This window comes from Paenarthrobacter sp. AMU7 (genome assembly GCF_041200195.1).
GTDB lineage: Bacteria > Actinomycetota > Actinomycetes > Actinomycetales > Micrococcaceae > Arthrobacter.
In genome coordinates this window covers 282,385-397,727 of sequence record NZ_CP165735.1, presented here as the reverse complement: position 1 = coordinate 397,727, position 115,343 = coordinate 282,385, and the positions used below count along the sequence as shown (strand labels likewise).

General features: G+C 62.1%; 105 protein-coding genes, 1 tRNA gene, 6 rRNA genes and 2 pseudogenes (2 of these 114 only partly in view). 40 read left to right on the top strand and 74 right to left on the bottom strand.

Annotated elements, in window-relative coordinates; genetic code table 11:
- Positions 1-1,973, top strand: partial view of an alpha-amylase family glycosyl hydrolase gene (locus ABQM86_RS01930; protein ID WP_369745801.1) — the 3' portion only. It extends 772 nt beyond the left edge of the window; the window shows 1,973 of its 2,745 coding nt (coding positions 773-2,745); the start codon falls outside the window, past its left edge; the stop codon is at positions 1,971-1,973.
- Positions 1,974-2,039: 66 nt separating this feature from the next.
- Here ABQM86_RS01930 and ABQM86_RS01925 read toward each other — a convergent pair whose 3' ends face one another.
- A complete protein-coding gene (locus tag ABQM86_RS01925; RefSeq protein ID WP_369745800.1) occupies positions 2,040-3,074 on the bottom strand; it encodes a hypothetical protein in 1,035 nt (344 codons plus the stop codon).
- Positions 3,075-3,079: 5 nt separating this feature from the next.
- Positions 3,080-3,589, bottom strand: coding sequence for a sigma-70 family RNA polymerase sigma factor (locus ABQM86_RS01920; protein ID WP_280625890.1), 510 nt, complete (start codon positions 3,587-3,589; stop codon positions 3,080-3,082).
- Between the two features lie 148 nt (positions 3,590-3,737).
- Here ABQM86_RS01920 and ABQM86_RS01915 point away from each other — a divergent pair, with 148 nt between their 5' ends.
- Complete coding sequence (locus tag ABQM86_RS01915) at positions 3,738-4,715, top strand: serine hydrolase domain-containing protein (protein ID WP_369745799.1); 978 nt, start codon at positions 3,738-3,740, stop codon at positions 4,713-4,715.
- Here the strand turns inward: ABQM86_RS01915 and ABQM86_RS01910 are convergent.
- The 8 genes from ABQM86_RS01910 to ABQM86_RS01875 form a co-directional block, all read right to left on the bottom strand.
- Complete coding sequence (locus ABQM86_RS01910; protein WP_207595843.1) at positions 4,693-5,748, bottom strand: HoxN/HupN/NixA family nickel/cobalt transporter; 1,056 nt, start codon at positions 5,746-5,748, stop codon at positions 4,693-4,695. The genes ABQM86_RS01915 and ABQM86_RS01910 overlap by 23 nt on opposite strands.
- Entirely contained in the window at positions 5,748-6,650 is a 903-nt protein-coding gene (locus ABQM86_RS01905) for an urease accessory protein UreD (RefSeq protein ID WP_369746613.1), read from the bottom strand. The genes ABQM86_RS01910 and ABQM86_RS01905 overlap by 1 nt, the downstream gene beginning before the upstream one ends.
- A 188-nt stretch (positions 6,651-6,838) precedes the next feature.
- Positions 6,839-7,456: an urease accessory protein UreG gene (ureG, locus tag ABQM86_RS01900; protein ID WP_337340687.1), complete on the bottom strand. Its 618-nt coding sequence runs from the start codon at positions 7,454-7,456 to the stop codon at positions 6,839-6,841.
- A gap of 21 nt (positions 7,457-7,477) precedes the next feature.
- Positions 7,478-8,149 (bottom strand): urease accessory protein UreF, encoded by a 672-nt coding sequence (locus ABQM86_RS01895; protein WP_337340686.1) that lies wholly within the window; start codon positions 8,147-8,149, stop codon positions 7,478-7,480.
- A gap of 141 nt (positions 8,150-8,290) precedes the next feature.
- Positions 8,291-8,764 (bottom strand): urease accessory protein UreE, encoded by a 474-nt coding sequence (gene ureE, locus ABQM86_RS01890; protein WP_207595840.1) that lies wholly within the window; start codon positions 8,762-8,764, stop codon positions 8,291-8,293.
- 17 nt (positions 8,765-8,781) lie between these two features.
- Positions 8,782-10,512, bottom strand: coding sequence for an urease subunit alpha (ureC, locus tag ABQM86_RS01885; RefSeq protein ID WP_369745798.1), 1,731 nt, complete (start codon positions 10,510-10,512; stop codon positions 8,782-8,784).
- Positions 10,509-10,862, bottom strand: a complete 354-nt coding sequence (locus ABQM86_RS01880; RefSeq protein ID WP_207595838.1) for an urease subunit beta — start codon at positions 10,860-10,862, stop codon at positions 10,509-10,511. Before ABQM86_RS01880 ends, ureC begins: the two co-directional genes overlap by 4 nt.
- 9 nt (positions 10,863-10,871) lie before the next feature.
- Complete coding sequence (locus ABQM86_RS01875) at positions 10,872-11,174, bottom strand: urease subunit gamma (RefSeq protein ID WP_089593256.1); 303 nt, start codon at positions 11,172-11,174, stop codon at positions 10,872-10,874.
- A 201-nt stretch (positions 11,175-11,375) separates the two neighbouring features.
- Between ABQM86_RS01875 and ABQM86_RS01870 the strand changes: the two genes are divergently transcribed.
- Positions 11,376-11,897 (top strand): flavin reductase family protein, encoded by a 522-nt coding sequence (locus ABQM86_RS01870; RefSeq protein ID WP_369745797.1) that lies wholly within the window; start codon positions 11,376-11,378, stop codon positions 11,895-11,897.
- Between the two features lie 148 nt (positions 11,898-12,045).
- Here ABQM86_RS01870 and ABQM86_RS01865 read toward each other — a convergent pair whose 3' ends face one another.
- The 5 genes from ABQM86_RS01865 to ABQM86_RS01845 form a co-directional block, all read right to left on the bottom strand.
- The gene (locus tag ABQM86_RS01865; protein ID WP_223941739.1) at positions 12,046-12,252 is read right to left on the bottom strand and encodes a ribbon-helix-helix protein, CopG family; all 207 of its coding nucleotides are present in this window, start codon (positions 12,250-12,252) and stop codon (positions 12,046-12,048) included.
- 24 nt (positions 12,253-12,276) lie between these two features.
- On the bottom strand, positions 12,277-13,377 hold the full coding sequence (locus ABQM86_RS01860) for a D-TA family PLP-dependent enzyme (protein WP_207595834.1): 1,101 nt from the start codon (positions 13,375-13,377) through the stop codon (positions 12,277-12,279).
- A gap of 18 nt (positions 13,378-13,395) precedes the next feature.
- Complete coding sequence (locus tag ABQM86_RS01855) at positions 13,396-14,400, bottom strand: LacI family DNA-binding transcriptional regulator (RefSeq protein WP_369745796.1); 1,005 nt, start codon at positions 14,398-14,400, stop codon at positions 13,396-13,398.
- 57 nt (positions 14,401-14,457) lie between these two features.
- On the bottom strand, positions 14,458-14,865 hold the full coding sequence (locus ABQM86_RS01850) for a RidA family protein (RefSeq protein ID WP_207595832.1): 408 nt from the start codon (positions 14,863-14,865) through the stop codon (positions 14,458-14,460).
- A 237-nt stretch (positions 14,866-15,102) separates the two neighbouring features.
- Complete coding sequence (locus tag ABQM86_RS01845; protein WP_242703657.1) at positions 15,103-15,408, bottom strand: hypothetical protein; 306 nt, start codon at positions 15,406-15,408, stop codon at positions 15,103-15,105.
- Between ABQM86_RS01845 and ABQM86_RS01840 the strand changes: the two genes are divergently transcribed.
- Positions 15,292-15,849 (top strand): GAF and ANTAR domain-containing protein, encoded by a 558-nt coding sequence (locus tag ABQM86_RS01840; RefSeq protein WP_242703604.1) that lies wholly within the window; start codon positions 15,292-15,294, stop codon positions 15,847-15,849. The two genes, ABQM86_RS01845 and ABQM86_RS01840, sit on opposite strands and share 117 nt — an antisense overlap.
- Before the next feature lie 115 nt (positions 15,850-15,964).
- Entirely contained in the window at positions 15,965-16,339 is a 375-nt protein-coding gene (locus ABQM86_RS01835; protein WP_207595830.1) for a hypothetical protein, read from the top strand.
- Between the two features lie 3 nt (positions 16,340-16,342).
- Here ABQM86_RS01835 and ABQM86_RS01830 read toward each other — a convergent pair whose 3' ends face one another.
- Positions 16,343-17,878, bottom strand: a complete 1,536-nt coding sequence (locus ABQM86_RS01830) for an alpha-N-arabinofuranosidase (protein ID WP_369745795.1) — start codon at positions 17,876-17,878, stop codon at positions 16,343-16,345.
- A 135-nt stretch (positions 17,879-18,013) separates the two neighbouring features.
- Here ABQM86_RS01830 and ABQM86_RS01825 point away from each other — a divergent pair, with 135 nt between their 5' ends.
- On the top strand, positions 18,014-18,544 hold the full coding sequence (locus ABQM86_RS01825) for a class I SAM-dependent methyltransferase (protein ID WP_369745794.1): 531 nt from the start codon (positions 18,014-18,016) through the stop codon (positions 18,542-18,544).
- Between the two features lie 156 nt (positions 18,545-18,700).
- Here the strand turns inward: ABQM86_RS01825 and ABQM86_RS01820 are convergent, their stop codons facing one another.
- A complete protein-coding gene (locus tag ABQM86_RS01820) occupies positions 18,701-19,186 on the bottom strand; it encodes a hypothetical protein (protein WP_369745793.1) in 486 nt (161 codons plus the stop codon).
- A gap of 185 nt (positions 19,187-19,371) precedes the next feature.
- Positions 19,372-19,869: a hypothetical protein gene (locus tag ABQM86_RS01815; protein WP_369745792.1), complete on the bottom strand. Its 498-nt coding sequence runs from the start codon at positions 19,867-19,869 to the stop codon at positions 19,372-19,374.
- Positions 19,870-20,137: 268 nt separating this feature from the next.
- On the opposite strand from ABQM86_RS01815, the gene ABQM86_RS01810 reads away from it, so the two are divergent.
- Positions 20,138-20,413, top strand: coding sequence for a hypothetical protein (locus ABQM86_RS01810; protein WP_369745791.1), 276 nt, complete (start codon positions 20,138-20,140; stop codon positions 20,411-20,413).
- A 679-nt stretch (positions 20,414-21,092) separates the two neighbouring features.
- Here the strand turns inward: ABQM86_RS01810 and ABQM86_RS01805 are convergent.
- The 3 genes from ABQM86_RS01805 to ABQM86_RS01795 all read right to left on the bottom strand — a co-directional run bounded on the left by ABQM86_RS01805 (position 21,093) and on the right by ABQM86_RS01795 (position 23,302).
- On the bottom strand, positions 21,093-21,914 hold the full coding sequence (locus ABQM86_RS01805; protein ID WP_280625852.1) for a hypothetical protein: 822 nt from the start codon (positions 21,912-21,914) through the stop codon (positions 21,093-21,095).
- A 201-nt stretch (positions 21,915-22,115) separates the two neighbouring features.
- Positions 22,116-22,712: a hypothetical protein gene (locus tag ABQM86_RS01800; RefSeq protein ID WP_280625850.1), complete on the bottom strand. Its 597-nt coding sequence runs from the start codon at positions 22,710-22,712 to the stop codon at positions 22,116-22,118.
- 23 nt (positions 22,713-22,735) lie between these two features.
- On the bottom strand, positions 22,736-23,302 hold the full coding sequence (locus ABQM86_RS01795) for an alpha/beta hydrolase (protein ID WP_369745790.1): 567 nt from the start codon (positions 23,300-23,302) through the stop codon (positions 22,736-22,738).
- 377 nt (positions 23,303-23,679) lie between these two features.
- Between ABQM86_RS01795 and ABQM86_RS01790 the strand changes: the two genes are divergently transcribed.
- Entirely contained in the window at positions 23,680-24,003 is a 324-nt protein-coding gene (locus ABQM86_RS01790) for a hypothetical protein (protein ID WP_280625846.1), read from the top strand.
- Between the two features lie 450 nt (positions 24,004-24,453).
- Here ABQM86_RS01790 and ABQM86_RS01785 read toward each other — a convergent pair whose 3' ends face one another.
- The 3 genes from ABQM86_RS01785 to ABQM86_RS01775 form a co-directional block, all read right to left on the bottom strand.
- Positions 24,454-25,386, bottom strand: coding sequence for a hypothetical protein (locus tag ABQM86_RS01785; RefSeq protein WP_369745789.1), 933 nt, complete (start codon positions 25,384-25,386; stop codon positions 24,454-24,456).
- Between the two features lie 49 nt (positions 25,387-25,435).
- Positions 25,436-25,579 (bottom strand): hypothetical protein, encoded by a 144-nt coding sequence (locus ABQM86_RS01780; protein WP_280625843.1) that lies wholly within the window; start codon positions 25,577-25,579, stop codon positions 25,436-25,438.
- 185 nt (positions 25,580-25,764) lie between these two features.
- Positions 25,765-27,027, bottom strand: a complete 1,263-nt coding sequence (locus tag ABQM86_RS01775; RefSeq protein ID WP_280625841.1) for a choice-of-anchor P family protein — start codon at positions 27,025-27,027, stop codon at positions 25,765-25,767.
- 624 nt (positions 27,028-27,651) lie between these two features.
- Here ABQM86_RS01775 and ABQM86_RS01770 point away from each other — a divergent pair.
- On the top strand, positions 27,652-27,909 hold the full coding sequence (locus tag ABQM86_RS01770; protein ID WP_280625839.1) for a hypothetical protein: 258 nt from the start codon (positions 27,652-27,654) through the stop codon (positions 27,907-27,909).
- Positions 27,910-28,959: 1,050 nt separating this feature from the next.
- Here the strand turns inward: ABQM86_RS01770 and ABQM86_RS01765 are convergent.
- Complete coding sequence (locus tag ABQM86_RS01765) at positions 28,960-29,553, bottom strand: hypothetical protein (RefSeq protein WP_280625836.1); 594 nt, start codon at positions 29,551-29,553, stop codon at positions 28,960-28,962.
- A 303-nt stretch (positions 29,554-29,856) separates the two neighbouring features.
- On the opposite strand from ABQM86_RS01765, the pseudogene ABQM86_RS01760 reads away from it, so the two are divergent.
- The 4 genes and pseudogenes from ABQM86_RS01760 to ABQM86_RS01745 all read left to right on the top strand — a co-directional run.
- A pseudogene (locus ABQM86_RS01760) lies at positions 29,857-30,033 on the top strand (helix-turn-helix domain-containing protein); the annotation flags it as partial.
- A 27-nt stretch (positions 30,034-30,060) separates the two neighbouring features.
- Positions 30,061-30,486 carry a hypothetical protein gene (locus tag ABQM86_RS01755; RefSeq protein WP_369745788.1) on the top strand — a complete coding sequence of 142 codons (426 nt, stop codon included), beginning with the start codon at positions 30,061-30,063 and terminating at the stop codon, positions 30,484-30,486.
- A pseudogene (xerC, locus tag ABQM86_RS01750) lies at positions 30,479-31,662 on the top strand (tyrosine recombinase XerC). Before ABQM86_RS01755 ends, xerC begins: the two are co-directional and overlap by 8 nt.
- A complete protein-coding gene (locus tag ABQM86_RS01745; protein ID WP_369745787.1) occupies positions 31,659-32,429 on the top strand; it encodes a hypothetical protein in 771 nt (256 codons plus the stop codon). The pseudogene xerC and the gene ABQM86_RS01745 overlap by 4 nt, the downstream one beginning before the upstream one ends.
- A 74-nt stretch (positions 32,430-32,503) precedes the next feature.
- Here ABQM86_RS01745 and ABQM86_RS01740 read toward each other — a convergent pair.
- A tRNA-Lys gene (locus tag ABQM86_RS01740) sits at positions 32,504-32,576 on the bottom strand.
- A 239-nt stretch (positions 32,577-32,815) separates the two neighbouring features.
- Here ABQM86_RS01740 and ABQM86_RS01735 point away from each other — a divergent pair.
- On the top strand, positions 32,816-33,475 hold the full coding sequence (locus tag ABQM86_RS01735) for a hypothetical protein (protein ID WP_207595776.1): 660 nt from the start codon (positions 32,816-32,818) through the stop codon (positions 33,473-33,475).
- A 234-nt stretch (positions 33,476-33,709) separates the two neighbouring features.
- Here ABQM86_RS01735 and ABQM86_RS01730 read toward each other — a convergent pair whose 3' ends face one another.
- On the bottom strand, positions 33,710-34,444 hold the full coding sequence (locus tag ABQM86_RS01730; RefSeq protein ID WP_369745786.1) for a hypothetical protein: 735 nt from the start codon (positions 34,442-34,444) through the stop codon (positions 33,710-33,712).
- Positions 34,445-34,639: 195 nt separating this feature from the next.
- Between ABQM86_RS01730 and ABQM86_RS01725 the strand changes: the two genes are divergently transcribed.
- The gene (locus ABQM86_RS01725) at positions 34,640-35,257 is read left to right on the top strand and encodes a DUF47 domain-containing protein (RefSeq protein WP_089593243.1); all 618 of its coding nucleotides are present in this window, start codon (positions 34,640-34,642) and stop codon (positions 35,255-35,257) included.
- Between the two features lies 1 nt (position 35,258).
- A complete protein-coding gene (locus ABQM86_RS01720) occupies positions 35,259-36,275 on the top strand; it encodes an anion permease (RefSeq protein WP_369745785.1) in 1,017 nt (338 codons plus the stop codon).
- A gap of 159 nt (positions 36,276-36,434) precedes the next feature.
- Here the strand turns inward: ABQM86_RS01720 and pstB are convergent, their stop codons facing one another.
- The 4 genes from pstB to pstS form a co-directional block, all read right to left on the bottom strand.
- Positions 36,435-37,214: a phosphate ABC transporter ATP-binding protein PstB gene (pstB, locus tag ABQM86_RS01715; RefSeq protein ID WP_011772968.1), complete on the bottom strand. Its 780-nt coding sequence runs from the start codon at positions 37,212-37,214 to the stop codon at positions 36,435-36,437.
- A 58-nt stretch (positions 37,215-37,272) separates the two neighbouring features.
- Positions 37,273-38,376 carry a phosphate ABC transporter permease PstA gene (pstA, locus tag ABQM86_RS01710; protein WP_280625826.1) on the bottom strand — a complete coding sequence of 368 codons (1,104 nt, stop codon included), beginning with the start codon at positions 38,374-38,376 and terminating at the stop codon, positions 37,273-37,275.
- Positions 38,377-39,309: a phosphate ABC transporter permease subunit PstC gene (gene pstC / locus ABQM86_RS01705; RefSeq protein WP_089593240.1), complete on the bottom strand. Its 933-nt coding sequence runs from the start codon at positions 39,307-39,309 to the stop codon at positions 38,377-38,379.
- Between the two features lie 136 nt (positions 39,310-39,445).
- A complete protein-coding gene (gene pstS / locus ABQM86_RS01700) occupies positions 39,446-40,567 on the bottom strand; it encodes a phosphate ABC transporter substrate-binding protein PstS (protein WP_207595772.1) in 1,122 nt (373 codons plus the stop codon).
- 247 nt (positions 40,568-40,814) lie between these two features.
- On the opposite strand from pstS, the gene ABQM86_RS01695 reads away from it, so the two are divergent.
- From ABQM86_RS01695 to ABQM86_RS01680, 4 genes are read left to right on the top strand one after another with little or no spacing between them, the layout of a single operon-like run.
- The gene (locus tag ABQM86_RS01695) at positions 40,815-41,942 is read left to right on the top strand and encodes an aromatic acid exporter family protein (RefSeq protein ID WP_369745784.1); all 1,128 of its coding nucleotides are present in this window, start codon (positions 40,815-40,817) and stop codon (positions 41,940-41,942) included.
- A gap of 24 nt (positions 41,943-41,966) precedes the next feature.
- The gene (locus ABQM86_RS01690; RefSeq protein ID WP_369745783.1) at positions 41,967-42,665 is read left to right on the top strand and encodes a phosphatase PAP2 family protein; all 699 of its coding nucleotides are present in this window, start codon (positions 41,967-41,969) and stop codon (positions 42,663-42,665) included.
- Between the two features lie 32 nt (positions 42,666-42,697).
- The gene (gene radA, locus ABQM86_RS01685; RefSeq protein ID WP_207595770.1) at positions 42,698-44,071 is read left to right on the top strand and encodes a DNA repair protein RadA; all 1,374 of its coding nucleotides are present in this window, start codon (positions 42,698-42,700) and stop codon (positions 44,069-44,071) included.
- A 54-nt stretch (positions 44,072-44,125) separates the two neighbouring features.
- Positions 44,126-44,749, top strand: a complete 624-nt coding sequence (locus ABQM86_RS01680) for a Pr6Pr family membrane protein (RefSeq protein ID WP_207595769.1) — start codon at positions 44,126-44,128, stop codon at positions 44,747-44,749.
- On the opposite strand, the gene ABQM86_RS01675 is transcribed toward ABQM86_RS01680, so the two are convergent.
- Complete coding sequence (locus ABQM86_RS01675) at positions 44,746-45,471, bottom strand: TetR/AcrR family transcriptional regulator (protein ID WP_369745782.1); 726 nt, start codon at positions 45,469-45,471, stop codon at positions 44,746-44,748. The two genes, ABQM86_RS01680 and ABQM86_RS01675, sit on opposite strands and share 4 nt — an antisense overlap.
- A 227-nt stretch (positions 45,472-45,698) precedes the next feature.
- Between ABQM86_RS01675 and ABQM86_RS01670 the strand changes: the two genes are divergently transcribed.
- The 6 genes from ABQM86_RS01670 (at position 45,699) to disA (ending at position 55,750) form a co-directional block, all read left to right on the top strand.
- Entirely contained in the window at positions 45,699-47,240 is a 1,542-nt protein-coding gene (locus ABQM86_RS01670) for an amino acid permease (RefSeq protein ID WP_369745781.1), read from the top strand.
- 52 nt (positions 47,241-47,292) lie between these two features.
- Positions 47,293-48,180, top strand: coding sequence for an urea amidolyase associated protein UAAP1 (locus tag ABQM86_RS01665; protein ID WP_369745780.1), 888 nt, complete (start codon positions 47,293-47,295; stop codon positions 48,178-48,180).
- Positions 48,177-48,833, top strand: coding sequence for an urea amidolyase associated protein UAAP2 (locus ABQM86_RS01660; protein WP_280625812.1), 657 nt, complete (start codon positions 48,177-48,179; stop codon positions 48,831-48,833). The genes ABQM86_RS01665 and ABQM86_RS01660 overlap by 4 nt, the downstream gene beginning before the upstream one ends.
- Positions 48,830-52,534 carry an urea carboxylase gene (gene uca / locus ABQM86_RS01655; protein ID WP_369745779.1) on the top strand — a complete coding sequence of 1,235 codons (3,705 nt, stop codon included), beginning with the start codon at positions 48,830-48,832 and terminating at the stop codon, positions 52,532-52,534. The genes ABQM86_RS01660 and uca overlap by 4 nt, the downstream gene beginning before the upstream one ends.
- A complete protein-coding gene (gene atzF / locus ABQM86_RS01650) occupies positions 52,531-54,438 on the top strand; it encodes an allophanate hydrolase (RefSeq protein WP_369745778.1) in 1,908 nt (635 codons plus the stop codon). The genes uca and atzF overlap by 4 nt, the downstream gene beginning before the upstream one ends.
- 235 nt (positions 54,439-54,673) lie before the next feature.
- A complete protein-coding gene (disA, locus tag ABQM86_RS01645; RefSeq protein ID WP_024819020.1) occupies positions 54,674-55,750 on the top strand; it encodes a DNA integrity scanning diadenylate cyclase DisA in 1,077 nt (358 codons plus the stop codon).
- 37 nt (positions 55,751-55,787) lie between these two features.
- Here the strand turns inward: disA and ABQM86_RS01640 are convergent, their stop codons facing one another.
- Positions 55,788-56,510, bottom strand: coding sequence for a hypothetical protein (locus ABQM86_RS01640; RefSeq protein WP_369745777.1), 723 nt, complete (start codon positions 56,508-56,510; stop codon positions 55,788-55,790).
- A 114-nt stretch (positions 56,511-56,624) separates the two neighbouring features.
- Between ABQM86_RS01640 and ABQM86_RS01635 the strand changes: the two genes are divergently transcribed.
- From ABQM86_RS01635 to ABQM86_RS01625, 3 genes are all read left to right on the top strand, one after another.
- Positions 56,625-57,575: an A/G-specific adenine glycosylase gene (locus tag ABQM86_RS01635; protein ID WP_280625802.1), complete on the top strand. Its 951-nt coding sequence runs from the start codon at positions 56,625-56,627 to the stop codon at positions 57,573-57,575.
- Between the two features lie 113 nt (positions 57,576-57,688).
- Entirely contained in the window at positions 57,689-58,171 is a 483-nt protein-coding gene (locus ABQM86_RS01630; protein ID WP_369745776.1) for a hypothetical protein, read from the top strand.
- Positions 58,172-58,313: 142 nt separating this feature from the next.
- Positions 58,314-59,699, top strand: a complete 1,386-nt coding sequence (locus ABQM86_RS01625; RefSeq protein ID WP_369745775.1) for a cation:dicarboxylate symporter family transporter — start codon at positions 58,314-58,316, stop codon at positions 59,697-59,699.
- Here the strand turns inward: ABQM86_RS01625 and ABQM86_RS01620 are convergent.
- Positions 59,659-60,483: a helix-turn-helix domain-containing protein gene (locus tag ABQM86_RS01620; protein ID WP_369745774.1), complete on the bottom strand. Its 825-nt coding sequence runs from the start codon at positions 60,481-60,483 to the stop codon at positions 59,659-59,661. The two genes, ABQM86_RS01625 and ABQM86_RS01620, sit on opposite strands and share 41 nt — an antisense overlap.
- A 77-nt stretch (positions 60,484-60,560) precedes the next feature.
- Here ABQM86_RS01620 and ABQM86_RS01615 point away from each other — a divergent pair, with 77 nt between their 5' ends.
- On the top strand, positions 60,561-61,073 hold the full coding sequence (locus ABQM86_RS01615; RefSeq protein ID WP_369745773.1) for a VOC family protein: 513 nt from the start codon (positions 60,561-60,563) through the stop codon (positions 61,071-61,073).
- Positions 61,074-61,118: 45 nt separating this feature from the next.
- On the opposite strand, the gene ABQM86_RS01610 is transcribed toward ABQM86_RS01615, so the two are convergent.
- The 15 genes from ABQM86_RS01610 to lysS form a co-directional block, all read right to left on the bottom strand.
- Entirely contained in the window at positions 61,119-61,478 is a 360-nt protein-coding gene (locus ABQM86_RS01610; protein ID WP_089593224.1) for a VOC family protein, read from the bottom strand.
- 4 nt (positions 61,479-61,482) lie between these two features.
- Positions 61,483-61,743, bottom strand: coding sequence for a DUF4235 domain-containing protein (locus tag ABQM86_RS01605; RefSeq protein WP_207595756.1), 261 nt, complete (start codon positions 61,741-61,743; stop codon positions 61,483-61,485).
- Positions 61,744-61,844: 101 nt separating this feature from the next.
- Positions 61,845-62,021: a CsbD family protein gene (locus ABQM86_RS01600; protein WP_035760998.1), complete on the bottom strand. Its 177-nt coding sequence runs from the start codon at positions 62,019-62,021 to the stop codon at positions 61,845-61,847.
- A 90-nt stretch (positions 62,022-62,111) separates the two neighbouring features.
- The gene (dhaM, locus tag ABQM86_RS01595; protein WP_207595755.1) at positions 62,112-62,798 is read right to left on the bottom strand and encodes a dihydroxyacetone kinase phosphoryl donor subunit DhaM; all 687 of its coding nucleotides are present in this window, start codon (positions 62,796-62,798) and stop codon (positions 62,112-62,114) included.
- Positions 62,795-63,457, bottom strand: coding sequence for a dihydroxyacetone kinase subunit DhaL (dhaL, locus tag ABQM86_RS01590; protein ID WP_369745772.1), 663 nt, complete (start codon positions 63,455-63,457; stop codon positions 62,795-62,797). The genes dhaM and dhaL overlap by 4 nt, the downstream gene beginning before the upstream one ends.
- Positions 63,458-63,459: 2 nt before the next feature.
- Positions 63,460-64,461: a dihydroxyacetone kinase subunit DhaK gene (dhaK, locus tag ABQM86_RS01585; RefSeq protein WP_207595753.1), complete on the bottom strand. Its 1,002-nt coding sequence runs from the start codon at positions 64,459-64,461 to the stop codon at positions 63,460-63,462.
- Between the two features lie 183 nt (positions 64,462-64,644).
- Positions 64,645-64,833 carry a hypothetical protein gene (locus ABQM86_RS01580; protein ID WP_207595752.1) on the bottom strand — a complete coding sequence of 63 codons (189 nt, stop codon included), beginning with the start codon at positions 64,831-64,833 and terminating at the stop codon, positions 64,645-64,647.
- Between the two features lie 12 nt (positions 64,834-64,845).
- Entirely contained in the window at positions 64,846-66,294 is a 1,449-nt protein-coding gene (locus ABQM86_RS01575; protein WP_207595751.1) for an FAD-binding oxidoreductase, read from the bottom strand.
- Between the two features lie 166 nt (positions 66,295-66,460).
- Positions 66,461-66,970: an amino-acid N-acetyltransferase gene (locus tag ABQM86_RS01570; protein ID WP_337340662.1), complete on the bottom strand. Its 510-nt coding sequence runs from the start codon at positions 66,968-66,970 to the stop codon at positions 66,461-66,463.
- Between the two features lie 84 nt (positions 66,971-67,054).
- Entirely contained in the window at positions 67,055-69,172 is a 2,118-nt protein-coding gene (locus ABQM86_RS01565; protein ID WP_280625785.1) for a prolyl oligopeptidase family serine peptidase, read from the bottom strand.
- A 117-nt stretch (positions 69,173-69,289) separates the two neighbouring features.
- Positions 69,290-70,507, bottom strand: a complete 1,218-nt coding sequence (locus tag ABQM86_RS01560) for a glycosyltransferase (protein WP_369745771.1) — start codon at positions 70,505-70,507, stop codon at positions 69,290-69,292.
- A gap of 156 nt (positions 70,508-70,663) precedes the next feature.
- Positions 70,664-73,156, bottom strand: a complete 2,493-nt coding sequence (locus ABQM86_RS01555) for an ATP-dependent Clp protease ATP-binding subunit (protein ID WP_089593213.1) — start codon at positions 73,154-73,156, stop codon at positions 70,664-70,666.
- Positions 73,157-73,526: 370 nt separating this feature from the next.
- Entirely contained in the window at positions 73,527-73,853 is a 327-nt protein-coding gene (locus ABQM86_RS01550) for an Lsr2 family protein (RefSeq protein ID WP_172326157.1), read from the bottom strand.
- Between the two features lie 129 nt (positions 73,854-73,982).
- Positions 73,983-74,156, bottom strand: coding sequence for a hypothetical protein (locus tag ABQM86_RS01545; protein WP_280625780.1), 174 nt, complete (start codon positions 74,154-74,156; stop codon positions 73,983-73,985).
- 2 nt (positions 74,157-74,158) lie between these two features.
- A complete protein-coding gene (gene lysS, locus ABQM86_RS01540) occupies positions 74,159-75,688 on the bottom strand; it encodes a lysine--tRNA ligase (protein ID WP_089593211.1) in 1,530 nt (509 codons plus the stop codon).
- 76 nt (positions 75,689-75,764) lie between these two features.
- Between lysS and ABQM86_RS01535 the strand changes: the two genes are divergently transcribed.
- From ABQM86_RS01535 to ABQM86_RS01525, 3 genes are all read left to right on the top strand, one after another.
- Complete coding sequence (locus ABQM86_RS01535; RefSeq protein WP_207595746.1) at positions 75,765-76,661, top strand: alpha/beta fold hydrolase; 897 nt, start codon at positions 75,765-75,767, stop codon at positions 76,659-76,661.
- A gap of 9 nt (positions 76,662-76,670) precedes the next feature.
- Complete coding sequence (locus tag ABQM86_RS01530) at positions 76,671-77,525, top strand: alpha/beta fold hydrolase (RefSeq protein ID WP_369745770.1); 855 nt, start codon at positions 76,671-76,673, stop codon at positions 77,523-77,525.
- A gap of 80 nt (positions 77,526-77,605) precedes the next feature.
- On the top strand, positions 77,606-78,439 hold the full coding sequence (locus tag ABQM86_RS01525) for an alpha/beta fold hydrolase (RefSeq protein ID WP_207595744.1): 834 nt from the start codon (positions 77,606-77,608) through the stop codon (positions 78,437-78,439).
- On the opposite strand, the gene ABQM86_RS01520 is transcribed toward ABQM86_RS01525, so the two are convergent.
- A complete protein-coding gene (locus ABQM86_RS01520) occupies positions 78,436-79,107 on the bottom strand; it encodes an EamA family transporter (protein ID WP_369745769.1) in 672 nt (223 codons plus the stop codon). The genes ABQM86_RS01525 and ABQM86_RS01520 overlap by 4 nt on opposite strands.
- Positions 79,108-79,288: 181 nt before the next feature.
- Entirely contained in the window at positions 79,289-80,167 is an 879-nt protein-coding gene (locus ABQM86_RS01515; protein WP_369745768.1) for an alkaline phosphatase family protein, read from the bottom strand.
- A gap of 71 nt (positions 80,168-80,238) precedes the next feature.
- On the opposite strand from ABQM86_RS01515, the gene ABQM86_RS01510 reads away from it, so the two are divergent.
- Entirely contained in the window at positions 80,239-81,102 is an 864-nt protein-coding gene (locus ABQM86_RS01510) for a LysR substrate-binding domain-containing protein (RefSeq protein ID WP_242703474.1), read from the top strand.
- 59 nt (positions 81,103-81,161) lie between these two features.
- Here ABQM86_RS01510 and rrf (ABQM86_RS01505) read toward each other — a convergent pair.
- From rrf (ABQM86_RS01505) to ABQM86_RS01495, 3 genes are all read right to left on the bottom strand, one after another.
- A 5S ribosomal RNA gene (gene rrf, locus ABQM86_RS01505) occupies positions 81,162-81,278 on the bottom strand.
- A 153-nt stretch (positions 81,279-81,431) separates the two neighbouring features.
- Positions 81,432-84,589, bottom strand: a 23S ribosomal RNA gene (locus tag ABQM86_RS01500).
- A gap of 540 nt (positions 84,590-85,129) precedes the next feature.
- A 16S ribosomal RNA gene (locus ABQM86_RS01495) occupies positions 85,130-86,649 on the bottom strand.
- Together the 16S, 23S and 5S rRNA genes form the textbook arrangement of a ribosomal RNA operon.
- Positions 86,650-87,194: 545 nt before the next feature.
- On the opposite strand from ABQM86_RS01495, the gene ABQM86_RS01490 reads away from it, so the two are divergent.
- The gene (locus ABQM86_RS01490; RefSeq protein ID WP_369745767.1) at positions 87,195-87,788 is read left to right on the top strand and encodes an HhH-GPD-type base excision DNA repair protein; all 594 of its coding nucleotides are present in this window, start codon (positions 87,195-87,197) and stop codon (positions 87,786-87,788) included.
- A 544-nt stretch (positions 87,789-88,332) separates the two neighbouring features.
- On the opposite strand, the gene ABQM86_RS01485 is transcribed toward ABQM86_RS01490, so the two are convergent.
- The 20 genes from ABQM86_RS01485 to dacB form a co-directional block, all read right to left on the bottom strand.
- Positions 88,333-88,758, bottom strand: a complete 426-nt coding sequence (locus ABQM86_RS01485; RefSeq protein WP_369745766.1) for a GNAT family N-acetyltransferase — start codon at positions 88,756-88,758, stop codon at positions 88,333-88,335.
- A 463-nt stretch (positions 88,759-89,221) separates the two neighbouring features.
- Positions 89,222-89,338 (bottom strand): 5S ribosomal RNA (rrf, locus tag ABQM86_RS01480).
- A 153-nt stretch (positions 89,339-89,491) separates the two neighbouring features.
- Positions 89,492-92,649 (bottom strand): 23S ribosomal RNA (locus tag ABQM86_RS01475).
- Between the two features lie 540 nt (positions 92,650-93,189).
- Positions 93,190-94,709, bottom strand: a 16S ribosomal RNA gene (locus ABQM86_RS01470).
- Positions 94,710-95,557: 848 nt separating this feature from the next.
- Complete coding sequence (locus ABQM86_RS01465; RefSeq protein WP_369745765.1) at positions 95,558-97,069, bottom strand: DHA2 family efflux MFS transporter permease subunit; 1,512 nt, start codon at positions 97,067-97,069, stop codon at positions 95,558-95,560.
- Between the two features lie 105 nt (positions 97,070-97,174).
- Positions 97,175-98,077 (bottom strand): pantoate--beta-alanine ligase, encoded by a 903-nt coding sequence (panC, locus tag ABQM86_RS01460; protein WP_280625766.1) that lies wholly within the window; start codon positions 98,075-98,077, stop codon positions 97,175-97,177.
- A gap of 5 nt (positions 98,078-98,082) precedes the next feature.
- On the bottom strand, positions 98,083-98,991 hold the full coding sequence (locus tag ABQM86_RS01455; protein ID WP_369745764.1) for a Rossmann-like and DUF2520 domain-containing protein: 909 nt from the start codon (positions 98,989-98,991) through the stop codon (positions 98,083-98,085).
- Positions 98,984-100,606: a PH domain-containing protein gene (locus ABQM86_RS01450; RefSeq protein WP_280625762.1), complete on the bottom strand. Its 1,623-nt coding sequence runs from the start codon at positions 100,604-100,606 to the stop codon at positions 98,984-98,986. The genes ABQM86_RS01455 and ABQM86_RS01450 overlap by 8 nt, the downstream gene beginning before the upstream one ends.
- Positions 100,603-101,115, bottom strand: coding sequence for a PH domain-containing protein (locus ABQM86_RS01445; RefSeq protein ID WP_207595736.1), 513 nt, complete (start codon positions 101,113-101,115; stop codon positions 100,603-100,605). The genes ABQM86_RS01450 and ABQM86_RS01445 overlap by 4 nt, the downstream gene beginning before the upstream one ends.
- Positions 101,096-101,617: a DUF3180 domain-containing protein gene (locus ABQM86_RS01440; RefSeq protein WP_207595735.1), complete on the bottom strand. Its 522-nt coding sequence runs from the start codon at positions 101,615-101,617 to the stop codon at positions 101,096-101,098. Before ABQM86_RS01440 ends, ABQM86_RS01445 begins: the two co-directional genes overlap by 20 nt.
- A complete protein-coding gene (folK, locus tag ABQM86_RS01435) occupies positions 101,614-102,159 on the bottom strand; it encodes a 2-amino-4-hydroxy-6-hydroxymethyldihydropteridine diphosphokinase (protein WP_369745763.1) in 546 nt (181 codons plus the stop codon). Before folK ends, ABQM86_RS01440 begins: the two co-directional genes overlap by 4 nt.
- Positions 102,156-102,515 (bottom strand): dihydroneopterin aldolase, encoded by a 360-nt coding sequence (gene folB, locus ABQM86_RS01430; protein ID WP_369745762.1) that lies wholly within the window; start codon positions 102,513-102,515, stop codon positions 102,156-102,158. Before folB ends, folK begins: the two co-directional genes overlap by 4 nt.
- 11 nt (positions 102,516-102,526) lie before the next feature.
- A complete protein-coding gene (folP, locus tag ABQM86_RS01425) occupies positions 102,527-103,432 on the bottom strand; it encodes a dihydropteroate synthase (RefSeq protein ID WP_207595732.1) in 906 nt (301 codons plus the stop codon).
- Between the two features lie 5 nt (positions 103,433-103,437).
- Positions 103,438-104,073 (bottom strand): GTP cyclohydrolase I FolE, encoded by a 636-nt coding sequence (folE, locus tag ABQM86_RS01420; protein WP_089593195.1) that lies wholly within the window; start codon positions 104,071-104,073, stop codon positions 103,438-103,440.
- 10 nt (positions 104,074-104,083) lie between these two features.
- Entirely contained in the window at positions 104,084-106,153 is a 2,070-nt protein-coding gene (gene ftsH / locus ABQM86_RS01415; RefSeq protein WP_089593194.1) for an ATP-dependent zinc metalloprotease FtsH, read from the bottom strand.
- 239 nt (positions 106,154-106,392) lie between these two features.
- On the bottom strand, positions 106,393-107,229 hold the full coding sequence (locus ABQM86_RS01410) for a hypothetical protein (protein WP_369745761.1): 837 nt from the start codon (positions 107,227-107,229) through the stop codon (positions 106,393-106,395).
- Between the two features lie 159 nt (positions 107,230-107,388).
- On the bottom strand, positions 107,389-107,940 hold the full coding sequence (gene hpt, locus ABQM86_RS01405) for a hypoxanthine phosphoribosyltransferase (protein WP_011772910.1): 552 nt from the start codon (positions 107,938-107,940) through the stop codon (positions 107,389-107,391).
- Between the two features lie 31 nt (positions 107,941-107,971).
- Entirely contained in the window at positions 107,972-109,042 is a 1,071-nt protein-coding gene (gene tilS, locus ABQM86_RS01400; RefSeq protein WP_369746708.1) for a tRNA lysidine(34) synthetase TilS, read from the bottom strand.
- Between the two features lie 119 nt (positions 109,043-109,161).
- Positions 109,162-110,283, bottom strand: coding sequence for a zinc-dependent metalloprotease (locus ABQM86_RS01395; protein ID WP_207595730.1), 1,122 nt, complete (start codon positions 110,281-110,283; stop codon positions 109,162-109,164).
- A gap of 61 nt (positions 110,284-110,344) precedes the next feature.
- Entirely contained in the window at positions 110,345-111,787 is a 1,443-nt protein-coding gene (gene dacB, locus ABQM86_RS01390; protein WP_369746706.1) for a D-alanyl-D-alanine carboxypeptidase/D-alanyl-D-alanine-endopeptidase, read from the bottom strand.
- A gap of 212 nt (positions 111,788-111,999) precedes the next feature.
- Here dacB and ABQM86_RS01385 point away from each other — a divergent pair, with 212 nt between their 5' ends.
- From ABQM86_RS01385 to ABQM86_RS01365, 5 genes are all read left to right on the top strand, one after another.
- On the top strand, positions 112,000-112,488 hold the full coding sequence (locus ABQM86_RS01385; protein WP_024818962.1) for an inorganic diphosphatase: 489 nt from the start codon (positions 112,000-112,002) through the stop codon (positions 112,486-112,488).
- Positions 112,489-112,701: 213 nt separating this feature from the next.
- Positions 112,702-113,682, top strand: a complete 981-nt coding sequence (locus tag ABQM86_RS01380) for a hypothetical protein (protein WP_280625733.1) — start codon at positions 112,702-112,704, stop codon at positions 113,680-113,682.
- Positions 113,679-114,482, top strand: coding sequence for a hypothetical protein (locus ABQM86_RS01375; RefSeq protein WP_369745760.1), 804 nt, complete (start codon positions 113,679-113,681; stop codon positions 114,480-114,482). The genes ABQM86_RS01380 and ABQM86_RS01375 overlap by 4 nt, the downstream gene beginning before the upstream one ends.
- Before the next feature lie 46 nt (positions 114,483-114,528).
- Positions 114,529-115,164, top strand: a complete 636-nt coding sequence (locus ABQM86_RS01370; RefSeq protein ID WP_369745759.1) for a hypothetical protein — start codon at positions 114,529-114,531, stop codon at positions 115,162-115,164.
- Positions 115,151-115,343, top strand: partial view of a hypothetical protein gene (locus tag ABQM86_RS01365; RefSeq protein ID WP_207595726.1) — the start only. Its footprint extends 443 nt past the window's final position; the window shows 193 of its 636 coding nt (coding positions 1-193); its start codon is at positions 115,151-115,153; its stop codon lies off the right edge, out of view. The genes ABQM86_RS01370 and ABQM86_RS01365 overlap by 14 nt, the downstream gene beginning before the upstream one ends.

Below are 115,343 nucleotides of genomic sequence, written 5' to 3'. Positions count from 1 at the left end.
ACTTTGCCGGTGAGGACTCCCTGTACGGCGACTTCTTCGGACTGGATGACCTCTTCACGGAAAACCCCACGGTGGTCAACGGGATGATGGACGTTTACAAAACCTGGATCCGCGACTTCGGCATCGACGGATTCCGCATCGACACCATGAAACACGTCAACGACGATTTCTGGCAGCAGTTCGGACCCCAAGTTCTGAGCTATGCCAAGGAACAGGGCAAGGACGAGTTCTTCATGTTCGGGGAGGTCTTCGACACCTCAAAGAGCATCACCTCCACGTTCACCACCAGGAACAAGATGCAGGCTGTGCTGGACTTCGGCTTCCAGGGCGCGGCCCGCAGCTTCGCATCCCAGGGCAGCAAGGCCACCGGCTTGGCGGACTTCTTCAACGGGGATGACTGGTACACGGATGCCGACTCCAACGTCTACCAACTGCCCACCTTCCTGGGAAATCACGACATGGGCCGCATCGGCACCTTCATCGCCCAGGACAACGCAGGAGCGTCCGACGCCGAACTGCTGGAACGCGACGAGCTCGCCCATGAGCTGATGTACTTCTCGCGCGGCAACCCCGTGATCTACTACGGCGACGAGCAAGGCTTCACCGGGGCCGGCGGAGACCAGGACTCGCGGCAGACACTGTTCGCGAGCAAGGTCCAGGAGTACCTGGATGACGACCTCTTGGGCACCAACTCCACCCACGCCACGGACAACTTTGACACCGGCCACCCGCTGTACCGGAAGATCAGCGAACTCGCCGGGCTCACCGCTGAGCACCCCACGCTCCGCACCGGGGCCCAGCAAAACCGTTACGCCGCCGATGGTGCCGGGATCTACGCCTTCTCTCGCATCGACGCCAAGGAGCAGCGCGAATACGTCGTGGCAGTGAACAACAGTGAGACTGCCCAAACAGCCGCAATTCCCACGTATGAAGCCAAGCAACCGTTCAAGCTGGTCTACGGTGACGCCGAAGCGGACGTGAAAACCGATCCGCAGGCAAAGCTGAACGTCACCGTGCCGCCGCTTTCCGCCGTGGTGTACGAAGCAGCGGGGCGACTCGCGAAGTCCAAGGCGGCTCCCGGCGTCGTGCTTAAGAAGCCAGTCACCGCGGCCGGTGATGCGTCCCGTGTGAAGGTGACGGCCGACGTCGACGGCAGCTCATTCTATGAGGTCACCTTCCAGTCGCGTACGGCTGGCGGCGAGTGGCAAGCGATCGGCACCGACGACAACGCGCCGTACCAGGTGTTCCATGACGTGTCCTCGCTGGAGGCGGGAACGTCGGTGGAGTACCGCGCCGTGGTGCTGGACAACCGGGGGCAGACGTCGGCCAGTGAGCCGCGCAGCGGTGTGGTGGGTGAACCGACCCAGCCCGAGTCCGTTACCGTGGCCGGCAGCCTCAACACCGAACTGGGCTGCGCCGAGGACTGGCAGCCGTCCTGTGAGCAGGCATTGATGACCTATCAGCCGACGCATCGGCTGTGGAACCTCAACGTCCCCAACCTCCCGGCCGGAAGCTATGAATTCAAGGCCGCGCTCAATGGCACCTGGGACGAAAACTACGGTGCCGGCGGAGAGTTGGACGGTGCCAACGTGGTCTTCCAGCATTCAGGCGGAGCCGTCACTTTTCTGTACGACCACGCAACCAACGTGATCAGCGCAGCGGTTGCCGGCCAGCAACCCGCCGCCGTGTCGGTGCCGGGAAGCCTGAATTCCGAGCTCGGTTGCGCCGGCGATTGGATGCCGGATTGCGCCCAGGCCCAGCTGTCCCTGGACACCGTTGATGGGCTCTGGAAGCTCTCCGTGCCCAACCTCGCCGCCGGGAGCTACGAGTTCAAGGCCGCCATCAACAACTCCTGGGCTGAGAATTATGGCCTCGGCGGAGCCCCAAACGGCAGCAACATCGCCGTGAAGCACGACGGCGGACCGGTCACCTTCCGGTACGACCCCGCCAGCCACCTGGTCACCACCCGCTAGCCCAACTAGGTAACAGCAAACGTCGCTCTGGACTGTCAGAGCGACGTTTGCTGTTACTCAGATGGGTTACTTGTAGCTCAGGCTGAGGAGCATGGACTTCAGCTGGGCGTACTGCGTGGTGGCCATATAGGCCTTGGCAGCTTCAGGGGTTGCGAAGGTTGGCTGCTTGTCGAAGTCGAACAGCACGTAGGCGTTCATGAATCCGTTGGGCATCCTGATCAGGTTGGTTCCCGAGTCCGTCTCCCCGGCCTGGAGCTCCGAGGCCAGGCGAACGTCCATGAAATAGTTCATATCCCCCAGGACTTTGGCGCTGCCCTCCGGCGCTCCGTACGGAACGTACCTGGACTGGTTGGCCGCGAAACCAAACTCCACAGGATTGCCGGCAATATCCCTAAGCCCTGGGACGGCAGCCCGGTCATAGACAGTCCGGGTTACCTCGCCCGCAGTGCCGTCTCCGTAGAACCCGCTGGCCACCATTGCTACCTTGGTGCCTGCACTGTCCAGGATGGTGGCCCCTTGGGATGCAGCCTTCGTTTCCTCGGAAAGATACGGCCCCTGCTCTGTATATGCGCTCCAACCAACCGGAAGCGTGAAGGAGAGGTGCCCGTCGGGGAAGGTAAAGGTCTGCGAAAGGGAAGCGTGCGGCAATGTCGTGGTGGAAACGGGGGTAGGTGCCACCACGGGAACGGTTGGAGCCGGCGGAGAAGCGGGCGGGGTGGTTACCGGTGCAGCCGCTGTGGGCGTCGCCGAGGGCGTGGCCGTGGGCGTCGGTGTTGCTGACGCCGATGCGCTCGGTGACGGGCTCGCTTCTGTCGTCGTGACCGTGACGGCAGGCACCGGCGCGGTGTTCACGGAGCCTAGGTTCGCGGCTACCAGCACTCCCGCCGTGACGGCCGCAGCTGCGAGCAACAGCCCGCCCGCAATTTGTGCCTTACGTCGCCTGCGCTGTTCCAGGGACGCCACAGCCGCCACCGGGTGGCCATCGCTGAACACCGTAGAGCCCGAGAGTATCCTGTGCAGCGCTTCTTCTCCGCTGGGCTCGGCAACTGGATCAACAGTGAGCGGGTCAATCGCTGAAATCTGGTTCTTGATCGGATCCATTGTCTTCAGACCCCCATCTTGTGTGTGGTGGTTTCGGCCCCTGCAGGCATCTGTTTCCGGAACGCCGTTCGGGCCCGGTGGAGACGGACTTTGGCCGCAGATTCACTGCACTGCAGCACCCCTGCTATTTCTGCGGCGCTCAAGCCGTCCCAGTAGGCCAGCTGCAGGATGTCCCGGTCCTGTTCACGCAGCCGCATCATGGCATCCTGTACCGCGACGTTTTCGGACTCATCGCCATACCGCTCCACCGCCGTCGTCCGCAGCTTTTCCTGGAGTGCCAGCCGCCGGTCGCGGCTCCTGTACGCGTTCCCCACCAGGTTCCGCGCAACCGTCAATAAATACGGGAGCTCGGGGCGTGAGTCGTCGGTCCACTTTTGCCAGACGACGCGGAACACGTCTGCTGCGATCTCTTCCGCGGCCTCGGCGGATTCAACACGTCGGCAGACGAATTTGAAGACGGATGGGTAGCTGTCTTTGTGAATGGCGATGAACGCCAATTCGCGCTCGGAAAGCACGATTGTTTCCCCCTGATATAGAGCCCTGAACTGCAGGATACTTGTATAGTTTCCGGCCGGGCCGCCACGGTTACAGGCGCTGGCAAATTTCTTCAGCCACCCGCGATAGATTCGACTCACAGACCCCCAACGAGAGCGTGGAACAACCATGGTGGACACAGGACCCTCCGCAGACTGGGCCCGCAAGCAGGTAGACCTTGGCCGAGTGCCGGTTGCCGTGCTGGGGATCGCATCCAGCCACGGCATCGAGGACGTTGTGGCGTTCGGTACCGATGGCGGCAGGCAGGCCGCGGCCGACGACCACTTTGCACTGTTCTCTGTTTCCAAACCCATCAGCGCCTTGACCGTGATGCGCCAGGTGGAGCAGGGCAAGTTGTCGCTGGGCTCCACCCTTGACGCGGCCGTGCCCGGATTCGGTGCCCAGCGCACGGACACGGTGACCTTGGAGCAGCTGCTGAGTCACCGTTCCGGTATTGCGGACCCGGCGCTCGACGGCGGCACTCCCCTTCGTGAGGACCTCACCTCCGCGGAGCAGGCCTTCTATGCGGGTTCACTGGTCCAGTACTGCAACATCGCTTTCGAAGGGGCCGCCGCGATGGCAGAGTGGGCTGACGGGCGCCCGTTCGAGGAACAGCTCCTGACCCTGGCAGCGGACACAGGAGCTCAAGGCCTCACCTTCGACACCACCTGCAATCCGCACACGGTCCACGGCACCGAGGGACCAGGTCTTGACGTGGAGGGAATGTATCGGAAAAAGCATCCCGGCGCCGGACTGTTCGGCACAGCCACGGACCTGCTCAACCTGGGCTCGGAATTGCTGAGGGATTCCGGCACGGCTGTGCAACCGGCAACCCTTGCTGCCATGCGTCGACCCCGCACCACCGAGGTTTCCCACATCACCACCCGGCCAAAGCCCCTGCGCCATACCGGACTTGGGTTCCAGCTGCCCGCCAACCAGTCTGAGCTGCTGGCGCAGGGAATCTATGGCCACCCCGGCTGGGCGGGAACAGAATGGTGGATGCTCCCCGAACAGGACCGCTGCGTGGTGTTCCTGACCAACGTCCTGGACACTCCGGACCTCGGCGTGGACACTACCGAGCTGTTCAACGCGGTGGCAGCTTCCTGACCCAAGTAGGTCGCGCAGTTGAGGACACGGCCCACACCAGCACGAACAGGCCCACCAGGATCAGGCCTGCGTCGCCAAGGTCTACCTCACCAAGCCAGGTTGTCAACGGGTCCTCCAACCCGAAGGCGGCGTTGATGAATCCGCCGAGCGTGATCACGGCGATGAACAATGCCGAGACGGCCGAGATGCCAGTGATCACGGCGTTGAAGCCGAGCTTGCGCTGCGGGTTGTGGATGGCCGACTTGTACATCTTCATCATGGCCACGCCATTGACTGAATCGCACAGGGTCATAGCGGCGGTGAACGCGAGCGGGAGCGCCATTAAGGCGAGCGGCGAAACCCCGGCGAGCGACGCCGTCGTGGTGATCACCAGCAGCCCGATGGTGGTGGCGGTGTCGAACCCGAGCCCGAACAGGAAACCGATGACATAGATGTTCCGTGGCCGCTCCACCTTGGACAGGGGCTTGGCGAGGAGGCGGGCCACAAAACCCTTGGCCTCAAGGTCGTCGGGACGTACCTCGCCGCCGGCCTGAACGTTCCGGTAAACCTGCGTTGCGCGGACGAATGCGGAACCGTTGAACAGACCCATCGCCAACAGGAACAGCCCGGAAACGCCGCTGCCGATCAGGCCCAGCACTTTGTTACCCGTAGTGCCGTCCTGCATGAACTGCCCGATCAGTGTCGCACCGGCCACCACCAGCAAGCCCGCCAGGATCACCACGGAGCTGTGGCCCAGGCTGAACGCAAACCCCACGCTCACTGGATCCTTGTGCTGCGCCACGAATTTGCGCGTGGAGTTGTCGATCGCGGCGATGTGGTCCCAGTCGTAGCTGTGCTTGATGCCGGCCACATACGCGGTGACTACCAGTCCCAGCGCCAGCGGCTGCGCACCTCCTGCCGTACCCGCTAGCAACAGCACGACGGCGGCAACGTGCAACGCGGCGACGGCACCAAACGTGAACAGCAGCCTGGTCCGCAGGGACAACGTCTCCCGCTCCCGGTACATGGTGGCGAACTCGGTCAGCGCAGTCATTAATACTTCCTCAGGTTCAAGGGTCCCTGCCCGTACCAACGTTCCCGCAGGACGCCGGAGCAAACACCCAGCAATGTGTTGAGTTCCTCAGTGCTGTTGGACAACGATCGCAGCACAAGCCCAGTAGTCCCGGCAATAGTCGCCGTCAAGGAAACGCCCGTGTACGCCGCAAAATCACGGGATAGGCGGTCCAGGTCATCAGCAAGCCCCTGATCAACCCGCGGGTCCACCACCACCAAGGACCCCAGATGGCTGAAGCCCTCCATGAACCCCATCCCCGTCACGTCCCCCAACGGTGGCCTGATCAGCAGGTTATCGAGGGCCAACAGCTTCGACCCCTTTCCGTCTTCGATCCAGATCTCATTCCGCAGTCGGACCTCTTCGAATCTGAAGGATGCGCCGTCGGGCGACCACCCCGGCGTGATGACCTCTGCCATGACAAGGCTCGACGTCGGGTGGAGACTGAGGTGCGAATTCTGCCGATAGCTTGCCTCCCGGTACGCAATCAACTGATCGGGCATCAGCTCCAACCGCGAGCTTTCCCCCAGCCGGACAGTCATCCGTTGCTCAGCAAACGATCCCGGAGTGCGATAAATCTTCGTGGCAGACTGCGTGGTCAGCAATAGCTCCGCCCCCGCATCAACCTCCACTTCAACAACAAACAGATCGGCCCCCAGGTACGCCCCGCCAGGATTGACCATGACATAACAAACCTGCCCGGACCCATCGAGATAATGCGGCCTAAGCACCCTCAAAGCGCCCTCATGAAACTGCCGCGAAGCAACAGACCGCCCACCCCGCACACTGATGCCCAACTCCAACCGCCCCCGCACGGGGCGCTCCGGGAAAGCCAACCCAGCGTGCGGCCCCAGCTTTCCCGCAGGGCTCGGTGCGGCCTGCAACGTCCGCTGCTCGCTGCCGCGACGTGAGCCGACCGCTGCGGCGGCGGAGCCGGATTTTTGGGCCGCGGCGTCGCGGGCATCGTGGGGGGCCCACTGCCGCGAGGGACCCGACTCGAGCTTGCGAGAGTTGGGAGCGGCTGGGGACGGGCACGGCCCAAAATCCGGCGTAGCCGCCGCAGCCCCGCCGATCACGATGCCAGATCAAGCATCAGGACGTCGCGGCGAATCCAGTTGAGGACCTCCTCCAGCCCTTCATCGGTCTTGAGATTGGTGAAGCAGAACGGCTTGTTGCCCCGGAATTCCTTGGAATCCCTCTCCATGATGGCCAGGTCGGCTCCGACATGGGGTGCCAGGTCCGTTTTGTTGATGATGAAGAGGTCGGACTTGATCATGCCTTGGCCGGCTTTGCGGGGGATTTTTTCGCCTTGGGCGACGTCGATGATGTAGATGGAGAAGTCGACGAGTTCGGGGCTGAAGGTGGCAGAGAGGTTGTCGCCGCCGGATTCGACAAAGATGACCTGCAGGTCGGGGTGCCGGGCCTTAAGTTCTTCGATGGCTGCGGTGTTCATTGAGGTGTCTTCACGGATGGCAGTGTGGGGGCAGCCGCCGGTTTCGACGCCGATGATGCGGTCCTCGGGAAGGATGCCGTTGGCGGCGAGGATTTTGGCGTCTTCGATGGTGTAGATGTCGTTGGTGATGGCAGCCATGGAGATGTCGCCGCTCATGTGCCGGGTGATGCGTTCCACGAGCTGGGTTTTGCCTGCTCCGACGGGTCCGCCGACACCGATTTTGATGGGTTCTTTCATGTTTTCTGTCCTTTGCACTAGCTAGCTCATGAACATGCGGGCGCGTTGCCGTTCGTGCCGCATTTGTGAAATTTCAAGTCCGGGGCTGACGGCCCCAAAGTCGTCCCAGCACAGCTGTGCTACATCCTTGACGGCGGCAGCAACGGCGTCGTGCGCGTGGCGGAGCACCCGCTGCCCCGCGTTCTGTCCGAGCGGTATGGCGCGCACGGCATTCTGCGTCAGGGAAGTCACCGTGGCAAACAGATAGGCAGAGAGCGCCGCCTCAAAAGGAACACCCAATGACCGCGCGATGACACCAAAAGCCAAGGGCTGATGCCCCCCGGCCCCACCCCCACGAACCAACTCCCGATACGCTTCCAACTCCTCCGACGGGAACACCTCCCCACCGATCTCCAACAGCCGTCCCCCCATCTTCAAAGACGCCTCCCTCACCTCCCGAGCCAACAACTGCCCGGAAAGAACAGAGTCCAACAAACCAACATCCACCCCCTCATAAAGGAACCGTAGAGCCAACCCATCTGAATAGACCAACTGCTGCCCCACAAAAGCGCTCAACCAACCCCCAAAAGACCCCTCATCGCCCACGAGCCCACGGTGGATGTAGCTCTCAAACCCCAAAGAATGAGCAAACGCCCCCGTAGGCAAAGCGGAGTCGGTCAACTGTTGAAGAGCAAGCTGATATGTCGCACTCACAGCCAACCGCCGGAGGTGAGGACGGCGCGCTTGAGCGGAGCTGGGAAGGGGGCCGCGGCGTGGCGGGCATCGCGAAGCGGGCACGGCCCCCTTCCCAGCGGAGCGCAAGCGTGCGCACCCAACCTGACGCGGCGCACAGCTTTAGTGCGAATGCTCAGCATGGCGGAACGGCACCGGCATGACCCGCTCTTGCCTGTCGTAGGGGACGCCGACGCTCTTCAGAAAGTCTTCGACCGTGTGGTCATACTGACAAACCATGACCTCGGCCCCGTACTCAGACGCAGAGTCGAAGAATTGTGCCTGTAGATGCCGGTTGCCGAGCGAGTGCGCCACCACCCCCATTTCGTGGATGCTTCGGGGCCCGATCACCAGGACGTCGGTGGGCAGTACGGAGATGACGATGAGGTTGGCGTCGCTGATGGCGAGGATGTCGCCGTCGCGGAGGTCGCCGGTTCCGGTGGGGAGGCGGATGCCGAGTTCTTTGCCGTGGTCGGTGGTGACGCGTTGGATGCGTTTAACCAGCAGTGCGCTGGGGAGGACTACCTTTTCTTTGTGATGCCCGGCGTAGGCGTTGGGCTGTTCGTGGAGGTTGCCCAGGATTTTTTCGATGATCATGTGGTTTCCTAAACGGCTTAGAAGAGGAAGTAGCGCTGCGCCATGGGCAGCACGTCGGAGGGCTGGGAGGTGACTTCGACGCCGTCGACGCTCACTTTGTAGGTTTCGGGGTCGACGGCGATGTCCGGGGTTTCGCCGTTGTATTTGAGATCCGCTTTGGTGAGGTTGCGGATGCCGGTGACGGGTTTGATGATGCGTTCAAGGCCGAGTTCGGCGGGGACCCCGGCGTCGATCGCTGCTTTGGACAGGAAGGTGATGGACGTCTGCTGCAATGCCTTGCCGTACGTGGCGAACATGGGCCGCATGGTGCGGGGTTGGGGCGTGGGGATGGAGGCGTTGGCGTCGCCCATGAGTGCGTAGGCGATCTGGCCCCCTTTGATGACGAGCTCGGGTTTCACGCCAAAGAAGGCGGGGTCCCAGAGGACGAGGTCTGCGAATTTGCCTTCTTCCACGGAGCCGATCACATCCGCCATTCCCTGGGCGATGGCCGCGTTGATGGTGTATTTGGCGACGTAGCGCTTGAGTCGGAAGTTGTCCGAGTCGGCAGAACCGTGGGCATTCCCGGACGGGTCCTTCAGCACGCCGCGCTGCCGTTTCATGGCGTCCGCTACCTGCCACGTCCGAGTGACCACTTCGCCAACGCGTCCCATCGCCTGGGAGTCCGACGACGTGATCGCGAAGATGCCGAGGTCGTGCAGGACATCCTCAGCGGCGATGGTTTCGGCCCGGATTCGGGAGTCTGCAAAGGCCACGTCTTCCGGGATGTCCGGGTTGAGGTGGTGGCAGACCATGAGCATGTCCAGGTGCTCTTCGATGGTGTTTCGCGTGTACGGCAGCGTGGGGTTGGTGGAGGCCGGGAGCACGTTGGGCAGTCCGGCGATCTTGATGATGTCCGGGGCGTGCCCACCGCCGGCTCCTTCGGTGTGGAAGGTGTGGATCACGCGGCCGTCGATTGCCCGGATGGTGTCTTCCACGAAGCCGCACTCGTTGAGGGTGTCGGTGTGGATGGCCACTTGGACGTCGTATTCGTCGGCAACGCACAGGGACATGTCGATGGACGAGGTGGTTGAGCCCCAGTCCTCGTGCACTTTAAGCCCGACCGCACCGGCGCGGATCTGCTCGGCGAGTGGCTCGACGGCGGATGCGTGGCCCTTCCCGAACAGGCCGATATTAACGGGGAGTCCCTCGGCGGCCTGCAGCATTCGCGAGATGTGCCAGGCGCCGGGCGTGATGGTGGTGGCTTTGGTGCCTTCAGCCGGTCCTGTGCCGCCGCCCACCATGGTGGTGATGCCGTTGCACAGGGCTGCCGGAACCTGTTCGGGGGAGATGAAGTGAATGTGGGTGTCGATGCCGCCGGCGGTGAGGATCTTCCGCTCGCCGGCGATGATCTCCGTGCTGGCCCCGATCACGATGTCCACGCCGTCGGCAATCTGCGGGTTGCCGGCTTTGCCGATTTTGAAGATGTGCCCGTCCTTGAGGGCAACGTCCGCCTTGTAGATACCGGTGTAGTCCAGCACGATCACATTGGTGATCACGGTGTCAGGGATGTCCTCCGAGCGGGTCAACTGGCCGTTCTGGCCCATGCCGTCGCGGATCACTTTTCCGCCGCCGAACACTACTTCCTCGCCGTAAACCGTGTAGTCCTTCTCGATCTCCAGGAACAGTTCGGTGTCGGCCAGGCGGATGGCGTCGCCCGTCGTCGGGCCGTACAGCTCGGAGTATTGCTTGCGGGAAATCTCGAAGCTCACTTGGCGACTCCTTCTGGATCCGACGCACTCAAGCGGGGGCCGCCGTCGAGCGTTCCGTTCACAGCGTTACTGAGCCCATAAACCTCACGCGCCCCGGCAATCTCGATCAACTGGATGGTTTTCCGATCACCGGGTTCGAAGCGGGCAGCCGTTCCGGCCGGGATATCCAGGCGGCGGCCGTAGGCAACGTCGCGGTCGAACTCCAGGGCGCCGTTCGCCTCGGCAAAGTGGTAGTGCGAACCGATCTGGACGGGGCGGTCGCCGCGGTTCACCACCTCGACAGCGATTGCCTCACGGCCACTGTTGCACGCGATGGAACCGGGCTGGAGTCTGTATTCACCGGGAATCATGGGGGGCTCCTAGCGGATGGGGTGGTGGACTGTGACGAGCTTGGTGCCGTCAGGGAAGGTGGCTTCGATTTGGACGTCGTGGATCATCTCCGGCACGCCTTCCATCACGTCTTCGCGGCGGAGCAGGGTGGTTCCATAGCTCATGAGATCAGCAACGGTCCTGCCGTCACGGGCACCTTCGATGAGTTCGTAGCTGATGATTGCCACAGCCTCGGGGTAGTTCAATTTCAGCCCCCGCGCTTGGCGGCGGCGCGCCAGGTCGGCAGCCACCACGATCATGAGTTTCTCCTGCTCGCGGGGCAAAAGATGCATCGAATCTCCTTGTACGTGGGCACGACCGTGACAGTTGTGACCAGCGTAGGGACCGGAAGTTTCAGCTACGTTTCCAAATCGTCTCAACGGGGGGGCGAATTTTTCCCGAATTGACCTCAACTTAAGTTGAGGTCATAGCATCGTTCAGGTGCGCTTCCGCAAAGCGGCGCCAACCCCTCCCAGTCCCACGAAGGTTCATGAATGTCCCATCACACCCCCTTGCCGGCAGAGCCGGTCGGCGAGCTCTTCAAGTCCGCCTTCCGCTCTCATCCAGCAGGAGTTGCCATCATCACCGCGTCAGGACCGGAAGGAGCCGTAGGGCTCACGGCGTCCTCGGTGGCATCGGTGGCGGTGGATCCGCCGACGCTGGCATTCTCCGTCACAGGCGGCCGATCAGCTTCGCATATCGCTGCCGCGCAAACGATCGTCGTGCACCTTTTGGGCGCGGACCAAGTGGACCTCGTTCGCACTTTCGCGGACCCACTAGCCCCGCGCTTTACCAGCGACATGGACTGGGAACTGCTGCCCACAGGCGAGCCCCTGCTCAGGGAAGCTCCATGGGCGCTGCGGTGCGAAATCGTTCATCGGGCACCACTGGGTGGCTCCGTGCTGTTGGCCGCAACCGTTGTGGATATCCGATTCAGCCCCGCCGATTCGGCCCCGCTGGTCTACCACAACCGGGAGTTCCACACCCTTTCCCGCAGCGAGCAGGCGGTTGGCTGACCGCGCCCTTGGGCTGGCGGGTCACAAGTTGCCGGGAAATCTTGGCGGCGGAATCCCGCAATTCGATGGCACCCGCGGCAACTCCGACCACAAGCTCAAAGCCCTCGTCGGAGGTGTTGAAGGGCATCTTCGATGTCCAGGTACGCCGTCACGCGTCCTCAAGGCGCGTCAGCAGCTCCGCATCATGACTCATCACGAAATCCAGTCCCTCGCTGATTTCACGTCGTCGCGCATGACGCTGCAGAACCAACTCTGCGCCCTGCAACAGGAGCGCGGACTTTGAGGTGTGCTCCTCTGCAGCCAATTTCTCCAGTCGTCGATCAAGGTCCTCAGGGACGCGCAGATTCATAGCCATGTTTCGGTGGTACTAAAACGGTACCTAGTTGTTCCGGCCCCTGGCGGCCACGGCCCACTGCTCCACCACAGCCCCATCCCGCACCACAGTAACTTCGTCCACCAGATTCATGGTCAGGCACACGTGGTTGGGGATCACCCGGAGCCGGGTGCCAAGCGCCGGAAGTTCGGACGAGTCCGGCCAGACAACCGTGGCGTGGTGCTCAGACAGCGCAGTGACCCTTGCTTCGGGGTATTCGGGAAGCCGTGCGTATCCGGTGGCCCAATCCGGGCGGTCGCTGCCCAGGATCTTACTGCCAGCGTCCACCACCACCCGGCGCACGTTTCCGCCTGCGGCTTCGTGCCTGCTGACAACGGTGGCAGCGACAGTCAGTGCAATGTCGTCCCACGTGCACCGTTCAAGCTCCAGTTGCTGGGCATCGCCGAACACGTAGACTCCCGGACGGAGCTCCGTGGCCACCGTTTCGCCGTCAAGCAAGGCGGTAGGCGTGGACCCTCCGCTGATGGTGGTCACCTCGAAGCCGGCCTCGGACAGTGACGTCGCCGCCAAGCCAAGTGCCTCATTCTCGTTGCTTGCCGCACCAGTCGGCATGCCGGGCTTGTAGCTGTGACCGGGGAACGTGAAGACGCCCTGCACGCTCAGTCCTGCAGCAGCCGCCGCGTCGGCAACGGCCACCACTTCATCCGGCAGCACGCCGCTGCGATGGTGTCCGCTGTCCACTTCGATCAGCACCTCAACGCTGGCTGCCTCGGCTCCGAGTTGGCGACCCATCGCCGTCGCGCTGTCCGCCGAATCGACGCCAACAGCCAGGCGGCACGTTGCTGTCAAAGCCCGCAGGCGATCAGCGTGCGTGGCTTCAACCCAGAGTGGGTACGCGATGAAGATGTCCTTCACGCCGTCCGCTGCGAAGACTTCGGCCTCGCCGATCGTGGCAACGGTGATCCCTACGGCCCCGGCTGACAGCTGCTTTCGCGCGATCTCCAGGGTCTTGTGCGTCTTGACGTGCGGCCGGAGCTTGAGTCCCCTGCTGAGCATGCTTGCCGCCATGCGTTCGATGTTTCGGTCAAGGACATCGAGGTCGATCATGACAGCAGGGGTAACAACTTCAGCGGGGATCACGTTCATTCCACAAACACTAACGTCCTACGGCGCGGACTGCCTGACCCGCAATTCGAACTTCGCTTCCGGCTGCTGGACAGTGGGCGCCGCGTTCTTGGCTTCAATCCGCTCGATGAGAAGTTCGACGGCGCGCTCCGCAATTTCCGTACGCCCCGGCGCCACTGTGGTCAAAGACGGCGACGCGAACCGCGCCTCGTCAATATCATCAAAACCAGCAACGGCGATCTCCTCCGGGACTCTCCTGCCACGGACCAGAAGCTCATGCAGCGCCCCCAAAGCGAGGGCATCGTTGAGTCCGAAGACAGCGTCGAACTCCACTCCGCTGTCCAGGAGCCTGGCCGTGGCGGCAGCGCCGCCATCCCGCCGCCAATCGCACGGCACCACCAAGGCAGGATCGTAAGGCACCCCAGCGTCAGCGAGCGCAGTCTTGTACCCCTCAAGGCGCAGGCCGTTACTGCCGGTGGTGTCGCCGTCGCGCGCGCCCAGAACAGCTATACGACGGCGGCCTCCCGCCAGCAGGTGGGCGGTGACCGCAGCAGCGGCTCGGTGGTTTTGAATGAGGACCATGTCCAGCCGCGGATCCTGCACGAATTCACCCAGCAGGACCAACGGCTTCTTGCCCGCGGCAGCGATGATCTGCTCAGCGTCCAGGGCGAGTGGAATGAAGAGGAGGCCATCAGTGAGGGTGCGGAACTGGCCCTGGAGCGCCGCCTTTTCGTGCTCAGGCTCATTTCCGGACTGCTCCACGAGGACACGGTAGCCCCGTGCCCAGGCCGCCTTCATGATGTCCGAGGCCAACTCGGCGTAGTACGGGATGGAGAGGTCGGCGAGGACCAATCCGAGCATGCTGGTCTTGCCCGAGCGGAGGCTGCGTGCCGTCAGGTTGGTCTCGTAACCCAGCTCATCGATCGCGTCGAGGACGCGCTGTTTGGTGGCGGGGCGGATGAACTCGTAGTTGTTGATCACGTTGGAAACCGTCTTCAACGAGACCCCGGCAACGCGCGCAACGTCGTTCATGGTGACGGCCATCAAAGTGCTCCTTTTGTACTGTTGGCATACATCGTTGCAGATCAGGCCTTGATGGAGTCAGTCCATGACTGCAGCGACGGCCTCGATCTCCACCAACTGATGGTCGTAGCCAAGGACGGTGACGCCCATGAGGGTGCTCGGGACGTCATGGTCGGCGAAGGCGGCACGGACCACGTTCCAAGCGGTGACGAGATCGGCCTGCTGGGTCGAGGCAACCAGGACCCGGGTGGAAATGACGTCCCCGATTCCCGCTCCGGCGGCGTCCAAAGCCAGCAGCATGTTTTCGACCGACTTTTCCGCTTGGGCTTTGTAGTCCCCAATACCTGCCGTGGTCCCGTCCTCGTTCAGCGGGCAGGATCCCGCCAGGAAGACAAGCCGGGCTTCAGCCGGGGCGGTCGCCGCATACGCGTACTGAGCTGCTGACGTGAGCCGGTCGGAGCGAATGAGGGTGACTGCATTAGGCATGGGATTCCTTCGTTTGTCGGGTTGGTTCCATGTGAGTCCATCCCATCACGGTCCTTTGCCCTGTCATGTTGATGGGCAACGGCGTAGTGTCACAAGTAAGAGATTTCGGGTGCTGACGGGACCGGGGTTGATATTCGGGCTTTGCGCGATTACGAGCGCTCTGCCGCCCAGTTGGAGTTGCTTTGACTCCGGCATTGCATGAAGCGAGGCCCCGTGGCCCAGCACAACACAGCCCCATCAGCACAAAAACAGGCCGATGGGGACCTGACAGATTTTCTGGTGCGACTTCAGGATCTTTTGGTGGATAACGCGGATATGCGCGCGTTTCTTGAAGACTTCGCTTGCATGACCGCAACCAAGCTGACCAAAAACGGGAATACCATAGCTTGCGGCGTAACGGTCATTCGGCAGAAAAAGCCGGTGGCCGTGGCGGAAAGCGATACCCTCGCCCGGAGACTTGACCAAATTCAGAATAGTTTTGACGATGGACCGTGCCTCACGGCCCTCCGGACCCGGACCATTGCCCATGTCCCGGACGTTCATAGTGAGCAGCGTTGGCCGGATTACATGACAGCGGCCGCCGCAACCAACGTCGGCTCGATTTTGGCCCTGCCCATGGAACTGAACAGGACTGCGGAGGCCGTGGTGAACCTCTACTCCACACGCCAGCACGGCTTCTCGGAAGAAGACATCATGGCCGCTGAGCGGGTTACGGCTACTGGGGCCAAGGCGCTTCACCTCGCAGTGAAAATGGCACAACTGCGGGACGCACGCGACAACCTTACGGCCGCGTTGGAGTCCCGCGCGACCATCGATACCGCCGTCGGTATCATCATGGCCCAGAACAGGTGTTGCCGCGACGCAGCTTTCCAAATCCTCGCCAAGGCCTCGAGCCATCGGAACGTCAAGCTCAGGACCGTGGCAGCCGGCATCATCGCCAAAGTTGGCGGGGACCAAAGGATCACAGCGAACTTCGAAGAATGACCTTTTAGTTTCTCCCCTTGAGCCGTCACACATCGCTCATCCCCTTGCAACGCGCCCGCAACAAACATGCGGAATGCTGGGGTCACATGGACGGCGAAGAGTGAGGGGAGCAGACATGAGCATTGCAAACAGGGATCTTTTCCAAGCCCTTAAGACGCAGGCCAGCCTCGCGCAGGCGTTCGGCAGCATGCCGGGCAGCAAGGAAGAACCGCATCCGCTGAGCCCTGGCGACTACATCGAGGCCTGGCATAACGGCCGACTCTATCACCGGGGCACCGTGGTCAAAACCGTTGCGGGCACCGACCTTTTCTGGCTAACGGACGATACCGGAAGCCGCCGGCTCCTGGACATGGAGTCCATGGAAATCGTCACCGTTGACGAGCCGGCTCCGGCACCCGCATCGCAGGCACCGGACCCAACTCCGTCAGCTACGGTCACGCCGATCTCCGCGTACCCCATGTTCCACGACGGCACGCAGCAGATCGCCTAGCTTTCAGTTGACCTGGTCCTCCAGCGACAGCCGGATCATGGTCCAGCTCACGGCCGGAAGCGCGGCGGTGAGGCGACCGCCGTCGAGCTTCACACTGACGTTCTCGGACGGCAGGACCGACGTCGAATCGTCGGCAGTGGCCTGCCAGTACGGGTCCTTATTCGAGTAGGTGACGGCCTCAATGACTTTGCTTGCGTTGAGGCTTCCGACGGCGGCATCCAGCGTCAGCGCGTCCGTCGCCGAGCGGTTTACTGCGAACACCACGGCCTCCTTGGCTTCTGCATCAAAGGTCGCCACGGCTGACAGGGCGGTGAAGCCCGACGTCTTTTCGGTCTCCAGCAGCGGGGATTCGACGGCGAGGTTCAACACCGTGCCCGAGGCATTCTGCGAAGTGAGCGCAAACGGGTGGAACGTGGTCTGCCTCCAGGCCCGGCCGCCCGGCTCAGTCATGATGGGTGCGATCACGTTGACCAGCTGAGCCAGGCTCGCGGAGTGGACGCGGTCCGTGTTGCGCAGCAGCGTGATGAGAAGGTCTCCCACCACCACGGCGTCGGCAACCGTGTACCGGTCCTCGAGGAGCACTGGCGCCACGGGCCAGTCGTCTCCGGTGGGCACCTTGGACTCGTCGCGGGACATGTGCCAGACGTTCCACTCATCGAACGAGATATTGACCTGCTTCCCGGACTTGTTGGCCGACTTCACATGGTCGATGTGCGAGACCAGGTCCTTGATGAACGCTTCCATCCGGTGTCCGGCTGACAGGTGCTCCTGCAGATCGCCGAAGTCCTCAAAGTACTGGTGCGCCGAGATCAGGTCCACCAACTCGTACGTCTCGTTGAGGACCACGCGCTCCCATTCGCCGAACGTGGGCATGGTTGGTCCCGAACTTCCACAAGCCACCAGTTCCAGGTCCGGGTTGACCATGCGCATCGCCCGCGCCGTCTCGGCGGCAACCCGCGCGTACTCGTCCGCCTTCTTGTGGCCGATCTGCCAGAAGCCGTCCATCTCGTTCCCGAGGCACCACATCGTGATGTTGTGAGGCTCGACGGCGCCATTCGCCTTGCGCTGTTCGGACAAGGCCGTTCCACCCTTGATGTTGGAGTACTCCAGCAGGTCCAGGGCTTCCTGCGGGCCCCTGGTACCCAGGTTGACCGCCATCATGGGTTCCACGCCGGCCTTTTCCGACCACTTTGCGAACTCGTCCACGCCCACCAGGTTGGGATCGCTGGAGTGCCAGGCGAGGTCCAGCCTTGTTGGGCGGTCTTCTTTGGGCCCCACTCCGTCTTCCCAGCGGTACCCCGAGACGAAGTTTCCGCCCGGGTACCTGACCGTGGAGACGCCGAGTTCCTTGGTGAGGTCGAGGACATCGGTGCGGAAACCGTCGTCGTCGGCTTTGGGGTGCTCAGGCTCGAAAATGCCCGTGTAGACGCAGCGGCCGAGGTGCTCAACGAAGGCGCCGAATGTCTTCCTCCTGACGGGGCCTACGACGAACGCGGGGTCGATGGTGATTTTGGCCGTGGGGTTTTCTGGGTTTCCCAAAGGGTGGGTCCTTGTCTGCTGGTTTTGCTGGTTCTGCTTGCCGATTTACAACGTTATAGAAACTATGCTGACGTGGCCTTGGTGTGGGAGTCAAGAGATTTCTTGCCGGGCGTTCCGGCTCTTAGGCTGAGTTCCATGACGTCGGGAGTTGTGAGAGCCGCCTATTCGGCCCGTGCAGCCGAGTACACCTCGTTGTTCGGAGCCATCAGCAGTACCCATCCGGCCGACAGGGAGCTCGTGTTGTCATGGGCCCAGGGATTGTCCGGGAAAGTCCTCGATGCCGGCTGCGGGCCTGGGCAATGGACAGCCTTTCTGCACTCCGACGGGGTGGACGTCCAAGGCGTGGACTTGGTACCGGAGTTTATTGAGACAGCCAAGCAATTCTGCCCGGATGCTCAGTTCTCTGTCGGGTCACTTGAACGGCTGCCCACCCCGGATCACTCATTGGCGGGAATATTCGCCTGGTACTCACTGATTCACACTCCCCCGGCTGGGATCACCCGGGTTCTGAACGAGTTTGCCCGGTGCCTCAAACCTGGCGGGAGCCTCCTGCTCGGCTTCTTCGCTGGCCCGGCGGGCGAGTCATTCCCGCATGCAGTGACTCCCGCCTATTTCTGGTCTCTGGAGGAGATGTCGGGACGGTTGCAGGAAGCCGGTTTCACGTGATTGGCACACACTCCCGCGCCGACCCCGGAGTGCGTCCCCACGGGGCCATCGTCGCGCAACGGCTGCTCACTCCCGGTCGCGTTGGCTGAATGCACCTACGCGCATTGATAACTGTGCACCAGCCCAGAGTCAACAAGGGGCCGAGGCTCTTCAGCTCTACTTCGTGATTGGTGAGGGGCTGTCGCTTGCTTCCTGCCTGTCCAGCTCCTTGTGGATTGCGGTCTGGTCTCCGGCGACGCAGACAGTATCCATTTCCAGGTCGGAGCCTTTGACATTCGCGGTGAAGGATATGAGGTTTCCGCCGTTCTGATTGGCGTAGAGGCGGACGAGGCCAGGGTCCAACAGGTTGGTTTCGACGCGGGTGTTATAACCCTTCGATTCCCAGAACGTTTTGACCACGTCCGTTGAAGCTTCCAAGTCGAGGGTTTCCATGGTTTGGCTCATGACGCTGTAGTTCACGCCCTCCCTTCCATCACCTGCATTGCAGGCGCTGTTTCGGGTGCCTTTATCGACCCATTTCTGGGGTCCGATGGCTTTTTGGGTTTCGACTTTGAAGGCGTGGAGGTCCGCGAGGGCTTGTTTGAGTTGTTCGACCTGGGCTTTGACGGTTGCGGGGTCGCTGGGGTCGCTTGAGCCGGTCATGGGGACCTCCAGGGTGTGCAGGCGCTCAGTGCAAGGGCCGCGCCGACCAACGTCGCGAGTAGGCGGCGGCCCGCGAGCCGGGCTTTGGGTTCAAAGGGCATGTGGTTCACTCTTCCTGAAGCCGTTCCACAGGCCACAAGCCAGCACGAGGCGACATAGGCAGCTCCTTTGGCGCACCAGACAGCCTAATTAGCAGACGGAGAGGAGCCGGGGCTAAAAGGGATCCCGTAAATTTCGGGGTACAGCTCCTTGTAGATTGCGGTCTGGTCTCCGGCGACGCAGGCGCTGTTCATCTCCAGGCCGGAGCCTTTGATGTTTGCGAAGTAGGACAAAAGGTGTCCGCCGTTCTCGTTGGCGTAGAGGCGGATGAGGCCCGGTTCCCTGGGGTTGGTTTCGGTACGGGTGGTGAAGCCCTTGGATTCCCAAAACGCTCTGACCACGCTTACTGATGCTTCCAGGTCCACGGGGTCAGGCGTTTGGGTCAGGATGCTGTAGTTCACGCCGTCTTCCCCGTCGGAGGTTCTGCAGTCCATGTTACGAGTGCCCTTATCGACCCATTTCTGGGGTCCGATGGCTTGTTGGGTTTCGGTTTTGAAGGCGTGAAGATCCGCGAGGGCTTGTTTGAGCTCGTCGACTTGGGCTTTGACGGTCGCAGGGTCGCTGGGATTGGCTGAGCCGGTCATAGGGTTCTCCGTGGTGGGTGTGCAGGCGCTCAGTGCAACGGGCCGCGCAGACTAACGCGGCGAGTATGCGGCTGGTCTTTAGACGGAAGGCGCGGGATTGGGACACAAATTCGCGCAGCTTGCCAGGATCAGCTGAGCTGGTTGCGCCTCCCGCTGCGCCGGCGAATCGAACCCGGTCGCTCGCGGCAAACACCGCAGAAATCGTCGGTGCAGCGACCGGCCATTCCATGGGCATCGGATCGATCGCCACGCTCTGGAAAGTCTGAAAGTGTTGTTCACGGACATCGGCGCGTTGCTGCCAGGCAAGCCGGCCCCGGTCATCGGCCCGGACAGCCAAAGCGTGGTTGAACAAGGTCGCATAGCCGCCCTTAAAGTCCTCCATCGCATAACCCGTGGCGACACCCAGGAAGCTACCTTCGGAGCGCAGGGTCTGATCCGCGGAATCAGCAGCGCTGGTCAAAGCGTCGGCGGCGCCGTCGTCGAACGCAATCTCCACCGCCGTATCAAAGATCCGCACGCCGAGCCCCCTCACTTGAATAATTAATCCATCGAATAGCATAACTGAAGGAGCCAGAGTGTGCGGGAGCCCACGCAGTTGATTGCGCTCAAGAACTTGTCAGGCATTCTTGTAAGCTTGAGGCCGGGTGAACCTCATGGCGACGGGGTTCCCTCTAAGCACCACGAGGTAACACTGACATTGGTGGACGGGTCAACATTCCCGTTGCCGAACTCCGAATGGCTGAGCAATGCAGGCGCAGAACGCATGGAGCGGCTTCTCCACGGCCTTTATGCCGCACTAGTCTGAATGAATGGCACTGCTACTAGAACAGCGCCGGGCGTCGTTTGCGCGATGTCTCGCAGGGTTGACTCATCAAGTTCAAGCGCGCCGCGGCGTCTTACTTCCTCCCGGAGTTTTCCACTACGCTGTCCAGAGTGTCCGTTGGCGCGGGCGTGATTTTGACCTCGCTTAGCTTCTCAGCCTTGTCGGCCACGTCGTTCAGTCCGTTGATGAACAGCAACGGTGGGTTTATGACTAGCGCTGGTGGCCCGGCGATCGCATCCTCCGGATGTACCGCTTCTCGCCGGTACAGCAAGATGACACACCCCAGATCATCGCTGGCGAATGTGCCCACCTATTACAAGGACCGCCTCAGGGAAGCGTTTAGGAAGCTCTGGTCGTAGACAGATCGCCCCGATGTTAGAACCTTGAAGGCATGGGATGGTCACATGTTCTTCTTCATCTCTCGCGTCATCTCGTAGTAGGACTTGAGCCGCGGGACGGGGTAGCTGGTCAGCCCGTGGAGCCGACGGATGGTGGCCGCGCCGCGGGTGAGCCCGTTCGCTTTGAGAACCCCGGAAGCCTTGCTGATGATTGAGCTGAGCCGGGCAACTTCAGAGCGCAGGGCTTGTATCTCATTCCATTCCTGGACCTTGGCTGCACCAAGCCAGCCTTCGATGATGGCCGCCGCTTCGGTGAGATCTTCTATACGCGGCCGGGTTGATGATCCGCTGATGGTCCATCTCTTCTTACCCAACCTGCCTAGGGAGACCAGTTCAAAGTGCTCTTCCCGGGCCTCATTCAGCACCTTCGCGAGCTCCGACTGAACTTTAGACGGATCATTCATGGCCAGCCGTCGAGCCAGTTCCATGGACGCGTCCAAGGCCAGGATCAACTCTCCGTCATCCTCGAAGCACAAGCTGTCTACGAACTCTTCCCACCGAATGGAGTGGAGTTTACGGAAGGCCTCGGGGTCGCTCACCGCTGTTACTCCCGCATAATTCCCAGCCCAGTAGTTGAGCGAGTTTGTCTTGTCGAAACACCCGAATGTAAGTTCAACGACTTCGGCGTCTACGTCAGATGCGCGGGCTGAGGCGCTGGCTATCGCCTCCCATTTCGCTTCTGTCTCCTGGAATCGGGCAAGGTCCCCCCATGGGCATTTGAGCCGGCCGATGGGAGCCCAGGTCTCTTCGCCTTCTTCCTCGATCGCTACGAAGGCGATGTAGGCGCGATGGGGATGCTTGATTCCCAGTTTGACAACGCGCACTTCTTGAAGGCTGTCGTTCTTACGTGCTCGGTATGCCCAGTGGGAGTTGATCGCTAGTTCTGAGGCTTGCTTGACCATTGGTGGAACTTATCAGCAGGAAACGTTCGCGAGATAGAGTCCATTGCCTCGGAAGGGAGGTCATCGGCTAGCTTCAAGTGCCTATGGTCGTAATGCCGGCAGAAGGAGCGTGCTGTAACGGCTCTACTTTGTGGTCGGCGAGGGGCTGGGGCTCGCTTCCTGCCTGTCCAATTCCTTGTAGATTGCGGTTTGGTCTCCGGCGATGCAGACGGTGTCCATCTCCAGACTGGAGCCTTTGATGTTTGCGTAGTAGGACAGAAGGTGTCCGCCGTTCTCGTCAGCGTAGAGGCGGATGAGACCTGGGTCCCGGGGGTTGGTTTCGGTTCGGGTCGTGAAGCCCTTGGATTCCCAGAACGTTCTGACGACGTTTACTGACGCTTCCAGATCGACGGGGTCGGAAGTTTGGCTCAGGATACTGTAGTTCACTCCGTCTTGCCGGTCGGATGTGCTGCAGGCGCTGTTGACAGGGTTGTCTGTATCCGCCCATTTCTGGGTTCCGATGACTTTTTGGGTTTCGGTTTTGAAGGCGTGGAGATCCTTGAGGGCTTGTTTTAGTTCTTCTACCTGGGCTTTGACGGTTGCGGGGTCGCTGGGATTGCTTGAGCCGGTCATGGGGTTCTCCGTGGTAGGGGGCGTGCAGGCGGTCAGTGCAAGAGTCGCGCAGAACAATCCGGCGAGTATGCGGCGGGCCTTGAGCCGGGCCTTGGGTTCATGGGGCATGTGGTTCACTCTTCCTGAGTTGTTCAACGGCCCGCAAATCCAGCCGGTGGCGATACCGGTCGTGCGCCTGGCAGGATTCGGTCTCCGTTGCCGGTTGTTGTTAGGGCAGCTTCATACAGGGCGGTGGTTCCCTTGTCTAGGTACCCGTAACCGCCACCGCCCTTTTCGTTCACCAGTGTGTTGTGTTCGGTCGTGCCTTCATAACGGGTCCCCTCGATTGTGGCCTCTTCCGAGGAGAACACTTTCGCACCGAAGGACTCCAGCCGCGGATCCTGGCGTTGGAAGCGACCCAAATCAGCCAGTCCGTCACCGCTGGCTTCGGTGGTGTAGACCTGCCCGGCGGGCACGTGGAGATCTCCGGCGTTCCGGATCTCTTTCTCTATCCCGGCGGAGCCGAGCATCGTGAAGGAAGCGACGTTCAATTCCGCGGCGGCAAGGGCGTTGGACGTCACGGTGGTGCCGTAGGAATGGGCCAGTACGTGCAGGGTCTCCGTGGTCCTGTTACCCAAACCCTCTCTGACGGCGTTGAACCCCTGGAGGTCTGTGACGAAGCGTTCGGCGCCGGCCCGTGCTGCGTCGCCGCTGTTCACAGTCGGAACCGTGGGCGGTTCATGTTGATCCACGCCACCACAGCGAAGGTCTCGTTCTCGGAAAGCAACTGCTGGTGCCGCTGGAGGTTCGCGGCGTTTCTTGCCCAGTCATTGAAGCCGCTCTGGGGCGTGGCCCTGTGACCGTATTGGGCGCCTCTACCGCTTCTCACCAGCGCAGCAGGATGAGATAGCCCAGAGTATCGCCGGCGAGAAGCCGCCTGCGTACGACAAGGACAGGATCAACGAGGCGCTACGGATGCTCACCGAGGGCACCTAGGGGGTACGCGCTCAGTGCTTAGCCTGATCCCACCCACAACGTATGGCGGCTTGCGGCAGGATGGATGTATTGCCTATGCCCACCCAAATGAGGACCTCCAATGCCCAACATAAAGCCCTACCGACTTCACCGAACCTGGCATCTGGCCCAAATGCTTAATTTCCTGCAGGCGAACGGCGAGGTGGAGTGGGAGTACGACTACGACGACGAGAACAGCCGTGCCATCTTCCATATTCAGGAGCCTTCAAGCCTGCGCAAGTCGCTGCAGACAAAGCCGGCTGAGGCCGTGGCTCAACGCCTGGCCAACAAGCTGCGTATAGTGTGGGCGCCCGTTCCACACTACGGAGGCGAGCAACAGTGGCAGGATACCGTAGAGCGCATCGACGCTATGAAAGCCGGTCAATCCCCCAAGCCGTGGGAATGAGATCATCTTGGCCAACGTGGATCTAAGGCTGGGCGTGCATCGAGAACAGAACGCGAACACCAGAGGCGTGCTAAAAGATTAGAGGGCCAAGAGGAAGCGCGGTTCGCGAGACGACTCGCTGCCGCCGCAGTCGTGCAGTCCGGCGCGGCCATGTCCAGTTTGGAGTTTGCTTGGGGTCGGGTGGACCACGTAAAAGCCCGCTCCGTGGAAAGCCTCACTGAAGAGCCTCAGGAATTCATGCGTGCGGCAATTTCGAACAATGGTCACGCCCAAGCCAACTTCGACATTCGAATCGCCTTTGGGTCAGGTCCAATCCTGGCCGGCCACGATGTCATGAAGGCAATCCGAGCCATCCACGACTACGTTAGGAACACGATTGTGCGCTCACTACTTGAGTACTCATAGCGCTTCAGCTCGGACGGTGCTGGTAGGTTGGACCGACTTGCACACCTAGTCCTCCGCATTCTCGACATTCGAATGCGCTTTCAGGCCCTCATTCATTTCCTTGCTCATCTCGAAATACGATTTGAGTCTGGGAACAGGGAATCGGGTTGGACCGTGGAGCCGGCGGATGCTGGCCGTGTCGCGGATGAGCCCGTGGGCGTGGAGAACCCCTGATGCTTTGCTGATGATGGAGCTGAGCCGGGCAACCTCTGCACGCAGAGCTAGTAGTTCGTCCCAATCTTGAACTTGTGAAGCGCCGATCCACCCCCTGATGATGGCTGCCGCTTCGGTGAGGTCGTCAATACGGGGGCGGGTGGAGGTTCCATTCCATGTCCATCTCTTCTTGCCAACCTTGCCGAAAGAGACGTCCTCTAGATGCTCTTCGGAGGCTTTGCCCAGCTCCACGTCAAGGGCATATTGGATCTTCTCCGGGTCACTGACGGCTAGCCGACGGGCCAGCTCCAGAGTGTCCTGAAGGGAAATGATGATTGCACCGTTGTCCTCGAAACACAGGCTACCGAGGAACTCTTCCAAGGGAATTGAGTGCCGCACCTGAAACGACGCCGGGTTTTCCACGGCAGTCACGCCATGGTGGTTCCCTACCCAGTAATTCAAGGAACCCGCCTCGTCAAAGCAACCGAATACCAGCTCTACCACTTCGGCCTCGACGTCAGAAGCATGCCCCGATGCCGCCGCAATGGCCACCCACTTCGCTTCGACTTCGTTGAAGCGATCGACGTCTTCCCAACGGCACTTGAGCCGGCCGATGGGCGTCCACATCTCTTCGCCTTCTTCTTCGACGTCCACCAACGCGATGTAGGCACGTTTCGGATGCTTCACGCCAAGCTTGACGACTCGCACCTGTTTTAGAGGCTGTCCCTTTCGAGCACGATAGGCCCAACGTGAGTTGACGGGCAGTTCCGATGGGTGCTTGACCATGGGTGGAATCTAACAGCCGAGATCGTTGCGGAGTAGCTCGGACCAGCGGCTACCTATTTTTACCCTTCAGTATCAGCACTAGGTTCAGCCCAATTGAAGCCTCATGGGGGTCGTCCGAGGCTTTGAGGTCTTCGGCGAACTGGTGGATGTCGGCGAGTTTGTCGCCCGATCCTGGGCGGAGTTCAACGGTCATGTAAACATGCTGACCCCGCATGCTGAAGGATTGCTGTTCAAACCCGGGGCGTTTGTCGTGAGCCCTCACATGCTGTGATTATAAATCGGCACGGAATCAAGGAACGGTCCGCCACCGAGTGCGGTGACGGACCGTTCCTTTGTTACTGGCGGGTCTTGAGAAGGCCCGAGGCTAGCTCTGGGACCCTAGAGGCCCACTGCTGTGTTGGAGTAGCCGATCTGGATTTTTGACCCGGTGGGCAGCGCTCCGATGGGCTGGTTGAGGACCACTTCAATCATCGTGACGATGATTGTCGTGGACGACTTGCTGACCTTGTGCAGGGTTACCTGACCGAGGCCCGGGACCTGCACGACGGTGTTTGGGGCGACTGAGGCGTTTATAGCCGGAAGTCCCTTGATCCTGAGGTTGGTGAAGGTGGAGGTGTCCGTGAGCGTTGCCGTGGTGGCACCTGCCGCCCGTGTTGCGCTTGTCTCGGCCTTGATGGCGTCAGCCTGGATCAGACCGTTGAGCACATTGAGCCCCGCGAGGGTGTTGGTCACGGTGCTCTTAGGTTGCGGAGTGAGGACACCGTTGGTGGTCGTTGTCGCTGCTCCTGCGGTGGCTAGGCCCGGGATGTTTACTCCCGCGACGTTAGCTGTTGTGGTTCCGCCAGCGCACCTGACATAGGCCAGTGCAGTGGGGCCCGAGTTGAGGAGACCACTAGCCACGGTAGCCCTGGTGCTGTAGCCGGTGCCGGACAGGTAACCGGTCTGAGGGGCGACAAGATTGGCGGTGCTGACGCCGAGACGGATGTCCGTTCCAGCGGCTATGCCAACAAGGCCGGCCTTCAAAACTTCAACTCGCAGAGCTGTGGTCGAAACCTGGTAGACGCCGTTGACGAGGCGCTTTTCCTGTCCGTTCAGGGTGATTTTGCCAACGGAACCAACAATCGGTGCCTTGAGGTCGAGCACGGTGTTGGCACCCGGAGTGGCACTGACCGGGAGACCGAGGACCTTCAAATCCGCGATGTTCGTGGCGTTCGCGCCCGAGAAGGCACCTGCGGTGTTCTTATCCGCGGAGCTTTCAGACGTGATGGCACCAGCAGTGACCAGCCCGCCCAAGAGGTTAGCGCCAGCAATCGTGGACTTGCTTTCAATCCGTTTGCCCGTAGTCGTCAGCAGGGTTTTGACGCTGGTGGAAGCAGCACCAACGTTTCCGACTGCGGGCACAGTCAGTGCTGCAGCGGTGTTCGTGGCGGTCTTTCCGGTCGCGCCGGTACAGCTAATGCTGGAACTCGCCGTAGGACCAGACGTTAGTGATTTGTCAGTGTTGAAAATGTACGAACCGTACGCTGAACCGGAGAACCCGGTCGTTACCTGCGAGGGTGTGGTTGCAGCAAAGGCCGGTGTCGCCGACCCTGCAAGCGCAAGCGTTAATGCCCCTATTAACGCAACATGCGAGCGTTTCATGTAATACTCCCCAGAATGTGATGCGAGGTCGCAAGGATGCTTGCGACGTTGCTAACCGTACAGTCCGTAAAGAGCCCCCAGCAAGAGATCCGCTGTATGCGGTATGGCTTTCCCCCAATATTTCTTCGCACAACCAGAGCAAGCAAGGGACGTGCACTGACATTTGTGGGTCCGACCATATGTTGGGCTGAGAGGTCTTTGCCCCGCCGACGTGTTCCAGATTCTCCCGGAAACTGATGTTTCCGACGATAACGAGGCATCAGACAAGGAGAAGTGCCTTTTAGAACCCAATTCTGTGGTGCGGAAATTCCCTGGGCCGTTCCTCTTATCCGGCCAACGGACGAGAGTTACACTTCCCACATGCAGCCCCTCGTCCTAATAGGTACAGTCCTTCTGGCGGCAATCCTATGGATAGGACTGGTTCTTACTATGCTGACCGCCCTCGACCACAAACAACGGCGTGTCAAGGAAACGGCCCGGAGCATTTCGCACAAGCACTTAGCACAATCGGTCCGCTTGTCGGGGCGGAGGCAAACTTCATTCATGTGGAGGCGTCGCACTAGGAACGCAACTTCCGCCGGCACAACTCGCCGAAAGCCTGCTCGTCCGGGTTAGCATCTTGCCATGACTAGTGACCCCGTGCACGATCGCTTGTTCGCTGCTGAGAAAGACTCCAAGGACCATCTCGACTCTCTGCTGAAGGAGAAGGGGGACAAGCTCGGGATTGACGCAGCGACAGAGCCAGTACCGGTAGACCCAGAGGACGCGGAAATCATTGACACAACCGATGAACACCACGACGCGCAGCTTCAAACTCAGGTGCACGACGCTATCGAGTGGGGAGTCAGCCCTGTAGATGAAGTCGTAGAGGACAGCGTATAGCTTGGGTCGGTTTAAGGTGCCAAGACCTCGGGGCCGAAGATCACCGATGAGCCGGGCTCAAGTAAAAGCCCTGCTCACCGTAACCCACCTTGATGCAGGGGCGGGCCCGGGTCGGTTCTGCGCTAACTGTGGAGGTCACCCCGAGTGGCACATCTTCCGAGCGTTGCCAGCCATTTTCTCCGGGATAACCGCCAAGCAGAATCCTTCAGGGACGACAAAAAGCGCCCCCTCCCGGTAAGTGAGCGGTGCAGTTTCGGTCCGCTAGTTCTCTTGTCCTTGGTAGCGTTACGCGCATGCCCGAAAGTGAACATCTGACTCCGATCTTCCTGACCGAGAAGATTCGGGGGGATGACGTCGGCCAAGTGACCCTTGGAAAAACGGAGAGCCAACTCCTTTGGATCTTCGAGCAAGAGCTCTTGTTTCAGACTCGGCAAGTGCTCACGCGGTCGAATCCATGAAAGCCGTCCTCGACTTTGCCAGCGAAGTAACAGACACGGAGGGCTTCTGGTTCAGCATGAACTCGGCGCTAAATGCGATGGCAGCCATCGGGAACGTCCTCTGGCCATCACAGGATCGGAAGCATCTCGGGGCTGGCGATATGCGGTCCAGCTCAAAGGAAAGGGCAACCCTACTAAGGGATGAGCTAGGTCTTTCCGATGAGAGCGTCCTGGCCCTTCACGACGTCCGCAACGGCTTCGCACACTTTGATGAACGCGTAGACCGCTGGCATGTGCAGTCCGAAGTAAAAACTTCATCGACCTGTGCATTACGGGAAACGATGGCATCTCCGAGGATCCCGGCACCGTCTATGGTCGACACTTCAACACGGACACCAGAGTGGTTTCCGTCTTCGGGGTATCAGTCAATTTGGATTCGGCAGTGCAAGAAGTCGTTGAGTTGAACCGGCTAGTTGAGAAGCACATGTATCTCCTGCGGCCGGGGTTGATTTCTAGGACCATCATTAAGGGCCCTTTTTAAGTCCGTACGAAAGTAACTGTGGGATCCCTTCCAAGCCTGCCGATTCGCCATCCTGGGCAAGTCAAACAGCTATCAAGGTGCCGCAGGAGACGGAACGCTAGGAACTTCCCCGGGGATTGCGAGCTCCTTACGGATTTGGGCAAGATACCCAGCCTCAGTAAGCTCCACATTGAGCATGATCATGTCCGTTTCAGGATCGAACGTTCCTGGCGGCGAAACGCTTTTCGGGTTTTGGGAAATCATCTCGGCAAGCCTTATCTTCGCTCCAAACATGCGGCCCGCGGCGTTGTACGTTGCTGGTTCGCATAGCAACTGCATTTCTGTCAGCAGCCGCGACCCGCGTGAGTAAACCTCAGTGTTCTGAACCCAGTACTCTTGGGGCCACTCAGATGCCCTGGCCTGACCAGGGTGTGAGGCTGCGACAACCATTAGGTCAGCGACCACCTCAAAAAAGGCCATGTGGGTTCTCTTGCGCTCATCCCGCAACCAAGTTTCTCGGTTTGCGTCTTGCGCCCTGGTCCATGCCAGCGACTCTGAGTCCTCTGAAGCCTTTCGGGTTTCTCTTGCCGTTGCCCTATTTAGAAGCCCAACAACGAGGGAACCGAACACGGCACCACTCACGCCGGTTGTTCCAGTGATCAATAACCTCAAAGTCTCTGCATCCACCGGACCAATGTAGACGAAATGGCCCCTTGCTCTCCGTATGTAAGCGTTGAGGATTCTTTCCAATAGTCAGGTCGGAGGCTCGGACGCCGGCCTAGGCGTCGAGTCGTAGTCTGCTGAAGCAGGCGTTTTGCGGCGTTTTCTAGTTGAGTTATGCAACGACGAGCTAGGGTCATTGATATCACGTCATTTCTGGGGGTATCTATGAGACGTCTTCTCGTTCCGCTGGCCATCGCTCTTCTTGCAAACTGATTCACCACGGGACAAAACGAGCAGGCTCAATGGCCGTCGAACTGGTCAACTCAGATAGGCACGCGAATCAGGACATTGCGGGACCGGGCAGGTCTGTCCGCGCAGAAGCTGAGCGACCGTTGCGAGGAACTGGGCTTCGCCATTCCCCGAAGCACGATCGCCAACAATGAATCTGGCCGCAAAGAAGCGATTCCTGTCCACGAGGTGGCCGCTATTGCTGCAGGGCTGGAGACGGCTCCCGCATCAATCCTCTTCCCCTTGGATGAGGCTGACCAAGTTCCGATATTGCCGATAGTTACACTCAACCCTTTTGAGGCGTGGGCTTGGTTCGCGGGGAACTCCTGGGTCCACAACACCTATTTGCCTCGTCAGCTATCCCAAGGGAGAGCCTTCGATGAGTCTGTAGAGATCATGGCCGTTCAGTTGAAGCTCGCAGAACTGATTAACACCTGGTCCCTCATGCGCCATTCAACAAAGAGAATTAATCAGCTTGTCCTCAACGGAGGACAGTCCGAGGTCGCTCAGTCTATGAGGGACAGCCTCAGTAAGCTTGAGGATGAGATGAGGCGATCCTACGACTACCTCATAGAAGCAGGCTTGCAGCCGCCTCAAACTTCTCCCGAGCTCACCCACGACCTAGGTGCAGTCATGACCTCACCCGAGCGGAACGCTGCTGATGCCTAGGCCGCCGTTGCCCATCGGTTCATGGGGGAAGATCAAGCGCACTGAGCTTGGTAAGGGCCGCTGGGTGGCCAAGGCACGGGTACGGGACCTGGACGGAGTCACGCGTCTCGTGGAGCGCAACGGCCGCACCGGCGCAGAGGCAGAGCGGAACCTCTCCGCCCACCTTGCCGAGCGGACTGCCCCGTCAATAGAGGATCTGACTCCAGAGAGCCGGCTGACGGATCTCTGGGATGCCTACGAGGCTCACCTGCTGGAGGAAGGGCGGGCTATTCGCACAATGGAGCGGTACCGGTATGCCTTCACGTACGTCATCAAGGGTGTCGGCGGGTACAAGATTCGCGAGGCTTCCACGCAGCGCCTTGACGCGTTCGTGAAGACCGTGAAGAACAAGCATGGAGTATCAGTTGCGAAGTCCGCCCGGGTGATCCTCAGTGGCATGTTTGGACTCGCCGTCCGTTTCGGCGCCGCCCCCTCCAACCCTGTACGGGATGTTGGAACCATCAAAATGGAATCAAAGCCGGCGCGTTCACTCAGTGTTGACGAGCTCCGCGGCGTCATCGATGCTCTGAGAAGCTCTGAAAAGGTGCTCAATGCAGAGAACAAGGTCACACCTAAACAGACCATCAGCGAGTACTGTGCCATTGCCGACCTCACCGACGTCGTGATTATGTTTGCCGCCACCGGTGCCCGAATCTCAGAAATCTTGGGGCTTCGTTGCTCAGACATCGACTTCGATACCAAAACCGCGACAATCTCGGGCAAGGTGAACCGCATGCCAGGCGGTGGCATGCTCCGCGAGAGTTTCACCAAAACGAAGTCAGGCGCAAGGACACTGCCACTGCCCGACTTCGCACTATCCATGCTCATGGCTCGCAGAGTGGCAGCTCCTCCAAATATCTACGATGTGGTCTTCCCGTCCACTACAGGCGTGCTGCGCGACCCCTCGGCCGTGAGCAAGCAATGGCGGCGGGTACGGACGGCTCTCAAGCTTGAATGGGTCACTTCCATACATTCAGGAAGACCGTCGCCACGCTAATTGATGAACAGGGTCTCTCCGCCCGTGTTGGCGCGGACCAGCTCGGCCACGCTCAGATCTCTATGACCCAGGACGTCTACATGGGCAGGAAGACAGTCCACACCGAGGTTGCTGACGCGCTGAACAGAATTGTCCAATGAATTGGGAGAAGAGCAGCCAAGAACCGGACCTGGCAATTCAACCCTTGCCCGACCAACTAGGTCTCGGGCCCGTAGGCAAAGGAATCTCCGCAGCCGCGGGAGCTGCCATTGGCGCCGCATTCCCACCTATCGCGATCCCGGTCGCCGGAATGGTGGAGGCGCTGCACACCTTTGGCGGGAAGCTGCAGGAAGTCCAGGACAAGCAAATCAACCGCGTGGCTGTAGCAGCTGGCCAAAAAGCTGGCATCTCTCCAGAGGACGTTGTTAGGCATCTCCTGGAGGGAGAGGACTTAGCCCTCCTGGCCGCAGAAGCCATGGATGCTGCTCGGCGGACCAGGCTACGCGAGAAGCCACCAGCTCTCGGTTATGCCTTAGGCGCCATGCTGTCGGATGACGCGTTGATTGATCCAGAGAGCGTGTGGATCAGAATCCTAAGTTCGGTGGAGCCTCCGCATGCCCGCATACTGCGCTTGCCGTTGGACCACACCGCAACCCACGGCAGCGGGTCCATGCTGTTCGGTGTAGGAACGATACTCAAGGTTTCCGAGATCGGGGACGCCGCCGGCCTTCAAGAAGCAGTGCCTCCTCTAATAGAGGATCTCACGAGAGCGGGGCTGGTAATGCACCCAGGATCAGAAGCAATGAATCCGGAGATAGGCATCTACAAAGTACCTGACGCGTTTGGGCAGCCGGTCAAGGCAACAACCCTTGGGGCTCAATTATTTGCCAGACTCTCTGTCGCGGGGGTTGAAGAGCAATCCAAATAGTTGGGTTTCCGTTGGATTTGAGCCTGCAAACAGAAGCAGGCCAGAGGCGAAACGCCTCTGACCTGCGGAAAGGGTGGGCCCTGTGGGGATCGAACCCACGACCCACGGATTAAAAGTCCGATGCTCTACCAACTGAGCTAAAGGCCCCTCCAGCTGTAGAAACAGCCATGAATACTGTACCCCAACGTCAGGGCAGACGAGGAACTCAAGGTGACGTGCGCCGTCGTCACCTTCTTTGGGCGAACGCTCGACGACGGCGCGCGGCGGCAGCGGCGTGTCGGGCACGGGGCGGCGCCAAACTAGGTGGTGAAGGCACGCCCCCGGCAACGGCGCAGCCCCGGCAACCGTTACTCGACCCCGCCAGAGCACAGGAGTACGGTGAACTCATGAGCGAACAGCCAGGACCACGCGCGTACGGCGGAGCAAACAGGCACCACAAGCCCAAGCCTTTTGCCCCGATCGATTTCGAACCGTTCGCCGGCGGGGCAGACCCCGCGCGGGTTTCCGAGGCCGCCCACCTTGCTGCGCAGGCCTTGGTCAGGCGTGGCCGCGACAGCGACGACCCCAAAGTCACCCGCCGCTTGGTGAAACTGGCCGATGAGCAGGGCTTGGAAGCCATCGCCGAGATGTGGGCAGAAAGCCCCGCCCGTAGCCTTCCCGGCGCGCTGTGGCGGCTCTACGCCCTCCGCGCCGCCACCATCCAGAACCCCGAGAAGATCTCCGTCTACTTCCGGGCCGGACGCGATACCGCGCAGGTTTCCAACGTGGTGGCCGGCGCTGCGGAGCCGCCCGGAGCCGATGAAATGAAGACCATGGCTGACGCCATTTTGTCCGGCGCTTTCGACGGCGAGTTCGACGTCGCGCTGGAACGTTCCGCTGCTTTCTGCCGCGTGGTGGCACTCGGCCAAGCCACTCTTGCCGACGGCGCAGAGCACAGCAATGAAAGCCATGCGAGCAAGCTGACCCGCAACTCGCACCAGCTCGTCAAAACGGCCGAGGACCTTGAGCACGCCGCCAATGCATGGCGCCTGGGCGAGCTGGACTAGCCAGCAAACAGGGCGAAACGTACCCACGTCGGCCCCGGACTGTCAATGTTGACTTAGCCCGCCGGACGGTGAAAACTAAAACTGGTGTCGAACCGCGAAACCCCCGGGCTTCAACTTATAGCCGCTTCGAGCGGCCTACCGCCGAGAGGCGTATCCGGTTCGGCACCATTTTTATGCCCGGATGCAGAATGCCCGGGTCCGCGTTGAGGCGGACCCGGGCAAATACCGTCGGAATTACTTCAGCGTGACCGTGGTGTCCGCCGTTTCCTTTTTGTCGTGATCGAGGTCGCCGGAAGCGTCCTGAGGCGTCAAGGTCGCCTTGATCTCCGTTTCCTTACCGGCCGTGTAGGCGAAGTTCTCCGCAATATTGAACGACTCTCCGGGCTTCAGGATGAACGGGTCCTTTTCCTTCAGCTTCACGCCGGAGCTGCTCAGCCCATGTTTCTTATAGCCATCGCTGCTGGAGTCCGAAGGCATCCCGCCGAGGTACTTCCAGTCCGTGTACTTGGCCGAAGGGGTAACCAGGGAGTGGCTCAGGGGAATATCCGCCGACGAGGTGTTGGTGACTACGTAGTTCAGGTAAACCACCGGCGCCCCCTTCTTCAGCAGGTTCTCCTTGGTTTCCTTGTCCACGAACATGCTGTCCTTGGAAGCCACGTCGGTGGCCACCTGATAGATGTCCACACTGAAGCTATCGCCCTTGAGAGTGCCTAGCTTGTCACCTGCATCTGAAATGGGGAGCGCCCAGGCCGCCGCGGTGTAAGCACCGGACGAAGTCCCGGCTCCTTCGGAAGAGGAAGCGGACGGCGAGGCCGACGTTGACGCCGAGGTGGACGAAGAAGGAGACGAGGACGACGACAATTCGGAACCACCCGTCGTCGAGCCCGCCGTGGTGGTGCCGCAGGCACTGAGCGCGAGCATTCCAGCTGCCGCGAGGCTGGTGACTTTCACAACATTATTGAGTCGCATAATTCCCCCATTGAGTGGATTAATCCGGAGCTTGCCCAGTCTTTCACAGTGCGGGAGGCGAAGCGATGGGGACTTCTCCCCGGGGCGTCCCGTGTACTGAGCGGACGCACCCAACGGACCGGTAAAGTTGGGATCGAAATGGGCGGCGTCAAGTCAAGCTGCCCACGCCCATCCGTCCCCAGCCCGGAAAGCGATATGAAGCTGCGCCTTTTCCCCCAGGAACCTGCCGGGCTCGTCCTCCTCGCGCAGATGGCCAGTGTGATCGTGGCCGGCACCGGGACGCTCTCCGAAATTCTTGGAGCCCCCGCCAGCGAGCACGAGCGCCTCGCCGAAGAACTGCACGAGCACGAGTCCAAGTCCTTGGACCTGCACTTCGCCCTGCTGACCCACATGCGCACCAGCTTTGTGAACCCGCTCCCCCGCGAGGACATGTACACGCTGTCCCGCCACCTCACCGAGGCCATGGAGAAACTCGACGCCGCCGGTGACCTTGTAGCCATCTACAAGCTGGACCGACTTCCCAAACGGGCAGCCGACCAACTGGAGATCATCAGCCGGCAGGCCGAGCTCACCGTGGACGCCATGCGGAAACTCGAAGACCTGGACGAGCTTGAGGACTACTGGATCGAGATCCTCCGGCTGGCCAAGCGCGCAGAACGGACCCACCGGATCTGGGTGGCCGAGATGCTCAAGGACATGAAATCCACGCAATACGCGCGGCACCGGGACATCGCCAACCAGTTGGTGGAAGTTACCAAGGACATGCGGAAGGTCGCCACCCAGGTAGGCAGCATCATCGTCAAGGAATCATGACGTGACCATCGCCATCCTGGTCCTGGTAGTTGGCCTGGCTTCCGGTTTCGCATTCCTGAACGGCTTCCGCGACGTCTCCAACGCCGTCGCGCTTTCCACGCGGACCCGCGCACTTACTCCCTCAATTGCGGTGCTCCTGGCCGCCATCTTCAACTTTGTGGGCGCCATGCTCAGCGGCACCTTCATCCTGGCCTTCACCCAGTCCTGGATCACACTGCCGAGCGGCACCAGCGGCCTGACCATCCTCGCTTCGGCCCTTACGGCAGCCATCCTATGGGGTGTGTACGCGTGGTGGCGCGGCATCCCGTTGTCCTCCACCAACTCCCTGGTGGGCGGCCTGATTGGTGCAGGTGCAGCAAGCGTCCTGGTGGGCGGCAACGCGGTAGGGGGAATGGACAACGTCCTGCTCACCCAAGTGGCGCTGCCGTTGGTCTTGTCGCCTGTCATCGCGTTCGTGGCGGCGTACCTGCTGGTGTGGCCGGCGACGTGGGCTGCCCGCTACACGCAGCCGAACGTGGTCAACCGGCGGTTCCGCCGGGCGCAGGCCATCTCCGCCGCCGCCGTGGCGTTCGGCCACGGGCTCCAGGACGGCCAGCGCACAGCTGCGGTCATTTTGCTGGCCATGGTGGCTGCGGGATTGTCCGGCGGCAACGATGTGCCACTCTGGATCCTGTTGGTTACAGCCATCATGCTTACCGCGGGCACCATGTTCGGCGGCTGGCGGATCTCCCACACTCTTGGCCACAAGCTCATCAGGGTGGATCCGCTGCGAGGGTTTGTTTCGCAAACACTGACTTCCGTGATGCTGTTCATCGGCGCCATCGCCTTCCACCTGCCACTCTCCACCACCCATACACTGACGGCGTCCGTGCTGGGTGCGGGGGTCAATCAGCGCTTCCACACCGTCAACAGGCGCCTGGTGCGGAGGATCCTGCTGTTCTGGGTGGCCACGCCACTGGTCACAGCCGCAGCTGCCTTCGTCCTGGAGCTGGCGTTCTCGCCCCTCGCGGACCTGTAAACCCAACTAAGTAACAGCAAACGTCGCAATGAGCGCTCATTGCGACGTTTGCTGTTACTTAGTTGGGTAAGAAAAAACGACGGCGACCGTACCCCCAAGGCGACGGTCGCCGTCGTTCTGTGCCGACTCCCCCCAAGAAGCCGGAACCTGCAAGAACCCTTATCCGAAGCGGCCGGAGACGTAGTCTTCCGTGGCCTTCTGGCCAGGGTTGTTGAAGATGCTGGTGGTGTCGGCGAACTCGATCAGCTTGCCCGGCTTGCCGGTGCCTGCGATGTTGAAGAACGCGGTCTTGTCCGACACGCGCGCAGCCTGCTGCATGTTGTGGGTCACGATCACCACGGTGTACTGGTCCTTGAGCTCGTTGATGAGGTCCTCAACGGCCAAGGTGGAGATGGGGTCAAGGGCGGAGCAGGGCTCATCCATCAGGATCACCTGGGGCTCAACCGCGATGGCGCGGGCGATGCACAGACGCTGCTGCTGACCACCGGAAAGGCCGGAGCCAGGCTTGTCCAGGCGGTCCTTGACCTCGTTCCACAGGTTGGCGCCCACCAAGGACTTCTCCACCAGGGCATCTGCAGCGCCCTTGGAGATCTTCTTGTTGTTCAGCTTCACGCCGGCCAGCACGTTGTCGCGGATGGACATCGTGGGGAACGGGTTGGGGCGCTGGAAGACCATGCCCACCTGGGTGCGGACGGTTACGGGGTCCACGCCGGGGCCGTAGAGGTTGTCGCCGTCCAGGAGGACCTCGCCCTCGACGCGGGCGCCGGGAAGGACCTCGTGCATGCGGTTCAGCGTGCGGAGGAAGGTGGACTTGCCGCAGCCGGACGGGCCGATGAAGGCTGTAACGGATTTGGCCTGGATGTTGATGTTGACGTCCTCGACGGCCAGGAAGTTGCCGTAGTAGACATTGAGGTCTTTGACGTCGATGCGCTTGGACATGGTGTTCCTTTGTTCCTTGGGGGTGTGGAAGTTTTGGATGAGGCCGCAGAAGGGCAGCCTACCGCCCCGTCTTGGGAGCGAACAGACGGGCGATGAGGCGGGCTCCGAGGTTCAGGAGCATCACCAGGATGATCAGCACCAACGCGGCGCCCCAGGCACGCTGGTCCGACGGCTCCGGGTTGGACGGCGATGTCGGGTTGAGGATCTGTGTGTAGATGAACGTAGGCAGCGAGGCCATCCAGCCACCGAACACGTTGTTGTTGATGGTGGTGGCGAATCCGGCGGTGACCAGGATCGGGGCGGTTTCACCGATAACGCGGGCGATCGCCAAGGTAACGCCGGACGCGATGCCGGAGATCGCCGTCGGGATGACCACTTTGGTGATGGTGCGCCACTTACGGACGCCCAGCGCGTAGGAAGCCTCGCGGAGCTCGTTCGGGACGATCTTCAGCATTTCCTCGCTGGAGCGAACCACAACAGGGATCATCAGGACGGAAAGCGCGACGGCGGCTACAGCACCGGTCTTGGTGCCGGGGCCAACAATGGCGAAGAAGAACGCTGCCGCGAAGAGGCCGGCCACGATCGACGGGATGCCGGTCATGACATCCACGAAGAACGTGATGGCGCGGGCCAGCGGACGGTCGTTGCCGTATTCCACCAGGTAGATGGAGGTGAGGAGACCCACGGGAACGGAGATCACTGTGGCAAGGAGCGTGATCTGGAGGGTGCCCAGCAGTGCGTGGTAGATGCCGCCGAGGACCGGCGCGCCCTCCTCTACTGCCTTGTTGTCGAAGGCGCCGGTTACGCCATTCATGGACGTGCCCAGGAAGCCGGGGGTAATGAGCCCGGGGATGCCGTTGACCAGCACTGTGACGATGACCGAGATCAGCGGCAGCAGCGCAATCAGGAAGGCGCCGACCACCAAGCACGTGGCGAGCTTGTCCTTGGCTTTGCGGGCACCTTCAACGGCGCCGCTCCATGAGACCAGGCCCACGGCGAACAGAATGGCGGAGACGATGCCCCAGCCCAAGGCGTTGAAGCCGATGAGCGCCATGATGGCTGCGCCCACAACGAGTGCGACGGCCAAGACAATGTAGGGCGCGAACTTGGGCAGCTGGCCCTTGGTGAGCGCTGAGCGCTTGCGTACTACTGTGGCGGACATTTAGTTGGCTCCCGAGAATTCTTTGTGCCGGGTGATGATCCAGCGGGCGATCATGTTCACGCCCAGGGTGATGACGAACAGCACCAGGCCGGCCGCGATCAACGTGTTGACCTTGAGGCCGCTGGCTTCTGGGAAGTTCAAGGCAATTTCCGCGGCGATGGTCTGGTTGCCGGACTGGATGAGGCTGGCCGTCAGGACACCGGAGGAGAGCACCAGGGCAACGGCCATGGTCTCGCCGAGGGCCCGGCCGAGGCCCAGCATGATGGCGCTGATAATGCCAGGGCGGCCGAAGGGCAGAACAGCCATCTTGATCATTTCCCAGCGGGTGGCTCCCAGTGCAAGCGCTGCTTCCTCGTGCAGCTTGGGGGTCTGCAGGAAGATTTCACGGGACAGGGAGGTGATGATGGGCAGGACCATGACGGACAGGACAATGCCGGCGGTCAGGATGGTCTTGCCGGTAGCGGAGGCCGGGCCTTCGAAGATGGGGATCCATCCGAGGTAGGTGGCCAGCCAGTCGTAGGCCGGGGAGATTTCCTTGGCCAGGAAGGCAGCACCCCAGGCGCCGTAGACAACGGAGGGGATGGCAGCGAGCAGGTCCACTACGTAGCCGAGGCCCGATGCGAGCCGGCGGGGGGCGTAGTGCGAGATGAACAGTGCCACACCAATGGCCACGGGGGTGGCGATGACGAGTGCGATGATCGCGGCAATGAGGGTGCCCACCACGATTGGGGCGATGTAGGCGAAGAAGCCGTTCCCGCCCTGGATGTCTTCAGCAGGGGCGGTGAGCGCGGGGATTGCCTGCACCACGAGGAACAACGCGACTCCGAAGAGAACCGCGAGAATCAGGCACCCTGCGGCCATGGCGGCCCCGGAGAAAACCTTGTCCCCGGCGCGTCCTGCGCCTTGGGAGGTTGTCAGGGAGTTGGTGGTCACTTCACGTTCCTTCAGTCTGGAGTGAACTGGTCTTACATGGCTAAGTTCCCTGTCCCGCGCCAGCGGCTCTGCGGCCACGTCGCGCGGGACAGGGAACTTCAGTGTTCAGCCGGGTCAGCAAACCCGCCGGGAAACCTTAGGACTTGGCCTTGATGGTTTCGATAGCGGCCGTGGCCTTTTCCTGCAGCGTCTTGGACAGCGGCGCGGACTTGGCGGCGTCAGCAGCGGTCTTCTGTCCTTCGTCGGAAACGACGTAGCTTTCGAAGGCCTTGACCAGGTCAGCAACTTCCTTGGTCTCGTAGGTGGTGCAAACTACGTGGTACGAAACGAGGACTACAGGGTAGGCGCCCGATTCGGTGGTCTTGCGGTCCAGCTTGATGGCGACGTCGTTTGCGGCGCGGCCGTCAACGGGCTTGCCGGCTTCGACAGCCTTGGCAGCAGCTTCGGCGGAGATCTTGACGAATTCCTCGCCCACCTTGATGGAGGCGGTGCCCAGCTTGCCGGAAACGGCGGAGTCATCAGCGTAGGTCACGGCACCCGGGGTGTCGGTGACGGTCTTGACGACGCCGGAGGTGCCCTTGGCGTTTTCGCCGGCCAGGGTTGCGGGCCAGATGCCGGCAGCCTTGTCCGTCCAAACCTCGGGAGCAGCAGCTGCGAGGTAGTCGGTGAAGTTGGTGGTGGTGCCGGAGTCGTCAGAGCGGTTGACCGGGGTGACCTTGAGGTCCGGCAGGGTGACGCCTTCGTTGAGGGCGGCGATGGCGGGATCGTTCCAGTTGGCGATTTCGCCGCGGAAGATCTTGGCAACCGTGGCGGCGTCGAGCTTCAATTCCTTGACGTCCGGAATGTTGAAGGCAACAGCGATCGGGGAGATGTACACCGGGATGTTGATGGCGCCGTCGGGGCCGCACTTGGCCTTGGAGCTCTCAAGCTCCTCGTCCTTCAGGTACGCGTCCGAGCCGGCGAACTGTGCCGAGCCGTCGATGATGGCCTTGCGGCCTGCGCCGGAACCGTCCGGGGAGTACTGCACAGTGGCACCGGAGTTGGCGGCAGAGAAGCCGGCCTTCCATGCGTCCATGGCTGCGCCGGTGGAGGAAGCGCCAATGCCGGTCAGGGTGCCGGTGACCTTGGGGCCGGACGCTGCCGACTGGGTACCAGCAGGCGTGTTCGTTGCGTTGTCTGAACCGCAAGCAGTGAGCGCGAGAGCGCCGGCTGCGATGACCGCGATTGCCGCGTTGCGGCCGAAGTGAGTTGCCTTCACTTGGATGTGCCCCTTCCAGGGATTCTTCGATGCGGGCCGAACGGAGATTTCGGCGTGCGCGAGCTGAGGACCTTTTGTTCCTTTACTGAAGGTAAGGAGCGCAGGTAACGGGATCTGCAGTGAAAGGTGAACAGAAGGTGAACGACGGCGGACCATTGGGTTATGTGGCGCGCGCCACCTTGAGCGGCACCCGGGATGCGGTTTGCGCCTTCGTCGGAACCCGGGCCGGGCAAATAGACTGGACGACATGGCTGCCGCGAAAGGATTTTCTGCAAGCAAGAGGTTCCTGCGTGCCAGAGTCCGGACGGGTTTGGTCCGCAGCCGGAATTCGTTGACGCCGGCCATCCAGATGACCGTGTGCGCCGTGGGTGCCTACGCTTTCGCCGAATATGTGCTGGGCCACCAAGGCCCACTGTTCGCGGCTACTTCCTCGTTGATTGCCCTTGGCTTTTCCCGTGATCCGCGCCTGCGCCGGGTGATCGAGGTGGGCCTCGGCTGCACCCTGGGCATCGTTGTTGGTGACCTGCTGCTCCACTGGCTGGGCGCTGGGATCTGGCAGGCCGCCGTCGTGCTTCTTTTCTCCATCCTCCTTGCCAGGTTCCTGGACAGTGGAACCATTTTCACCACTCAACTGGGCCTGCAGTCCTTGCTGGTGGTGCTGCTGCCGGCACCGGCCGGTGGGCCCTTTACGCGCAGTCTGGACGCTGTAATCGGTGGCGTTTTTGCGCTGCTGGTGACCATCCTGGTACCGAAAGACCCGCGGCGGGAGCCCCGCAAGGATGTCCAGAAGATCCTGCATGAACTCGCCGAAGTGCTGCGCGAATGCGGCAAGGCCCTGACCGAAAGCGATTCCACCATCGCCTGGCATGCCCTGATCCGCGGCCGCAACTGCCAGCCTTTGGTGGACCGGATGCGGCAGACGCTTCGCGCCTCGGGCGAAGTGGCAACCCTGGCTCCCGCGCACCGGCGGCACCGCGACGAACTGGCCGGCCTGGAGCACTCCCTGGAGTACATCGATCTGGCTCTGCGTAACAGCCGGGTGTTTGCGCGGCGGCTCACCAGCGCCATCAACCATGCCGCGCTGTCCGATGAAGCGATCGACAGTATCTCCGAAGTCCTGCAGGAAACCGCCGCCGCGATCGACGAGATGACCATCGGATTGTCGGAGCAAAGCGAAGGGACGCGGCGGGTTCATCTGCGCCGCGCCCGGAACGACCTCTCGGATATCGCCACGCGCTTGCACCCCAAGATGCTGGATGTCCAAAGGCTCGAAGGCGAAACCGTGGTCATGCTGTTCCGTCCCCTCATGGTGGACCTGCTGGAAGCGAGCGGCATGGAACCGGAAGAAGCCCGCGCGGTGCTTCCGGCACTGTAGCCTCCGCCGAGGAAGAATGAACCGATGACCCCTGCCTTTTCCGTGCACTTCCGGGCTGCACCGGCGCTCAAGCTCCGGCAGCGGCCCTTGTTCCTGTGGGCAGGCATTTTGCTGGTGGCCGGGGACGCCATCTTCTGGCTCATGTTCGCCGCCGTGCTGTCCGAGACCGGGCTTGCCACTGTAGACGGCGCGGTCCACAGCTTCATGGTTGATTCGCGCAACCCCTTGCTCACCGCCCTCCTTACGGCAGTCACCACCGTGACCTCACCCTTGTGGATCACCATCATTGGTGTGGCGGTGGCCGCAGTATGGACGATATGGAAGAAGGAACTCTGGCGGCCGGCTGTCCTGTTGGGCGCCATGGCGTTTGCCGCCATCCTGTCCGCGGTGGTGAAACAGGATGTGGGGCGCTCCGGTCCGCCGTCGTCCGATGTTCTCCTGGGCCCCGACGACGCACTGTCATTCCCCTCCGGCCACACGCTCGGTGCCGGGATCTTCGCGCTTGTCCTCACTTACCTGCTCGTCTCGCGTTCCGGCTCACGTGCGACGGCGGTCCTCGCCTTCTGCGGTGCCGCTCTCTTGACACTGTTGGTTGCCTGCAGCCGGATCTACCTTGGCTACCACTGGCTCACGGACGTAGTCGCTTCCCTTGGGCTTGCGCTTGGGGTGACGGGCATTGCGGTTTTTGTGGACGCGGCCCGTCACGGCGGCCGGCGCGGCTAATACTGTCAGTCCCCGCCACTACGCTTGAACCCATGGCTTCCAAGACGTCCCGCGCATCAAAAACACCCGCCTACAAGTGTGCCGAATGCGGCTGGACCGCCATCAAATGGGTGGGCCGCTGCGGCGAGTGCCAGGCGTGGGGAACCGTTGAGGAGTACGGCGCCACGGTAGCGCGCACGACGGCGGCCGCTACAGTTTTGGCGCCGGCCCGCCGTATCGCTGAGGTGGATGGCACCACCGCAGCCTTCCTGCCCACGGGCGTGGATGAGCTGGACCGTGTCCTCGGAGGAGGGCTCGTGCCGGGTGCCGTCATTCTGCTCGCTGGGGAACCCGGCGTCGGGAAGTCCACGCTGCTGTTGGACGTGGCGGCGAAGTTCGCGCGCACCGGCCAGGACGTCCTCTACATCACCGGAGAAGAGTCTGCGGCGCAGGTCAAGCTCCGCGCGGAGCGGATCGACGCTGTAGCGCACACCCTTTATCTTTCTGCCGAAACTGATCTTGGGCAGGCACTGGGACAGGTGGAGAAGCTTGAGCCCAAGCTGCTGATCGTGGACTCCGTGCAGACCTTGAGCAGTGCCGACGTGGAGGGCAGCGCCGGCGGAGTTTCGCAGGTGCGTGAAGTTGCTGCGTCGATCATTGCCGCAGCCAAGCGGCGCAACATGACCACGCTCTTGGTGGGGCATGTGACCAAGGAAGGGACCATCGCCGGGCCGCGGCTGCTGGAACACCTGGTGGACGTCGTGTGCCAATTCGAAGGCGAGCGCCATTCGCGCCTGCGCCTGCTCCGGGCTGTGAAGAACCGCTATGGCGCCACGGACGACGTCGGCTGCTTTGACCTGAACGAGGCCGGCATCGAGGGATTGGCTGATCCCAGCGGGCTGTTCGTTTCGCGGACCCGTGAGCCCGTTTCAGGCACCTGTATTACGGTGACCATGGAGGGTCGCAGGCCGCTGCTGGCAGAGGTTCAATCCCTTCTTGCCGAGAGCGCCAATTCGCAACCACGCCGTGCCACCAGCGGCCTGGAGAGCTCACGCGTTGCCATGCTTCTGGCGGTCCTGCAGCAGCGCGCCGGCTGCATGCTGCACAAGGACGATTCCTACGTGGCAACGGTGGGCGGTGTGAAGCTCACGGAACCGGCGACGGACCTCGCTGTTGCCCTGGCCGTAGCGTCGGCCAAGGCCCGGAAGGCTCTCCCCCAGCGTCTGATTGCCTTCGGCGAGGTGGGCCTGGCTGGTGAAGTCCGCCCTGTTCCCGGTATCAACCAGCGCATCCAGGAAGCACACCGGCTCGGGTTCACGCACGCTATTGTTCCGGCCAGCCCTGCGGGTGCCGGTGTGATTCCGGACGGCTTCTCGGTGCGGGAGGTTGGCCATCTTGCCGAGGCACTGGAATTGCTGATCACGTAGCCATTCCGGGGTGTCGGGGCCGTTCGGGGCATACGGTCGGCAAGGATGGGAAGCATGACCAAACGGAATGTGCTTATTGGGGGACGCTTTTTCTTTGGGCTTTTGACGTTGGTGGCGGTGGGAACCCAGCTGACGGTCCATTTGGGCATGGGCTATGACCTCTGGAACTTCTTCAGCTATTTCACCAACCTGTCCAACATCTTCGCCGCACTGGTGCTGCTGATCAGCGGATACCGGGTGCTGATCCGGAAGCGGCCTACAGAAGCTGACGATGTCACTCGCGGCACTGCCACCATCGCCATGGCCGTGGTGGGCCTGGTTTTTGGTGCTTTGCTGGCCGGCGAGGACCTCGGCTCGCTGTTGCCGTGGGTCAACTTTGTGGTCCATTACTTGATCCCCGTGGTGATGGTGGCTGATTGGCTCTTCCAACCGCCCCGGGCAACTCTGCAGCTCAAACACGTTTGGTACTGGCTGCTCTACCCCGTTGGCTACCTGGTCTACAGCCTGGTCCGTGGCGCCCTGGTGAACTGGTACCCCTACTGGTTCATCGACCCGGCCCGAGCCGGCGGTTGGGGCGGTGTGGTGGTGTTCGCACTCGCCATCTCCGTTGGCTTCCTGGTGGTGAGCCTGGCGATGCTGTGGCTGGGTAACAAACTCAAGCGCCAGGTGGATTACTAGGCACTTTCCGCTGCGAGCGCCGGCTCAGAGGCTTCTCCACGATGGTTTGCCTCGCCATACCGGCTGATGAGTTCGCTGCTGGCATCCCTCACCGCCTGAATCTTTTGCCTGAGGCCGGCCAGGATCATCACCGTATCGGCCGTAGTGGACGCCGAGTCCGTTGCGATCAGCCCGTCCGCGCGCAGATTGATCAGTGACTCGACCAGCCGAAAGGCGGTGTCGCCCAGGCCCGGGTCTGCGTCGGAGAGCGCCGTCAGTTCCCGTCCCAAGTCTCCGTAAATGGTCCGGAGTTCCTGCCGTGCTGCCATGAATGGTTGGAAAACTTCCGCCCTGGCCTCCGGCAGGTGGTAGAGCACCCCGAGGTTCCAACGGGAAGTGCAGAGCTGCAAGCCGTCGAACAGGACCACTGCGTGCAGTCGTGCCGCGGGATCCAACTCCTGCCCGGTTTCTTCGGAACCGTCTTTCACAGCGCGGGCGAACGCCAGGCTGGTGGACACTGTCCCGCCGAGTAGTTCGCCCAGGATCTCGTCCTTGGTGGAGAAGTGGTGATACAGCGACGATTGTCGGATTCCGACGGCGTCGGCAATGGCCCGTGTGGACGTATTGGCGAATCCTTGGCTGGTAAAGAGTTCGGCTGCGGCATCCAGGATTTCGTCGCGTGCAGTGGCTCCCGGGCGTACAGCTTGCTGCTTGCGGGGGCGTCCCGGTCCGGTTGTAGTCACACCTCATTCTTGCATCGCCGCAACACCAAAGAGCCTGTTCACGGCGTACTGCCGGGGTGGTGAGATTTCCTTTACACGCTTGAAACGAGCGGTAACCAAGGCTTTACATTGCCGAAACGCCATGGGGACACCCCGCTGGAAAACTATCAAGTGACCGATATTCCGGACAGGCAGTCAAAACCTCTCCGGGCTGGTTCCACATCCCGTTCCAGACACGGAGAAACCCGATGACTTCAACCCTTTCGACGGCGACCCACCGCACCGACGATGCAGACCTGACAGCACTTGGCTACGAGCCCACGCTGCACCGCAAGCTGGGCCGCTACGCGTCGTTCGCCGCAGGTTTTTCATTCGTCTCCATCCTCACCACCATCTTCCAACTCTTCGCCTTCGGCTACTCCTTTGCCGGCCCGGCCTTCTTTTGGACGTGGCCCGTGGTCTTGGTCGGCCAACTTCTGGTAGCCCTGAACTTCGCTGAGCTCGCCGCCAGATACCCGTTGTCCGGTGCTGTCTACCAGTGGTCGCGCCGTATGGGCGGCGAAGTGGTGGGCTGGTTCGCCGGCTGGTTCATGTCCATCGCCCAGGTCATCACTGCTGCCGCAGCAGCCATTGCGCTCCAAGTGGTACTCCCCCAGCTGTGGGTCGGATTCCAGCTGGTGGGAGGCGACCCCACACTGACATCTCCCACGGGCGCAGCCAATGCAGTAATCCTCGGTGCCGTCCTCCTGGTGATCACCACCGTGATCAACTGCCTTGGCGTGAAGCTCATGTCCCATGTGAACTCCATCGGCGTCACCTGTGAGATTGTGGGCGTCGCCGCAGTAATCCTTGCCCTGTTCTCAGCGGCGCAGCGTGGCCCGGGTGTGGTAGCCGACGTCAGTGTGGTCACTACCTCGGACCTTGGTGCCGTGGGTGCCTTCCTGGTCTCCGGTTTGATGGCCGCGTATGTGATGGTCGGCTTCAACTCCGCCGGCGAACTCTCGGAGGAAACCAAGAACCCCCGCAAGACCGCACCGCGCACCATCCTCTCGGCGCTGATCATCTCAGGCGTTGGCGGCGGACTCATGATTATCGCGGCACTGATGGCAGCGCCAAGCCTCGACGACGGCAGGCTCGCCACCGAGGGACTCCCCTACGTGCTGACAGCCGTGTTGGGTACGTTCTGGGGCAAGGTGCTGCTGGTGGACGTGGCAATCGCCATCTTTGTCTGCACCCTGGCCATCCAAACGGCCGGTTCACGCCTGGTGTTCTCCATGGCCCGCGACGGCAAGCTGCCAGCCTCGGCCCGGCTCTCGAAAGTCCACCCCAAGCGCGGGACCCCCATGTGGCCTTCCATCGCGATCGGCGCCCTGGCTGTGGGCATCCTCGCCATCAACATCGGCAACTCCGCGCTCTTCACCACCCTCTGCAGCGTGTGCATCGTGATGGTGTACCTGGCGTACCTGATGGTCACTGTCCCGCAACTGCTCAGCCGCTTCCGGGGTGACTGGGACCAGGTGGGCCAGACCATGCCGGCCGGACTCTTCTCACTGGGCCGGTGGGGCTTGCCAGTCAACATCCTGGCCGTGCTCTACGGCGCCCTGATGGTCATCAACCTCTCCTGGCCCCGCCCCGAGGTGTACGACCCCTCCGGCGAACACGGGATCCTGCTCTTCTCCGCTCCCATCATGGTGGGCGCCGTCCTGCTCCTGGGCCTCTGGGTCCGCAGGAACATCCGGGTTCGGGAGAACAAGGCCGCAATCGCCGCGGAATCCACCAACGCCGCCTGACCCCGCCAGCACCAGACCGTCCAGAACCAGCACCAGTACAGAAATGACTGCCATGACCCAGACTCTTGAAACACACACCTCTGAAAACGGCACAGCCACAACTGCCGGCGCCAAACTGCACGCACGGGCCCAGCACGGGCGCACGGCCGAGACCATGATCCATGTCCCGCCGGCTACGGCCCCGACACGTTTGATCGAGGGCCTCCCGGCGGATGCAAAGGACTCCCTGACGTGGGCGGAGACACTTTCCTTCGGCCGCTACACCCACCTGGAACTGGTCCGCGGGACGCGCATCAGGATCACAGACCTCGACGGCGATGCCTGCGTTCACGCTGTCCTCATCCGGAGTGGTGCCCAGCACGAGCGGCTCAACGTCGCGGATACGGTCAAAGTCCCCTGGCAGGCCTACATGACCACAGGCCACCCGCTTCTCTCCGACGCCGGCCGTCTCATGGCCACCGTAGTGGCCGATTCCTCAGGTCAGCATGATGCCCTCACCGGCACCACCCACCTGGCCGGAAACACCGCCAAGTACGGTGCCGGATCAGCCCACAGCCTGTCACCGGCCGGCCGTGAATTGCTGACCCTGGGCGGCATGAAGCATGGCATCAGCCAGAAAGAACTCCCTCCGTCGGTGTCGTTCTTCAAGGGCGTCACCGTGGAGCGGGACGGCAGCATCACGTTCGCCGGCAGCGCCGGTGCCGGAGCCGCCGTCGAACTTCTCCTCCACATGGACGCAGTGCTGGTACTGGCCAATACCGCCCACCCGCTGGACCCGCGTCCGGAATTCACGGGAAGCGCCGTGGACATCGTGGCCTGGCAGGCTCCGCAGGACCTTGAAGCCCTCAAAAGCGGAACCCTCAACGTAGACCTGGGCCCAGAGGGACGTCTGGCCCTCCACAACACCGAACTCGACTACAACGCAAGGACCTCCGCATGAACGCCATCGCAGAAATGAGCCCCGCACTGGTCGCTGGCCGGGTCGTAGTGGACGAGCTGGTGGAAGCCCGTGGTCCGTGGTCCGCCGTGATTGCTGCCGGCGACGTGCTCACCATTGTGGACCTCGACGGCAACCAAGCCGTTGACTGCATTCTCTACGCGGCCCAGGACACGAGTACGCGTTACTCCGCCGCCGTGACCATCGCGAGCCAGGGCTCGATCTTCCTCACCACTGGCTCAGTTCTCCGCGCCGACAGCGGCCAGGAACTCATGACGGTGGTGGCGGACGAGGTTGGCGTCCACGACACCATCGGCGGCGCCTGCTCCCAGGAATCCAACACACTCCGCTACGGCCAACACACCCATGAACAGCATGCGTGCGTGGAGAACTTCCTCATTGAAGGTGCCAAGTGGGACCTCGGCAAGAAGGACCTCGTGTCCAACATCAACTGGTTCATGAACGTGCCGGTGGATCCCGACGGCGCCCTGGGCATCGTGGACGGGCTGTCCGCACCCGGAAAGCGTGTGGCCCTCCGCGCCGAGGTGGACACACTGGTGCTGGTGTCCAACTGCCCCCAAATCAATAACCCCTGCAACGGCTTCAACCCCACGCCGGTGCGCATGATCGTCACACGTCCGGAGGACCGCTCATGAACCACTTCGACACCCTGCTCATTGCCAACCGTGGCGAGATCGCCTGCCGGATCATCGAATCCGCCCGCAAGGCCGGGCTGCGCACGGTGGCCGTCTTCTCCGAAGCTGACCGCGGCGCCAAGCATGTGAAGCTCGCTGACGAGGCTGTCCTGCTGGGACCTGCACCCGCCAAGGAGTCGTATCTTAAGGTTGACGCCATCCTCAAGGCGGCGGCTGCCACCGGGGCCGGCGCCATTCATCCCGGCTACGGATTCCTGTCCGAGGACGCGGCCTTCGCCGAAGCCGTGGAGGCAGCCGGTTTGGTCTTTGTGGGGCCCACCCCGGAACAGCTCCGGATCTTCGGCACCAAGCACACCGCCCGTGATGCCGCCCAACGCGCCGGCGTTCCCATGATCGCGGGATCCGGCCTCTTGGAGGACCTGGACGAAGCCGTCGCAGCAGCGGAGATCATCGGCTACCCACTCATGCTCAAGGCAACCGGGGGTGGCGGTGGCATCGGCATGGCCGTCTGCCGCGACGAAGCCGAACTCCGCGACAACTACTCCCGGGTTGCGCGCCTGGCCAGCTCCAGCTTTGGAACGGCGGGCGTCTTTGCCGAACGCTACATCGAACACGCCCGCCACGTGGAAGTCCAGGTGTTCGGCGACGGTGAGGGCCGCGTGGTGAGCCTTGGAGACCGTGACTGCTCGCTGCAGCGCCGACACCAGAAAGTGCTCGAAGAAGCCCCCGCACCGGACCTCCCCGACGCGCTGCGGGAGGAACTGCACCGAAGCTCCCGCGCGCTCTGCGCCTCCGTGGGCTACCGCTCGGCAGGCACAGTGGAATTCGTCTACGATCCCGTCCGCCGGGAAGCATCCTTCCTGGAAGTCAACGCGCGGCTGCAAGTAGAGCACCCCGTCACCGAAGCCATCACCGGCGTTGACTTGGTGGAGTGGATGCTGAACCTTGCCCGGAATGAGCCGGTGCTTGATGGCGTGCCGGACAGTGTGCCCGTTGCAGGTCATGCCGTGGAAGCCCGTATCTACGCAGAAGACCCGGCCCGCAACTTCCAGCCCAGCGCCGGAACGGTCACCAACGCGCAGTACCCGGCCTCCGACGTCGTGCGCATTGACGCCTGGGTGGAGACCGGCAGCGAAGTCTCCACCAGTTACGATCCCCTGCTGGGCAAGGTCATCACGTCCGGTTCAACCCGCGACGCCGCCTTCGACGCACTGGCTGCCGCGTTGGCGGAAACCCGCATTGATGGCATCGAGACCAACCTGGGCATGCTGCGTGCCGTGGCCGGGATGGATGTGGTCCGTGCCGCGCAGCATTCCACCGGAACCCTGAACACCGTGGGCGATCCGGAACCGCGGATCACCGTTGAACGGCCGGGCCTCCAGACCAGCGTGCAGGATTGGCCGGGCAGGACCGGGCTCTGGCAGATCGGAGTGCCGCCGAGTGGACCCATGGATGATTTGTCGTTCCGGCTGGGCAACACCGCGCTGGGCAATCCGGAGGGCGCACCTGGCCTGGAATTCACCATGGCCGGCCCTGCGCTCCGTTTCACTCACGCCACCACCGTGTGCGTCACCGGCGCGGACGTCACGGTAACAGTCGACGGCAAGCCAGCCGCTGCGTGGGAGCCCATCACTGTCCCGGAGAACGGCCTCCTGGACGTCGGATCAGCCGACGGATCCGGGCTGAGGGGATACATCCTGTTCGAAGGTGGGCTGGATGTTCCCCGGTATCTGGGCAGCGCATCAACCTTCACATTGGGCCAGTTCGGCGGCCATGGCGGCCGCGTCCTGCGGGCCGGCGATGTGCTCCGCACCGTCACCGGTCACCTCCCCGAGACCGTCCCCGGCCCGGTTCCCGTGGAGAGCCGCCCGGCCCTCACCACGGATTGGGAGCTGAAAGTGGTGGAGGGGCCACACGGTGCACCGGACTTCTTCCAACGCGAAGACATCGAGGAGCTGTACGCCGCCGAATACGAGGTCCACTTCAACTCCGCCCGAACCGGCGTCCGCCTGGTCGGCCCCAAACCGCGCTGGGCACGCAATGACGGCGGAGAGGCCGGACTTCACCCCTCCAACATCCACGACACCGCCTATTCGGTAGGTGCCTTGGACTTCACCGGCGACACCCCCATTCTCCTGGGCCCTGATGGTCCCAGCCTGGGCGGTTTCGTCTGCCCCGTCACCGTAGTAACCGGCGAGCGCTGGAAGCTGGGCCAACTCCGTCCAGGCGATAAGGTCCGCTTTGTGCCCATCCGCTCGGTTGAGGCGCCTTCCGTCAAAGAACTCGGTGCTGCGAGGCAGCTGATTCTGCCAGGTAGCACCGGTTTCACCACGGGCACCGGCACGGCTTCCGGCACGGCATCAGGCACGGCCGAGTTGCTCCGCGGAGACGGCGACGACGGCGTGCTGGGCCGGGTGCCCGAAGGCGACGGACGGCCTGCTGTCACCTACCGCCGCTCCGGTGACGACAACCTTTTGGTGGAGTACGGAGACATGGTGCTGGATCTTGGCCTCCGCGCCCGTGTCCACGCCCTGCACCAGGAACTCGAGCGTCTCGCAGTCGGGGGCATCGTGGATCTGACGCCAGGTATCCGTTCCCTGCAGATCAAAGCCGATCCCTCCGTCCTTCCCACCTCAAAGCTGTTGGGCCTGGTGCAGGAAATAGAGGCCGCACTCCCTGCAAGCTCGGAGCTGGTGGTGCCCAGCCGCAGCGTTCGCCTGCCCTTGTCCTGGGACGATCCCGCTACCCGTGAGGCAATCGAGCGCTACATGGCCGGTGTCCGCGACGACGCCCCCTGGTGCCCATGGAACATCGAGTTCATCCGGCGCATCAACGGTTTGGACTCCGTCAACGATGTCTTCGATACGGTGTTCAACGCGGAGTACCTCGTCCTGGGACTGGGTGATGTGTACCTAGGAGCACCGGTGGCAACACCGTTGGATCCGCGGCACAGGCTGGTGACCACCAAATACAACCCTGCCCGCACTTGGACGCCGGAGAACGCCGTGGGCATCGGCGGAGCCTACATGTGCATTTACGGCATGGAAGGTCCCGGTGGATACCAGTTCGTTGGCCGCACCACCCAGGTTTGGTCGCGCTACGCGGATTCGGCGCCGTTTGAGCCGGGTTCGCCTTGGCTGCTCCGGTTCTTCGACCGTATTTCCTGGTACCCCGTCAGTCCCGAGGAACTGTTGGACCTCCGCGCCGACATGGCTGCTGGCCGTGGCCGTGGTGTGGAGATCCAGGACGGCACGTTCTCACTTGCAGAACATGAGGAATTCCTGGAACGCAACAGCGTCTCCATCGCGGAATTCCGCGAGACCCAGGCGGCGGCTTTCGCCGTGGAGCGCCAGGCCTGGGAAGACGCCGGCGAGTTCGATCGTGCCGAGCAGGCCGTTTCGCTGGCCCCGCCGGCCGACGACGTTGTTGTTCCCGACGGCGGCACCCTGGTGACGTCGCCGTTCGCGGCAAGCGTCTGGAAAGTGGACGTGGAACCCGGAGACCTGGTGGTGGCCGGCCAATCGCTGGTTTCCCTTGAGGCGATGAAGATGGAGACGGTCATCCAGGCTCCGGTGGATGGCCTGGTCCAACAGGTCCTGCCCGCTGCCGGTGCTCAAGTGGTGGCTGGTGAGGCGCTGGTGGTCCTGGAACCAGTGGACGTCCGGGAACCCGCACTCGTCTTGGAGGGAAGCGCATCATGACCAGTCCCACCGGAACCACAGTTGCTCGGGTACTTTCGGCGCTCGAGGCGATTGACGCCGTCGACCGTCCCGAAATCTGGATCCACCTGCGCGGGCGGGAAGAACTGCTCGCGGAGGCGGCCCGGATTGATGCCGCCGTGGCGGCCGGTGGGAACCTGCCGCTAGCCGGTCTCCTGCTCGCCGTGAAGAACAACGTGGATGTTGCCGGTATAACCACGACGGCGGCCTGCCCCGGCTTTGGTGACGTACCCGCCCGGGATGCGGTGCCGGTCGCCCGGCTGCGCGCTGCGGGCGCTCTGGTGCTCGGGGCCACCAATCTGGACCAGTTCGCCACGGGCCTGGTGGGTACCCGCAGCCCGTATGGTGCTGTCCGTGATTCGAGGCGTCCCGAGAGGATCTCGGGAGGCTCCAGTTCGGGATCTGCCGTGGCGGTGGCGTTGGGCCTTGTGGACCTTGCCATCGGCACGGACACCGCGGGTTCGGGCAGGATTCCCGCCGCGCTGCAGGGAATCGTGGGGATCAAACCGACCTTGGGCGTTGTGTCCACCGAAGGTGTGGTCCCGGCATGCCGTTCCTGGGATACCGCCACGATCTTCGCCCGCGATCTCGCCACTGCCGAGCTCGCCATGGGCATCATGGCCGGGCAGGGCCGCACCTGGCCCACCGACGTGAAAGTTGCGGCACCGTCCACCCCTCGGGTGGCCTATCCCGCTGCTCTACCGGCGCTCCCGGAGGCGTGGGCGGCGGAATTCCAGGCGCAGGTTGAGCGGCTGCGGTCCACAGGAGTGGTAGCGGAACCCATCGACCTGGACGTCTTCCTCCAGGCAGCCCGGCTGCTGTACGACGGCGGATTGGTAGCCGAACGCTACGCCGCCGTCGGCAGCTTCATTGATTCGGCGACATTGGGCGGGGTAGGTGCTTCGGACGGGGCAGGCCAGTCCGGCGGCGTGCCCGCAGCACTGGACCCCACAGTCGCCGGCATCATCAGCGCCGCAGGCCAGGTTCCCGCACACCGGTACGTCGCGGACACCGCGGCGTTGGAGCAACTCAAGCGCCAAGCCATGGAGCGCCTGGACGGATTCGACGCCTTGGTTGTCCCCACGGCACCGTTCCATCCGACGTTGGCAGAGGTGTCGGCCGATCCGGTGGGGGTCAACTCCCGAATGGGCACCTATACCAATTTCTGCAACCTCTTCGATCTCAGCGCTGTTGCCGTACCGGCGGGCACCGTCACCGAAACAGACGGCGTTGAAACAGGCAGTACCTCCCAGTTCGGCCTGACGGTGGTTGCCCGGACCTTCGAGGACGGGGTGGCTGCGGATATCGCGCGTCGGATCGAGCTCACCCCGGAGCTGCCGGAACTGTTCGCCGCGGGTGCCGCGGCAGGGCCCGCAGCCGCCCAGTCCTCGGCTCCCAAGGCCCCGTGGCCCGTTGCTGCGGGAGCCGTCGTCGTTCCCCTCGTAGTGGTGGGGGCGCATCGGAAGGGGCAGCCGCTGGCGGCGGAGCTCGAAGGGCGTGGAGCCTTCTGGGACGGCCCGGTGACCACCGCGGCGCAGTACCGGATGGTGGCTTTGGAGACCACTCCGCCCAAGCCCGGAGTGGTTCGTTCGGCGCGCGGAGCCGGGCTGGTTGCTGAGAGATGGCTGCTGTCTGAGGCTGCGCTCGGGTCCTTCCTGGCCGAGCTGCCCGAACCCATGTTGCTGGGGTCCATCACGCTGGACGATGGCAGCAGAGCGGTGGGTTTTGCCTGCGACGCTGTGGCCGCGGCAGAGGGACGGGACATTACCGAGTACCACGATTGGATTAAATACCTGGAGGAAAACGCTGCTGCAGCAGGAAGCAACGGCTTGTGGCGCGAGGCCGATGGCGCTTTGCTGACCGGGCTTGGGCGGGGCCAGCACTAGCTGGCAGGCGGCTGGTTGGGGGAAATAGGGTTTCCGCCAATCAGCCGCCAAACCACTTTGCGGGCACCGCCGAACATCACGAAATGACCCACTTTGGGGCTTGCTGGTGCGGTTAACGGTCCCCGGAAGCCCTATCATTGTGCTTGTCGTCATTGGGGCATTTTTTGTGAGTGCCCACTGACGCCGGATTCAGCTTGTCTGTGAGCCGAGGCTTGCACCTTCGAAGGGAAAACCTATGGCCCGGAGCCCGGAAGAGTCGCTTAAGGCGACCCTGGCCAGAGTCGCACCCGGAACCCCGTTGCGAGATGGCCTGGAACGCATCCTCCGCGGACGGACCGGAGCCCTGATTGTCTTGGGCTACGACCGCACCATCGACTCCATCTGTTCCGGCGGGTTCGATATCGGCATCGATTTCTCCCCCACGCGCCTGCGTGAGCTGGCCAAAATGGACGGCGCCATTATCTGCGACAAGGACGCCAGCAACATTGTCCGCGCCGCAGTCCAACTGGTCCCGGATTCGAGCATTGAAACCCAGGAATCGGGCACCAGGCACCGCACCGCTGAGCGGGTGGCCATCCAGACCGGCGTTCCCGTGATCTCCGTCAGCCAGTCGATGCAGATCATCGCGCTGTACGTGAACGGTTTGCGCCACGTGCTGGAGGGCTCCGAAAAGGTCCTCGCCCGCGCCAACCAGGCCCTGGCAACGTTGGAACGGTACAGCGCCAGGCTGGACCAGGTCACCAGTTCCCTCTCCGCCCTGGAAATCGAGGCCCTGGTCACTGTCAGGGACGTTGCCGTCACCTTGCAGCGGCAGGAAATGGTCCGTCGCATCTCGGAGGAAATCGCCCAGTACGTCCTGGAACTGGGCGAAGACGGCCGTCTGCTATCCCTCCAGGTGGAGGAACTGACCATGGGCCGCGGGCCGGGCAGCGACGTCATCATCCGCGACTACTCGGATCCCGACGCCACGCCTGAGGAGATCGAGGAAGCCGTCCAGGCACTCCTGAACCTGGGCCCCACCGAACTGATCGATCTCAGCCGCATCGCGCACATCATCGGTTTCGCCGGCGGTGTTGAGCAGTTGGACGCAGTGGTCCAGCCGCGCGGCTACCGGCTCCTTTCGGGCCTCAAGTCAGTGCCTAAAGCCGTGGCCGACCGCTTGGTGGACTACTTCGGCGGGCTCCAGAACCTGATGGCAGCCACCATTGATGACCTGATGACCGTGGACGGCATCGGCGATCAGCGCGCCCGCACAGTGCGCGAGGGCCTGAGCCGCATGGCCGAGGCCAGCCTGCTGGACCGGTTCCTCTAAGCCGCCTGCCGCCGTCGAACGCCGGCTCAGCCAGAACTTAGTTCAGCTGGAAGACAGCCTTGGGGCTGGCTTTGTTTCCCAGCCGCGCCTCGAAGGTGTAGTACGCGCCGCCGCCACCCGGCTTCGCGTTGATCGCGCCACAGCCTTCCAGTGTCCTGTTGCGCTGCCACGGGAAGTTCGCGGTTTCGCTCTTGCCGGGCTGGATGGTTTTGATGAGGTCTTCGCCGCCGGTCTGGCAGTCCTTGGAGGAGAAGATGCGGTCCGCGCCGCTCATCACCAGATACTCCATTTGGGAGGTTCCCACGTTGACCTCGCACGGAGCGTTGCCTCCGTTGGTGATGGTCATGGTGAGCAGCGGCTTTTCTTCCGCACCGTAGGCTGGCTTGTCGGTCTTGGCCGCGACAGTCATGAGGTTGAAGTCGCACACAGGCGTCGGCGAAGCAGACGGCGACGGTGTCCCTGACGGCGCACTTCCCTGCGTCGGCGCCTGCGAGGCTTCCGGGGTGCTGGCGGCTTGGGGCTCATTCTTTCCGGCGAGCGCACCCGTAAGGGCCACCGCGCCTCCCACCAGCAAGGCGATCACCAGCAGCAGGGCGCCGAAAACCACCTGCCGACGACGGCGGTACACGGCAGGGCTCGGGCGTCGCTTTTTCGCCGGGGTACCGCGGCTTGTTGTCCCGCTCCGGGATGAGCCACGGGCAGCACCCTTTGCCGGCGCTGATGAGCGCGCGGTCGACTGCTGCTTTCCGTTGGTGGCCATGGTTCTAGGCTAGGCTCGTGGCCCTCGGGGCCCTAACCTACACGCCGCAGGGCCCTAATCCGGGACTGTGTGACGTCGGCCATGGCCCGGGGTTCCATTACAGTTGAGGGCAGTATGACTCTTCCCGATGCCCACCAACTGACCGCGCTCCACAGCGCCTTGGATCAGTGGTTTGCCGACGCCGCCCGGGACCTTCCGTGGCGCGAGCCGGACTGCAGCGCCTGGGGAATCCTGGTCAGCGAAGTCATGCTCCAGCAGACTCCCGTGGTTCGGGTTCTGCCCGTGTGGCGGGACTGGATGGACCGCTGGCCTACCCCGGGCCACCTTGCCGACGAGCCGTCGGGCGAAGCCGTCCGCCATTGGGGCCGACTCGGATACCCACGCCGCGCCCTGCGACTGCACGCGGCCGCCGTCGCCATCCGTGAGCAGCACGGCGGCAACGTTCCTGACACGTACGCAGAACTTTTGGGTTTGCCTGGCGTGGGGAGTTACACGGCTGCCGCCGTCGCCGCCTTCGCTTTTGGTCGACGCGAAACCGTGGTGGACACCAACATCAGGCGGGTCCACGCACGCCTTATTTCCGGGAACGCACTTCCTGCGCCGGCGCTGACCGCAGGCGAAATGCGGTTGGCCGAGGCCCTCCTTCCCGTCGAACAGGAACTGTCCGTGCGCTGGAACGCGTCCGTCATGGAACTGGGAGCCATGGTGTGCACGGCCCGCAGCCCCAAGTGCGCGGACTGTCCTGTCCGCTCAAGCTGCGCCTGGCTCGCCGCGGGTGAGCCGCCGCCGTCGTACACGCCCAAGGGCCAGTCCTGGCACGGCACCGACCGCCAGGTCCGCGGTGCCGTGATGGCCGTCCTCCGCGAGGCCGCCACCCCCGTCCCCCGCCAGATGTTCGAGCAGGCGCCGGCGGATCTCGGATTCGCGCCGTCGGGCATCGGGATCCCCCTCGCTGCGTTGCACCGGCTCAACTCGGCGCCGGAGCAACTCGAGCGCGCACTGGATGGCCTGTTGGTGGACGGCTTGGCAGAGATGCACGACGGCGGGTTGCGGCTTCCGGCCTAGCGTTTGGCAGGCGCGGTATCGGTTCGGCAACGGTACCGGGTGAGCCGTAACAATGCAGGTGCCTCTTTGGGACGCACGGGAGACGCCGGCCCCACGCGGTCTTACCCTGAAGCATGGGCAAAATCGGAGTGGCGTTGACCCTTGCTGGAACGGCGGCTTTGCTTCCGGGCTGCTATCCCGAAGCCGCAGCCTGCCCGGCCATTGGGCACATTGCAGGGGTGTCCCTGAGTGTTGCAGCGAGTTACGCAGACCAGGTGGGGACGCTGCGGCTCAAGGCCTGCCAGGACGGTACCTGCACCGAAAAGGACCTGGACCTGCACCCTGGTGCCGTAGCCGTGGACCAAGGCTGCACGCCGGACGGCGTGTGCTCGGCGACGTCATCTCCTGACGGGACTCTTCTGGGTTCCATCGAGCTTCCGACCCTCAGCGAAAGCCCCCTTGAAGCGACCGTCAGCGGCACCTCTCCCTCCGGCACAGCGCTGCCCACGCGGACATTGACCTTCACGCCCAGGGGCGATTATCCGTACGGCGAGCAATGCGGCCGCGTCATTTCCGCCGCGGTGAGCTTGGATGAAGACGGGCTAAGTCAGACCTAGACTTTCCACATCGTGAAAATCTTGTTCCGATATTAAACACAACAGGCTTCAGGAATTAGCAATTCGGAAACAAGGCCCTCATAGCGTCTTGTGTGATCCCAGCCGCGACCGCAGCGCGGCCCCGCACAGACAGGCATCCCCCTTGAAAACTCCCACACCCACGGCTTCCGTGACTCCAGCAGCGAAGAAGCCACTGTACAAATCCTTGTTCTTCCAGATTTTGGTGGCCGTGGTGCTGGGCATCGCCATAGGGTACCTATGGCCAAACATAGGGGCTGCCCTTCGCCCACTGGGCGACGGCTTCATTCAGCTCATCAAAATGATCATCGCTCCACTGATTTTCCTGGTCATCGTCACGGGGATCTCTGCCGTGGGGGACGTCAAGTCCGTAGGCCGCGTAGGTGTTAAGGCACTGATCTATTTCACCGGCGCCACACTCTTCGCCTTGGCATTTGGGCTGGTGGTTGCCAATCTTGTGCAGCCGGGCGCAGGCCTGAACATTGACCCGGCGTCCTTGTCCGAGGATGCAGTGAACGCCAAGACCACCACCGCTCCACCCAAAGATGCGGGTCAGTTCCTGCTGGGCATCATCCCCACCAGCGTCATAGGAGCCTTCGCGTCCAACTCGCTGCTCCAGGTCCTGTGCTTCGCAATCTTCTTTGGCGCAGCCATCGTGGTGGTGGGCCGCGAGAAGTGCAAGCCCGTGATGGACCTCATGGAAACGACACTGGAGCTCTTCTTCAAAATCATGGCGTGGGTCATGCGGGTCGCCCCCATTGGAGCCTTCGGCGCCATGGCCTTCATCATCGGCCAGTATGGACTGAGCTCGTTGAGCACCTACGCCCTCTTGGTTGCTGCATGCTACGGCTCAGCGCTGGTCTTCATTGGCCTCCTGTTTGTGGTGGCCTGGGTCTACCCGCGCGTTCCCCTGTGGCAGTTCATCAAGTACTCCCGCGAAGAATTTATGCTTGCCCTGGGCACGGCCTCCACTGAATCCGTCCTCCCCCGCATCATGACCAAGCTGACCAACGCCGGTTGTTCCCGGGCAACCACAGGCCTGGTGGTGCCCACGGGATACTCCTTCAATCTGGACGGAGCCGCGCTTTACCTTTCCATCTCCCTTCTTTTCCTTGCCCAGGCCTTTGGCCACAACCTGGATCTGGGTCAGCAACTGGCAGCGCTCGGCATCCTGATGCTCACCTCCAAGGGCATGGCCGGCGTTCCCGGTTCCGCCTTCCTCGCCCTCTCCGCGACGGCCGGGGCGCTGGGAATCTTCCCGGTGGCAGGAGTTGCACTCCTGCTTGGAGCGGACCGTTTGATGGACTCCATGCGGGTTGTGGTCAACTTGCTGGGCAACTGCGTCGCCACGTTCGTGGTGTCCAAATGGGAAGGTCAATTCGACCGCGAGGCAATGCTGGCAGCTTTCCGCGGGGAGGACACGACGCCGGAGGACACCGACGCGGCGCCCGAGCCTTCGGCGCCGGCACTCAAAACTCCCCAGCTGACCTCCGGTACGTACTCGGGGTAAAGCCCAAGTACTTCTGGAAGTCGTTCGTCAGATGCGCATGATCGGCATAGCCGAGTTCGACGGCGATCGCCGCAAGGTCCGCTGTTGGATCGGACCGGGTACGCTCGGCGGCATCCTGAAGCCTCCGGCGACGTATGAGTGCTGCGGGGCTGAGTCCTATGTACTTCCTGGCCAACCTCTGCAGCGTTCGCGGTGAAACCGCCAGCCGGGCGGCAGCGTCCTCGAGCAAAAGCACCTCTGGGTCGGAAGCGATCACATCCATCATCCGGTTCGCGAGCAGGGCTTCCTCCGAGAGCACTGCGTCGAGTGAAACCAGCCACGCAACAAAGGCCTCTACTGCCCGCTTGCGGTGAGTGCCGTCGTCGCGCGTTGTGGCACTGCGGGGCTGCATGGCGCTGCGAGACGGGGCCATCGCGGCCGAAACCGCAGTGTGCAGCTCCATCATTTCCAGAGTCAGTTCCCTGTCCCGCAAGGCGCCGGGGTCGTCGGTAAACAACGGCACGGCCGCCGGGCGGAGCAGCGCACCCACGGTCCAGCCAGAGCCGGTCAGGTCGCGGTGTGCGGCACGGGTGGTTGGTCCCGAAAAGATGACATCCGCAGGCTGCACCACCAAGTTGGACGCAGGGTAGGCGATGAGGTGTTGCCGGGAGGTCCGCCCGGGTTCGATGTCCCACTCGGGGATCCAAAACCACTGCACCAGCCCGGCTACCGATGCCGGCGCGGGAACGCGGTTGAAGGTGGGTAGTCGCGCGGGGTACAGGATGCCCTTGAAGGAACCCTCCATAAGCCCCTCCCGGGTCGGCGTGAACCTGTCGCGAATCTCCAAGCGCCCGGCACCCGGAGGCACGTAGCGTCGTATCCATGACAGATACTACAAGCACAGAATCAACCACGGCCGCCCACGGGGAGCACACCACCCACGGCATTCCCAACGGTCTCACCAGCCTCACGCCGTTCCTCTCGGTGCCGAACGCCAAGGCGGCCATCGCCTTTTACCGGGACGTGTTCGGGGCCCGCGTGGTGGGTGAAACTGAGATGGGCGGGCTAGTGGTCCATGCCGAACTGGACTTCGGAAACGGCCACCTCCAGCTGGGTGAGCCCAACCCGGAATATCACTTGGTCCAAGCACCGTCAGGCGAAGATGACTGCTACTCCCTGGGCCTCTACTGCTCCGACGCGGACAGCCTGGTCCACAAAGCGGAGCAAGCCGGCGCCGCCATCCGGGAGCCGTTGACCACCTTCGTCTCAGGTGACCGCTACGCGAGCATCCGCGATCCGTTCGGCGTCCGCTGGTCCATCATGACGCGTGTCGAGGACCTCTCCGAGGAAGAGAGCAACCGCCGCGTCGAGGAATGGGCGGCACAGCAGGGCTAAGGACCGGGAGCCGCCACAGGGTTCAGGCCCTGCGGCGGCCAAGCCCTAGCTAAGACAGAGACAAAACGGGTGCCCGGCCGGATCAAGGAACACCCGGAACGTCTCACCGGGCTGATGGTCGGCCTTGGTGGCTCCCAGCGAGAGCGCAACTTCTTCGCCCTTGTCCAGGTCTTCCACCACCATGTCCAAATGCATTTGCTGCGGAATGGTCTGCCCGGGCCACACCGGCGCTTGGTACACCTCCACCTGCTGGAAGGAGATGCAGTTACTGCCGTCGCTTGGGCGGATATCGAACCAGTCGCCCTTGTCCTCGACGTCCCAGCCGAAAAGCTCGCCATAGAAGGCAGCCAAGACAGCCGCGTCGGGACAATCGATGACGACACTTGGGAACTTAGCAATAGCCATGGTGTTAGACCTCGTCAGCCGATTTCTTCATGCGGACCAGGGCGCTCTTGGTGCCCCGCTGGGTGAGGACGTGAACCACGGCGGCGACGGCGGCCGAGACAACCGCGAAGACCAGCACGCCCGGAAGTGAATCATTGAGGTCTGTGCTGTCCTTGGGGGCAGGTTTGCCGGTCTGCTTCTCCCAGAGGCCCTCCAGCGTCTTGTTTGCCAGCGCACCGGCGCCAAGACCGATTGCCAGGCCGAAAATTTTCACCAGTATGTTCACGTAGATCCTCCATCAAGTTTGGCGCCAGCGGACGACGCCACAACAATCGCCTCACAAAACAAGGCAGGGCCGCTGCAACCGCAGCGGCCCTGTCCGGATACCTAGTCTTTCTTAAAGGCGTCCTTCAGCTTCTCGCCGGCGCCCTTGAGGTCGGCCTTCGTCTGGTCGCCCTTGCCTTCTGCTTCAAGACGCTCGTTGTCCGTCAGCTTTCCGGCAGCTTCCTTGGCCTTGCCACCAAGCTTCTCGCCAGCGTTCTCCATCTTGTCGTCAGCACCCATGATTCGCACCTCTTCCTTGTAGTGAACCTGTACCTCTACAACATCACTAATCAGCATACTTAGCAATATTTGACAGCAAATCCGTCCGAACTAGAGCTCCCCGAACCCCTCTTCCACCAACCGGCGAACATAGTCAACAGCTCTCTGCGCATCCTTGCCGCGGGCTTCGACACGAAGCGTGGAACCCTGGCCGGCGGCGAGCGCCATGAGCGCCATGATGGACATGCCATCGACGCCGTTCACGGTCACCTCGGCGTCCAACCCGGACAGGCCACCTGCGATCTTCGCGGCAGGCCGGGCGTGCATGCCCAAGGGATTAATGAGCTCGAAGTCGCCGCTGGCGTCCGGCGCAATGGCGCCGGCCGCTTCAGCAGGCTCCACTGGCTCCGCAGGCCGGTACCCCGCGGCTTCCGCGGCCTTGCGGACATCCGCGACGCCGGAACCTCCTTGGGCCGCGACGGCGGCCGCCACCAGCCCCTCAACCAACGGCGCATCCGCGAGGAGCACGGCATCAGGGTCGCTGGCAAACTCCATGGCCGACTCGGCCGTCATCACCGCCGAGCCCAGATCGGTCAGTACCACCACGCCGTCACCACCGGAATCAACCAGGGACTGCTCGACGGCGGCCAGCACCTTCTCCAGGCTGGTTCCGATCCGATCGTCGTCAGTGCCCCCGGCGGCGACCAATTCGACGTCGGGCGCCATCTGCGCGGCGAGCTCCACCGCTCCCTCGGCTATCTTGCTGCTGTGTGAAACCACCACGATCCCAACCGTCATACGGCGTCGGCCCCTGTCTCAGCCGTGGAACCGGCAGCAGCCGCGGCGGCCGCACGGAGGAGCAGCGCCGTTGAGGCCGCCCCGGGGTCGCGGTGCCCTGCGCTGCGCTCCCCCAAATAGCTGGCCCGCCCTTTACGCGCCACCAACGGATCCGTTGCCATCGCCCCGGTCTCAGCTGCTTCGGCAGCTGCCTCCAGGACGCCCACCGGATCCGCGCCGCCCGCTGCTGCTTTTTGGGCCGCTTCCACGGCGGGTGTCCACGCGTCGATCATGGTCTTGTCCCCAAGTTCGGCTTTGCCGCGCGCCACCACGCCATCACGTGCGGCGGTGAGAGCGGCCGCCAGGGTTTCAGCGTCGATCTCGGCGGCATCGCCCAGCGAGGTAGCTGCCCGCAGATAGGCCGTCCCGTACAACGGTCCGGCAGCGCCACCCACCTTGGACATGAGGGCCATCGCGGCGGCTTTGAGCGCGGCTCCGGGAGTTGCGGGTGGCGCCTCGTCGAGTTTCTGGAGGACGGCCTGGAACCCGCGGTCCATGTTTTCGCCGTGGTCCGAGTCGCCGATCGCCCGGTCCAGTTCGATCAGTTCCACGCGGTGCTCTTCCATGGCCTTGGCGGAAAGTTTCAACCAGTCCGTGACCCAGTCAACAGTCAACCCCATATTCAGGCTCCCCAGCGCAGTGCTGCAGTGTGGACAGGGGCATCCCAGAGCCGGGTCATCTCGTCATCAAGGCGCAGGACCGAGACCGAACAGCCCTGCATCTCCAGGGAGGTCACGTAGTTGCCCACCAGCGAACGCTCCACGGTGGCACCACGTTCGGCCAGGACCTGGGCGGCACGCCGGTAGACGATGTAGAGCTCGCTTTGCGGGGTTCCACCCATGCCGTTCACGAACAGCAGCACCTTGTCCCCGGATGCCAGGGCAAGATCCTCCAGCACAGGCTCCAGCAGGCGGTCCGTGATCGCGTCAGCGCTTTCCATGGCGATCTTGTGCCGGCCCGGTTCGCCGTGAATGCCTATACCGATCTCGATCTCGTTGTCTTCCAGCTCGAAGCTCGGCGTGCCTGCGTGTGGCACTGTGCAGCCGGACAGTGCCACACCCATCGTCCGCACGTTGGCCACCACCCGTTCGGCGATGGCCGTGACGGTGTCAAGATCGTCACCACGCTGAGCTGATGCCCCTGCGATCTTTTCCACCAGGACCGTACCGCCTACCCCGCGCCGGCCTGCCGTGTACAGCGAATCTTCCACCGCGACGTCGTCGTTCACCAGGACCGAACGCACGTGCACGCCTTCGGCCTGCGCCATCTCGGCGGCGGTTTCAAAGTTCAGGACGTCGCCGGTGTAGTTCTTCACGATATGAACGACGCCGGCTCCTGAGTCGACAGCGACCGTGGCTGGAATGATCTGGTCAGGGGTTGGCGAGGTGAAGACGGCGCCGGGCACAGCGGCATCGAGCATGCCGAGCCCCACGAAACCTGCGTGCAGGGGCTCGTGACCGCTCCCTCCACCGGAGACCAAGGCAACCTTGCCCTCCACTGGAGCACCCTTTCGGATGACGTACTTGGGCTCGGGATGGACGTCCACAATGTCGGCATGGGCCATGCCGAACCCTTCGACGGACTCGTCCACCACTGCGCGTGGATCATTTATGAGCTTTTTCATGGGATGCTCCTGGGCGTGCTGCGGCTGGTGCTCTGACCCTACTACCGGCGGCCCGGCCCACGGTAGGCCTTGGGCGCCCTTGGTGCGGAGTTATCCCGCTCGGGGCTTTTCAGCGCGAGGCCCTGGCCACTGCCGAACTGCCCCTTCCGCCCTGCCCGCCTCCGCGGGCCGGTTCTGTGCCTGCTATTCCTCAGCCTGCGGTGCCGTCACCGCCTCGGATTCCTGCCTGGCGTGAAACTCGGGCCAGAAGGCAGAGTACAGATCCGGGTCGGAGTGCCTGTCCCCGGACCATGACGCTTCGTGCGGCCATGATCCGTGCGGAATGTCGATCTGGAAGGCGGAGAAGTCGGGGAATGTGACGCGGTTGTTCATCGCCCTCAGCCCCTAGTTGTTCAGCACGGCGTCGCCGCCGGCAGTCACAACGTCTTCAAGCAGCACTGTCTGGTCAATGACCGGGAGCCCCACTACATGCCCGAAGCTGAACATGTTTTGCGGGTCCAACTCAGCCTTTGCCTTGCGGAGCCGTTCCAATGCAGTTGCCCGCCAGGGCCGTTCCCTGTCTTCGGCATCCACAAAGTGGCCGTGCAGGTTCACGAAGGTTCCGGCATTGGCGGCGGGCCGAAGGTCTTCATGGACAGCATTGAAAACCGCAGGCAACATCGCAACCACCGGCGGGACGGCAATGGCACCCATGAAGAAGCTGAACGCAGCATCGCGGCCACCCACAATGTCATCGCCGTCTGCGCTCTTCGCCAAAGCACCGCCGAGCAACCGGAGCTCGGCCAACAGCACGGGACTTTCGACGCCGGGGCCAAAGTGCCGCAGAAGTGTTTCGGTTTCAGGCGCATCCAGCCTGTCCAAGAGGAACCCGTGTTCCATCACGGGAACCGGTTGGTCCGGGTCCTGGTGGATGGAGTCGAAGGCAGTAGCGTCAAGGGGGCCGGTGGCATCCATCATGAACGGTGCACTCCGGCGCATCGGCTCCAGGAGTTCTGCCGCCGCCGCCAGGTCACCTTGGTAGGCATAACGGAGGTGGATCACGAACTTTCCGCGTAGAGGTTCCGGCACCATTTCCATGTCCGGCAGCCGCAGGAAGGCCAGTGACGCCGAGGCCTCTACCGGCAAGGCAGGCGCCCAATCCCTGAACGCCTGCAATACTTCAGGAGCTTGCTCACCGTCAAAGTAGATTCCGCCGGCGTAGAGGTCCGAGCCGGGGAAGAGGTGGAACTCCATGGCCGTGACGATTCCCAAGTTGCCCTTGCCGCCGCGCAGGAGGAAGAACAACTCCGAATCCTCGTCCTTGGTTACCCTGCGCAGGGTTCCGTCTGCCGTGACTATTTCAAACGCAATCACGTGGTCGGAAGCGAATCCGTATTTGCGGCCCAGGATCGGCAGCCCACCACCCAGCGTGTAACCCACCACGCCTACATCAGTGGTTGAACCGCAGAGCCCCATGAGGCCGAAGGTCCCGGCGAGATCCACCACGGCCTTCCAGCGGACGCCCGCACCCACGCGGGCTGTCTTCTCCAGGGGATCAATACTGAGCTCGAGCATTCGTCGGGTGCTGATCAGCAGGCCACCCTCGATCGCGTTCGTGGCGCCGTGCCCGGTTGACTGGACAGACACGGGCACGCCGCGTTCCGCTGCCCAGCGTATCGCCGCCGAGACATCCTCTGCGTCGAGGGCTCCGAAGGCGAGATCGGGCTGGTGCTGTGTGGATAAATTGAAGGCCGCTACTTCAGCGGCGAAGCCGGGATCGGCAGGCGTGAACACTGGACCGCGCACGCTGAGTTGGAGTTCTGAAACATCTGAAAGGGACGCGTGGGACTGCATGATCTTCTCTCAATTGACCGATGTGGTGGAAGCTTCCCCAGCAAGCCTTGATCAGTTTATCCATCAATTTTAGATAAGAAAAGAGGATTAAATCACTCATAATCGGGCACTCTTGAAAACGCGCCATTTCCTGCAGATTGCGACGCGGGGGGAAGGGGAAGCAGGCCTAGAGCTGCTTGATCATGCGGGTATTGCCCAAGGTGTTCGGCTTCACCCGGGCCAGGTCCAGGAACTCCGCCACGCCTTCGTCATGTGAGCGCAGCAGCTCGGAGTACACCTGGGGATCGACGGCCGACTGGTCGGCCATGACTTCAAATCCGTGGCGCTTAAAGAAGTCCACTTCGAACGTCAGGCAGAATACACGGCTCACGCCAAGGGCGCGCGCTTCCTCAAGGAGATTCTCCACCAGGACGTGCCCCACGCCCCGCCCCCGCCAGGAATCGGCAGCCGCAAGAGTGCGGATCTCGGCCAGGTCCTCCCACATCACATGGAGAGCGCCGCAGCCAATGACTTCCCCGTCCTCAGACTCGGCGATCCGGAATTCCTGCAGGCTCTCGTAATAAGCCACAGTCTCCTTGGCCATGAGGATCCGCTCCTCGGCCAAGGGCGCCACCAGCCTCTTGATCGCAGCCACATCACTGGTGCGGGCAGGGCGGAGGCTGAAGGTCGAATTCACTCCCCCATCCTAGCGAGGCAAACAGGTGCCGGACGCCCCAGCCCCGCGCATGACTGAATGCGGGGCTGGGGCCGAACGAATCGCCTAGACCCCCAGCTCCTCCGGCAAAGCAACGTCCTCGCCCAGCACCTGCTTGGCCAGGAAGTGCTCCACCACTCCGTACCAGATCTTCGCGTGCTGCGGCTGGAGCACCCAGTGGTTTTCGTCAGGGAAGTAGAGGAAGCGGTGTGGGCTCTGGCCGTTGTCGTCGGCGGGCAATTGCGAGGAGGACAGGAGTTCGTACCAGAGCCGCAGTCCCTCGCCGATCGGGACCCGGTAGTCCTTGTCGCCATGGATCACCAGCATGGGTGTCTTGATGTTTCCCACGTTCAGGTGCGGAGAGTTCTCCATGGCCATTTCCACGGTCATTTCCTTCAGCCAGTACTGGGCAGCATCCGTGGTGGGACCGAACTGGTCCAGCGCCCACAAACTCGCGTGGGTAACAATCGCCTTGAACCGGTCGGTTTGCCCGGCCACCCAGTTGGCCATGTAGCCGCCGAACGATCCCCCCATCGCAGCTGTCCGCGACTCATCAATGTCCGGGCGCCCCACCACCGCGTCGGTGATGGCCATGAGGTCCGTGAAGGGCTTCTTGCCCCACTCGCCCCAGCCACGCTGGATGAATTCCTGGCCGTAGCCTGTGGAGAGCGCCGGATCGGGCAGCAGCACGGCGTAGCCCTTGGCGACGAGCAGCCAAGGGTTCCAGCGCCACGTCCAGGCGTTCCACGAACCCAGCGGGCCGCCGTGGATCCACAGCAGGAGCGGCGCAGGCTTCCCGGCCGATGCCCCTTCAGGGAGGGCGAGGTAGGCAGGGACTCGTGAACCGTCGTCCGCTGTCGTTTCAACGCGCTCCAGGCGACCCTTGTACACAGGCCGCTCAGCGGGTGCCTGCAGCCTGGTCACTTCTCCGGTGGCGAGGTTTATCCGAACAGCTTCGGCCGGGAATTCGTACGAGCTCCGCAGGGCATACGCCGAGGCCCCGTCGGGAGAAAGCACGACGTCGGAATAGGCGGAAGCGTCCTGCGTCACCCGGGTGACTTCACCGTCAGCGACGCTTATCCGGAAAACCGGCGACGCGCCGTCGTCGTCCGCTTTGGCCAGGACGGCGCTGCCATCCGGAAGCCAGGCAAGGACAGTGGCCCAGCGATCCCAGTGGTGTGCCAGCGGCTCGAGGTCCGTGGTTTCGCCGCCGGCGACGTTGAGCAGGTGCAGCTTCACCTGGGGCGCCTGCGTGGGTGTGGTGTCGCTTTCGCTTTCCACAACGAGCGTGCCGTTGTCCGGACTGACGGGTCCAGGGAAATAGCTCATGCCCTCGTGGTCCAGCAGCACCTTGACGTTCCCGGTGGCGACGTCGATGGCGGCCAGCACCTCGCGGCTGTCGGCCTTGGCGAGCGCCTTGGACATGCTGGTGTAAATGGTCTTCCCGTCCGGGCTCACCACTGTTTTTGACTCACGCAGCGAGCCGCCGACGCCGGCTGTCAGGTTGCGGAGCTTGAGCGGCGCCGAGGCGTCCACCGTTGACGGCTTGCCGGGTTCCTGCTCGTCACCCTGTTCAACGGCAAAGATCCGCGGCTCTGCGGGGCCGAGGTCGGCGTCCCAATAGCGGACCGGGTAGCCGCTGTGCAGGATGGCCGAAACCTTGTTGTCTTTGCGGGCCTTTCGGCGCTCCTCGTCGTTATCCTCGTCGGCGGATCCTGCCAGGACCTCTGCCATGACGAACGTGGCGTCTACGTCCTTCGCGGTCATGACGGAACCGATGCCGCCTGGGCGTGAATGCACCACGCGGGCTTCTCCACCGTCGGCGGGGAGGAGCCACAGGGCGTTTACCGGGTCAGCGTCCGGACTGTCCGGGTCCGGGCGCGCCGAGGTGAAGTAGAGGTCGCCGGATGCCGCGAACGCCGCCCCGGCCTCACCCTTGGAACTGCGGGTGATTCGGCGTGCGCGCTTCCCGCCGGTGGGGTCGATCTCCCAGAGGGCCGAAGCGAACTCGGTTCCCTTCCCGTTCAGCGTTGACACGGTGGTGACCAAACGCTTGCCATCGGGGCTGAGGGTGAGGCCGCTGATCCGCGGGATGGCGAGGTAGTGGTCCATATGGTGGAAGGGAGTTTCGGGCTGCTCGCCCGGAGTCAGAGTGTCTGCAGAGTCCATGATCCGATTCAACATGCATTGTGCCCCCGATCACAGGGTGGTTCACTCACAGTGAAACAGTACTTTCACATATCCCGTTCCGCCTTGCTTCCCAGCGCGGCCCGTCATGCGTGCTCCCAACGCGCCCTGCTGCTACTTGGAGGGAAGTTTCCGCAAGGTCTCGACCACGGGCACAGTCCCGTCTTCCTTGCCTATGGCGGCCGCCAGGACCAGCGCTTGCTGCGCATACGACGGCGTTCTTACGGCTTCCGCGATCGCGTCACCAAGGCGCTCCGGGGACAGCTTCTTGTACGGAAGCGGTTGGGGACCGGCGCCCAGCGCCGCGATCCGCGAGGCCCAGAGTGGCTGGTCCGTATACACGGGAACACCTACCGACGGCACGCCGGCGCGCAAGCCGGCGGCAGTGGTTCCAGCGCCGGAATGGTGGACAACGGCAGCCATGCGGGGGAACAGCCATTTGTGCGGGACACTTCCAACACCTATGGCATCATCGCCCAACACCCCCTCGGCACCCTGCACAACAGCCCGAACTCCGGCACGACGCGTGGCCTCGAGGATGAAGCCGGGGTCAATGTGTGCACTGCTGCCGAAACCAACGAAGACGGGCGCTGGACCGTCGGCGAGAAAGTCCACAAGGTCGGCGGATGGCTCCCAGCCGCTGTGTTCCGGGGGCCACCAATATCCGGCCATCACCAATCCCGCGTGCCAATCGGCCGGACGCGGCAGGACGGTAGGACTGATGCCATGAAGAATGGTCGCCCGAGCCTTCCTCCGACGACGTTCGCCCGCTGCTCGACTCTCCTTGCGCAGGCCGAGCTGCTTGCGCAAGCGGGCGCTGGGAGCATCGTAGGGGGCCGGCCCCGCTGCTGCCCGCTCGCCAATGATCCTGTTCCCCAGCGCACCCACGCTTCGAGCCGAATTCATCAGCACAGGCGGGTAGGCCGCACTCGGTTCGGTCGGCTGCAAGTGTGCGCCTATGGCCGGGACGCCGAAAGCCTCGGCAATGTCATAGGCATAGGGTGCCACCGAGTTGGCCATGATGACATCGGCCCCGGCCTCGGCGGCAGCCAGGGTTCCCTTGGCTGCGTTGTCCATGTACTCGCCAAGCTTCCGCCAGAACGTCAGCACGCTGTCAGCTGAGGCTTTCGCACCTGGGGCCGGCTGCTTGATGAGTTCCGTCAGGTTCCCCGGCAGCGGCCTGAACTCGCATCCCGACTCAACAACCAGAGGGGCATAGGGAGGGTTCGCGGCAACGGCAACCTCGTACCCCAGCCCTTGCAGGCGACCTCCCAGCCCGGCCATGGGCGCCACATCCCCGCGCGTCCCCGGAGCCACCATAAGTACCCGCATTTGATCCCCGATCCGGTTCGTGAAGTTTTGTACAGATAACGCCCTCCAGAAGCCACCTTAAAGTCTCTGCCTGGACAAAAACTCCGGGCCGCCCAACGCAGAAGCCCCACCTGCTCCTTGCGGAGCGGGTGGGGCTTCCGGGATAAAGCGTTGGCCTTACGCGGTCGGAGCGATCTCCGGAATACGCGGTTTGGCGTTGCCTTCGAACGTGAACTTGGCGTCGTCACCTTCGCCGTCAACGTCCACCACGACGATGTCGCCGGAGTGGATCTCGCCGAACAGGATCTTCTCGGACAGCTGGTCCTCGATCTCGCGCTGGATGGTGCGGCGCAACGGCCGGGCACCCATGGCGGGATCGTAACCACGCGTGGCCAGGAGAACCTTGGCAGCGGGGGTGAGTTCGATGCCCATGTCCTTGTCCTTGAGGCGGCGCTCCAGACGGTTCACGAACAGGTCCACAATCTCGATGATCTCGTCCTGCGTCAGCTGCGGGAATACCACGACGTCGTCAACGCGGTTGAGGAACTCGGGGCGGAAGTGCTGCTTGAGCTCTTCGGTAACCCGGGCCCGCATCCGGTTGTAGCCGGTCTGGGTGTCCGTGCCGGACTGGAACCCCGTAGCCACGCTCTTGGAAATATCGCGGGTACCAAGGTTGGTCGTCATGATGATCACGGTGTTCTTGAAGTCCACCACGCGGCCCTGGGAGTCGGTCAGGCGGCCGTCTTCCAAAATCTGCAGCAGCGAGTTGAAGAGATCGGCGTGGGCCTTCTCCACTTCATCGAACAGAACCACGGAGAACGGACGACGACGGACCTTCTCCGTCAGCTGGCCGCCTTCTTCGTAGCCGACGTAGCCCGGAGGTGCACCGAAGAGGCGCGAAACCGTGTGCTTCTCGGAGTACTCGGACATGTCCAGCGTGATGAGGGCGTCCTCTTCACCGAACAGGAACTCGGCAAGTGCCTTGGCAAGCTCGGTCTTACCGACGCCCGTGGGGCCGGCAAAGATGAACGAGCCACCGGGACGCTTGGGGTCCTTCAGGCCTGCACGGGTGCGGCGGATGGCCTGGGACAGTGCCTTGATGGCTTCGTCCTGGCCGACGACGCGCTTGTGCAGTTCGTCTTCCATCTTGAGCAGGCGGGAAGATTCTTCCTCGGTGAGCTTGAAGACCGGGATACCCGTGGAGTTCGCGAGAACTTCAGCGATCAGGTCCTCGTCAACCTCGGAGATGTCGTCCATGCCGCCGGACTTCCAGGTGCGCTCCTTCTCCGCGCGTTCGGCAATGAGCTTCTGCTCCTTGTCGCGCAGCGAGGCAGCACCCTCAAAGTCCTGGGCGTCGATGGCGGATTCCTTCTCCATCTTCACGTCGGCAATGCGCTCGTCCATGGCCTTGAGCTCCGGCGGAGCGGTCATGCGGCGGATGCGCAGGCGTGCGCCGGCTTCATCGATGAGGTCGATCGCCTTGTCCGGCAGGAAGCGGTCCGAGATGTAGCGTTCGGCCAGCTGCGCAGCTGAGGCGAGGGCGCCGTCGGTAATCGTCACGCGGTGGTGTGCCTCGTAACGATCGCGCAGTCCCTTGAGGATCTCGATCGCGTGCGCAACCGAGGGTTCCTTGACCTGGATCGGCTGGAAGCGGCGCTCAAGCGCGGCGTCCTTTTCGATGTGCTTGCGGTACTCGTCAAGAGTGGTGGCCCCGATGGTCTGGAGTTCCCCACGGGCGAGCATCGGCTTCAGGATGGACGCAGCATCAATGGCGCCTTCGGCAGCACCTGCACCGACGAGGGTGTGGATCTCGTCAATGAAGAGGATGATGTCGCCGCGGGTGCGTATTTCCTTGAGGACCTTCTTCAGGCGCTCTTCGAAGTCACCGCGGTAACGGGAGCCGGCAACCAGGGATCCGAGGTCAAGCGTATACAGCTGCTTGTCCTTGATGGTCTCCGGGACATCGCCGCGGACAATCGCCTGGGCGAGGCCTTCGACGACGGCAGTCTTACCAACGCCGGGCTCACCGATCAGCACCGGGTTGTTCTTGGTACGGCGGGAGAGGACCTGCATGACGCGTTCCATCTCCTGCTCGCGGCCGATCACAGGATCGAGCTTGTTTTCGCGGGCAGCCTGGGTGAGGTTGCGTCCGAACTGGTCAAGCACCACCGAGCCGGCAGGGGTACCTTCCGGCTGGCCCTGGCCGGAGCCGCTGCCTGCGGTCTCCTTGCCCTGGTACCCGGAGAGCAGCTGGATGACTTGCTGGCGGACCCGGTTCAGGTCTGCGCCAAGCTTCACCAGCACCTGTGCGGCCACGCCTTCGCCTTCGCGAATGAGGCCGAGCAGGATGTGCTCAGTACCGATGTAGTTGTGGCCGAGCTGCAGTGCTTCACGAAGGGAAAGCTCAAGCACCTTCTTGGCGCGCGGCGTAAAGGGGATGTGACCGGACGGGGCTTGCTGGCCCTGGCCGATGATCTCCTGTACTTGCTCGCGAACGCCATCGAGCGAAATGCTCAGGGACTCGAGCGCCTTGGCAGCAACGCCTTCACCCTCGTGGATCAGACCCAAGAGGATGTGCTCGGTACCGATGTAATTGTGGTTGAGCATCCGTGCCTCTTCTTGGGCAAGGACGACCACGCGACGGGCACGGTCCGTAAATCTCTCAAACATTTCGCCACACTCCTAGCTACGACGTACTTTGATGCTACGTGCCGGAGCAACACTTTTGGGGCGTGTTCGCCACAGGGGAAACATGACGCCGTGGAGGAATAAAACGGGCACTTCCCCTTGACCGGGGCAGGCGACGGTGACATCCTGCCAGCCGGCCCGGGCAACCTGCCGCCGGGCCACCCCGGGAGTATTCCACAGAGGAGTAATCGGGACGGTTTGCCACTCCCCCAATAGCTCCGGTAAACGGGCCGTCCAGCACTGGGCAGATTCACGGATTATTCCGCCGACGGGCCGCGGCGGAACCCAAGAAACCCAGCTCCTTAAACCACCAATGCCCCGGCAGTGACTGCCGGGGCATTGAAGTGGTGAATCAGGAATTGGCCTTTTGGTAGGCTTCCTGAATTTCAGCCTGAATACGTCCGCGGCTGTTGACCGTGTAACCGTTATCCCGGGCCCACTGACGGATCTGTGCGGAATCCTGGTTGCGGGCCGGAGTAGCGCGACCCCGCGTCCCGCGGCCGGAAGAGGTCTTCCGGGCCTTCGCGACAAACGGTTCCAGGGCCTTCCGCAGCGACGCTGCGTTTGCTGTGGACAGGTCCATTTCGTAGCTCACACCGTCCAGGCCGAAGCGGACAGTTTCGTCCGCAGCCCCTTCATCCAGGTCATCGACGAGGATGATTTTTACTTTCTGTGCCATGAGTTGCCTCTCTTTTGGAGGGATGGATAATCAGAAATTCCCCGGGTTCCTTTCTCGATTATCGTTCACGGCAAGCACGCACGTCAAAGCACAAATGGATTCACGTGAAAGTGGAACCCATTTAGGAGCCTATTTAGCGGCTGGACCTTCGGGCGCCGGGCCGGTATTTTTTGAATTCGCTTCGGCCTGGGCGCGGGCTTCTGCCTGACGCTCGGATTTGTCTGCATTGAAGATCGACTTCATGGCAAACCAGAAGATCAAACCTACAACTATGGACGGCGCAAGAACTGCGATGTACTCCATGGTCAGTGTCCTTCAGGCTTCAGCAAGGGGAACAGAATGGTTTCGCGAATGCCGGCCCCGGTGAACAGCATGACCAAACGGTCAATGCCGAGCCCGATGCCGCCCATGGGCGGCGCGCCGTATTCGAGGGCACGGAGGAAGTCCTCGTCCAGTTGCATGGCTTCCTCATCACCGGCGGCGGAGCGGCGGGACTGCTCCGTCAGGCGTTCGCGCTGGATGACGGGGTCAATGAGTTCGGAAAAGGCCGTGCCGCGCTCCATGCCGCCGATGATCAGGTCCCAGGCCTCGATGAGGCGCCCGTCTTCACGGTGTGGTCGGGCCAGCGGCTGTGCCGACGGCGGGTAGTCATAAACAAAGGTCGGGTTCAGCAGGGTGGGTTCCACGATCTCGCCAAACAGCTCAACCACAATCTTCTCGGCGTCCCACTTGGGGTCCACCTTGACTTCGTGCTTGGCCGCAATTGCCAGCAGTTCCTCCACCGTGGTGTCCGGAGTAATTTCCACACCCACGGCTTCGGAAATACCCGGGTAAACCGAAACCCAGGCCCATTCGCCGTCGAGGTTGATTTCGCCGGCATCCGTCTGGATGGTGCGCGTCCCTACAACGTCAGCCACATTAAGGATGATTTCCTTCATGCGCTCGGCCATAACGAACTGGTCCGCCCAGGCTTCGTAGCATTCCAGGGTGGTGAATTCGGGGCTGTGCGTGGAGTCCACGCCTTCATTGCGGAAAACACGGCCCATGTCGTAAACGCGATCGATGCCACCCACAACGGCGCGCTTGAGGAAGAGCTCGGTAGCGATACGCAGTGTCATCTTCTGGTCGAACGCATTCATGTGCGTTTCAAACGGGCGCGCGGTAGCGCCGCCGTGGACCAGCTGCAGGATGGGGGTTTCCACCTCCACGTAGCCATGGCGGTCCAGGGTGTCGCGCACCGAGCGGGTGATTGCTGCGCGCTTGTAGACCATCTCACGGGCTTCATCGCGGACCATGAGGTCCACGTAGCGCTGGCGTACGCGGGTTTCCTCGTTCAGTTCTGCGTGCAGTACCGGGAGGGGGCGCAGCGCCTTTGACGCCATGGACCAGGAGTCGGCCATGACGGACAACTCACCGCGGCGGGAGGAGATGACCTCGCCCTTGATGAACACGTGGTCGCCCAGGTCAACCAGGGCCTTCCATTCAGCGAGCGCTTCCTCGCCGACGTTGGCAAGGCTCAGCATGGCCTGCAGCCGGACGCCCTTGCCGTCCACGCCGCCCTCCTGGAGGGTGGCGAAGCACAGCTTGCCGGTGTTGCGCACGAACACGACACGCCCGGTGACACCAACGGTGTCGCCGGTGGTTTCATCTGCTTCCAAGTGTGCGTACTTCTCGCGGATCTCGCCGAGGGAATGGGTCCGTTCAACACCCACGGGATAAGCCTCCGTGCCTCGCTCGATCAGCTTGGCGCGCTTTTCCATACGGATGCGCATCTGCTCGCTGGCATCGATGGGCTCTGCGGAGGTGTTCAGGGCTGGGGTGTTTGCGGAAGTCACAGTCCTTAAGTTTACCGGTCATTGCGGACCTTCACTTCCGGGCCCCAGGATCAAGCAAACGCATAGACTCGGAGCTGTGGAGACATGGACAGTTGAAACGGTCGACGGCGGCGGGCAGCTCGAGGTGCACACCTTCCGGCCCGCGTCAGCAGCGTCAATTCCCGGCTCAAAGGAATCCGCTGAACCGGCCGGCGTCGTGCTTGTTCATGGCACTTTGGTGACGGACTCGCTGTACTGGCCGTTCGCGCGGACGCTCAGCGTCATGCTGGGGCGCCCGGTTCACAGCTATAACCGGCGCGGCCGGGGGCGGTCTGCGCCGCAGCCGTCGGGCTATTCGGTGGAAACCGAGATCGCGGACCTCCTCGTGGTGATGGAGAAGACCGGCTCCTCTGACGTTGTGGCGCACAGTTATGGCGGCTTCGTGGCGCTGCAAGCCGCGAGGCGGGCCAGGATCAACAAACTGGTCACTTACGACGCTGCAGTGTCGCTGTCAGGCAATCTCAGCAGCCGGTGGCGGCCCGAGCTTGAGGAAGCGGTCACTGCCGGTCAGCTGGATCACGCGTGGGCGCATCTGGTGCAGGGCCTGGGGACTGCCGGGCCGATTTCCTATCTGCCCATGGGGGCGCTGCGCACGCTCAGTGTCCTGTCGGCCCGGACCCGCCTGGGCTTGGAGATGCGCTCCTTGCTGCCCACGGCAGTCACCGAAATGCGCGCAGTCCTGGACGCCGATGCCCACCTTCACGACTTCATGGAACTCTCCACGCCCACGTTGATGCTCAGCGGCGGTTGGAGTCCGTCGTATTTCGCAGAGACCGGCCGCACCCTTGCCGGGGCCGTGCCGGTGATCGACTTTGCTGTGGTGCCGCTGCAGTTCCACGAAGGGCCGTTGCGGCCGGGCAAGCGGCTCGCCGCCCGCATAGCGCGGTTCCTCTCCGGGACCCGGTTCCACGGCGAACTTCCCGATGCCACCTAGGATGTTCCGGTGAGGGAACGCGATATTCAGACGCACGACGGCGGACGGCTCGCCTTGTACAGTTACGGCACCGAAGACGCGCCCGGGGAGCGCCGGGTGGTCCTCATCGGTGGCGCGTTCCTCACGGCACTCATTTATCGGCCCTTTTCCGTCGCGTTGGCCAAGGGCCTCGGTGATGGCTGGGCTGTGGACGTGTACGACCGCCGGGGCCGGGGCAAATCCACCGAGCAGCCGCACTGCTACTCCATGGCTACGGAGATCGCCGATGTCCGCACCATCATGGACGCCACCGGCGCCCGGAACATCTTTGGCCACAGCCTGGGTGGGTCCGTGGCCTTGAATGCAGCCCAGGCCTTTGCGGGCACGCACCACGAGCCGGACAAGCTCGCTGTCTACGACGCCGCGGTGAACATCGACGGCAGCATGGACACAGATTGGCTGGCCGGCTTCGCGGATTCGGTGGACAAAGGCGACCTCAACCGCGCGATGGCCCGGATGAAAAGGGGCATGCACCCCGGAATTGCCCTTGCACGGGTACCCGAGCCGATTCTGGCGGGACTCATGGCTGTGGTTTCGCGGACCAAAGTGAACAAGCTTTTCCGCGAGCTCATGCCCTCAGGTGTTGGTGAGCTCAAGGCTGCCTTCGAAGCCGCTGATTCTCCGCGCGACTTCTCCGTCCTGCCTCCCAGCACGCACTTCATGGTGGGCAAGAAGAGCCCCCAGTTCTACAAGGTCACCGCTGCTCGGCTGAACAGGGCCGTTCCCGGCAGCACGTTGGAGGTTTCGCCCAAGGGATTCCATGGGTCCATTCCTGCCGCAGTGAACGAACTCGTCTCGGATATCTCGGACTACTTCAAACGCTGACTGCTTCTCCACACTGACTGCTTTTCCACATATGGGGCGGCATGCTGCCTGCATTCAGGTGGCTCGGTTAGGCTCAAGTCATGACGCGCGACATCATCATGACCCACGACGGCGGACACCTCGAAGTACTCACCACGGGCGGTGGGCTGGAAGCGGCGGGGTCCGGCGTCGTCGTCGTTCCTGCCTCAATGGTGACGGCTGCCGATTACTCGCGTTTTGCGCAGAAACTCAGCGAAGCCCTGGGCCGGCCCGTTCATACTTTCAACCGACGTGGACGCGGCGATTCATCCCCGCAGGCTGAGGATTACACGCTTGAGGCGGACATCCGGGACCTGGACGCCGTCATGAAACACACCTCCAGCACCGATGTTTTTGGGCACAGCTTTGGCGGCGCAGTAGCGCTGCACGCTGCGCGGACCCTGCCCGTGGAGCGGCTTGCCGTCTACGATCCTGCCGTGTCGGTCAACCACAGCGTCAAGGCCGACTGGACGCCGGATTATGAACGCGCGACGGCGGCGGGAGACTATGACCGCGCCCTCGCCGTCCTGATCAAGGGCGTGGAGACCGGCGGCGCCTTCGCACGCATGCCATTGTCCATGCTGACCCTGGCCAACAAGCTGGCCGCCGGTACGCCTTTGGGCAAGCAGATGCGCGAACTGATGACCTGCGGTGTCCGGGAAATTAAGGCCGTCATCGCTGCCGACATGCCCGCCGAGCCCTTCCTTGCCCTTCCACTGGAGACGCTGATCGTCGTGGGCGAAAAGAGCCCCGCCTACTTCGGTGTTGCGTGCGGCCAAATCCATGACGTCCTCTCCGGATCCAGCTACAGCATCCTCCCTGGCTCGGGACACGACGGTCCCATCAAGGCTCCGGAGAAGCTGATCTCGGAGTTGTCGGAGTTCTTCTCTGGCTAGCCGAGCTGGATGGCGGCGATGCCGGCCACCGCGATGGCCGTCAAGACCAAGCGGAGCCGGCTGAACTTTTCGTTGAAGAACACCGCGCCGATGACGCCAGCCAACAGGACACTGGTCTCGCGCAGCGCCGACACCAAGGCGAGCGGCGCCAGGCTCTGTGCCCAGACCACAATTCCGTAGGCCAGCATGGACACCAGCCCTCCGATGAATCCCGGCTTCCAGTACCGCGCCACTCGTCGTGGGAAAGAACGGCGTTCGGAGGCCATGCGCCAGCAGATCAAGGGAATCACCATGCCCTGCAGCAGGAAGAGCCACGAGACATAGGCCATCGGTTGCCCGGAAACCCGGACTCCCACACCGTCCACCACGGTATAAGCCGCGATGGCTGCCCCCGTGAGCACAGCGAAGAAGGTGCCCTGACGGTTCCTGCCGGCGCGGGCCGTTGCACTGTGTTTTGTGAGGGCCAGGCTCAGCAAGGAACCAGCGACGACCGCGACCCCCGCCAGTTGCCAGAAACTCAGTTTCTCTGCCAGGAAAGTGGTGGCGACCCCCGTGACCAACAGGACGGCAAGGCCGCGGGCCAGCGGATAAACCTGGGAGAATTCGCCGTGCTTGTAGGACGTGATCAGCAGGATGAGATAGCAGGTCTGCAAGGCCGCCGACGCCACGACATAGGGCCACGCTGCTGTGGGGGAACTCCGAAAACCGCTGCCCCCACCAGGCCGGACATGAGATAGGCCAAGGCAATCATGGTGGACGAGGCAAGCCGGTCCGGAATCGCCTTGGCCAACGCATTCCACGCGCTGTGGAGGACCGCCGCCAGGAGAACTGCCGCTGTCACCGTAAGTGTCAACGGGAAGCTGCCGTTGTTGCGGGTCGCTCCTGCGGGTCAGTCCTGGCACCGAAGGCGAGCCCTTCAGTGTCCCCTGTTGCAACACCAGAGGTTGCCAGTACTTGGGCGAAGATGTCGGCATGGTCCACGGCCATGACGTTCCGGGGCACGCTTGCGCCGCAGGCAGCGATCCAGGCTGTACGCTCGTCCTCGGTCTCTCCCCCGTGACCACCGGCATCGACGTGTCCGTGGTCAGTCACCACTATGACGGTCCAGTGTTCGTCACCACGACGAGGCCTCGACTCAATAGCTTCCAACAGGCTATTGACGCGGGAGTCGCAGCGTTGAATGGCTGAAAGGTAGCCGATACCCGTGCCGTTGTTATGGGCTTCGACGTCAGCCTCGCCAAAGTACACAAAGGATGCCGCAAGGTCCTCGTGTTCCAACCGTCCGGCTGCATAATCTGCGACGGCGTTGTCGGCAGCGGCCCAGCTGCCGGCGTCGTTCGCTTCTTCAGGGTCCTCCTCCGGCACCCAACCACGGGAAGAGAAGAGAGGCCCGCACGCTGTGGGTGCCGCCACAGGAAACCAGCTCGCGGCAACCATCGTGTGCAATTCCGGCCGGGCCCCACGCAGCACCGCGGTGAAGTCCTGGTAGGCATCGAGCTCCGGTGGATGGTCACTGTTCCCGGTGACCTTGTGCCGGTCCGCATAAACCCCGGTGGCCACCGTGGCCCACACTGGCCCGGAAATAGTGGCATTCTTCCCGTGAACGCTGACGGGGAGCAGGAAGCCGTTCCGGGCAATCTGGTCCAAGGCGGGTGTCACCGCTGACAGGAGGCGGTCGTAACGGACACCGTCGATTCCTACTACCAGGACGTGGGGATCATTCTTCACAGCAATGACGGTACGTGGCTTCTGAGGCGACACATAGGGGACGCCACTCACGCCTATAGGAGACTTAGGCCATGCCTATGAATCTCACGCACCTGCGGGCGTTCCACCTCGTAGCTACCCACGGCAGTTACGTCGCTGCGGCTGCAGCGGCGAAAGTGAGCCAACCAACCCTGTCCGAGCAGGTCCGCCTTTTGGAACGGCTCCATGAGGTCCAGCTCCTGCAGCGGGCTGGACGGTCCGTGGAGCTGACGCCTTTGGGAAGAGAGCTCCTGGCAGTCACAGCCAGGTTGTTCGCCGCCGAGCTCGAAGCCGAGACCGTCCTGGCCAGGGCTCGCAACGCCATGCAAGGAGAGCTCCGCTTCGGCACCGACGCTCCCATCAACGCCGTGGGCGTGCTCAGCACCTTCCGTCGGCTGAACCCGGGAGTCAGTATCCAACTCGTCAGCGGAAACTCCGCTGAGGTACGCAGAAGAGTCCTGGCCGGGACTGTTGATGTCGGCATCATCGCCGATGAAACGCCACACCCGGACTTGATGGCGCGCCGCCTCGGTACGCAGGACCTTGTGGCCTTTGTTCGGCAGGACCACCTGTTGGCCGGCAGCAAGGTGATCCGGCTCCGGGACCTCGTAGACCACCCGCTGATCATCAGGGAGATCGGTTCCGTCACCCGTAGGTCCATCGAAACAGCGCTCTCCGCAGCCCAGCTGCAACCAGCGGAAGTACTCGAGACCGATAGCCGGGAGGCAGTTCACGCGGCAGTGATCGCCGGCCTGGGCGTTGGGGTCATCGCAGAGGATGAATTCAACGACGATCCCCGGTTGGTGCTGCTTGACTTCGTTGATTCGATACCGCCGATAACGGAGTACCTGGTATTTCGACGGGACAAGCAGCGGAGCCATGTGGTGGATGCGGTGCTGGGGTGTGTGGGTGGTTAGGGGTGGTGGTTAAAGGGGAAGAGCCCCGACCTGTGGTCGGGGCTCTTGCCTTAATGGTTGTCCGGCGGTGTCCTACTCTCCCACACCCTCCCGGGTGCAGTACCATCGGCGCTGTGGGTCTTAGCTTCCGGGTTCGGAATGGGACCGGGCGTTTCCCCCACGCTATGACCGCCGTAACTCTGTTACCCGTCCCGGCCCCCTTTTTGGTGGGGGTGGGTGGGAAGACTTTTGGTTACAACTGTGGTGTTGTTATTTAGTTGTTGGTTCCGGCAACCCTTGGTGCGGGTTGTTGTTCGGGAACCACATAGTGGACGCGTGCAGTGTGTTGTGTGGTGTAAGTTGTTGGCCTATTAGTACCGGTCAGCTTCACGAGTCTTTAGTCCTCGCTTCCACATCCGGCCTATCAACCCAGTGGTCTGGCTGGGGGCCTCTCACACATAACTGTGTATGGAAATCTCATCTTGAAGCGAGCTTCCCGCTTAGATGCTTTCAGCGGTTATCCCATCCGAACGTAGCTAATCAGCGATGCACTTGGCAGTACAACTGACACACCAGAGGTTCGTCCGTCCCGGTCCTCTCGTACTAAGGACAGCCCTTCTCAAATTTCCTGCGCGCGCAGCGGATAGGGACCGAACTGTCTCACGACGTTCTAAACCCAGCTCGCGTACCGCTTTAATGGGCGAACAGCCCAACCCTTGGGACCTACTCCAGCCCCAGGATGCGACGAGCCGACATCGAGGTGCCAAACCATGCCGTCGATATGGACTCTTGGGCAAGATCAGCCTGTTATCCCCGAGGTACCTTTTATCCGTTGAGCGACGGCCATTCCACAATGTACCGCCGGATCACTAGTCCCGACTTTCGTCCCTGCTTGAGATGTCTCTCTCACAGTCAAGCTCCCTTGTGCACTTACACTCGACACCTGATTGCCAACCAGGCTGAGGGAACCTTTGGGCGCCTCCGTTACTTTTTAGGAGGCAACCGCCCCAGTTAAACTACCCATCAGGCACTGTCCCTGACCCGGATCACGGGCCGAAGTTAGATGTCCAAAGTGACCAGAGTGGTATTTCAACGATGACTCCACCCGAACTGGCGTCCGGGTTTCAACGTCTCCCACCTATCCTACACAAGCCACTCCGAACACCAATACCAAACTATAGTAAAGGTCTCGGGGTCTTTCCGTCCTGCTGCGCGTAACGAGCATCTTTACTCGTACTGCAATTTCGCCGAGTTTATGGTTGAGACAGCGGGGAAGTCGTTACTCCATTCGTGCAGGTCGGAACTTACCCGACAAGGAATTTCGCTACCTTAGGATGGTTATAGTTACCACCGCCGTTTACTGGGGCTTAAATTCTCAGCTTCGCCACACAAGGTGGCTAACCGGTCCTCTTAACCTTCCAGCACCGGGCAGGAGTCAGTCCGTATACATCGTCTTGCGACTTCGCACGGACCTGTGTTTTTAGTAAACAGTCGCTTCCCCCTGGTCTCTGCGGCCCACACCCGCTCACGGAGAGCAAGTCTCCATCACGGGGCAGGCCCCCCTTCTCCCGAAGTTACGGGGGCATTTTGCCGAGTTCCTTAACCATAATTCTCTCGATCGCCTTGGTATTCTCTACCTGATCACCTGTGTCGGTTTGGGGTACGGGCGGCTAAAACCTCGCGTCGATGCTTTTCTAGGCAGCATAGGATCACCGGATCCCCCCATACGGGAGTCCCATCAGATCTCAGGAACGTGCTCGAAGCACACAGGAACGGATTTGCCTATCCCTGACCCTACATCCTTAGACCGGGGCAACCATCGCCCGGCCCGGCTACCTTCCTGCGTCACACCTGTTAATACGCTTACCTCCCGGGATCAGGTCCCGCGCTCGGCCAAAACCCACAACACCACAAGGGTGAGCGGGCAGGCTCCGGGCGGTTAGTATCCCCCGCTTGGCATGGGCGGTTTTTCGCCGGTACGGGAATATCAACCCGTTGTCCATCGACTACGCCTGTCGGCCTCGCCTTAGGTCCCGACTTACCCAGGGCAGATTAGCTTGACCCTGGAACCCTTGATCATTCGGCGGACGGGTTTCTCACCCGTCTTTCGCTACTCATGCCTGCATTCTCACTCGTGTAGGCTCCACCGCTGGTTTCCACCGCGACTTCACTGCCCACACGACGCTCCCCTACCACTCCACACCCCTGAACCACGAAGGCTAGGGCAATGTGTGAAATCCACAACTTCGGCGGTGTACTTGAGCCCCGCTACATTGTCGGCGCGGAATCACTTGACCAGTGAGCTATTACGCACTCTTTCAAGGATGGCTGCTTCTAAGCCAACCTCCTGGTTGTCTTCGCAACTCCACATCCTTTCCCACTTAGCACACGCTTAGGGGCCTTAGTTGGTGGTCTGGGCTGTTTCCCTCTCGACTATGAAGCTTATCCCCCACAGTCTCACTGCTGCGCTCTCACTTACCGGCATTCGGAGTTTGGCTGACGTCAGTAACCTTGTAGGGCCCATCGGCCATCCAGTAGCTCTACCTCCGGCAAGAAACACGCAACGCTGCACCTAAATGCATTTCGGGGAGAACCAGCTATCACGGAGTTTGATTGGCCTTTCACCCCTACCCACAGCTCATCCCCTCCATTTTCAACTGAAGTGGGTTCGGTCCTCCACGACGTCTTACCGTCGCTTCAACCTGGCCATGGGTAGATCACTCCGCTTCGGGTCTAGATCACGCCACTACACTCGCCCTGTTCAGACTCGCTTTCGCTACGGCTACCCCACACGGGTTAACCTCGCGACGTAACACTAACTCGCAGGCTCATTCTTCAAAAGGCACGCCGTCACAACTACTATGCGATCACTCGCGGTTGCTCCGACGGATTGTAAGCACACGGTTTCAGGTACTGTTTCACTCCCCTCCCGGGGTACTTTTCACCTTTCCCTCACGGTACTGGTCCGCTATCGGTCATTAGGAAGTATTTAGGCTTATCAGGTGGTCCTGACAGATTCGCACGGGATTTCTCGGGCCCCGTGCTACTTGGGATACTCTCCAGGCTGCACACAACATTACGGTTACGGGGCTCCCACCCTCTCTGGCCGGCCTTTCAAGACCGTTCACCTATGCCTGCACATCACCCCAACGGTCCGGCAGAACCATCACGGAAAGTCCCACAACCCCGCCCATGCAACGCCCGCCGGCTATCACACATGGAACGGTTTAGCCTGATCCGCGTTCGCTCGCCACTACTAACGGAATCACTATTGTTTTCTCTTCCTGCGGGTACTGAGATGTTTCACTTCCCCGCGTTCCCCCCACGCACCCTATGTGTTCAGATGCGGGTCACACAATCACCTTGCAGCGTTGTGCGGGGTTTCCCCATTCGGACATCCTGGGATCAACGCTCGGTTATCAACTCCCCCAGGCTTATCGCAGATTCCTACGTCCTTCTTCGGCTCCTAATGCCAAGGCATCCACCGTGTGCCCTTAAAAACTTGACCACACAAAGATCAAAAACTTACTCGAGAGAACCACGACCACAAGGGCCAGGTTCATTCATAAGAAATTGCTGTAGAAACACACACACCAACCCCGAAAGGCCAGCCATGCATGTCTCAGATGCTCGCGTCCACTATGTAGTTCTCAAACAACAACCCCATCAACCAGACCACCACCACCCCACACAGGGACACGCGGCAGAACCGGAAGCAGGAACAAAAGAAACACCAGAACGATGCCCTCTGCATTGCTGCAAAAAGGTCCTGTTGCCTCAGGACCCAACAGTGCGCCAAACACAACCCCCACAAACCATGCACCCCGGCAGCGTTCCCAACAACACCCACCCCCACAAAAAGCAGAGACACATGCTGCCGTACTGGCACCAGGACACAACCGGTAAAGGCCATGCCAAACAAGTTTGATTCGTTGATATTCCACCCATGAGCACCCACCGCAGAACAGACGCCTGCGCAATGGGCAACACTGACAACCACCACGAACTGCATACACAGAACACGGAACAGCTGCTAGCAGCTCCTTAGAAAGGAGGTGATCCAGCCGCACCTTCCGGTACGGCTACCTTGTTACGACTTAGTCCCAATCGCCGGTCCCACCTTCGACGGCTCCCCCCACAAGGGTTAGGCCACCGGCTTCGGGTGTTACCAACTTTCGTGACTTGACGGGCGGTGTGTACAAGGCCCGGGAACGTATTCACCGCAGCGTTGCTGATCTGCGATTACTAGCGACTCCGACTTCATGGGGTCGAGTTGCAGACCCCAATCCGAACTGAGACCGGCTTTTTGGGATTAGCTCCACCTCACAGTATCGCAACCCTTTGTACCGGCCATTGTAGCATGCGTGAAGCCCAAGACATAAGGGGCATGATGATTTGACGTCGTCCCCACCTTCCTCCGAGTTGACCCCGGCAGTCTCCTATGAGTCCCCGCCATAACGCGCTGGCAACATAGAACGAGGGTTGCGCTCGTTGCGGGACTTAACCCAACATCTCACGACACGAGCTGACGACAACCATGCACCACCTGTAAACCGACCGCAAGCGGGGCACCTGTTTCCAGGTATTACCGGTTCATGTCAAGCCTTGGTAAGGTTCTTCGCGTTGCATCGAATTAATCCGCATGCTCCGCCGCTTGTGCGGGCCCCCGTCAATTCCTTTGAGTTTTAGCCTTGCGGCCGTACTCCCCAGGCGGGGCACTTAATGCGTTAGCTACGGCGCGGAAAACGTGGAATGTCCCCCACACCTAGTGCCCAACGTTTACGGCATGGACTACCAGGGTATCTAATCCTGTTCGCTCCCCATGCTTTCGCTCCTCAGCGTCAGTTACAGCCCAGAGACCTGCCTTCGCCATCGGTGTTCCTCCTGATATCTGCGCATTTCACCGCTACACCAGGAATTCCAGTCTCCCCTACTGCACTCTAGTCTGCCCGTACCCACTGCAGAACCGGAGTTGAGCCCCGGTCTTTCACAGCAGACGCGACAAACCGCCTACGAGCTCTTTACGCCCAATAATTCCGGATAACGCTTGCGCCCTACGTATTACCGCGGCTGCTGGCACGTAGTTAGCCGGCGCTTCTTCTGCAGGTACCGTCACTTTCGCTTCTTCCCTACTGAAAGAGGTTTACAACCCGAAGGCCGTCATCCCTCACGCGGCGTCGCTGCATCAGGCTTGCGCCCATTGTGCAATATTCCCCACTGCTGCCTCCCGTAGGAGTCTGGGCCGTGTCTCAGTCCCAGTGTGGCCGGTCACCCTCTCAGGCCGGCTACCCGTCGTCGCCTTGGTAGGCCATTACCCCACCAACAAGCTGATAGGCCGCGAGTCCATCCAAAACCACAAAAGCTTTCCACCACCTGACATGCGTCAGACGGTCATATCCGGTATTAGACCCAGTTTCCCAGGCTTATCCCAGAGTCAAGGGCAGGTTACTCACGTGTTACTCACCCGTTCGCCACTAATCCCCCAGCAAGCTGGGATCATCGTTCGACTTGCATGTGTTAAGCACGCCGCCAGCGTTCATCCTGAGCCAGGATCAAACTCTCCGTTGAAGTAAAACAAATCAAACAGACACAACCACACCCACCGGAAATAACGGCCGGCACGGCTGCACAAAATTCGAAACCAGCTGAAAACCAGACCACCACACACGGGGGTGCGCAATGATCCAGCCATAATTTCAACCAATCAATAAAACAATCGGTATCAACAAACTTGGCACACTATTGAGTTCTCAAACAACAGACCCCCCAAAACATCACCCACAGCACACCACACAAAGCAGCGCACCCAACAGGGCCATTGGAAAAGAAGAGTTATTTTTGGCCGCCTACCGAACCGTACACACCTTCCGGCTTTCCGTTTCGCACCCGGCGACTCAGAAAACAATACACGCCCCCAACCCCCAACGCAAATCCACCCCCACACCCAACCCCACCCACCCCCAAAACCCCACCAAACCGCCGTCGAACGCGCCGGACGTCAGGGCATCAGCTCCGCCGCACGGCAGGGAAGATATGCAGCGTGGCTGCAGCGCACTGCACAGTTATGGGTCGCAATCAGCGGGCCAATGACGTTGACGCCGCCTGGTGGGAGGATGGAACGCATGGAACTGCACATCACGGGAGATGCCGCCGCCGACAGACTGCTCAGTGACGACGCTTTTGCGTTGCTCACGGGCATGTTGCTCGATCAACAGGTCACCATGGAATCTGCCTTTGCTGGCCCTGAGAAGATTCGTGCCCGCCTCGGGTCCTTGGATCCAGCCACCATCGCTGAGCACGATCCCATTGGTTTCGTCGAAGTATTCAAGGAGAAGCCGGCCGTCCATCGCTTCCCCGGTTCCATGGCCGGCAGGGTCCAGGCACTGGCGGAAACGGTCCACAGCGACTGGAATGGTGATGCTGCCTCGATCTGGACCCGCGGCAACCCCGACGGTCCCGAGGTACTGCGCCGACTTAAAGCGTTGCCAGGCTTCGGCGAGCAGAAGGCGAAGATCTTCCTGGCCCTGCTTGGCAAGCAATGCGGCCTTCAAGCCGATGGATGGCGGGAAGCCGCCGGCCACTACGGCGAGGAAGGATCGTACTTGTCCGTTGCCGACATCGTGGATCCACAGTCCTTGATCAAGGTACGTGCCAGCAAACAGGCAGCAAAGGCAGCGGCGAAGGCCGCGAAGTCGTCCAACGCCTAGTTCGCGCCGACCTTACCTATCGCCGTTTGGGCAGGGCCCTCCGGATTCCCACCGTTGTGCCACTTCCTTCTCGAACTCGGCAGATCGTCGCGTTTTCCACATAACTGCGTTCCGTCCTTACAGTGGCCCCCTCCCCGCTGGAAGAGTGGGCGCATGGAGCGGACTCGGGAAAGGTCAGCGAGCGACGCTGTAATCGCGCGTTTTCCTGTGCCACGGGTCGCGTCCGCCTAAGATCCGCCCCAGCACGACCTTTGGCGCTGGGACGTTCAATGATGTGGGAGATATTGGGCACGTCGCCGAAGCGAAAACCCGTCCAACACGACACGGTCCCTTACGGTTGGCCAGTGTGCGCGTGCCGGTATGCAGCGAAGGGCCCGACAGTCTTCTCGTGCCTGGAGCGCCGGAACCCATGCAATACCCGCCCGGTGAGAGCCGAAGAAACGCGTTAACCTTCGGCGTTGGCCAGGATTGATGCGGACAGGTGAAATGCCGGAGACTGGTGGTCAGTTGAATTACCCCTGCCGGTCCTGTAACGGATTTCTGCTTATGAATCATTCTCCGTCAAGCCCAACAGATAGCGGACGTAGGGACGTCCGGAATCTTCAAAGATCCCACGACCGGTGATCTTCCAACCCGCTTTTTCATATAACTCACGCGCAGACGAGTTCTCATTCAACACCCTTAGGGACACCTCAGTGAAACCTTCAGCTGAGAGCGACTGAGTGATGTTTGCAAGCAACGCCCGCCCCAGTCCGCCGGATTGGCTAGCGGGGTCCACGGCAAGCAGCGCGAGGTGAGCCGTCCGGGCAGCACCTGTCGGCGTCTCATCTAGGGCCAGAGTAAACCCGTTCGTTCCTGAACGGCATTCTGCGATGGAAAGGATACTTCCCGGGATGGTGAGTTTGGCCAACGCTTTCCGCTTCATCTCCGGATCGCTGGGTGTGCCATCACGAAAGGCGATAGCCCGCATCCAAAGCTCTGCGCACCCAAGGAAATCCCCCGCGGTTCCCGCACGAAGAGTCGACGGCGTGGGGAGTCTCCTGTTTCTGTTCAACACTTCCACTCTCAACATTTGTAGCGCATACGGCAAACCGTACTCAGCATAGGCCTGCCCGCCGAGGTAGATGCCATTGGTGCCATCGAACCGAAATGATCAGCTTTGCAAAACAAGATTGCCAGGTGCGGCATCTGAAGCAGGAGCCAACACAGCAGGAGCTCCAACCGCTCAGGGCCGCGACGAAAGAAGTTACGAAGCAGAAGAATCGTCCGTTTAGTGGGCCTGGTTTGGCATCTGGCTGGGTGTTGGTGTTACCCGCTGCCGTAAGGCTCCTGCACCACACCGTAGGCGGTGCGTTGGTGGACCAGAGTTCTCGTGTTGGGTGGTTAAAGGGGAAGAGCCCCGACCTGTGGTCGGGGCTCTTGCCTTAATGGTTGTCCGGCGGTGTCCTACTCTCCCACACCCTCCCGGGTGCAGTACCATCGGCGCTGTGGGTCTTAGCTTCCGGGTTCGGAATGGGACCGGGCGTTTCCCCCACGCTATGACCGCCGTAACTCTGTTACCCGTCCCGGCCCCCTTTTTGGTGGGGGTGGGTGGGAAGACTTTTGGTTACAACTGTGGTGTTGTTATTTAGTTGTTGGTTCCGGCAACCCTTGGTGCGGGTTGTTGTTCGGGAACCACATAGTGGACGCGTGCAGTGTGTTGTGTGGTGTAAGTTGTTGGCCTATTAGTACCGGTCAGCTTCACGAGTCTTTAGTCCTCGCTTCCACATCCGGCCTATCAACCCAGTGGTCTGGCTGGGGGCCTCTCACACATAAATGTGTATGGAAATCTCATCTTGAAGCGAGCTTCCCGCTTAGATGCTTTCAGCGGTTATCCCATCCGAACGTAGCTAATCAGCGATGCACTTGGCAGTACAACTGACACACCAGAGGTTCGTCCGTCCCGGTCCTCTCGTACTAAGGACAGCCCTTCTCAAATTTCCTGCGCGCGCAGCGGATAGGGACCGAACTGTCTCACGACGTTCTAAACCCAGCTCGCGTACCGCTTTAATGGGCGAACAGCCCAACCCTTGGGACCTACTCCAGCCCCAGGATGCGACGAGCCGACATCGAGGTGCCAAACCATGCCGTCGATATGGACTCTTGGGCAAGATCAGCCTGTTATCCCCGAGGTACCTTTTATCCGTTGAGCGACGGCCATTCCACAATGTACCGCCGGATCACTAGTCCCGACTTTCGTCCCTGCTTGAGATGTCTCTCTCACAGTCAAGCTCCCTTGTGCACTTACACTCGACACCTGATTGCCAACCAGGCTGAGGGAACCTTTGGGCGCCTCCGTTACTTTTTAGGAGGCAACCGCCCCAGTTAAACTACCCATCAGGCACTGTCCCTGACCCGGATCACGGGCCGAAGTTAGATGTCCAAAGTGACCAGAGTGGTATTTCAACGATGACTCCACCCGAACTGGCGTCCGGGTTTCAACGTCTCCCACCTATCCTACACAAGCCACTCCGAACACCAATACCAAACTATAGTAAAGGTCTCGGGGTCTTTCCGTCCTGCTGCGCGTAACGAGCATCTTTACTCGTACTGCAATTTCGCCGAGTTTATGGTTGAGACAGCGGGGAAGTCGTTACTCCATTCGTGCAGGTCGGAACTTACCCGACAAGGAATTTCGCTACCTTAGGATGGTTATAGTTACCACCGCCGTTTACTGGGGCTTAAATTCTCAGCTTCGCCACACAAGGTGGCTAACCGGTCCTCTTAACCTTCCAGCACCGGGCAGGAGTCAGTCCGTATACATCGTCTTGCGACTTCGCACGGACCTGTGTTTTTAGTAAACAGTCGCTTCCCCCTGGTCTCTGCGGCCCACACCCGCTCACGGAGAGCAAGTCTCCATCACGGGGCAGGCCCCCCTTCTCCCGAAGTTACGGGGGCATTTTGCCGAGTTCCTTAACCATAATTCTCTCGATCGCCTTGGTATTCTCTACCTGATCACCTGTGTCGGTTTGGGGTACGGGCGGCTAAAACCTCGCGTCGATGCTTTTCTAGGCAGCATAGGATCACCGGATCCCCCCATACGGGAGTCCCATCAGATCTCAGGAACGTGCTCGAAGCACACAGGAACGGATTTGCCTATCCCTGACCCTACATCCTTAGACCGGGGCAACCATCGCCCGGCCCGGCTACCTTCCTGCGTCACACCTGTTAATACGCTTACCTCCCGGGATCAGGTCCCGCGCTCGGCCAAAACCCACAACACCACAAGGGTGAGCGGGCAGGCTCCGGGCGGTTAGTATCCCCCGCTTGGCATGGGCGGTTTTTCGCCGGTACGGGAATATCAACCCGTTGTCCATCGACTACGCCTGTCGGCCTCGCCTTAGGTCCCGACTTACCCAGGGCAGATTAGCTTGACCCTGGAACCCTTGATCATTCGGCGGACGGGTTTCTCACCCGTCTTTCGCTACTCATGCCTGCATTCTCACTCGTGTAGGCTCCACCGCTGGTTTCCACCGCGACTTCACTGCCCACACGACGCTCCCCTACCACTCCACACCCCTGAACCACGAAGGCTAGGGCAATGTGTGAAATCCACAACTTCGGCGGTGTACTTGAGCCCCGCTACATTGTCGGCGCGGAATCACTTGACCAGTGAGCTATTACGCACTCTTTCAAGGATGGCTGCTTCTAAGCCAACCTCCTGGTTGTCTTCGCAACTCCACATCCTTTCCCACTTAGCACACGCTTAGGGGCCTTAGTTGGTGGTCTGGGCTGTTTCCCTCTCGACTATGAAGCTTATCCCCCACAGTCTCACTGCTGCGCTCTCACTTACCGGCATTCGGAGTTTGGCTGACGTCAGTAACCTTGTAGGGCCCATCGGCCATCCAGTAGCTCTACCTCCGGCAAGAAACACGCAACGCTGCACCTAAATGCATTTCGGGGAGAACCAGCTATCACGGAGTTTGATTGGCCTTTCACCCCTACCCACAGCTCATCCCCTCCATTTTCAACTGAAGTGGGTTCGGTCCTCCACGACGTCTTACCGTCGCTTCAACCTGGCCATGGGTAGATCACTCCGCTTCGGGTCTAGATCACGCCACTACACTCGCCCTGTTCAGACTCGCTTTCGCTACGGCTACCCCACACGGGTTAACCTCGCGACGTAACACTAACTCGCAGGCTCATTCTTCAAAAGGCACGCCGTCACAACTACTATGCGATCACTCGCGGTTGCTCCGACGGATTGTAAGCACACGGTTTCAGGTACTGTTTCACTCCCCTCCCGGGGTACTTTTCACCTTTCCCTCACGGTACTGGTCCGCTATCGGTCATTAGGAAGTATTTAGGCTTATCAGGTGGTCCTGACAGATTCGCACGGGATTTCTCGGGCCCCGTGCTACTTGGGATACTCTCCAGGCTGCACACAACATTACGGTTACGGGGCTCCCACCCTCTCTGGCCGGCCTTTCAAGACCGTTCACCTATGCCTGCACATCACCCCAACGGTCCGGCAGAACCATCACGGAAAGTCCCACAACCCCGCCCATGCAACGCCCGCCGGCTATCACACATGGAACGGTTTAGCCTGATCCGCGTTCGCTCGCCACTACTAACGGAATCACTATTGTTTTCTCTTCCTGCGGGTACTGAGATGTTTCACTTCCCCGCGTTCCCCCCACGCACCCTATGTGTTCAGATGCGGGTCACACAATCACCTTGCAGCGTTGTGCGGGGTTTCCCCATTCGGACATCCTGGGATCAACGCTCGGTTATCAACTCCCCCAGGCTTATCGCAGATTCCTACGTCCTTCTTCGGCTCCTAATGCCAAGGCATCCACCGTGTGCCCTTAAAAACTTGACCACACAAAGATCAAAAACTTACTCGAGAGAACCACGACCACAAGGGCCAGGTTCATTCATAAGAAATTGCTGTAGAAACACACACACCAACCCCGAAAGGCCAGCCATGCATGTCTCAGATGCTCGCGTCCACTATGTAGTTCTCAAACAACAACCCCATCAACCAGACCACCACCACCCCACACAGGGACACGCGGCAGAACCGGAAGCAGGAACAAAAGAAACACCAGAACGATGCCCTCTGCATTGCTGCAAAAAGGTCCTGTTGCCTCAGGACCCAACAGTGCGCCAAACACAACCCCCACAAACCATGCACCCCGGCAGCGTTCCCAACAACACCCACCCCCACAAAAAGCAGAGACACATGCTGCCGTACTGGCACCAGGACACAACCGGTAAAGGCCATGCCAAACAAGTTTGATTCGTTGATATTCCACCCATGAGCACCCACCGCAGAACAGACGCCTGCGCAATGGGCAACACTGACAACCACCACGAACTGCATACACAGAACACGGAACAGCTGCTAGCAGCTCCTTAGAAAGGAGGTGATCCAGCCGCACCTTCCGGTACGGCTACCTTGTTACGACTTAGTCCCAATCGCCGGTCCCACCTTCGACGGCTCCCCCCACAAGGGTTAGGCCACCGGCTTCGGGTGTTACCAACTTTCGTGACTTGACGGGCGGTGTGTACAAGGCCCGGGAACGTATTCACCGCAGCGTTGCTGATCTGCGATTACTAGCGACTCCGACTTCATGGGGTCGAGTTGCAGACCCCAATCCGAACTGAGACCGGCTTTTTGGGATTAGCTCCACCTCACAGTATCGCAACCCTTTGTACCGGCCATTGTAGCATGCGTGAAGCCCAAGACATAAGGGGCATGATGATTTGACGTCGTCCCCACCTTCCTCCGAGTTGACCCCGGCAGTCTCCTATGAGTCCCCGCCATAACGCGCTGGCAACATAGAACGAGGGTTGCGCTCGTTGCGGGACTTAACCCAACATCTCACGACACGAGCTGACGACAACCATGCACCACCTGTAAACCGACCGCAAGCGGGGCACCTGTTTCCAGGTATTACCGGTTCATGTCAAGCCTTGGTAAGGTTCTTCGCGTTGCATCGAATTAATCCGCATGCTCCGCCGCTTGTGCGGGCCCCCGTCAATTCCTTTGAGTTTTAGCCTTGCGGCCGTACTCCCCAGGCGGGGCACTTAATGCGTTAGCTACGGCGCGGAAAACGTGGAATGTCCCCCACACCTAGTGCCCAACGTTTACGGCATGGACTACCAGGGTATCTAATCCTGTTCGCTCCCCATGCTTTCGCTCCTCAGCGTCAGTTACAGCCCAGAGACCTGCCTTCGCCATCGGTGTTCCTCCTGATATCTGCGCATTTCACCGCTACACCAGGAATTCCAGTCTCCCCTACTGCACTCTAGTCTGCCCGTACCCACTGCAGAACCGGAGTTGAGCCCCGGTCTTTCACAGCAGACGCGACAAACCGCCTACGAGCTCTTTACGCCCAATAATTCCGGATAACGCTTGCGCCCTACGTATTACCGCGGCTGCTGGCACGTAGTTAGCCGGCGCTTCTTCTGCAGGTACCGTCACTTTCGCTTCTTCCCTACTGAAAGAGGTTTACAACCCGAAGGCCGTCATCCCTCACGCGGCGTCGCTGCATCAGGCTTGCGCCCATTGTGCAATATTCCCCACTGCTGCCTCCCGTAGGAGTCTGGGCCGTGTCTCAGTCCCAGTGTGGCCGGTCACCCTCTCAGGCCGGCTACCCGTCGTCGCCTTGGTAGGCCATTACCCCACCAACAAGCTGATAGGCCGCGAGTCCATCCAAAACCACAAAAGCTTTCCACCACCTGACATGCGTCAGACGGTCATATCCGGTATTAGACCCAGTTTCCCAGGCTTATCCCAGAGTCAAGGGCAGGTTACTCACGTGTTACTCACCCGTTCGCCACTAATCCCCCAGCAAGCTGGGATCATCGTTCGACTTGCATGTGTTAAGCACGCCGCCAGCGTTCATCCTGAGCCAGGATCAAACTCTCCGTTGAAGTAAAACAAATCAAACAGACACAACCACACCCACCGGAAATAACGGCCGGCACGGCTGCACAAAATTCGAAACCAGCTGAAAACCAGACCACCACACACGGGGGTGCGCAATGATCCAGCCATAATTTCAACCAATCAATAAAACAATCGGTATCAACAAACTTGGCACACTATTGAGTTCTCAAACAACAGACACTACCGGCACCACCCACACCCACAAGGGTCCAGGATCGCTCCGGAGCAACTTTTCAAACTTACCCGAACCAGCCGCACAAAGCAAACCAGAACCCAGGCCTCCCACACCAACCAGCAGCACACAAAAGCACCACCGAAACCGGCAATTTGAAGGGAGTCGGTCGCCATCTTTCCGCATCAGCGGCGGCGACTCGAATAACTTTACACGCGCCCCACCCCCACACCAAATCCACCCCAACACCACCCAAAAATCCCGCCAACACAAGGAAAACACCCCCAAAACCACCCCACCACACCCCAAACCAACCCAAGTGAAGCCCGTCACACAACCCCGCCCCACAACAACCACCGACACCACACCACGCCACCACCGCCGTCGAACCCCAACCAAACCCAAGGAACGTGAGAGAGCGACGCCATCAAACCCGAGGAACGTGAGAGAGCGACGCCATCAAACCCGAGGGACATGAGAGAGCGACGCCATCAAACCCGCGGGATGTGAGCGAGCGTCGGAAGGGGACGCTGCACGACCGACCGCCACCCCCTTACCAAGGGCGCCACCCCCTACCAACAGCGCCACCCCGTTAACCAACAAAGCTCCCCACCACGGTGGGAGAGCTTTGCGGGAAACCGGTCGTCAGCAACCGCGGGGTCAGTGGCCGCCGTGTCCTGCGGCGCCGTCGGTCTTGCGCATCATCGCGCCGAGCACCACAGCAGCAACCGCGATAACAGTGGCGGCCATGAACGCCGCCTGCATGCCGGCGACCTGGTTCGAAGATGCAGAGACCACCGCATAGATGGACACCAGCAGCGCCGTACCGGCTGCACCGGCTACCTGCTGCGCGGTGCTGATGATCGCCGATCCGTGCGAGTAGAGGTGCGGCGGCAGCGGGTTCAGGCCAGTGGTGAACGCCGGCGTGAAGAGCAGAGCAAGGCCAAGGCTCAGGGTGACGTGCAGGGCAATAACCCAGCCAAGCGAGCTTCCCTCATCCAGGCGGGAAAACTGCCACAGCGTCAGGACCATGAGCACAGAGCCGGAGACGGTGAGCGGCAGGGGGCCAACCTTGTCGAAAATCCGTCCAATGACCGGACCCAGCAGGCCCATGGCCAAACCGCCCGGCAGCAGTGCGAGTCCAGTCTCCAACGGCTGCAGGTGCAAGGTGTTCTGCAGGTACAGCGGCAACAGAATCACACCGCCGAACAGGGCCATCATGGCTACCACCATCAGCAGCGTGGACACCGTGAACATGCGGAACTTGAAGGCACGAAGATCCAGCAGCGGGGCGTCGGACTTCTGGAGCTTGAGCTGCCGGAAGACAAAAAGTGCCAGGCAGAGGACACCAACCACCAGCGCGATCACGGGAACAACGCCGGCCTCGGCGCCCCCAATCTGGCTCAGACCGTAGACCAGGCCACCGAAAGCGGGAACAGTGAGGATAACGGAAGGCACGTCAAGCGTGGTCTTCTCGCGCTCCCCCACGTTGGTGAGGTACTTGGCACCTATCGCGAAAGCCGCCAAGGCAACAGGCAGCACGAATACGAACATGAAGCGCCAGGAGAAGTGGTCCAGGATGATGCCGGAAACGGTGGGGCCCATAGCCGGAGCAACCGAGATGGCAATGCTGACGTTGCCCATGACGGCTCCGCGTTTGGACATGGGTACCAGAGTCAGGATGGTGGTCATCAACAGCGGCAGCATGATGGCAGTGCCGCCGGCTTGAACGATGCGCGCCAGCAAAAGCACCAGGAAACCCGGCGCCAAGGCGGCCAGCAAAGTACCACCGCTGAAGAGACCCATGGCCAGCATGAACGCCCCGCGGGTGCTCATCCGCTGAAGGATGAACCCTGTCGTGGGAATGACGACGGCCATGGTCAGCATGAAGCCGGTAGCCAACCACTGCACAGTGGACGCACTCACTTGGAGGTCCGTCATGAGGCGCTGGAGGGCGACGTTCATGATGGTCTCATTGAGGATCACCACGAAGGTTGCCACCAAAAGGGTGACGATGACCGTCACGGATTCGCGGGACATCTTCCCGGAAACCGGCGCCTGCGACGCCGGAGCCGGCGGGGCCTGGTAGGGCGTTGCCTCTACAGAGGCGACCGAACCGGATGCTCCGGATTCAGGCTTGCCGTTGGCGTCGGACGTGACGTCGGTAGACATGAGGGTTCCCCAAGGGTTGGATTTGGTGTCCGGCGATCGATGCCGGTGAAGACTAGAACAGTCTAAAGGCCTATCCAATTCCCGTCAGTAGAAAAATTCCTAACGCTAGGAGAACAAAGGAGCGTTGTCGATGAGCCGCACAGGCCCCACCTTCGCAGCGATGATCGCCAGCCCTTCCCCGCGGAACGGTGTCTCCTTGCAGTTTTCGGCGAGCGGTTCCAAGGTGTTGGGGTCGACGACGTCGAAATAGTCCAGTTCCACCAACGGTTGGGATTCAACAAGCGCGACGGCGGAGTCCAGGTCCAGTGGTTCGTGCGCGGTTGCCCGGGACTCGATAAGGCGCAAAGCCCGCGACAACACAAGGGCGGCCTCTCGTTCCTCATCGGAAAGGAACCTGTTTCGGCTTGAAAGCGCCAGGCCGTCCTCACTGCGAACGATGGGCACAGGAACGATCTCCACCGGGAAGTTCAGGTCCGAGACCATCCGCTTTACCAAAGCCAACTGCTGCGCGTCCTTCTGGCCAAAGTAAGCCCGGTAGGCCGCCGTCGTGCCGTCAACGGCAGCACCTCCGGGAAGTCCGTAGTGCAGCAGCTTGGCCACTACGGTCAGGGCGCCGTCAAAGTGACCGGGGCGCGAAGCACCTTCCCATTTTTCGCCCAACGGTCCGGAGGTTACCCGCACCAGGGGCTGTCCGCCGGGATACACCTCGTCAACGGACGGCGCGAACACCAGGTCAACGCCTTCGGCGTCCAGCAGGGCCATGTCGGCGTCGAGCGTGCGCGGGTAGCGGTCCAGGTCAACGGCGTCGCCGAACTGCAGCGGGTTGACGAAGATGGTGGCCACCACCACGTCGTTCTCGGCCGCGGCGGTCCGTGCCAGTGCCGCGTGGCCTGAGTGCAGGGCACCCATGGTGGGGACCAATCCCTGCGAATTCCCGCCCTTCGATGCCAGCAAGCGTGCACTTTCAGCACGCAGTTCCGCCGCGGTGGTCACGAGTTTGATGGCCATGCTGTTCAGTGTCCTTCCGGCGACTTGGGGTCGGCACCCAAGGCTTCGTCGATCTCATTCAGTTGTTCGGGCCGCAGGAGCCCGCGGTTTTCCGCCCTGCGTGCGGTGGCCCGCGCCATGGCCTGGTAGGCCGCGAGAACATCGCCGCCCGCACCGCCGTCGTACTCTTTCAGTGCCTGGGCATGCGCGGAAACGGTACCCACATCTCCACGCGCCACCGGACCGGTCAGCGCCGATTCGCCGGATGCAAGGGCGTTCTCCAGTGTGGCGCGCAACAGCGGACCCAGCATGGACTCCGGGTTTTCGATGCCGATCTCCCGCAGCATCTGGGATGCCTGGGCCACCAGCGTGACCATGTGGTTCGAGCTATGCGCAAGGGACGCGTGGTAGAGGGTGCGGTCGGCTTCGGCAATGGCCACGGGTTCGGCACCCATCTCCACCACGAGGGCTTGAGCGATCGGCAGCATGGCCGCATCCGCGGTAACACCAAAAGTGCAATCCATGAGCCGGGTCAGGTCCAAGCTCATGCCCGTGAAAGTCATGGCCGGGTGCAGCGCCAGCGGGATCGCGCCCACCGCACGGACAGGGTTGAGGATTCCCACGCCGAACCGGCCGGACGTGTGTGCCACCAGTTGGCCCGGCTGCCAGGCGCCCAGCTTGGCGAGCCCCGCCACCAACTCCCCGAGGGCGTCGTCCGGGACGGCCAACAGCACCAGTTCCGAACGCTCCACGATGTCCTGGATCTCCAGGACCGGAACACCGGGCAGCAGGTTTTCGGCACGCTCACGGCTCGCCTCCGACACAGCAGAAACCCCGACGACGGCGTGCTCGGCCGCGCGCAAAGCGGCACCCAACACGGCACCCACCTTGCCGGCGCCGATGATTCCGACTCCGAGTCGTCCTGGCCTAGCCATCGTGGCGGTCCTCCTGTTGCGGTGAAGTGTGGGGGTGTTCCGGCTGGATTGGCCGGGCCGGCTGCGCGGATTGTGCCGGCGGGGGCGGCTGTTCCGCTGTGGTCGCAACCTCCGCTGCGGCTGCAACCTCCGGGGCCTGCGGTGCCACCTGCGCCAGCCACTGCTCGCTCGTCTGCCGTTTCCGGGCTTCCCGGGCGCGGGCAGCCTGTTGGTCGAAGAGTTCCACGGCCTGGGCCGCATCAGCTTGGAAGACCCTGGGAGAAACAGGTCCGGCGGTGGTGTGGAGGACAAGGTCGGCCACTCCGAAGCGGCGAGCCAGCGGCCCCTGGTGGAGCGCCATGGACTGCGTCCGCTGATGCGGCACAAGGACCAGCGTGTGCCACCAACGGCCGGATCGGATCAACAACGCCGTGCGCGTGGCAAGGAATCCGTTGCGGCGCCGGCCAAGTGGAGCAAGCAACCGTGCGCGGCGGGGTGTGGTGACAAATTCATCTGTCGGGGCGGCGTCGGGCGCGGCCGGAGCCAACCCATCCAGTCCGGCCGTGAAGACGCGCTCCGGGTCCTCAACCCCCGGGTCCGGCAGCACCAAGGACATCATCCGCAGGACATCGGGCTTCATTCCGACGGGCAGCAGCATGGTCCGGGCGGCACCCTCGGTACTGCCCGATACCCCATAACCCGCCACGTTGACGTGCATCCGGTACCAGCCAAAGATCCTCCAGAGAGGCGGCTGCGTCACCATGACTGCCTGGATGCGTCCGGGAGGCAGGGTCTGCGCCTGGGTGTCCAGGAGACCGTATCGAAGGCGGATACCGTCCGGCGAAATAGCTGCCGTGAAGTTGTAGCCCTTGTTGAAGGAATTCCAGTAGGCTGCGCCGATGCCCAGGATGCCGGGGATGAGCGCCAAGAATAGCGTCTGGTTCTCTGTGAAAACAGAGACAGCTACCACCACAGCGGCACCGACCAGGATTCCGACGGTTTGCTCGCTCAACACGAGGGATCCAATGAGCCGTGCCGGAGGCACAGACAGCACCACATGCTCGGGTGCCTCAGGAATTTCCTCTTCCTTACCGGGCTCGCTGACAACGCCGGCCGCCCGCGCAAGGATGGTGGCGCGCAATTGCTTCGCCTGGGCGAGCGGAAGGTAAGCGAGCCGCACCGCCGACTCGCCGGCGTCGGCCACTTCAAATTTGAGTTCAGCGAGGCCAAATATCCTCGCCAAGAGCGGCTGAACAATGTCGATGGCCTGGACACGGTCCAATCTGGCCTGCCGCTGCTGCTTGAACAGGAAACCAGTGTTGACGCGCACGTACCCTTCGGCCACCTGGTAACGCGTGAAGTACCAGCTCAGGATGAAACTGCCCACCGTCAACAGCAGCACCACGGCGCCGCCGGCCAAAAGCCACGGCACACGGCCGTTCAGGTTTGGATCCAGAAAATCCCTGCCCTGCAACATGCGTTCGAATGCGTCACGGCCAAAGAAGAACCCGACGGCGGCCAGCGCCACCCAGCCACGAACGAAAGGTGATGCCGGGTGGACGCGGTTCCAACCGCCGTCGACCTTTGTTTCCGGTTGATCCGGCAGGCTCACCGCCGCGTTGCCTTCCGGGCTCACAGCCCGGCCAGCCTGGCTTCTCCACGGGCCGAAAGCTGTTCGCGCAGCCGTGCGCCTTCCTCTGCCGGAAGACCAGGCAGGTGCGCGTTGGTTCCGGTCGATGCCGTGTGGAGTTTGAGCGTGCACAGTCCCAAGCTGCGTTCAACCGGACCAACCGCAACGTCCACGTACTGCATCCGGCCGTAGGGAACCACCATGGTGCGTTGGAAGAAGATGCCGCGGCGGATGAGGAGGTCGTCGTCGCGTTCTGCGTAGCCGATGGCGCGTACCTGGCGGGGAATCAACACCAGCCGCCACAGCGCCAGGACCAGCATCACTGCGGGAACCGTGATGGCGAGCCACAAAGGAGGCCAACGCCACCAACCCAGCAGCACGAATATGAGCGGCAAACTGAGGACTGTCAGCATCAGGACATTACCGATGGCCCACTCCACCAACCGCACGGTGACGTACTTCGGGGAAACCCGAAGCCACTGGACGCCGGGAGGATCAATCGCCTCGGTATGCATACTCGCCTTCGCCTTTGGTTTCGCCGCGACGGGGCCCCGGTCCGGCAGTGCCACCTTCAAGATCCTCGGGTGGGATCCGGCAGAAACGCTCCACCACGAGCCCAACCACCACCATGACCACGCCACCGCCGCCCATCAGCAAGGCGTTCCACAGTATTCCCTCGCCGCCGCGCAAGCTGCCGATCCGGAGAAGGTCCATCGAGATTCCGGCATGCCAGCCAAGAAGCAAGGTTCCCGCATAGGCGCAGGCCTGGGCAAGGATCAATGTCCTGGCCGCCAGAATCGGATTGAGCAGGTTCTTCTTCTTGCCGTTGCGCCAGCGCAGCACACGAATGCCCATGATGAGTGTGAGGCCGGCAATAACGGCCATGGTCACCAGCGCGGATACCGGCAGGACCGGGGTGGGCATGCTGAAGCGGTTGGTGGTGGCGGTTGCCAACCAGCCAATGACCGCAGCGATGACGGCGATGAGCACCAGAACCACCGGGCGCATTGCTTTCATGGCTGTTCCACTGCTCCCGTCGCAGGCACGCCGGCTACGTCGCCATAACCATCGAAGCGCCGGATATCGGGCATGTCAGCGGCGACGGCAGCCAACTCAGCAACACTGCGCCCGTTCAACTGTGCGTGCGGTTCCAACAACGACCACGGATAGAGCACGAATGCACGCTCAGCTGCCCGCGGATGGGGAAGAGTAAGAATGGGATCGTCACTGACGACGTCGCCGAACACGACGATGTCCACATCCAGCGTCCTGGGACCCCAGCGAACCTCGCGCGTACGGTGGTGCTGCTGTTCGACGTCGTGGCAATGCCTCAAGAGTTCCAGCGGGGTCAACGTGGTTTCCACGGCCATGACCATGTTCAGGAAGTCCGGCTGCCCTTCCGGACCACCGACTGCCTTGGTCTGCACCACCGAGGAAACTCCAAGGAGCCGCACCTCCGGCGGATCCACCAAGGCCGCAACCGCAGTGGAAAGGGTGTCGTTGCGCTCCCCCAGGTTACTGCCGAGGGCCAGGATGGCCTTGGTGTAGCCGGATGTCATGATCGCTCCCGGTGCACACTGACCGTAACGTCGCCGAACGGCACCTCAATGGGAGCCTTGGGCTTGTGGACGGTGACGTCGACGGCGGCCACGCCGTAGTTCGCGAGGATGCCCTCCGCGATCCTGACGGCCAGACCCTCGATCAGGTTCAAGGGCTCGCCCTCGATGTGCCGGGTGATCAGCTCGGCAACTTCACCATAGTGCGCTGTGTACTGCAGGTCATCTGTCTCCGCGGCCTTGGTGAAATCCGTGTGGAGCACTGCATCCACCACGAAAGGCTGGCCGTCACGGCGCTCAAAATCGAACACTCCGTGATAACCCACGGCGGTGACGCCCGTCAGCGTGATCCTGTCCACAGCGTTTCCTATCAGCGTGCGATGCGGGCGGCGACCTTGACGGCGTCAAGGCTGGGTCCGACGTCGTGGACGCGGACAGCCCAGGCGCCCTTGGCGGCGCTCAAAGCGGTGATTGCAGCGGTGGCGGCGTCGCGTTCCAGCGGAGCAGCCGACTTGCCCGCAACAGTGAGCAGCGAACCGAGGAACCGCTTGCGGGAAGCAGCCACCATCACCTTGTGGCCCAACCCGAAGAGCTGATCAAGGTTCTTGAGGATTTCCCAGTTCTGGTCCTCGTTCTTGGAGAAACCGACTCCGGGATCAATGATGATCTGCTCCGGGGCAACGCCCGCTGCGTACAACTTGTCGCGGACGCCGCTGAGTTCAGCCACCACGTCCTGGGTCACGTTGTGGTAGTCCGTCAGGCTGTCCATGGTCATGGCATCGCCGCGGCGGTGCGTAAGGATGTACGGGACCTTGGTCCGGGCTACGAGCTCCGGCATACCGGGCTCGATGGTGAGGCCGGAAACATCGTTGATGATGGCCGCACCAGCCTCCACTGCCGCGGCGGCCGTGGACGTGTGCATCGTGTCGATGCTGACCAGCGCGCCAGCCTTGACCAACGCCTGAATCACCGGAATGACACGGCGCTGTTCTTCTTCCGGGGAAACCGGCTCGGCGCCAGAGCGCGTGGACTCGCCACCGACGTCGATAATGTCCGCGCCGGCGTAAAACATGCGCAAACCGAGCGCGATGGCCGTGTCCGGCGTCCGGTGGGTGCCGCCGTCGCTGAAGGAATCCGGGGTGACATTGAGGATTCCCATGACGAGCGTGCGGTCCGTCGGCAGGTCCTCGAACCTGGCCGCGGGCCGCGGCTTACGGAGAACCGGCAACGGGCTTGTGGCCGGGCCGGTTCCGGGTGCTGCAGCGAGGGAGTCCATAGAGATTACCTTCCGAGTATGAGGCTCATGGCCTCGGCGCGGGTGGCCGGGTCATGGAGCTGACCGCGCACCGCACTGGTGACGGTCTTCGCGCCGGGCTTGCGGATGCCGCGCATGGACATACACATGTGTTCACATTCGACGACCACAATGGCACCACGCGGGTTGAGGTGCTTCACCAACGCCTCAACGATCTGCGTCGTGAGGCGCTCCTGCACCTGCGGCCGGCGCGCGTAGATGTCGACCAACCGCGCCAGCTTGCTGAGGCCTGTCACCTTCCCGTCATGTGACGGGATGTAACCGACATGCGCCACTCCGTGGAACGGCACCAGGTGGTGCTCGCAGGTCGAATAGAACGGAATGTCCTTCACCAGGACGAGCTCTTCATGATCGAGGTCGAACGTGGTGGAAAGGACATCCGCCGGATGCTGGTGGAGCCCGGCAAAAACCTCGGCGTACGCCTTGGCCACGCGCTTGGGCGTGTCCTGGAGGCCGCCACGGTCAGGGTCTTCACCAATAGCCAAGAGGATCTCGCGGACCGCCGCTTCAATGCGCGGACGGTCTACTTTATGGGCGTGCTTGGAGCCCGCGGCGGAGCCGTGGGCGGCGGCGAGGTCGTCGTCGTCGTCGAAATGAGTCACGGCAGATAGCTTAGCCGTGATGCGTGGAGTCGTTGCCGCCGTCAGGTCGCGGTGCCTGGAAGGAGTCCTGGCTGCTGACCCCCTGCGCGTGCGGAGCGACGACGTCCAGGGGTTCGTCCAGACGCGCCTGCTTGGCTTCCTCCTGGGCTTCGCGTTCGGCCTTTTCTGCCCGGCTTTCCACGGGCGGGATGGACTGGACCGGACGGGATTCCTTGGACAGCCAGATCTCACGGAAATCACGCTTCCGGATGTCATGGAAGATCTCGGCAATCTCAGCCTGGTTCAAGGTTTCCCGTTCAAGGAGTTCCAGTGCCAGACGGTCCAGAACGTCCCGGTTTTCCGTGAGGATGGCATAGGCCTCGTCGTGCGCCTGGTCGATGAGTCGACGCACTTCTTCGTCCACCACGTAGGCGATCTGGTCGGAGAAATTGCGTTCCTGTGCGGCGTCGCGGCCGAGGAACGGCTCGCCGCCGCCCTGGCCCAGCTTCACAGCGCCAACACGTTCGCTCATGCCGTACTGCGTGACCATCTTGCGGGCTGTGGAGGTTGCCTTCTCGATGTCATTGGAAGCACCGGTGGAGGGGTCGTGGAACACGATTTCCTCAGCAACGCGGCCACCCATGGCGTAGGCCATCTGGTCCAGCAGTTCGTTACGGGTGATCGAGTACTTGTCGTCCTCAGGAATCACCATGGTGTAGCCGAGTGCGCGGCCACGGGGAAGGATGGTGATCTTGGTGACCGGTGCCGAATTACGAAGGGCAGCGGCAACCAAAGCGTGCCCACCTTCGTGATACGCGGTGATCTTGCGTTCGAGTTCCTTCATGACGCGGCTGCGCTTCTGCGGGCCGGCCATGACACGGTCGATTGCCTCATCCAGTGCGCGGTCGTCAATCAGGTTGGCGTTGGAACGCGCGGTCAGAAGTGCGGCCTCGTTCAGGACGTTGGCCAGGTCAGCGCCCGTGTAACCCGGGGTCTTCTTGGCAACAGCCTTGAGGTCGATGCCCTGCGCCATGGGCTTGCCCTTGGCGTGAACGTTCAGGATCTGCTCGCGGCCGATCATATCCGGGGCTTCCACGGTGATCTGGCGGTCGAAGCGGCCCGGGCGCAGCAACGCGGGGTCCAGGACGTCCGGGCGGTTGGTGGCAGCGATGAGGATGACGTTGGTCTTGACGTCGAAGCCGTCCATCTCCACGAGGAGCTGGTTCAGCGTCTGCTCACGTTCGTCGTTGCCGCCGCCGATGCCGGCACCACGGTGACGACCAACGGCGTCGATCTCATCCACGAAGATGATGGCCGGAGAGCTGGCCTTGGCCTGCTCAAACAAGTCACGGACGCGGGAAGCACCAACGCCGACGAACATTTCAACAAAGTCCGAGCCGGAGATGGAGAAGAAGGGAACGCCGGCTTCGCCTGCAACAGCGCGGGCAAGCAGCGTCTTACCGGTACCTGGAGGGCCGTAAAGCAGCACACCCTTGGGGATCTTGGCGCCAACAGCCTGGAACTTGGCCGGTTCCTGGAGGAACTCCTTTATTTCCTGGAGCTCTTCCACAGCTTCGTCAGCACCGGCTACGTCGGAGAAGGTCACCTGCGGCATGTCCTTGTTGACCAGCTTGGCCTTGGACTTGCCGAACTGCATCACCTTGGAGCCGCCGCCCTGCATACGGGAAAGCAGGAACCAGAACAGCACACCGAGGAGCAGCACCGGGATGAGCAGCGAGAACAGGCCGGAGAACCAGTTGTTCTCGATCGGCTGGTCCGTGAAGCCCTTTTCCGGGTTGGCGTTGGTGACTGCCTTCACCACATCCGGACCACGATCCGTGACGTAGAAGAACTGAACGTTCTTGCCCTTGTCCTGGCCGTCCAGGTTCAGGTTGTCCTTGAGCACCAGGTCAACGCGGTTTTCGGCGTCGAAGATCTTGGCCTGCTCAACCTTCCCGCTTTGGGAAAGGAGCTCCAGGCCTTCCTTGGTGTCAATGCGCGTTGAACCGCCCGGAGCCAGTGTTGCGAATGCCACCAGGAGCAAGCCAACGACGACAACAATCCAGATGCCCGGGCCCTTGAAGAAACTCTTAGCTTTCATCTGATCGGGGTTTTGCCCCGTCCCTCCTGGTAGTGCTGCAAGGCGCAACTTCTGCGCGCGAGTGGTGCTGCTTCAGTTTCAAGCTATACACCGTTCCCAGTAATTCACGCACCGGAAAGTCCAAAAGTTCCCTCTGGGCGTACACAGGATACTCGCCTCGAGGGCGCTGGGACAGGGGTTTGCGCTTGGTGGGCAGTGCACCACCTTGGTTGCTTCCGAGTGGTTTCGATGCTGCTTGGTCAGGCTGCGACCGGAAGCACCAGCAAATAACCAGCGGGCAGGTCCGTACTCCAGCGCCGGGGTTCACGGACCACAAACTGTGTGGCCAACTGCTCCGGAGTAAGCAGGCTGTTGGGCTCCGGAGAGGGACCCCACTGCCCGCTGCCGTGGGGATAAAGCGGATCCAGGACGCGAATCCCCGTTACCTGGAACTCCGGGAACTGCGCGGGATCACCCATGGACTCAAAGCCGCTCATCACCCAAGCATGCCGGCCGCTCCACATGACCAACCCCACTGGCCGGCCAGTTTCCGCTATGGCACGCGCCGCCGTCTGCAGCGTGTCCTCGTAGGTCGCGACACTGACCACCGAGTACGGGCCCATTCCAACCTCAGTCAACACCTGCGCCCAACCCCGGGGGTTGGCACCGTTGAATGAATTTGATGACCGGGCGCGGGCCATCTCCCACAGCTCGCTTTGCTGTGCGGGGGCTGCCCAAGACGCGCCGCCCGTATCGTCAATGAGGTTGTGTGCCATCTGGATGCTCGCGGCTACGCACCAATCAAACGTGTACTGCGGCACGAAGTCACCCTCTTGGTAGAGGTTCAGCGCGAAAGCCTGGGGTACCGGCGGTGGAGGTGCAGGCGCGGGAGGCGGAGCAGGCGCAGGCGCAGGAGGCAGTGTGGGGACGGTGGCGGGCGCATGAGTTGCTACGTCCCCGGCGATTGGCGGGGCCGACGCGGCCGCACTGGACTGGGCGGCAGCTGTCCCGTTGACATCTACCGCAGGAGTGCAGGCCGTGAGAAACGTCGACAAGACGACGAGCCATGCCAGGAGACGGGCAGGGGCACCGGTCATGGTTCAGTGTAGCTCCGGGACCTCCCCCAGGGCACCCCTTGAATGCGGCCGTCCAAAGGATGAAGCCGTTAACGCGAACGCCGCACCCGCCCTGCCCAACGCACCCAGAGATGACAGATACATTGGCGGAACGTGATGCGGCGGAAGGCGACGGGGTATTTACTCGTAAACGTGCGGGGCCAAGGTGCCCACGAAGTCCAGGTTGCGGTACTTTTCGGCGTAGTCGAGGCCGTAGCCCACCACGAACTCGTTGGGGATGTCGTAGCCAACGTACTTGACGTCGATCTCCACCTTGGCGGCGGTCGGCTTGCGGAAGGCCGTGCAGATCTCGACGCTGGCCGTGCCACGGGACTCGAGGTTGGACTTGAGCCAGGAAAGGGTCAGTCCGGAATCGATGATGTCCTCAACAATCAGGACATCCTTGCCCATGAGGTCGGTGTCAAGGTCCTTGAGGATCCGGACCACGCCGGAAGACTGGGTACCGGAACCGTAGGACGAGACAGCCATCCAGTCCATGCTGACGTGGCTGTGCAGGGCGCGCGCCAGGTCAGCCATGACCATGACCGCACCCTTGAGGACACCGACGATCAAGATGTCGCGGCCCTCGTAGTCCTTGTCGATCTGCGCTGCGAGTTCCGCGATGCGCGTTTGGATCTGCTCTTTGGTGTAAAGAACGTGCTTGAGATCTGCCTGGACGTCGTTTGAATCCACCAATGGCTCCTGTTTTGATGCTCGGGTGCGGCTACTGTTGGGACGGTTTCTGATGCCGGAATACTAGCTTCCCACAGCGCGCGGCTTCGCGGGGACCGGCGCCGGCCGAATCGTGCGGACTACTGGCAGCCGGAGCACCGGCGGAAACCGAACGCTCCTGCTCCAAATCGCTCAGGGACAACCGGTAAACACTGACGTGGCCGGGAAGCTCCACGGGTCCGGCCGACCCTTGTCGCCGCAGCAGCGCTTCCGCGGCTTGGAGCCGTCCGTAGCCAGGTTGTTGACCCCCGACGTCGGCGGCAGCCTTCGCGATGACCCGGAACCTCAGCGCTGCGGGCAGCTCACGTGCGGCGTCTTCCGGAAGCCATGCGCCGCCGTCTTCACGCTGGACAAGTGAGAGATAGGTCTCGTTGGCCAGATCTTCGAGGAAATCGGCATCCTGCTGCAGTATTGCGGCGGTCCGGGCAAGCGACTCGGCGACCCCCGGCCCCAGCTTCTCTTCCAGGACAGGCATGACTTCCACGCGGGTCCGGGACCGGGCAAAGGAAGGGTCGGCGTTGCTGGGATCGTGCCAAGGCGAAAGTTCCTCGACCTCGCAAATTTCCAGGGTCTCGGCTCGGCGAAGGCCCAGGAAAGGCCGGAGAAGGCGACCGCGGGCAGGCCTCATCCCCGCCAAAGACCGAGTCCCTGAACCACGGGCCAAGCCCAGCAACACCTGCTCGGCTTGGTCGTCCAGGGTGTGGCCAAGAAGGATCACATCACACGCCAGGTCCGCGGCAGCAGATTCCAACGCAGCATGGCGGGCATCCCTGGCCGCGGCCTCAGGGCCGAACCCAGTGGCCGCGACTTCCACAGTGCGCACCTCCACCGGAGACAGACCCAGCTCGCGCAACACCGCGGCAGTCCGGGAGGCGACCTCTGCAGAGCCCGGCTGCAGCTGATGATCCACCACCACACCGGCAACCGTTACCGGATGTCCATCGACGTGGCCACGCCGGCCGAAGTACGCGGCTATGGCTGCCAAAGCCAACGAATCCGGCCCACCGCTGCAGGCTACGAGCACCCGCTGGGGATGACCCGCGGAGGCCAAGGCGTTCTGCAACTGTTTCCGGGCCTTGCCGACCACCGGCGCAAGGCGCCCGGGCCGTCGTCGACCCTTACCGCCGCGACCGGCAGCGGAATCGACGCCGGAGCCAGCGGCGGCGGAACCGGAAGGAATGCTCAAAGGCCCATCCGCTCAAGCCACAGCTTGGAGTTGTGGATCTCTTCTTCGGTGGGGAGGAAGTCGGCAGATTCCCACACCCGGTTGAAGCCGTCCATGCCTGCCACGGCTACGACTTCGCGGACGAACTTGGCGCCATCGGTGTACTGGCGCATCTTGGCGTCCAGGCCGAGGAGGTTGCGGATGAACTTCTCCACTACCCCGCGGTCCTTGCCGCGCTCGTTGAAGCGCTGGCGGATGGTCTTCACCGAAGGAACGATGCTCGAATCCACAGCGTCCATCACCACGTTGGCGTGGCCCTCGAGGAGGCTCATGACGGCCGTGATGTGGGACAGGGACGCCTTCTCCTCAGGGTTCTGGAGGAGGTCCAGGATGGCGCCGCGGCCCGGAGTCTTGTCTGAGGGAGTGCGGTCACGCAGGGACTTGGCCACCGCACCAGCGCGCTCCACCAGGGAGTCCATGTTGCCCAGGAGGTTGCCGCTGAGCTTCTCGATTTCGTCGAGCATGTGGTGCCGGAGCCACGGCGCGGCAGCGAATTGCACGCGGTGTGTTTGTTCATGCAGGCAGACCCAGAGGCGGAAGTCGTCCGGGTGGACGTTGAGTTCGCGCTCCACGGAGATGATGTTCGGCGCTACGAGCAGGAGCCGGCCGCCGGGCGGAACGTTGGATTCAGGGGCCAGGGCAGCAAAGGGATCGTACTGGCCAAGGACCTTGCTGGAAAGGAAGGCCAGCACAGCGCCAAGCTGGGTGCCGGTGATGGCACCGCTGGCTGCGGCTGCGGCTGGGGTCATGGACACTCCGCTGCGGCTGTCCAGCATCGTTTTCAACGCGGGTTGGAGCATCACCGCGAAGCTCTGCGTGTTGGCCTTGGACCAGGAAGCGCGGTCCACCACCAGGACGTGCGAGTCACGCAGATCCCGGGCAGCGTCCAACCCGGTGATGTCGTGGACGTGCGGGACGGAGATGTCCGCGTTGAAGCGCAGGTTCTCCACCGCCTTGCCAATCTCCCCGGCGCTAAGCTCCGGACCGGGAGGGGCAAGCCGGGCAGCCGTAGAGGCGGCCAGGTCCCAATTGATCAGGGACGGGGCCCCTGCTGACGAATCGCGGGCAGATGACACCATACGGACCATCACACCACACGAGACTGACAGCGGGCTCTTAAGTTCGCTCCACGCGGAGCATTCAGCCCCGGCACCCGCACGAGGCCAACACCGACGCCGACCGGTCCATGGCCACCTTGTTGGCAGCAGCCCCCGGTTCCAGGTCGTTGCCGATGAAGGAGAACACCAACAACCGCCCGTCGGCGTCCACCACGTAACCACTCAGGGCGATCACCGTATTGAGCGTCCCCGTCTTGGCCCGGACCAGCCCGGCGCCCTCCGCGGTAGAGGCGTCCACATATCTGTCATCCAGGGTTCCGGTCAGGCCGGCCACCGGGAACCCGTCCAGCGCGGTGCGCAGGGAGAGGTCCGGTCCGCTGGTGATGGCACGGACCACCTCGGCAAACTGGCGGGCACTGACCTGGTTTTCCAAGGCCAGTCCGGAGACGTCGGCCAATTGCATCGAACCGGTGGCGATCCCCAGCTCCCCCAACCGTTGGCGCACGGCCGCGGTGGCGCCGTCGTACGTGGCCTTTTGACCGGAAGCCAAGGCGGTCATCCGCCCCAGCGCCTCGGCGAGGAAGTTGTCCGAGGACTCAAGCATGAGGTCCACCTGATCGCTGACTGTGGCCGATTCGGCGGCCGCCAGCACCTTGGCGGGGAGGCCTTTGCCGCGTTCGACGCCGGGACCCACCGCAACGCCGGCAGCCGCCAACTGCTCGGCGAACGCCTCGGCGCTTGTGACGGCGGAATCCTGGGGGCGCGGACCGGTCACGACATCCGGAGCATAGCGGCCTGAGTTCAACGCGAGGGAAAACAACGGTGCTGTCTCGCCGGCGGCGACGTCGTCCAGGCTCCACGCAGGGTTAAGGGGTGCGCCGGCGAAGAGTGAATCGTCCACTCGCACGGTGACAGGTCCCTTGACGCCTGCCGCAGCCAAAGCCGCCGCAGTATCCGAGGCCAGCGAAGCCAGACCGGCGCGTCCAAGAACCGCCGACGGATCCGATGCTGAAGCACCCAGCAGTACGTCCCCTCCGCCGGTCAGCACCACGGTGGAGGGATCCTCGGCTGCGAGCACCCGGGTGGTAAAACGCGTCTCCGGACCGAGGGCTTTCAGCGCAGCCACGGCTGTCAGCAACTTCATATTGGAGGCCGGGATCCGGTTGGCGTTGGCGTCACGGTCAAAGAGGACCTTGCCGGTGGACGCGTCCATCACCATGCCACTGATACTGCCCCCGCCGGCCGGCTTCAGGGTGGCGTCAAGCTGCCGGGCAACCTCAGCGGGCATGGGAACGGGGGCATTGGCGTCCAGGGGAAGCACTCCGCTGACGTCAGCCAAGCGGTCCGGCTCCTGGTGCCAAGCGGGAACCGAAGGCGACGGCTTGGGCATGGTCAGCAGGCCCGGCACCATACCGGCCACCACCACGGCACCGAGGCACAGCAGGACTCCGGCCAACAGCAACGGCCATTTCAAGCGCCCCCACGCCGCAGATACCCAGCGGGTATCCCCGTTTTTAACGCCCATCATGGAAGTTGCTTGGTCCTGTCAGTCCTGAAATGTCCCCGCCGGTTCAAGAAACCCGGGCCTCTCGCTATATCCTCAATAGTAGTCGGCGGCACCGGCTGTCCTTTTGCCTGCCGCCAGCCCCGGGCTGAGCAGCCTGCCTGAGGCACCGTCACCCGTGACGGCCGCTTCGGCGGAGCGACGCCCCACCCACACCCGTCAAGGAGCATTCCATGAAGCACGACGTGACCATCGAGATCCCCAAGGGATCGCGCGTCAAGTACGAAGTTGACCACGAAACCGGCCGTGTCCGCCTGGACCGCGTCCTTTTCACCTCCATGCAGTACCCCACGCACTACGGTTTCTTCGAGAACACCCTGGGCGAAGACGGCGATCCGCTGGACGCACTGGTGCTCCTGCAGGACTTTGACCTCCACCCGGGCGTCATCGTTGAATCCCGCCCCATCGGCGTCTTCAACATGACCGACGACGGCGGCGGAGACGCCAAGGTCCTCTGCGTCCCCGTTGACGCACGCTTCGACCACATCCAGGAAGTCAGCGACGTCAGCGAATTCCTGATCAAGGAAATCGAGCACTTCTTCACGCGCTACAAGGACCTGGAGCCCGGCAAGTGGGTCAAGGCCGAGGGCTGGGGCGACCGCGCCGCTGCCGAAGCCGAGCTGGAAGCTTCCATCAAGCGCTACGTTCCGGCAGCACACTAGGGCTTAGTCCTTCGCGTTACGCTTCCGCGTCGCGTACTTGCACGTGATGCTCGACGGCGGCTGGTGCGGTTCCCTGCGAACCGCACCAGCCGCCGTCGTTCTTTAACGTCTTTTGCCCGGACTGTACACATGGGCATGTCTCCCCATCGCGGTAGCTCCCGGGTCCGCTTAGGCTGGGACGAGACTTTTCGATGCCTTACACAGGGGGTTCATATGGCTGGGTTCTACGGCGCGGACATCACGCAGCTTCGCAGTCTGGCCGGCGTGATGGGCAAAGCTGCCGACGCCATCAGCCTACAAAGCACGCAGTTGTCCAACGCCATCAATTCCACTACAGCGTGGCAGGGCCGGGACGCTACGGTGTTCAAGGGCGATTGGAACTCCCAGCACCGGCAGAGCCTGGTCAAGGCCGCCACCATGCTGCGCGAGAATGCCAGCCAGCTGAAGAAGCACGCCAACCAGCAGGAGTTCGCCAGCCACAATGATGGCTCGGGCTCGTCGGTGGGTGTCCTCAAGGACGTCTATGACACCGCGATGGGCGTCAAGGGTTTGGCTGCCCCGCTGTGGACGGCCTACAAATACCTCAAGCTGGGCAACGCGGAATGGGTGAAGACCCGCGAGGTCCTGACCAACTGGCGGGCCGGCGGAACGGTTGTCCGCGACGCCATGACCGCGCTGAGGAACGGCGAGAAAGTCACTGACGTCCTCACCGACCTCAAAGCGAACATCCCTTACAGCCAGGCGTTCCAGGATGCCAGCAAGTTCTCCAAGGGCCTCCGTGTGGCCGGGGCGCTGGCGGCACCGCTGAACATCGTGGGCGGCATCAGCGACATGATCAACCCCGAGCACGATGGCTGGCGCGGCACCGGCGACCGCGTTGCCGGCGGCTTGTCCGTGGTGGGTGGCGTTGGCAGCATCATGCTCATGACGGCCGGCGGGGCCGCCTTGCTGGGGCCGATCGGTGCTCCGATCGTGATCGGTGCGGGCATCGTCGCCGGCGCGTGGGCGCTGGGCAACCTCGTAGCCGACAACTGGGACTCCATCAGCAACTTCGCACGCAACCCTGGCAGCTACATCGCCGACGGCGCCAAGGAGGTGGCGGGCTTCGTCAAGGACGCAGGCAGTAAGGTGGCAGACGGGGTCAGTGACGCCGCCAAGTCAGTCGGAAACTTTGTCGGAGGGATATTCGGATGACCACCAGCACCATGAAATGGACCCAGAGGGACATCGAGGCCGCAGCCAAGGTCCTGGCCTCGGCCAGCGCCGTCGGTGCGCCCTTGCCTACGCTGACCGATGAAGAAGTTGTAGCCCTGGACGGCGTTCAGCACGAACAGCTGGTGGCGCTGCCGTGGCTTTCGGCCCAGGACGCCAGCAAGGAGCTGATGTGCGCCATCGCCTTGCGCGGCCTGCTCGCCAAGGAACTCGTGTATCCGGTGGTCTTCGAGGGCGAGACCGAGCCTTCCCGCCTGCACGCCACGGAAGAAATCACCGGCGCCCTCACCCTGCGCCGCAGCGGCAGCAGCGTTGTCTCCGTGGAACGCACGGTGTCCACCGGCAAACGTTGGCTCTACGGCTACCTTCACGACGAAGGTGTTCTGCTCGAGGAAGTAGACGAAAGCGGCTTGCACGGCTTCACCGTGGTCACCCGCGACCAACTGGTTCCGCGTTTGGCCGAATTCGTCGACCCCCAGCAGGCTGCCGCCCGCGATACTGAGCCTGCCCTTTACACTGAAGCCCAGTTCGAGGCGCACGCCGCTACCGCCTTGGCCGACACCCAGGCCGCAAGCAACGTAGTGGCCTTCAATTCCAATACCAACGAATTCCCCACTGTCACCGTGTACACCGGTCCGTCCGGCGTCCACGTTCTCACCCCGCGCGTGGAGGGCTCGCCTGAATCCGGCCCGGAGCACGCGGAATCAGTAACGTTCGAGCTGCAGGAAACCTCTGCGGCATCGTTGGCACGCGTCCTGGGCGGACTGGCCGGACTGGCCTGACGTTCCGCACACAAGCCGCACACCGCCGTCGAGCTGAAAGTCCCTCATGAGCACTTCCAAGTCCACCACCCTCACTGGGCTGCTTGATCCTGTCAACGGCCGCCCCGTTCGCCGCCATCCTGACACCGGCGCATACTTCGTCAAGGCTTCGGGTAGTGCCCACTTCTGGGGTCGCGTCCTGGATGCATTCGTCTTCCTGGTGGGCTACGTGATCCTGGCCGCGATTGCCGCGGTGGTCCGTGAGTCCATGATGAACAGCGGCTCGGCCCTCGGTTACAACGACGGTTTGTGGCTGACCCTCTACGTTGTCCTGTGGTTCGTGGGCCTGTTGGTCTACGGAATGATCTGGGGAACCGTGGGCAGCGTAGGCGACGCCGCTGCGGGCATGCGCTCGGTGCGGATCAAGAACGGCACGACGGCGGGCGCCTGGCTGGGCGGATGGCGCGCCATCTGCTGGTCCTTCTTTCCGTTCTTCGTGGTGATGCTCATCGCTTCCGCCATCAGTGGTGGCGGAGACGACACCTGGGATCCGAAGTTCGCCGCCATCGACCGCCGCTCCGGCATTGCGCAGGGCCAGGCACCGGTTCCGGACCCCAAGGTCCCCGCCGCCGAACAAGCCGCTGCGGCCGATCGGCAGCACCTGCCCAACCTCTACGGCCAGCGCCCGGATGCACGGCCGTAACTGGCTGGTCCGCCGTGTTGAGCGCGAGCTCACCCCCGACCTGGGACAGCTCCGCTGCGTAGCGTCATCCCGGCACATCTACTGGAAGGTCCTCATCCCTTGCCTCGTGCTGGGGTTCATTTTTGGGACCATCGCAGAGTTCGTCAGCCCCATCCGGTCCACCCGGGAAGCCGGGCACT

Excerpts from the sequence above, each read along its gene's own strand:
- ABQM86_RS01380 (WP_280625733.1), top strand. The coding sequence starts at position 112,702 with ATGGCTGGGTTCTACGGCGCGGACATCACGCAGCTTCGCAGTCTGGCC.
- ABQM86_RS01670 (WP_369745781.1), top strand. The coding sequence starts at position 45,699 with ATGACTTCAACCCTTTCGACGGCGACCCACCGCACCGACGATGCAGAC.
- folP (WP_207595732.1), bottom strand. The coding sequence starts at position 103,432 with ATGGACTCCCTCGCTGCAGCACCCGGAACCGGCCCGGCCACAAGCCCG.
- ABQM86_RS01375 (WP_369745760.1), top strand. The coding sequence starts at position 113,679 with ATGACCACCAGCACCATGAAATGGACCCAGAGGGACATCGAGGCCGCA.
- ABQM86_RS01580 (WP_207595752.1), bottom strand. The coding sequence starts at position 64,833 with ATGAACAACCGCGTCACATTCCCCGACTTCTCCGCCTTCCAGATCGAC.
- ABQM86_RS01630 (WP_369745776.1), top strand. The coding sequence starts at position 57,689 with ATGGGCAAAATCGGAGTGGCGTTGACCCTTGCTGGAACGGCGGCTTTG.
- ABQM86_RS01875 (WP_089593256.1), bottom strand. The coding sequence starts at position 11,174 with ATGCATCTTTTGCCCCGCGAGCAGGAGAAACTCATGATCGTGGTGGCT.
- ABQM86_RS01665 (WP_369745780.1), top strand. The coding sequence starts at position 47,293 with ATGACCCAGACTCTTGAAACACACACCTCTGAAAACGGCACAGCCACA.
- ABQM86_RS01815 (WP_369745792.1), bottom strand. The coding sequence starts at position 19,869 with ATGACCGGCTCAGCCAATCCCAGCGACCCTGCGACCGTCAAAGCCCAA.
- ABQM86_RS01565 (WP_280625785.1), bottom strand. The coding sequence starts at position 69,172 with ATGTTGAATCGGATCATGGACTCTGCAGACACTCTGACTCCGGGCGAG.
- ABQM86_RS01910 (WP_207595843.1), bottom strand. The coding sequence starts at position 5,748 with ATGACTGCGCTGACCGAGTTCGCCACCATGTACCGGGAGCGGGAGACG.
- ABQM86_RS01925 (WP_369745800.1), bottom strand. The coding sequence starts at position 3,074 with ATGGATCCGATCAAGAACCAGATTTCAGCGATTGACCCGCTCACTGTT.
- ABQM86_RS01635 (WP_280625802.1), top strand. The coding sequence starts at position 56,625 with ATGACTCTTCCCGATGCCCACCAACTGACCGCGCTCCACAGCGCCTTG.
- ABQM86_RS01790 (WP_280625846.1), top strand. The coding sequence starts at position 23,680 with ATGCCCAACATAAAGCCCTACCGACTTCACCGAACCTGGCATCTGGCC.
- dhaM (WP_207595755.1), bottom strand. The coding sequence starts at position 62,798 with ATGACGGTTGGGATCGTGGTGGTTTCACACAGCAGCAAGATAGCCGAG.
- ABQM86_RS01545 (WP_280625780.1), bottom strand. The coding sequence starts at position 74,156 with ATGGAGTACATCGCAGTTCTTGCGCCGTCCATAGTTGTAGGTTTGATC.
- disA (WP_024819020.1), top strand. The coding sequence starts at position 54,674 with ATGGCCCGGAGCCCGGAAGAGTCGCTTAAGGCGACCCTGGCCAGAGTC.
- ABQM86_RS01550 (WP_172326157.1), bottom strand. The coding sequence starts at position 73,853 with ATGGCACAGAAAGTAAAAATCATCCTCGTCGATGACCTGGATGAAGGG.
- ABQM86_RS01640 (WP_369745777.1), bottom strand. The coding sequence starts at position 56,510 with ATGGCCACCAACGGAAAGCAGCAGTCGACCGCGCGCTCATCAGCGCCG.
- ABQM86_RS01785 (WP_369745789.1), bottom strand. The coding sequence starts at position 25,386 with ATGGTCAAGCACCCATCGGAACTGCCCGTCAACTCACGTTGGGCCTAT.
- ABQM86_RS01385 (WP_024818962.1), top strand. The coding sequence starts at position 112,000 with ATGAAGCACGACGTGACCATCGAGATCCCCAAGGGATCGCGCGTCAAG.
- ABQM86_RS01465 (WP_369745765.1), bottom strand. The coding sequence starts at position 97,069 with ATGTCTACCGACGTCACGTCCGACGCCAACGGCAAGCCTGAATCCGGA.
- ABQM86_RS01860 (WP_207595834.1), bottom strand. The coding sequence starts at position 13,377 with ATGAACGTGATCCCCGCTGAAGTTGTTACCCCTGCTGTCATGATCGAC.
- uca (WP_369745779.1), top strand. The coding sequence starts at position 48,830 with ATGAACCACTTCGACACCCTGCTCATTGCCAACCGTGGCGAGATCGCC.
- folK (WP_369745763.1), bottom strand. The coding sequence starts at position 102,159 with ATGACATCCGGCTACACCAAGGCCATCCTGGCCCTCGGCAGTAACCTG.
- ABQM86_RS01855 (WP_369745796.1), bottom strand. The coding sequence starts at position 14,400 with ATGGCCGTCACCATGAACGACGTTGCGCGCGTTGCCGGGGTCTCGTTG.
- ftsH (WP_089593194.1), bottom strand. The coding sequence starts at position 106,153 with ATGAAAGCTAAGAGTTTCTTCAAGGGCCCGGGCATCTGGATTGTTGTC.
- ABQM86_RS01575 (WP_207595751.1), bottom strand. The coding sequence starts at position 66,294 with ATGCAGTCCCACGCGTCCCTTTCAGATGTTTCAGAACTCCAACTCAGC.
- ABQM86_RS01485 (WP_369745766.1), bottom strand. The coding sequence starts at position 88,758 with ATGCGGGCTATCGCCTTTCGTGATGGCACACCCAGCGATCCGGAGATG.
- ABQM86_RS01440 (WP_207595735.1), bottom strand. The coding sequence starts at position 101,617 with ATGAAAGCAATGCGCCCGGTGGTTCTGGTGCTCATCGCCGTCATCGCT.
- ABQM86_RS01600 (WP_035760998.1), bottom strand. The coding sequence starts at position 62,021 with ATGGGTGCTGACGACAAGATGGAGAACGCTGGCGAGAAGCTTGGTGGC.
- ABQM86_RS01370 (WP_369745759.1), top strand. The coding sequence starts at position 114,529 with ATGAGCACTTCCAAGTCCACCACCCTCACTGGGCTGCTTGATCCTGTC.
- ABQM86_RS01775 (WP_280625841.1), bottom strand. The coding sequence starts at position 27,027 with ATGAAACGCTCGCATGTTGCGTTAATAGGGGCATTAACGCTTGCGCTT.
- ABQM86_RS01725 (WP_089593243.1), top strand. The coding sequence starts at position 34,640 with ATGAAGCTGCGCCTTTTCCCCCAGGAACCTGCCGGGCTCGTCCTCCTC.
- ABQM86_RS01735 (WP_207595776.1), top strand. The coding sequence starts at position 32,816 with ATGAGCGAACAGCCAGGACCACGCGCGTACGGCGGAGCAAACAGGCAC.
- ABQM86_RS01845 (WP_242703657.1), bottom strand. The coding sequence starts at position 15,408 with ATGAACGTCCGGGACATGGGCAATGGTCCGGGTCCGGAGGGCCGTGAG.
- ABQM86_RS01615 (WP_369745773.1), top strand. The coding sequence starts at position 60,561 with ATGACAGATACTACAAGCACAGAATCAACCACGGCCGCCCACGGGGAG.
- ABQM86_RS01525 (WP_207595744.1), top strand. The coding sequence starts at position 77,606 with ATGACGCGCGACATCATCATGACCCACGACGGCGGACACCTCGAAGTA.
- ABQM86_RS01490 (WP_369745767.1), top strand. The coding sequence starts at position 87,195 with ATGGAACGCATGGAACTGCACATCACGGGAGATGCCGCCGCCGACAGA.
- dhaK (WP_207595753.1), bottom strand. The coding sequence starts at position 64,461 with ATGAAAAAGCTCATAAATGATCCACGCGCAGTGGTGGACGAGTCCGTC.
- ABQM86_RS01455 (WP_369745764.1), bottom strand. The coding sequence starts at position 98,991 with ATGGCTAGGCCAGGACGACTCGGAGTCGGAATCATCGGCGCCGGCAAG.
- panC (WP_280625766.1), bottom strand. The coding sequence starts at position 98,077 with ATGGCCATCAAACTCGTGACCACCGCGGCGGAACTGCGTGCTGAAAGT.
- ABQM86_RS01820 (WP_369745793.1), bottom strand. The coding sequence starts at position 19,186 with ATGACCGGCTCAAGCGACCCCAGCGACCCCGCAACCGTCAAAGCCCAG.
- ABQM86_RS01695 (WP_369745784.1), top strand. The coding sequence starts at position 40,815 with ATGGCTGCCGCGAAAGGATTTTCTGCAAGCAAGAGGTTCCTGCGTGCC.
- ABQM86_RS01660 (WP_280625812.1), top strand. The coding sequence starts at position 48,177 with ATGAACGCCATCGCAGAAATGAGCCCCGCACTGGTCGCTGGCCGGGTC.
- ABQM86_RS01680 (WP_207595769.1), top strand. The coding sequence starts at position 44,126 with ATGACCAAACGGAATGTGCTTATTGGGGGACGCTTTTTCTTTGGGCTT.
- ABQM86_RS01835 (WP_207595830.1), top strand. The coding sequence starts at position 15,965 with ATGAGCATTGCAAACAGGGATCTTTTCCAAGCCCTTAAGACGCAGGCC.
- ABQM86_RS01555 (WP_089593213.1), bottom strand. The coding sequence starts at position 73,156 with ATGTTTGAGAGATTTACGGACCGTGCCCGTCGCGTGGTCGTCCTTGCC.
- ABQM86_RS01510 (WP_242703474.1), top strand. The coding sequence starts at position 80,239 with ATGCCTATGAATCTCACGCACCTGCGGGCGTTCCACCTCGTAGCTACC.
- ABQM86_RS01870 (WP_369745797.1), top strand. The coding sequence starts at position 11,376 with ATGTCCCATCACACCCCCTTGCCGGCAGAGCCGGTCGGCGAGCTCTTC.
- ABQM86_RS01730 (WP_369745786.1), bottom strand. The coding sequence starts at position 34,444 with ATGCGACTCAATAATGTTGTGAAAGTCACCAGCCTCGCGGCAGCTGGA.
- ABQM86_RS01770 (WP_280625839.1), top strand. The coding sequence starts at position 27,652 with ATGACTAGTGACCCCGTGCACGATCGCTTGTTCGCTGCTGAGAAAGAC.
- pstB (WP_011772968.1), bottom strand. The coding sequence starts at position 37,214 with ATGTCCAAGCGCATCGACGTCAAAGACCTCAATGTCTACTACGGCAAC.
- pstA (WP_280625826.1), bottom strand. The coding sequence starts at position 38,376 with ATGTCCGCCACAGTAGTACGCAAGCGCTCAGCGCTCACCAAGGGCCAG.
- ABQM86_RS01620 (WP_369745774.1), bottom strand. The coding sequence starts at position 60,483 with ATGGAGGGTTCCTTCAAGGGCATCCTGTACCCCGCGCGACTACCCACC.
- ABQM86_RS01410 (WP_369745761.1), bottom strand. The coding sequence starts at position 107,229 with ATGACCGGTGCCCCTGCCCGTCTCCTGGCATGGCTCGTCGTCTTGTCG.
- ABQM86_RS01825 (WP_369745794.1), top strand. The coding sequence starts at position 18,014 with ATGACGTCGGGAGTTGTGAGAGCCGCCTATTCGGCCCGTGCAGCCGAG.
- ABQM86_RS01915 (WP_369745799.1), top strand. The coding sequence starts at position 3,738 with ATGGTGGACACAGGACCCTCCGCAGACTGGGCCCGCAAGCAGGTAGAC.
- ABQM86_RS01850 (WP_207595832.1), bottom strand. The coding sequence starts at position 14,865 with ATGCCTAATGCAGTCACCCTCATTCGCTCCGACCGGCTCACGTCAGCA.
- ABQM86_RS01780 (WP_280625843.1), bottom strand. The coding sequence starts at position 25,579 with ATGACCGTTGAACTCCGCCCAGGATCGGGCGACAAACTCGCCGACATC.
- ABQM86_RS01445 (WP_207595736.1), bottom strand. The coding sequence starts at position 101,115 with ATGCATACCGAGGCGATTGATCCTCCCGGCGTCCAGTGGCTTCGGGTT.
- ABQM86_RS01745 (WP_369745787.1), top strand. The coding sequence starts at position 31,659 with ATGAATTGGGAGAAGAGCAGCCAAGAACCGGACCTGGCAATTCAACCC.
- ABQM86_RS01690 (WP_369745783.1), top strand. The coding sequence starts at position 41,967 with ATGACCCCTGCCTTTTCCGTGCACTTCCGGGCTGCACCGGCGCTCAAG.
- ABQM86_RS01560 (WP_369745771.1), bottom strand. The coding sequence starts at position 70,507 with ATGCGGGTACTTATGGTGGCTCCGGGGACGCGCGGGGATGTGGCGCCC.
- ABQM86_RS01395 (WP_207595730.1), bottom strand. The coding sequence starts at position 110,283 with ATGGTGTCATCTGCCCGCGATTCGTCAGCAGGGGCCCCGTCCCTGATC.
- radA (WP_207595770.1), top strand. The coding sequence starts at position 42,698 with ATGGCTTCCAAGACGTCCCGCGCATCAAAAACACCCGCCTACAAGTGT.
- ureG (WP_337340687.1), bottom strand. The coding sequence starts at position 7,456 with ATGAAAGAACCCATCAAAATCGGTGTCGGCGGACCCGTCGGAGCAGGC.
- dhaL (WP_369745772.1), bottom strand. The coding sequence starts at position 63,457 with ATGGGGTTGACTGTTGACTGGGTCACGGACTGGTTGAAACTTTCCGCC.
- ABQM86_RS01610 (WP_089593224.1), bottom strand. The coding sequence starts at position 61,478 with ATGGCTATTGCTAAGTTCCCAAGTGTCGTCATCGATTGTCCCGACGCG.
- ABQM86_RS01800 (WP_280625850.1), bottom strand. The coding sequence starts at position 22,712 with ATGCCCCATGAACCCAAGGCCCGGCTCAAGGCCCGCCGCATACTCGCC.
- dacB (WP_369746706.1), bottom strand. The coding sequence starts at position 111,787 with ATGGGCGTTAAAAACGGGGATACCCGCTGGGTATCTGCGGCGTGGGGG.
- ABQM86_RS01880 (WP_207595838.1), bottom strand. The coding sequence starts at position 10,862 with ATGATTCCCGGTGAATACAGACTCCAGCCCGGTTCCATCGCGTGCAAC.
- ABQM86_RS01865 (WP_223941739.1), bottom strand. The coding sequence starts at position 12,252 with ATGGCTATGAATCTGCGCGTCCCTGAGGACCTTGATCGACGACTGGAG.
- ureE (WP_207595840.1), bottom strand. The coding sequence starts at position 8,764 with ATGATCATCGAAAAAATCCTGGGCAACCTCCACGAACAGCCCAACGCC.
- atzF (WP_369745778.1), top strand. The coding sequence starts at position 52,531 with ATGACCAGTCCCACCGGAACCACAGTTGCTCGGGTACTTTCGGCGCTC.